This is a genomic window from Spiribacter roseus (assembly GCF_002813635.1).
GTDB classification, from domain to species: Bacteria; Pseudomonadota; Gammaproteobacteria; order Nitrococcales; family Nitrococcaceae; genus Spiribacter; species Spiribacter roseus.
This window is the reverse complement of sequence record NZ_CP016382.1, coordinates 449,105-563,207: the sequence shown is the minus strand read 5'-3', so window position 1 is coordinate 563,207 and position 114,103 is coordinate 449,105. Positions and strand designations below refer to the sequence as shown.

Annotated in this window: 109 protein-coding genes and 3 tRNA genes (2 of these 112 cut by a window edge); 35 read left to right on the top strand and 77 right to left on the bottom strand. The window is 66.3% G+C overall.

Going from position 1 to position 114,103, the window contains the following annotated elements:
* Nucleotides 1–302: the 3' portion of a methyltransferase family protein gene (locus tag BBH56_RS02850; protein WP_148121857.1), read on the top strand. 163 nt of this gene lie to the left of the window's left edge; the window shows 302 of its 465 coding nt (coding positions 164–465); its start codon lies beyond the left edge, outside the window; the stop codon is at nt 300–302.
* Nucleotides 303–310: 8 nt separating this feature from the next.
* On the opposite strand, the gene BBH56_RS02845 is transcribed toward BBH56_RS02850, so the two are convergent.
* Entirely contained in the window at nt 311–820 is a 510-nt protein-coding gene (locus BBH56_RS02845; RefSeq protein WP_148121856.1) for an HD domain-containing protein, read from the bottom strand.
* 10 nt (nt 821–830) lie between these two features.
* Nucleotides 831–1,262, bottom strand: a complete 432-nt coding sequence (locus BBH56_RS02840) for a hypothetical protein (protein WP_148121855.1) — start codon at nt 1,260–1,262, stop codon at nt 831–833.
* A 143-nt stretch (nt 1,263–1,405) separates the two neighbouring features.
* Here BBH56_RS02840 and ggt point away from each other — a divergent pair, with 143 nt between their 5' ends.
* Both ggt and BBH56_RS02830 read left to right on the top strand, forming a co-directional pair.
* Complete coding sequence (gene ggt, locus BBH56_RS02835; RefSeq protein ID WP_148121854.1) at nt 1,406–3,109, top strand: gamma-glutamyltransferase; 1,704 nt, start codon at nt 1,406–1,408, stop codon at nt 3,107–3,109.
* A gap of 115 nt (nt 3,110–3,224) precedes the next feature.
* Complete coding sequence (locus BBH56_RS02830; protein WP_318262584.1) at nt 3,225–3,623, top strand: phasin family protein; 399 nt, start codon at nt 3,225–3,227, stop codon at nt 3,621–3,623.
* A 61-nt stretch (nt 3,624–3,684) separates the two neighbouring features.
* Here BBH56_RS02830 and BBH56_RS02825 read toward each other — a convergent pair whose 3' ends face one another.
* Together BBH56_RS02825 and BBH56_RS02820 are read right to left on the bottom strand one after the other, a co-directional pair.
* Nucleotides 3,685–4,440, bottom strand: a complete 756-nt coding sequence (locus BBH56_RS02825) for a hypothetical protein (protein ID WP_157809061.1) — start codon at nt 4,438–4,440, stop codon at nt 3,685–3,687.
* A 15-nt stretch (nt 4,441–4,455) separates the two neighbouring features.
* Nucleotides 4,456–5,295, bottom strand: a complete 840-nt coding sequence (locus BBH56_RS02820; protein ID WP_148121852.1) for a methyltransferase domain-containing protein — start codon at nt 5,293–5,295, stop codon at nt 4,456–4,458.
* 162 nt (nt 5,296–5,457) lie between these two features.
* Here BBH56_RS02820 and BBH56_RS02815 point away from each other — a divergent pair, with 162 nt between their 5' ends.
* Nucleotides 5,458–6,003, top strand: coding sequence for a porin family protein (locus BBH56_RS02815; RefSeq protein ID WP_157809060.1), 546 nt, complete (start codon nt 5,458–5,460; stop codon nt 6,001–6,003).
* A gap of 60 nt (nt 6,004–6,063) precedes the next feature.
* Here the strand turns inward: BBH56_RS02815 and BBH56_RS02810 are convergent, their stop codons facing one another.
* Nucleotides 6,064–6,285 (bottom strand): hypothetical protein, encoded by a 222-nt coding sequence (locus BBH56_RS02810; RefSeq protein WP_069134302.1) that lies wholly within the window; start codon nt 6,283–6,285, stop codon nt 6,064–6,066.
* A gap of 193 nt (nt 6,286–6,478) precedes the next feature.
* On the opposite strand from BBH56_RS02810, the gene BBH56_RS02805 reads away from it, so the two are divergent.
* A complete protein-coding gene (locus BBH56_RS02805) occupies nt 6,479–7,459 on the top strand; it encodes a sodium-dependent bicarbonate transport family permease (protein ID WP_148121850.1) in 981 nt (326 codons plus the stop codon).
* Between the two features lie 4 nt (nt 7,460–7,463).
* Complete coding sequence (locus BBH56_RS02800) at nt 7,464–7,775, top strand: P-II family nitrogen regulator (protein WP_069134304.1); 312 nt, start codon at nt 7,464–7,466, stop codon at nt 7,773–7,775.
* An 11-nt stretch (nt 7,776–7,786) separates the two neighbouring features.
* On the opposite strand, the gene BBH56_RS02795 is transcribed toward BBH56_RS02800, so the two are convergent.
* Nucleotides 7,787–8,857, bottom strand: a complete 1,071-nt coding sequence (locus BBH56_RS02795; protein ID WP_318262583.1) for an alpha/beta fold hydrolase — start codon at nt 8,855–8,857, stop codon at nt 7,787–7,789.
* A 63-nt stretch (nt 8,858–8,920) separates the two neighbouring features.
* On the opposite strand from BBH56_RS02795, the gene BBH56_RS02790 reads away from it, so the two are divergent.
* The 5 genes from BBH56_RS02790 to dld all read left to right on the top strand — a co-directional run bounded on the left by BBH56_RS02790 (nt 8,921) and on the right by dld (nt 15,252).
* Nucleotides 8,921–9,574 (top strand): hypothetical protein, encoded by a 654-nt coding sequence (locus BBH56_RS02790; RefSeq protein WP_157809059.1) that lies wholly within the window; start codon nt 8,921–8,923, stop codon nt 9,572–9,574.
* A 106-nt stretch (nt 9,575–9,680) separates the two neighbouring features.
* Nucleotides 9,681–10,427, top strand: coding sequence for a ZIP family metal transporter (locus tag BBH56_RS02785; protein WP_148122719.1), 747 nt, complete (start codon nt 9,681–9,683; stop codon nt 10,425–10,427).
* 110 nt (nt 10,428–10,537) lie between these two features.
* A complete protein-coding gene (locus tag BBH56_RS02780; RefSeq protein WP_148121848.1) occupies nt 10,538–12,367 on the top strand; it encodes an L-lactate permease in 1,830 nt (609 codons plus the stop codon).
* Between the two features lies 1 nt (nt 12,368).
* Nucleotides 12,369–13,535, top strand: a complete 1,167-nt coding sequence (locus BBH56_RS02775; protein WP_148121847.1) for an alpha-hydroxy acid oxidase — start codon at nt 12,369–12,371, stop codon at nt 13,533–13,535.
* Between the two features lie 22 nt (nt 13,536–13,557).
* Complete coding sequence (gene dld / locus BBH56_RS02770) at nt 13,558–15,252, top strand: D-lactate dehydrogenase (protein ID WP_148121846.1); 1,695 nt, start codon at nt 13,558–13,560, stop codon at nt 15,250–15,252.
* Here dld and nadC read toward each other — a convergent pair whose 3' ends face one another.
* The 5 genes from nadC to uvrB form a co-directional block, all read right to left on the bottom strand.
* A complete protein-coding gene (gene nadC / locus BBH56_RS02765) occupies nt 15,253–16,113 on the bottom strand; it encodes a carboxylating nicotinate-nucleotide diphosphorylase (RefSeq protein WP_148121845.1) in 861 nt (286 codons plus the stop codon).
* Entirely contained in the window at nt 16,110–17,672 is a 1,563-nt protein-coding gene (locus BBH56_RS02760) for an L-aspartate oxidase (protein ID WP_198515240.1), read from the bottom strand. The genes nadC and BBH56_RS02760 overlap by 4 nt, the downstream gene beginning before the upstream one ends.
* On the bottom strand, nt 17,669–18,646 hold the full coding sequence (gene nadA, locus BBH56_RS02755; protein ID WP_144347624.1) for a quinolinate synthase NadA: 978 nt from the start codon (nt 18,644–18,646) through the stop codon (nt 17,669–17,671). Before nadA ends, BBH56_RS02760 begins: the two co-directional genes overlap by 4 nt.
* A 92-nt stretch (nt 18,647–18,738) precedes the next feature.
* The gene (locus BBH56_RS02750; RefSeq protein WP_148121843.1) at nt 18,739–19,728 is read right to left on the bottom strand and encodes an NUDIX hydrolase; all 990 of its coding nucleotides are present in this window, start codon (nt 19,726–19,728) and stop codon (nt 18,739–18,741) included.
* Nucleotides 19,725–21,758, bottom strand: coding sequence for an excinuclease ABC subunit UvrB (gene uvrB, locus BBH56_RS02745; RefSeq protein ID WP_148121842.1), 2,034 nt, complete (start codon nt 21,756–21,758; stop codon nt 19,725–19,727). Before uvrB ends, BBH56_RS02750 begins: the two co-directional genes overlap by 4 nt.
* Nucleotides 21,759–21,824: 66 nt before the next feature.
* Here uvrB and BBH56_RS02740 point away from each other — a divergent pair, with 66 nt between their 5' ends.
* The 3 genes from BBH56_RS02740 to BBH56_RS02730 all read left to right on the top strand — a co-directional run bounded on the left by BBH56_RS02740 (nt 21,825) and on the right by BBH56_RS02730 (nt 23,801).
* The gene (locus tag BBH56_RS02740; protein WP_069134315.1) at nt 21,825–23,015 is read left to right on the top strand and encodes a pyridoxal phosphate-dependent aminotransferase; all 1,191 of its coding nucleotides are present in this window, start codon (nt 21,825–21,827) and stop codon (nt 23,013–23,015) included.
* Nucleotides 23,016–23,090: 75 nt separating this feature from the next.
* A tRNA-Asn gene (locus tag BBH56_RS02735) sits at nt 23,091–23,165 on the top strand.
* A 69-nt stretch (nt 23,166–23,234) separates the two neighbouring features.
* Nucleotides 23,235–23,801 (top strand): prepilin-type N-terminal cleavage/methylation domain-containing protein, encoded by a 567-nt coding sequence (locus tag BBH56_RS02730; protein ID WP_157809058.1) that lies wholly within the window; start codon nt 23,235–23,237, stop codon nt 23,799–23,801.
* A 61-nt stretch (nt 23,802–23,862) separates the two neighbouring features.
* Here BBH56_RS02730 and BBH56_RS02725 read toward each other — a convergent pair whose 3' ends face one another.
* Entirely contained in the window at nt 23,863–24,432 is a 570-nt protein-coding gene (locus BBH56_RS02725) for a pyridoxamine 5'-phosphate oxidase family protein (protein WP_148121840.1), read from the bottom strand.
* Nucleotides 24,433–24,469: 37 nt separating this feature from the next.
* On the opposite strand from BBH56_RS02725, the gene BBH56_RS02720 reads away from it, so the two are divergent.
* Both BBH56_RS02720 and ubiG (BBH56_RS02715) read left to right on the top strand, forming a co-directional pair.
* Nucleotides 24,470–25,291 (top strand): methyltransferase family protein, encoded by an 822-nt coding sequence (locus BBH56_RS02720; protein ID WP_148121839.1) that lies wholly within the window; start codon nt 24,470–24,472, stop codon nt 25,289–25,291.
* On the top strand, nt 25,281–25,991 hold the full coding sequence (gene ubiG / locus BBH56_RS02715; protein ID WP_148121838.1) for a bifunctional 2-polyprenyl-6-hydroxyphenol methylase/3-demethylubiquinol 3-O-methyltransferase UbiG: 711 nt from the start codon (nt 25,281–25,283) through the stop codon (nt 25,989–25,991). Before BBH56_RS02720 ends, ubiG (BBH56_RS02715) begins: the two co-directional genes overlap by 11 nt.
* A gap of 6 nt (nt 25,992–25,997) precedes the next feature.
* Here ubiG (BBH56_RS02715) and BBH56_RS02710 read toward each other — a convergent pair whose 3' ends face one another.
* The 5 genes from BBH56_RS02710 to BBH56_RS02690 all read right to left on the bottom strand — a co-directional run bounded on the left by BBH56_RS02710 (nt 25,998) and on the right by BBH56_RS02690 (nt 30,273).
* A complete protein-coding gene (locus BBH56_RS02710) occupies nt 25,998–27,071 on the bottom strand; it encodes an ABC transporter substrate-binding protein (RefSeq protein ID WP_110883032.1) in 1,074 nt (357 codons plus the stop codon).
* The gene (locus BBH56_RS02705) at nt 27,068–27,895 is read right to left on the bottom strand and encodes an ABC transporter permease (protein ID WP_148121837.1); all 828 of its coding nucleotides are present in this window, start codon (nt 27,893–27,895) and stop codon (nt 27,068–27,070) included. The genes BBH56_RS02710 and BBH56_RS02705 overlap by 4 nt, the downstream gene beginning before the upstream one ends.
* On the bottom strand, nt 27,892–28,782 hold the full coding sequence (locus tag BBH56_RS02700) for an ABC transporter permease (RefSeq protein WP_144347633.1): 891 nt from the start codon (nt 28,780–28,782) through the stop codon (nt 27,892–27,894). The genes BBH56_RS02705 and BBH56_RS02700 overlap by 4 nt, the downstream gene beginning before the upstream one ends.
* A gap of 13 nt (nt 28,783–28,795) precedes the next feature.
* Nucleotides 28,796–29,866 (bottom strand): ABC transporter ATP-binding protein, encoded by a 1,071-nt coding sequence (locus BBH56_RS02695; RefSeq protein WP_235012797.1) that lies wholly within the window; start codon nt 29,864–29,866, stop codon nt 28,796–28,798.
* A 71-nt stretch (nt 29,867–29,937) separates the two neighbouring features.
* The gene (locus BBH56_RS02690) at nt 29,938–30,273 is read right to left on the bottom strand and encodes an ArsR/SmtB family transcription factor (protein ID WP_110883036.1); all 336 of its coding nucleotides are present in this window, start codon (nt 30,271–30,273) and stop codon (nt 29,938–29,940) included.
* 68 nt (nt 30,274–30,341) lie between these two features.
* Between BBH56_RS02690 and BBH56_RS02685 the strand changes: the two genes are divergently transcribed.
* From BBH56_RS02685 to BBH56_RS02675, 3 genes are read left to right on the top strand one after another with little or no spacing between them, the layout of a single operon-like run.
* Nucleotides 30,342–32,942, top strand: a complete 2,601-nt coding sequence (locus BBH56_RS02685) for an efflux RND transporter permease subunit (RefSeq protein WP_148121835.1) — start codon at nt 30,342–30,344, stop codon at nt 32,940–32,942.
* Entirely contained in the window at nt 32,939–33,736 is a 798-nt protein-coding gene (locus BBH56_RS02680; protein ID WP_148121834.1) for an outer membrane lipoprotein-sorting protein, read from the top strand. The genes BBH56_RS02685 and BBH56_RS02680 overlap by 4 nt, the downstream gene beginning before the upstream one ends.
* A gap of 19 nt (nt 33,737–33,755) precedes the next feature.
* The gene (locus BBH56_RS02675) at nt 33,756–35,081 is read left to right on the top strand and encodes a DUF1302 family protein (RefSeq protein ID WP_148121833.1); all 1,326 of its coding nucleotides are present in this window, start codon (nt 33,756–33,758) and stop codon (nt 35,079–35,081) included.
* Nucleotides 35,082–35,096: 15 nt separating this feature from the next.
* On the opposite strand, the gene galU is transcribed toward BBH56_RS02675, so the two are convergent.
* The 15 genes from galU to BBH56_RS02600 all read right to left on the bottom strand — a co-directional run bounded on the left by galU (nt 35,097) and on the right by BBH56_RS02600 (nt 50,257).
* Complete coding sequence (galU, locus tag BBH56_RS02670; RefSeq protein ID WP_148121832.1) at nt 35,097–35,975, bottom strand: UTP--glucose-1-phosphate uridylyltransferase GalU; 879 nt, start codon at nt 35,973–35,975, stop codon at nt 35,097–35,099.
* Nucleotides 35,976–36,089: 114 nt separating this feature from the next.
* The gene (locus BBH56_RS02665) at nt 36,090–36,356 is read right to left on the bottom strand and encodes a ComEA family DNA-binding protein (protein ID WP_148121831.1); all 267 of its coding nucleotides are present in this window, start codon (nt 36,354–36,356) and stop codon (nt 36,090–36,092) included.
* Between the two features lie 36 nt (nt 36,357–36,392).
* Nucleotides 36,393–37,118 (bottom strand): orotidine-5'-phosphate decarboxylase, encoded by a 726-nt coding sequence (gene pyrF, locus BBH56_RS02660; protein WP_148121830.1) that lies wholly within the window; start codon nt 37,116–37,118, stop codon nt 36,393–36,395.
* A complete protein-coding gene (lapB, locus tag BBH56_RS02655) occupies nt 37,115–38,284 on the bottom strand; it encodes a lipopolysaccharide assembly protein LapB (protein ID WP_148121829.1) in 1,170 nt (389 codons plus the stop codon). The genes pyrF and lapB overlap by 4 nt, the downstream gene beginning before the upstream one ends.
* Nucleotides 38,285–38,286: 2 nt before the next feature.
* Nucleotides 38,287–38,580 (bottom strand): LapA family protein, encoded by a 294-nt coding sequence (locus tag BBH56_RS02650; RefSeq protein WP_144347642.1) that lies wholly within the window; start codon nt 38,578–38,580, stop codon nt 38,287–38,289.
* Nucleotides 38,577–38,885, bottom strand: coding sequence for an integration host factor subunit beta (locus BBH56_RS02645; protein ID WP_144347643.1), 309 nt, complete (start codon nt 38,883–38,885; stop codon nt 38,577–38,579). The genes BBH56_RS02650 and BBH56_RS02645 overlap by 4 nt, the downstream gene beginning before the upstream one ends.
* A gap of 72 nt (nt 38,886–38,957) precedes the next feature.
* Nucleotides 38,958–40,640, bottom strand: a complete 1,683-nt coding sequence (gene rpsA, locus BBH56_RS02640) for a 30S ribosomal protein S1 (RefSeq protein WP_110883046.1) — start codon at nt 40,638–40,640, stop codon at nt 38,958–38,960.
* Between the two features lie 76 nt (nt 40,641–40,716).
* On the bottom strand, nt 40,717–41,397 hold the full coding sequence (cmk, locus tag BBH56_RS02635; protein WP_148121828.1) for a (d)CMP kinase: 681 nt from the start codon (nt 41,395–41,397) through the stop codon (nt 40,717–40,719).
* Nucleotides 41,394–42,722, bottom strand: a complete 1,329-nt coding sequence (aroA, locus tag BBH56_RS02630; protein ID WP_148122718.1) for a 3-phosphoshikimate 1-carboxyvinyltransferase — start codon at nt 42,720–42,722, stop codon at nt 41,394–41,396. Before aroA ends, cmk begins: the two co-directional genes overlap by 4 nt.
* A gap of 19 nt (nt 42,723–42,741) precedes the next feature.
* Nucleotides 42,742–43,620, bottom strand: coding sequence for a prephenate dehydrogenase (locus BBH56_RS02625; RefSeq protein WP_148121827.1), 879 nt, complete (start codon nt 43,618–43,620; stop codon nt 42,742–42,744).
* A 9-nt stretch (nt 43,621–43,629) separates the two neighbouring features.
* On the bottom strand, nt 43,630–44,712 hold the full coding sequence (pheA, locus tag BBH56_RS02620; RefSeq protein WP_148121826.1) for a prephenate dehydratase: 1,083 nt from the start codon (nt 44,710–44,712) through the stop codon (nt 43,630–43,632).
* 22 nt (nt 44,713–44,734) lie between these two features.
* Entirely contained in the window at nt 44,735–45,901 is a 1,167-nt protein-coding gene (locus BBH56_RS02615; RefSeq protein ID WP_144347648.1) for a phosphoglycerate dehydrogenase, read from the bottom strand.
* A gap of 9 nt (nt 45,902–45,910) precedes the next feature.
* Entirely contained in the window at nt 45,911–46,993 is a 1,083-nt protein-coding gene (gene serC / locus BBH56_RS02610) for a 3-phosphoserine/phosphohydroxythreonine transaminase (RefSeq protein ID WP_148121825.1), read from the bottom strand.
* 41 nt (nt 46,994–47,034) lie between these two features.
* A complete protein-coding gene (gene gyrA / locus BBH56_RS02605; protein WP_110883053.1) occupies nt 47,035–49,599 on the bottom strand; it encodes a DNA gyrase subunit A in 2,565 nt (854 codons plus the stop codon).
* A gap of 94 nt (nt 49,600–49,693) precedes the next feature.
* Nucleotides 49,694–50,257, bottom strand: coding sequence for a peptidylprolyl isomerase (locus tag BBH56_RS02600; protein ID WP_148121824.1), 564 nt, complete (start codon nt 50,255–50,257; stop codon nt 49,694–49,696).
* A 115-nt stretch (nt 50,258–50,372) separates the two neighbouring features.
* Between BBH56_RS02600 and ubiG (BBH56_RS02595) the strand changes: the two genes are divergently transcribed.
* From ubiG (BBH56_RS02595) to BBH56_RS02575, 5 genes are all read left to right on the top strand, one after another.
* Nucleotides 50,373–51,089: a bifunctional 2-polyprenyl-6-hydroxyphenol methylase/3-demethylubiquinol 3-O-methyltransferase UbiG gene (ubiG, locus tag BBH56_RS02595; RefSeq protein ID WP_148121823.1), complete on the top strand. Its 717-nt coding sequence runs from the start codon at nt 50,373–50,375 to the stop codon at nt 51,087–51,089.
* Nucleotides 51,086–51,793, top strand: coding sequence for an HAD-IA family hydrolase (locus tag BBH56_RS02590; RefSeq protein ID WP_148121822.1), 708 nt, complete (start codon nt 51,086–51,088; stop codon nt 51,791–51,793). The genes ubiG (BBH56_RS02595) and BBH56_RS02590 overlap by 4 nt, the downstream gene beginning before the upstream one ends.
* 3 nt (nt 51,794–51,796) lie before the next feature.
* Nucleotides 51,797–52,666: a squalene/phytoene synthase family protein gene (locus tag BBH56_RS02585; RefSeq protein ID WP_148121821.1), complete on the top strand. Its 870-nt coding sequence runs from the start codon at nt 51,797–51,799 to the stop codon at nt 52,664–52,666.
* Nucleotides 52,663–53,424, top strand: coding sequence for an SDR family NAD(P)-dependent oxidoreductase (locus tag BBH56_RS02580; RefSeq protein WP_148121820.1), 762 nt, complete (start codon nt 52,663–52,665; stop codon nt 53,422–53,424). The genes BBH56_RS02585 and BBH56_RS02580 overlap by 4 nt, the downstream gene beginning before the upstream one ends.
* 78 nt (nt 53,425–53,502) lie before the next feature.
* Entirely contained in the window at nt 53,503–53,976 is a 474-nt protein-coding gene (locus tag BBH56_RS02575) for a YbhB/YbcL family Raf kinase inhibitor-like protein (protein ID WP_110883059.1), read from the top strand.
* Here the strand turns inward: BBH56_RS02575 and BBH56_RS02570 are convergent.
* Genes BBH56_RS02570 through BBH56_RS02545 form a run of 6 tightly spaced genes read right to left on the bottom strand, consistent with a single transcriptional unit; the run spans nt 53,973 to nt 58,668 of the window.
* A complete protein-coding gene (locus BBH56_RS02570; protein WP_148121819.1) occupies nt 53,973–54,647 on the bottom strand; it encodes an endonuclease III domain-containing protein in 675 nt (224 codons plus the stop codon). The two genes, BBH56_RS02575 and BBH56_RS02570, sit on opposite strands and share 4 nt — an antisense overlap.
* Complete coding sequence (rluB, locus tag BBH56_RS02565) at nt 54,644–55,444, bottom strand: 23S rRNA pseudouridine(2605) synthase RluB (RefSeq protein ID WP_148121818.1); 801 nt, start codon at nt 55,442–55,444, stop codon at nt 54,644–54,646. Before rluB ends, BBH56_RS02570 begins: the two co-directional genes overlap by 4 nt.
* Nucleotides 55,441–55,983 carry an SMC-Scp complex subunit ScpB gene (gene scpB, locus BBH56_RS02560; RefSeq protein WP_148121817.1) on the bottom strand — a complete coding sequence of 181 codons (543 nt, stop codon included), beginning with the start codon at nt 55,981–55,983 and terminating at the stop codon, nt 55,441–55,443. Before scpB ends, rluB begins: the two co-directional genes overlap by 4 nt.
* Nucleotides 55,980–56,780, bottom strand: a complete 801-nt coding sequence (locus BBH56_RS02555) for a segregation and condensation protein A (protein ID WP_148121816.1) — start codon at nt 56,778–56,780, stop codon at nt 55,980–55,982. The genes scpB and BBH56_RS02555 overlap by 4 nt, the downstream gene beginning before the upstream one ends.
* Complete coding sequence (locus tag BBH56_RS02550; protein ID WP_255425098.1) at nt 56,777–58,000, bottom strand: tryptophan--tRNA ligase; 1,224 nt, start codon at nt 57,998–58,000, stop codon at nt 56,777–56,779. Before BBH56_RS02550 ends, BBH56_RS02555 begins: the two co-directional genes overlap by 4 nt.
* Before the next feature lie 44 nt (nt 58,001–58,044).
* Nucleotides 58,045–58,668 carry an L-threonylcarbamoyladenylate synthase gene (locus BBH56_RS02545; protein ID WP_148121815.1) on the bottom strand — a complete coding sequence of 208 codons (624 nt, stop codon included), beginning with the start codon at nt 58,666–58,668 and terminating at the stop codon, nt 58,045–58,047.
* Nucleotides 58,669–58,738: 70 nt separating this feature from the next.
* Between BBH56_RS02545 and BBH56_RS02540 the strand changes: the two genes are divergently transcribed.
* The 3 genes from BBH56_RS02540 to BBH56_RS02530 are packed head-to-tail and all read left to right on the top strand — an operon-like array spanning nt 58,739 to nt 60,215.
* Nucleotides 58,739–59,038: a YciI family protein gene (locus tag BBH56_RS02540; protein WP_148121814.1), complete on the top strand. Its 300-nt coding sequence runs from the start codon at nt 58,739–58,741 to the stop codon at nt 59,036–59,038.
* The gene (locus tag BBH56_RS02535; RefSeq protein WP_144347660.1) at nt 59,035–59,346 is read left to right on the top strand and encodes a BolA family protein; all 312 of its coding nucleotides are present in this window, start codon (nt 59,035–59,037) and stop codon (nt 59,344–59,346) included. Before BBH56_RS02540 ends, BBH56_RS02535 begins: the two co-directional genes overlap by 4 nt.
* 8 nt (nt 59,347–59,354) lie before the next feature.
* Nucleotides 59,355–60,215: a peptidylprolyl isomerase gene (locus tag BBH56_RS02530; protein ID WP_157809057.1), complete on the top strand. Its 861-nt coding sequence runs from the start codon at nt 59,355–59,357 to the stop codon at nt 60,213–60,215.
* 3 nt (nt 60,216–60,218) lie between these two features.
* On the opposite strand, the gene ligA is transcribed toward BBH56_RS02530, so the two are convergent.
* From ligA to BBH56_RS02510, 4 genes are read right to left on the bottom strand one after another with little or no spacing between them, the layout of a single operon-like run.
* Complete coding sequence (gene ligA, locus BBH56_RS02525; protein WP_148121813.1) at nt 60,219–62,234, bottom strand: NAD-dependent DNA ligase LigA; 2,016 nt, start codon at nt 62,232–62,234, stop codon at nt 60,219–60,221.
* Nucleotides 62,231–63,013 (bottom strand): cell division protein ZipA, encoded by a 783-nt coding sequence (locus tag BBH56_RS02520; protein ID WP_148121812.1) that lies wholly within the window; start codon nt 63,011–63,013, stop codon nt 62,231–62,233. Before BBH56_RS02520 ends, ligA begins: the two co-directional genes overlap by 4 nt.
* 54 nt (nt 63,014–63,067) lie before the next feature.
* A complete protein-coding gene (smc, locus tag BBH56_RS02515; RefSeq protein ID WP_148121811.1) occupies nt 63,068–66,553 on the bottom strand; it encodes a chromosome segregation protein SMC in 3,486 nt (1,161 codons plus the stop codon).
* A 40-nt stretch (nt 66,554–66,593) separates the two neighbouring features.
* Nucleotides 66,594–68,468: a sigma-54-dependent Fis family transcriptional regulator gene (locus BBH56_RS02510; RefSeq protein ID WP_148121810.1), complete on the bottom strand. Its 1,875-nt coding sequence runs from the start codon at nt 68,466–68,468 to the stop codon at nt 66,594–66,596.
* A gap of 209 nt (nt 68,469–68,677) precedes the next feature.
* Between BBH56_RS02510 and exaC the strand changes: the two genes are divergently transcribed.
* Nucleotides 68,678–70,198, top strand: a complete 1,521-nt coding sequence (exaC, locus tag BBH56_RS02505; protein ID WP_148121809.1) for an acetaldehyde dehydrogenase ExaC — start codon at nt 68,678–68,680, stop codon at nt 70,196–70,198.
* Nucleotides 70,199–70,261: 63 nt separating this feature from the next.
* On the top strand, nt 70,262–70,633 hold the full coding sequence (locus BBH56_RS02500) for a DUF779 domain-containing protein (protein WP_110883073.1): 372 nt from the start codon (nt 70,262–70,264) through the stop codon (nt 70,631–70,633).
* Here BBH56_RS02500 and BBH56_RS02495 read toward each other — a convergent pair.
* Nucleotides 70,612–71,784, bottom strand: coding sequence for a pyridoxal phosphate-dependent aminotransferase (locus BBH56_RS02495; protein WP_404828055.1), 1,173 nt, complete (start codon nt 71,782–71,784; stop codon nt 70,612–70,614). The genes BBH56_RS02500 and BBH56_RS02495 overlap by 22 nt on opposite strands.
* A gap of 78 nt (nt 71,785–71,862) precedes the next feature.
* Between BBH56_RS02495 and gluQRS the strand changes: the two genes are divergently transcribed.
* The 4 genes from gluQRS (at nt 71,863) to BBH56_RS02475 (ending at nt 76,980) form a co-directional block, all read left to right on the top strand.
* Nucleotides 71,863–72,792, top strand: coding sequence for a tRNA glutamyl-Q(34) synthetase GluQRS (gluQRS, locus tag BBH56_RS02490; protein WP_148121807.1), 930 nt, complete (start codon nt 71,863–71,865; stop codon nt 72,790–72,792).
* A 40-nt stretch (nt 72,793–72,832) separates the two neighbouring features.
* Entirely contained in the window at nt 72,833–74,770 is a 1,938-nt protein-coding gene (gene acs, locus BBH56_RS02485) for an acetate--CoA ligase (RefSeq protein ID WP_148121806.1), read from the top strand.
* Nucleotides 74,771–74,943: 173 nt separating this feature from the next.
* Entirely contained in the window at nt 74,944–75,210 is a 267-nt protein-coding gene (locus BBH56_RS02480; protein WP_148121805.1) for a DUF4212 domain-containing protein, read from the top strand.
* A gap of 15 nt (nt 75,211–75,225) precedes the next feature.
* Entirely contained in the window at nt 75,226–76,980 is a 1,755-nt protein-coding gene (locus BBH56_RS02475) for a sodium:solute symporter family protein (RefSeq protein ID WP_148121804.1), read from the top strand.
* Nucleotides 76,981–77,030: 50 nt separating this feature from the next.
* Here the strand turns inward: BBH56_RS02475 and BBH56_RS02470 are convergent, their stop codons facing one another.
* Nucleotides 77,031–78,917, bottom strand: coding sequence for a DUF294 nucleotidyltransferase-like domain-containing protein (locus tag BBH56_RS02470; protein WP_148121803.1), 1,887 nt, complete (start codon nt 78,915–78,917; stop codon nt 77,031–77,033).
* 120 nt (nt 78,918–79,037) lie between these two features.
* Here BBH56_RS02470 and BBH56_RS09555 point away from each other — a divergent pair, with 120 nt between their 5' ends.
* Entirely contained in the window at nt 79,038–79,412 is a 375-nt protein-coding gene (locus tag BBH56_RS09555) for a response regulator transcription factor (protein WP_157809056.1), read from the top strand.
* Nucleotides 79,413–79,414: 2 nt separating this feature from the next.
* On the top strand, nt 79,415–81,484 hold the full coding sequence (locus BBH56_RS02460; RefSeq protein WP_148121802.1) for a 3'-5' exonuclease: 2,070 nt from the start codon (nt 79,415–79,417) through the stop codon (nt 81,482–81,484).
* A gap of 73 nt (nt 81,485–81,557) precedes the next feature.
* On the opposite strand, the gene pnp is transcribed toward BBH56_RS02460, so the two are convergent.
* The 33 genes from pnp to carB all read right to left on the bottom strand — a co-directional run.
* Nucleotides 81,558–83,669 (bottom strand): polyribonucleotide nucleotidyltransferase, encoded by a 2,112-nt coding sequence (pnp, locus tag BBH56_RS02455; protein ID WP_148121801.1) that lies wholly within the window; start codon nt 83,667–83,669, stop codon nt 81,558–81,560.
* A gap of 33 nt (nt 83,670–83,702) precedes the next feature.
* Nucleotides 83,703–83,972, bottom strand: coding sequence for a 30S ribosomal protein S15 (gene rpsO, locus BBH56_RS02450; RefSeq protein ID WP_110883082.1), 270 nt, complete (start codon nt 83,970–83,972; stop codon nt 83,703–83,705).
* Nucleotides 83,973–84,016: 44 nt separating this feature from the next.
* Entirely contained in the window at nt 84,017–84,946 is a 930-nt protein-coding gene (truB, locus tag BBH56_RS02445; protein ID WP_148121800.1) for a tRNA pseudouridine(55) synthase TruB, read from the bottom strand.
* A gap of 9 nt (nt 84,947–84,955) precedes the next feature.
* Nucleotides 84,956–85,336 carry a 30S ribosome-binding factor RbfA gene (rbfA, locus tag BBH56_RS02440; protein WP_148121799.1) on the bottom strand — a complete coding sequence of 127 codons (381 nt, stop codon included), beginning with the start codon at nt 85,334–85,336 and terminating at the stop codon, nt 84,956–84,958.
* A gap of 2 nt (nt 85,337–85,338) precedes the next feature.
* Entirely contained in the window at nt 85,339–87,972 is a 2,634-nt protein-coding gene (infB, locus tag BBH56_RS02435; protein ID WP_110883085.1) for a translation initiation factor IF-2, read from the bottom strand.
* A gap of 31 nt (nt 87,973–88,003) precedes the next feature.
* Nucleotides 88,004–89,500, bottom strand: coding sequence for a transcription termination factor NusA (nusA, locus tag BBH56_RS02430; RefSeq protein ID WP_110883086.1), 1,497 nt, complete (start codon nt 89,498–89,500; stop codon nt 88,004–88,006).
* A gap of 34 nt (nt 89,501–89,534) precedes the next feature.
* Nucleotides 89,535–89,987 carry a ribosome maturation factor RimP gene (gene rimP / locus BBH56_RS02425; protein ID WP_110883087.1) on the bottom strand — a complete coding sequence of 151 codons (453 nt, stop codon included), beginning with the start codon at nt 89,985–89,987 and terminating at the stop codon, nt 89,535–89,537.
* Between the two features lie 125 nt (nt 89,988–90,112).
* Nucleotides 90,113–90,189, bottom strand: a tRNA-Met gene (locus BBH56_RS02420).
* Nucleotides 90,190–90,227: 38 nt separating this feature from the next.
* Nucleotides 90,228–90,563, bottom strand: coding sequence for a DUF2818 family protein (locus tag BBH56_RS02415; protein ID WP_144347675.1), 336 nt, complete (start codon nt 90,561–90,563; stop codon nt 90,228–90,230).
* 7 nt (nt 90,564–90,570) lie between these two features.
* Nucleotides 90,571–92,010, bottom strand: coding sequence for an NADH-quinone oxidoreductase subunit NuoN (nuoN, locus tag BBH56_RS02410; protein ID WP_148121798.1), 1,440 nt, complete (start codon nt 92,008–92,010; stop codon nt 90,571–90,573).
* A gap of 21 nt (nt 92,011–92,031) precedes the next feature.
* A complete protein-coding gene (locus BBH56_RS02405; RefSeq protein ID WP_144347676.1) occupies nt 92,032–93,543 on the bottom strand; it encodes an NADH-quinone oxidoreductase subunit M in 1,512 nt (503 codons plus the stop codon).
* 2 nt (nt 93,544–93,545) lie between these two features.
* On the bottom strand, nt 93,546–95,522 hold the full coding sequence (nuoL, locus tag BBH56_RS02400; RefSeq protein WP_144347677.1) for an NADH-quinone oxidoreductase subunit L: 1,977 nt from the start codon (nt 95,520–95,522) through the stop codon (nt 93,546–93,548).
* A 3-nt stretch (nt 95,523–95,525) separates the two neighbouring features.
* Nucleotides 95,526–95,831 carry an NADH-quinone oxidoreductase subunit NuoK gene (nuoK, locus tag BBH56_RS02395; protein ID WP_144347678.1) on the bottom strand — a complete coding sequence of 102 codons (306 nt, stop codon included), beginning with the start codon at nt 95,829–95,831 and terminating at the stop codon, nt 95,526–95,528.
* 17 nt (nt 95,832–95,848) lie between these two features.
* Complete coding sequence (locus tag BBH56_RS02390) at nt 95,849–96,457, bottom strand: NADH-quinone oxidoreductase subunit J (RefSeq protein ID WP_148122716.1); 609 nt, start codon at nt 96,455–96,457, stop codon at nt 95,849–95,851.
* 28 nt (nt 96,458–96,485) lie between these two features.
* Nucleotides 96,486–96,974 (bottom strand): NADH-quinone oxidoreductase subunit NuoI, encoded by a 489-nt coding sequence (gene nuoI, locus BBH56_RS02385; RefSeq protein WP_144347679.1) that lies wholly within the window; start codon nt 96,972–96,974, stop codon nt 96,486–96,488.
* Nucleotides 96,975–96,988: 14 nt separating this feature from the next.
* Nucleotides 96,989–98,011 carry an NADH-quinone oxidoreductase subunit NuoH gene (gene nuoH, locus BBH56_RS02380; protein WP_144347680.1) on the bottom strand — a complete coding sequence of 341 codons (1,023 nt, stop codon included), beginning with the start codon at nt 98,009–98,011 and terminating at the stop codon, nt 96,989–96,991.
* Nucleotides 98,008–100,422 carry an NADH-quinone oxidoreductase subunit NuoG gene (gene nuoG, locus BBH56_RS02375; RefSeq protein WP_148121797.1) on the bottom strand — a complete coding sequence of 805 codons (2,415 nt, stop codon included), beginning with the start codon at nt 100,420–100,422 and terminating at the stop codon, nt 98,008–98,010. The genes nuoH and nuoG overlap by 4 nt, the downstream gene beginning before the upstream one ends.
* Nucleotides 100,419–101,696: an NADH-quinone oxidoreductase subunit NuoF gene (nuoF, locus tag BBH56_RS02370; RefSeq protein ID WP_110883096.1), complete on the bottom strand. Its 1,278-nt coding sequence runs from the start codon at nt 101,694–101,696 to the stop codon at nt 100,419–100,421. Before nuoF ends, nuoG begins: the two co-directional genes overlap by 4 nt.
* A gap of 2 nt (nt 101,697–101,698) precedes the next feature.
* Nucleotides 101,699–102,208, bottom strand: a complete 510-nt coding sequence (locus tag BBH56_RS02365; RefSeq protein ID WP_148121796.1) for an NADH-quinone oxidoreductase subunit NuoE family protein — start codon at nt 102,206–102,208, stop codon at nt 101,699–101,701.
* Nucleotides 102,205–103,458, bottom strand: coding sequence for an NADH-quinone oxidoreductase subunit D (locus BBH56_RS02360; RefSeq protein WP_110883098.1), 1,254 nt, complete (start codon nt 103,456–103,458; stop codon nt 102,205–102,207). Before BBH56_RS02360 ends, BBH56_RS02365 begins: the two co-directional genes overlap by 4 nt.
* Nucleotides 103,451–104,182, bottom strand: a complete 732-nt coding sequence (locus BBH56_RS02355) for an NADH-quinone oxidoreductase subunit C (protein WP_148121795.1) — start codon at nt 104,180–104,182, stop codon at nt 103,451–103,453. Before BBH56_RS02355 ends, BBH56_RS02360 begins: the two co-directional genes overlap by 8 nt.
* 11 nt (nt 104,183–104,193) lie before the next feature.
* Complete coding sequence (locus tag BBH56_RS02350) at nt 104,194–104,670, bottom strand: NuoB/complex I 20 kDa subunit family protein (protein WP_023365985.1); 477 nt, start codon at nt 104,668–104,670, stop codon at nt 104,194–104,196.
* Nucleotides 104,661–105,017, bottom strand: a complete 357-nt coding sequence (locus BBH56_RS02345) for an NADH-quinone oxidoreductase subunit A (protein ID WP_110883100.1) — start codon at nt 105,015–105,017, stop codon at nt 104,661–104,663. Before BBH56_RS02345 ends, BBH56_RS02350 begins: the two co-directional genes overlap by 10 nt.
* 45 nt (nt 105,018–105,062) lie before the next feature.
* Nucleotides 105,063–105,147: transfer RNA gene (locus BBH56_RS02340), tRNA-Leu, on the bottom strand.
* 77 nt (nt 105,148–105,224) lie between these two features.
* Complete coding sequence (gene secG, locus BBH56_RS02335) at nt 105,225–105,584, bottom strand: preprotein translocase subunit SecG (protein WP_404828052.1); 360 nt, start codon at nt 105,582–105,584, stop codon at nt 105,225–105,227.
* Nucleotides 105,585–105,614: 30 nt separating this feature from the next.
* Nucleotides 105,615–106,373 carry a triose-phosphate isomerase gene (tpiA, locus tag BBH56_RS02330; RefSeq protein WP_148121793.1) on the bottom strand — a complete coding sequence of 253 codons (759 nt, stop codon included), beginning with the start codon at nt 106,371–106,373 and terminating at the stop codon, nt 105,615–105,617.
* 50 nt (nt 106,374–106,423) lie between these two features.
* Complete coding sequence (gene glmM, locus BBH56_RS02325) at nt 106,424–107,794, bottom strand: phosphoglucosamine mutase (protein WP_148121792.1); 1,371 nt, start codon at nt 107,792–107,794, stop codon at nt 106,424–106,426.
* The gene (gene folP / locus BBH56_RS02320) at nt 107,791–108,687 is read right to left on the bottom strand and encodes a dihydropteroate synthase (protein WP_404828051.1); all 897 of its coding nucleotides are present in this window, start codon (nt 108,685–108,687) and stop codon (nt 107,791–107,793) included. The genes glmM and folP overlap by 4 nt, the downstream gene beginning before the upstream one ends.
* Nucleotides 108,647–110,566 (bottom strand): ATP-dependent zinc metalloprotease FtsH, encoded by a 1,920-nt coding sequence (gene ftsH / locus BBH56_RS02315; protein WP_110883104.1) that lies wholly within the window; start codon nt 110,564–110,566, stop codon nt 108,647–108,649. The genes folP and ftsH overlap by 41 nt, the downstream gene beginning before the upstream one ends.
* Before the next feature lie 45 nt (nt 110,567–110,611).
* Complete coding sequence (locus BBH56_RS02310) at nt 110,612–111,235, bottom strand: RlmE family RNA methyltransferase (RefSeq protein WP_110883105.1); 624 nt, start codon at nt 111,233–111,235, stop codon at nt 110,612–110,614.
* Nucleotides 111,225–111,455, bottom strand: coding sequence for a hypothetical protein (locus BBH56_RS09550; RefSeq protein WP_144347687.1), 231 nt, complete (start codon nt 111,453–111,455; stop codon nt 111,225–111,227). The genes BBH56_RS02310 and BBH56_RS09550 overlap by 11 nt, the downstream gene beginning before the upstream one ends.
* Nucleotides 111,427–111,903: a transcription elongation factor GreA gene (gene greA / locus BBH56_RS02305; RefSeq protein ID WP_144347688.1), complete on the bottom strand. Its 477-nt coding sequence runs from the start codon at nt 111,901–111,903 to the stop codon at nt 111,427–111,429. Before greA ends, BBH56_RS09550 begins: the two co-directional genes overlap by 29 nt.
* Nucleotides 111,900–114,103: the 3' portion of a carbamoyl-phosphate synthase large subunit gene (gene carB, locus BBH56_RS02300; RefSeq protein WP_110883107.1), read on the bottom strand. It continues 1,015 nt past the right edge of the window; the window shows 2,204 of its 3,219 coding nt (coding positions 1,016–3,219); the start codon falls outside the window, past its right edge — the gene reads right to left on this strand; the stop codon is at nt 111,900–111,902. The genes greA and carB overlap by 4 nt, the downstream gene beginning before the upstream one ends.

Here is a 114,103-nt window from a genome sequence, read left to right as displayed (position 1 = left end):
TGGCCGCGGCACTGTGGTTTGCCCGGCAGAAGACGACGCTCAACCCCATGCACCCGGAGCGGGCCCGCCATCTGCTGACCACCGGGCCTTACGCGATCAGCCGCAACCCCATCTACCTCGCGGACACCGCGCTGCTCCTTGCCTGGGCGCTATGGCTCGGCAATGCAGCCGGGCTGCTCATGGTGCCGGTGTTCATACGCACCCTGACCCGCCTGCAGATCGAACCTGAGGAGCAGGCGCTCGCCCATAAATTCGGCGAGGCCTATCGCGACTACTGCCGCCGGGTCCGGCGGTGGCTGTAAAGGGCGTTTCAACGCACCACTGCCCTGCCCTCTGCCTCGCGGATGACAACGGGATCCCTCGCCGCATCGGTGCATAGATACTGCGGATCCACCTTGATCCCCACCCGCGGCAGGTCCAGGCGGTCGGCATCCCAGCAGGTCGCGATCGTGGCATCGGCATGCGTGCGCTCGACGGTATGGCCCCGGCAGGCGATGACAAGCAGATCGAGCTCCGCGTCACTGGCCGGCAACAGCCCCTCGGCGTGGTAGGCAAGCGCCAGTTCAGCGCCCTTCGGGCCGTGTTCAATATCCCAGCCATCGGTTTCGCGGCAGCTGTCATGAAAGAAGGCGAACAGCTCGATGACCCGGCGATTGGCACCGGTAGCGCCGGCAAGCAGCAGCCCGTTGTGGCGCACACGATGCCAGTGATCCGGCCCATGCGGGCTGTGGTCGGGCAGCACGAAACAGCCGCTGGTGTATTCAAGAACCGCCTCGCGTTCTGCGGCGGAAAGCGCCTCGGCGATGGTTGATTGATTCAAATCGAAGTCCTCACTCAGGCGACTGGGCAGGCGGGAAGTTGATGAGTCTGCGCCACGCCTGCATGATCTCGCGGCAGGGATTGCGCGGGAAGTTGCCCTTGGCGGTGGATTTCAGCCCCTTCCCGCCAATGGCCTCGGCGAGCAGGCCGAACAGCTGCGCCAGGGGCGCATCGGGCTCGCTCTCAAGCACGGTACTGACCTGCAGTACGTCGGGGGATTCCAGCGGAAAATGCAGCAGCTGCCGCATCTGGTCAGGGGATAAGCCGCGAAAATCCTCGAATCGGCGATGGTTGCGCTGGAACTGAAACGAATCCAGGAACGCCTGGAGCGCTTCCGTGGAGCCGAACTCCCGATCGCCAATCGCCTGCTCGAGCTCCTCGATCGCCGCTGTGGCCGGCCCACCGAGGGATGGGTCATTCCGACCGATCTTGTTCAAGGACATCACTGCCTCCCCAGCGGGTCATTCGTACTGGCTCCACAGGCTCAAGACTCTAACAACATCGCTCTGGGCTTGCTCGTGTAAACCCAGCACCACTGGGGTGATCAAATTGTACGTTACGATGACCAAAATCAGTGGTGAACCCCATGTCCGTAAAGCCTTTGATCCGCCCACGCCCCCTGCTGCTCGGCGCTGCCCTGCTGCTTGTCTTCGCGACGGCCGGGGCCGATGACCGATCACAGTCAGGCATGGTTGTGGCGGCCCATCCGCTGGCGACCGACGCGGGGGTCGAGATGCTCGAGGCCGGCGGCACCGCCATTGATGCGGCGATCGCGGTACAGGCCGTCCTGACCCTGGTTGAACCGCAGTCCAGCGGGATCGGCGGCGGCGCGTTCATGCTGTACTACGACGGCACAACCACCGATGTGCAGGCCTATGACGGGCGCGAGACCGCTCCCGCAGCGATTGAGTCCGACCACTTTCTCACCGAGGCCGGCGCCCCGATGGACTTCCTCGATGCCGTCCCTGGTGGCCAGTCGGTGGGCGTACCCGGCACCCTGCGCATGCTCGAGCTCGCCCATGCGGAACATGGCGAACTACCGTGGGGATCACTCTTTCAGCCGGCCATCCGCCTTGCCGAGGCCGGCTTCGAGGTGACACCCCGGCTGGCCGGGATGCTGCGCATCGATCTGCCACTGGCGGCGTTCGAGCCCATGGCCGGGTATTTCTTCCCCGATGGCGCGCCGGTCAGCGCCGGGATGACACTGACCAACCCGGCCCTTGCCGAAACCCTTGCGGCAATCGCGGACCGCGGCGCGGACGTCTTTTATGAGGGCGCGATTGCGGATGCCATCGTGACCACCGTGCAGGCCCACGGGGGCAAGCTCACCCGTCAGGACATGGCGGACTATCGGGCGGTTGAGCGTCCACCCGTCTGCCGATCCGTCGCGGGGCACTCAGTCTGCGGCATGCCGCTTCCCAGCAGCGGCGGCATGACCGTTCTACAGATCCTCCGCCTGCTCGAGATCGCGGGCGCTGAAAACAATGACAGTACCCGGCTCGCCTGGGCGCATTCACTGCTCGAGGCGTCGCGCCTTGGCTTCGCGGACCGCAACGAATACCTCGGTGACACCGACTTCGTCGAAGTCCCCGTGGATACCCTGCTGAGTGAGCGCTATCTGACCGAGCGTGCCGGGCTGATCTCGCCGACGCAGTCCATGGGCAAGGCGCGCCCGGGCCTGAGCGATCCCGACTCCGCCATGAGCGGCGCAAAGCCCATCAATCACTCCACCAGTCACTTCAGCGTACTCGACGCCACCGGCAATGCCGTCTCGATGACCAGCTCAGTCGAGATGCCCTTCGGCTCGCGCCTGATGGTGGGCGGCTTTGTGCTCAACAATCAGCTCACAGACTTCCGCTTTGATCCCGCGGCGGCCGATGGACGCCCGCATCCCAACCGGGTCCAGCCCGGCAAGCGCCCCCTGTCCTCCATGTCACCGATGATCGCCCTCGACCGGGACGATCGACCACGGTTGATCATCGGCTCACCGGGCGGGACACGGATCATTGGCTATGTGGCACAGCGCGTGGCCGATGTGCTGATGCGCGGCAGAGAAATCAAACCGGCGATCGAGGCCGGGAATCTCGTCAACCGTAACGGCGCGACGCAGGTGGAGGCCGGCACCGAGGCGCAGGCCCTGGCGCCCGACCTTGAGGCACTGGGCCATGAGGTCGAAGTCGAGACCATGACCAGCGGGCTCCACGGCATCGAGCGCCTACCGGATGGAGGCATCCGCGGCGCAGCCGATCCCCGCCGGGAAGGAACGGTCGGTCGTCCAGGCCCTCCGTAGTCGAATCATCGCGACTGGCACCTGAGATGTTGCACTGCATCAGGCGGCTTGATATATTGCGCTGCAACAAGACGGCGAAAGCCGTTAAATGCCCCAAACGACCGATGAGGACGACATGATGAATACCGATATGTTTACCAAGTACACCGAGCAGGCCGAGAAGCTTTTCATGGGCCCGAGCCGCAGCTACGCCAAGCTGGCGATGGACTACACCCAGAAGGTGATGGATGCCCAGATTGAGGCGGCACGTACCTACACCGATCTTGGTATGCAGCAGGCCCGCGCCGCGCTGGATATCAAGGACCCGACCGCGCTTCAGCAGTACGCCGAGAAGCAGCAGGAAGCCGCCAAGAACCTGGGCGAGCGCGTCAAGGCGGACGGTGAGAAGGTCGTGGCCCTGAATCAGGACTTTGCCAACGAGGCCCGCAAGCTGGTCGAGTCCAGCGCCCAGAGCGCCTCGGAGACCGCCAAAGAGACCGTCTCGGCCGCCCAGAAGGCGACCAAGGGTAACTAAAACGCCCCTCCGGACCACAATCCGGAACACCGCGAACCGCCGGCCACCCGCCGGCGGTTTTTTAATGCGCGATATCGAACTCGAAGTGGTCCCAATGACCGCCCCGATCATCGTATTCAATGACCCGCCATTCGCCCGGTCGATTCCAGAAGACAATGAACGAGCGCAGCTTGTGCGAGTGGGGCCCCAGCAACTTCTTCAGCTGCCGGCTGCTTCGCGTATCGCCGGCCGAGGGCGCTGTTCCACCCTCGTGGACGGGATGGTTGTGATACTGACGGACCTCGTCGCAACCCAGTCGATCCAGGTGATCGCGCCACTTCGCCGGGTCGTCGGCCGGCCGGCACCGATACCGGGACCCGATTGACGCCGTCGCCCGAACCACCACGCCCTGGCGCACGAAGGCCGTCACAAAGACCTCACGGCCCTCGCGGTACATGCCCACGGCAAGCGCCTCCTCCAGGCTCGGGACATCCCGCCCCGCAAACCCGTACGCCTTTTTAAACGACTCTCCCTGCCGCCGGCGGCGGTATGCGCCAAAGCGCGCGGCCAGGGCCTGCTCAAGCGTTCTGACCTCGGCGCGGATCGCCGAGGCGCGCTGACAGGCCGCGCGATACCGCCGGGACACCAGCAGCAGGGCGCCATGAGCCATTCCGGGAGTGATCACCATCGCGACCGCGCCCTGGGTCAGCCCCTGTACGGCACGGTCCGCCAGGCCATAAGCCACCACCACGACCGGTATCGTCACAAGGGTCAGCACAAGGATCTGTTGCTTGCGAAGGATCAATGCCTCGGCATTGAGGCGTTCGTACGTGGACACGCGAAATCCCCGCCATCAGGGCTTACGAAAAACGAAAATGCCCCAGGTCAGGTCGCCGCGATGGCCCCCATCCACCCAATGCTGCAGGCCGCGCTTCATGCGTTCGATGTACGCCGTGCTCACGGCCTGGGCGATCTGCGGTTCCTCGTCTGTCAGGACCTCAAGCACCCGCCCGTAATGCGCGGCGATCATTTCGCCTCGCTGATCAAAGTTGAGTTCTTCAAGGCCGAGGGCTTCGAGCGTGTCTCGATAGAAAGCCGGTGAACCGAGCGATTCAAGGTGCAGGCGATCAAGAATGGGCTGCAGCCCCTCATTGCTGCGGTCATCCGCCTGCATCGGATCGGTGAAGATGAGGATTCCGCCGGGGCGCAGGATGCGCACCGCCTCCTCCATCACGCGGCGCCGGTCACCACTATGCAGGAACGCCTCCTGCGAGCGTACGACATCAAAACTGCCATCGGCGTAGGGCACGTCTTCGAAATTGCCACCGACAATCTCGATGCGCTCGGCGAGGCCCTGCTCGGCATTCTGGCGCCGTGCACGCGCATTTTCCCGCGCGCTGAGATTCAGGCCGACGCCCGAGCAGCCATAGTGGCGAGCAAGGTAGCGCAGCGCACCCCCATAGCCTGACCCCAGATCGATGACCCGCGTATCGGCATTGAGTCCGGGGGTCAGCTCGGCCATGACCTGATTACTGCGACGGCTTGCGGTGTCAATGGCCTCCTGCGGATGGTCGTAGAGACCGACATGGATGTCTTCGCCGCCCCATACAAGCGCATAGAAATTGTCGGCGTCCTCGCTATCGTAGTAATCATGCGCAGTCTGGACCGCGGCGCTGTAGCGTTTTTCACTCATCATCGTCTCCTGTCGCTCAGGCAGTCAGCCTGTCATTCCCCCTGCAACCATCCGCTTATCGCATGCAAGGTGCCAGTCATTACTCCGTCGCGAGCTGTCGCATTTCGCAGCGACCATGTTTTTGGACTTTGGTCCAAAACACCCGCAAAAGGAGAAGCAGTCATGCGCATTGCAACACTTATTCCTCTTTCACTGATGATCGGCGGTATCACAGCGCCTGCCCTCGCGGTTGATCGAGGCGATACTTATCTCGGCGGTGGGTTCTCAATGGTGAGTTACGAAGAGGACGGCCTGCCCGATGCTGAACCAACGGCGCTAGTCGGTCGCCTCGGCTATGGTGTCACAGACAACATCGCCATCGAGGGGCGGCTCGGGTTCGGATTGAATAGCGACGACGTTACTGTCAGTGGGACGGACCTGGATCTGGATGTCGACCAGTTAGCCGGCGTGTACGGAGTTGCCCATCTCCCCCTTGCATCGCGCTTCTCGCTATACGGCCTCGCCGGTTTTACCTACGGTGAGATCTCAGCCTCGGTGGACAGCACTGACCTCAGTGTCGACAGTGACGACACCGACTTTTCGTATGGCATCGGCGCAGAGTTCGGCGCAACGGAAACCATCAGTGGTTACATCGAATGGGCGCAATACTTTGACGAGTCCGACTACGAGGTAACGGGCATTACCGTCGGGGCCAACTATTACTTTTGACGGCTCTGCGGGCCTCGGAGTGGCGCAGTCATGCGCTGCGTCACTCCACCCGTTGATGGCTCAGGCCAGGGACAGCTCAATCGCCACCACGATCGCGAGCGCCAGCCCAGCCGGCCATGCCCGGCGTAGAAACACCCCGAAGAGCGTCAGCGGCACCAGCACCGTCAGCGCAGCCAGAATATGGGGCAGCGACGCGGCACCACTCGCCGCCATGCTCCAGACCCGCACCCCGCCAAGCAGACCCAGCAGTACCCCCAGCCAAAGACTGCGATCGGCGATCATCGCTCCCCCATTAGTGTCGGCCCCCGCGCCCGCGGGCCAGTCCGGTGTCGCGCTGTATCCACATAGCGTTAATCCTATCGTACCAGGGGATTACTTGTGCCCCTGTGCCTGTGCATAGGCGGTTACCCCATAATCAGGTAGGCTTCGCAACGGTTCAGACGATGCCCGATCCTGAGACAACCACGAGGCAGATATGGAAGGCACCCTGGCGCTGGCGGCGGACAACCTCACCTCGCCGATCATTCTTTTCTTTGTGCTCGGCGTCGCGGCGGCTTTCGCGCGATCGGACCTGTCCATCCCCGAGGCCATCGCCAAGGGCCTGTCGGTCTATCTGCTGTTTGCGATCGGCTTCAAGGGCGGCGCGAGCGTCGCCAATCACGGTGTCGATGCCACGCTGGTTCTCTCGCTGGTCGCCGGGATCATCCTGTCGTTCGTCCTCCCGCTGGTGGCGTTCGGCCTGTTGCGGGTGATGTCGCGACTCTCGGTCACCGACGCCGCGGCCGTCGCCGGGCATTACGGCTCGATCTCGATCGTGACCTTCGTCGCGGCCACCTCGGTGGCGGAGTCGGCGGGGCTCTCGCCCGAGGGCTACATGGTGGCGGTTGCCGCGGTGATGGAGGCGCCGGCCATTCTATCGGCGCTGTGGATCATCGCCCGCTCCGGCCAGCAGTCCGGAGAAATGGAGCAGGGGCTGGTCCGTGAAATCCTGCTCAATGGCTCCATTGTCCTGCTGGTGGGATCGTTTCTGATCGGCGGGATCACCGGCGACGAGGGCATGGCGATGATCGCCCCGTTCATCGAGGAACCCTTCCAGGGCATGCTCTGCCTATTCCTGCTCGACATGGGACTGGTGGCCGGACGCGGCCTGCGCGAGGCGAAGTCGGTCCTGACGGCGGGGCTGTTCGCCTTCGGGGTGGTCATGCCGCTGATCGGCTCGCTGTTCGGACTGGCGGCCGGCCTAGCGCTGGGGCTGAGCACTGGCGGCGTCCTGCTGTTCATGACCCTCGCCGCGTCGGCCTCCTACATCGCCGTGCCGGCCGCGATGCGCGTGGCGCTGCCCGAGGCCAATCCCTCGATCTACCTGACTCTGTCGTTGGGTGTAACCTTTCCGTTCAACCTAACGCTGGGGATACCGATCTATCTGGCCCTGTCACAGACCCTGACCGGAGGCTGATGCCATGCAGACTCACAAGGCAAAACGCGTCGAAATCATCATCGAGTCGATCATGGAGGACCGCCTGAGCGCGGCGCTCATCAAGGCAGGCGTCACCGGATTCAGTGTGCTGCCCGTCCTTGGTGGCTCGGGCCGGTCCGGGCACTGGAGCGGCGAGGGACAGGTCAGCCGGGCGGGGGGCATGGTCAACGTGGTCTGCATCGTCCGCCCCGAGCGGGTCGACTCGCTGCTTGATGCCGCCTTTGAGGTGGTGGATCGCCATATTGGCGTGGTCAGTGTCGCCGACTGCGAGGTCCTCCGCGCCGAGCGCTTCTGAACGCCGCTACTTCAGCCGTCTGCTGACTGACACACAGCTCGCCGGGCGGCGGCCGGCTCAAGCCCCTCGCCGGACGGCAGCACGGCATCCGGATCGGCGATGAACCGGCGGATGTCCGCAAGCACGGCCGCAGCGCCGGTATAGCGGGTGAGCATGTGATAACCCTCGGGGTAGAGGGCGGCGCGCCAGGGCGCGTCGTCGGGCAGGGCCCGGAGCAGCGCGCAGACCGCCGCCGGGGGAATGACCTCATCCGCGGTGCCGTACTGAATAAGTGTGGCGGGGCCATTGAACCCGGAGGCGCCGCGGAGCGCCTGATCCATGAGATCACTGACGCCGGCAATCGCCTCAAGCGTTGGTGCGCCAATCCACCGCGGATCGGCCTCAAGTGCCTGCAGCACGGCTTGATCGTCGCTCGGCTCAATGCCGATCCATTCGTTGCTGACCCGCAGCTCCGGCGCCATCCTTTCGGCGGCCCACAGGGCGAACCGCTGATAGCCGGGCATGGCCGAACGGCCCCAGAAGGCCGGCCCGACCAACACGGCCGCTTCCGGCTGGAGCGACGGCGCATCGTCCAGCGCGAGTGTCGCTACGGCCGCGCCCATGCTCAACCCCATCACGACGATGGGGGTGTCGGGGTAGCGGCGCTGGAGTGATCCCAACGCCCAGCGTGCGTCGCTGACCAGCGCGCCGGTGCCGGGCCAGTCACCGCGTGACCCGGTCGCGCCAAAGCCGCGCTGGTCATAGGCGTACACGGCAATGCCCTCTGGCACGAGCGCTGCGGCGGTGGCCACAAAAGCACCCGCATGATCGTTGAATCCATGCAGCCCGAGCACCACCGCCTCGGGTGATTCCCCGGCCTCGGGCGCCGGGCCCCAGCGTCTCAGCGGCAGCGCGGTATCATCCGGCGTGACCAGACGATGCGGCGTGGCCTCGTGCACGCTGAATGATTCCGTGGGCGGCTCGGAGGATTGGCGCAGCGCGTCGGGGGCGAGGCGCAGCCCCGGCTCAGACGCCGTCACGGCCGTGGTGAGCGCGAGGCCCATCATCGCCGCCAGACAACCTGGGCGTGTATCGTGCTTCACGAAGGCTCCCTGTGCCGGATGACGGGTCACCATGATAAACGCAGTCACCACTGGAGGTGTCCATTGCTCGCAATGATCCATCGCAGCACCCGACGCATTCTCATGCTGAGCGCCGTGGCCATCGCGCTGGCCGGCTGCCGGGCGGATGAGGTTGAACTGACCGTCAACAGCACTCAGCTGCGCTCGGCGCTCGCGGGCAACGAGGTCGTGGCCGAGTTCCAGGCCGTTTTCACCCATGACCGCCCGTTGAATACCCGCCAGAGCGCGCAGGTCGACGATGTCTGGAGCGTACTGGATGAGTACATGGACATCTCGGATTTCTCACGCGAGAACGTCGATGGCGGGCTGAAAGTGACGATTGAGGGCGAGATCCCGGTGCGGACCTCACGCACGGCGCGTGATGCCTATTACCTCTCGCTGACCGAGTCGCGCACGTTCAACGGGCTCCATCGGGTCACTCTGCAGGCCGGCGAGCAGTTTGAGGCGATGCGTGAGGCGCTCGCCGCGGTGAATTTCGAGCTGGATATGGCGCAATACCACCCCACCGTCATGACGGTCACCGGACGCTCATCCCGGCTCATCGCTCCGTCGGCGGCCGTGGCCGACGAGGCGCATCTGGTCTACGAAGACCGGCTCGATGGGCCGGTGAGCTTCCGCCAGGCCGGCGAGGGCTTTGACCAGACCGGCCCGGGGTTTTTCATCCGCCTCGATGGGTGAGCGGAGATTGCCTTCTCTGTGACTTCGTCACTCGGATCGCCTGAGCTGTCCGTTATCATATTTGCAATAGTTCCAAACTGATAACGCGATCCTCAGGATGACGCCCATGGCTATGGAAGTCTCGCTACTCACCGTGTTCATCGCCGCGCTGATCACCGCGATCACCACCGGGATCGGCGCCTTTCCCCTCGCTTTCGCGCACCGGGTCGGCGATCGCTGGCTGGCGATTGGTGCGGCCTTGGCCGCGGGGCTCATGCTCGCGGCCAGTCACAGTCTGGTCTCCGAGGGCAACACCCTGGACGCCTGGCGCACCCTGATCGGCATCGGCAGTGGCCTGGTGCTGGTGGTGTTGGCCGATCGCTGGGTGGATCAGCATGACACCCCGGACATTGGCGATCTGCAGGGCGCCAATGCCCGCAAGGCGCTGATGATCGTCGGCATCATGACCATCCATTCCTTCGCCGAGGGAATCGGCGTGGGCGTGGCCTATGGTGGCGGTGAGGAGCTGGGCGTGTTCATCACCACGGCCATCGCCATTCACAACATCCCCGAGGGGCTTGCCATCGCCCTGGTCCTGGTGCCGCGGGGCGTATCGGTGTGGAAGGCGGCCGGCTGGTCGGTGTTCTCAAGCCTGCCGCAGCCACTGATGGCCATTCCCGCCTATCTGTTCGTGTCGGTGTTCGAGCCGTTCCTGCCCATTGGCCTGGGACTGGCGGCCGGGGCGATGATCTGGATGGTCTTTGCCGAGATGATCCCGGATGCCAACAAGGGACTGACCGCCTCGGGCGTCGGTATCGTCATCGTGCTGGCCTTCATGGGGATGTTCGCCTTCCAGACGCTCATCCCGCATTGATTGCAGCCTGTGCGCAGGATCTGCAGACTATGCCGGTTGGGACTGAGTAAGGTGCCCTGCGGGCACTGACGAGACAGAAAAAACGAACGTCTGACTGGAGGAGATTGGCCATGAACCTGGCGCTGATCGTTCTCATGGCGCTGTTGCCGCTGGTGACCGTCGCCGTTTTCCTGGTGATGCTGCGCTGGCCGGCCAAGTACGCCATGCCACTGGCCTATGCCGTCGCGGTGGCCGTGGCCCTTGGCTTCTGGGGAACCGATCTGAATATCGTGGCCGGTGCATCGGTCAACGGGGTCGTCACCGCCCTCAACATCCTTTTTATCGTCTTTGGCGCCATTCTGTTGCTCTACACGCTCCGCGAGAGCGGCGCGATCAGCGTGATACAGAAGGGTTTCCAGGACATCTCGCCCGACCGGCGCGTCCAGGCCATCATCGTTGCCTGGCTGTTCGGCGCGCTGATCGAGGGCGCCTCGGGGTTCGGTACACCCGCCGCCATCGCCGCGCCGCTGCTTGTCGCCCTCGGGTTTCCCGCCATGGCGGCGGTGGTCTCGGCGATGATCATCCAGTCGACGCCGGTCTCCTTCGGCGCCATCGGCACGCCGATCATCGTCGGGGTCAACGCCGGGCTGTCCGACCAGTCGGTGACCGATCGCATGGTCGAGGCGGCCGGCATCCCCTATGCCCAGTACCTTGACCAGATCGGCATGCAGGTCGCGCTGCTCCACGCGCTGGTGGGGGTTTTCATCCCGCTGATCATGGTGGGCATGCTCACGCGCTTTTTCGGCGCCAATCGCTCGTTCGTCGAAGGCCTGCGCGCCTGGAAATTCGCCCTGTTCGCGGGCGTCGTGTTTGTGGTGCCCTACTACGCCGTCGCCGCCCTGCTGGGTCCGGAGTTCCCGGCACTGATCGGCGGGTTGATCGGGCTTGGCATCGTCATCCCGGCGGCGCGTCGTGGCTGGTTTCTGCCGAAGGACACCTTCGAGTTCGAGCCCCGCGAACACTGGCAGCCCGAGTGGATCAGCTCGCTGCAGGATGCGACGCAGCCCACGCGTGACGAAAATCAGCCGCTCTCGCAGCTGCAGGCGTGGATGCCCTACATCATCGTTGCCGGTCTGCTGGTCATCACCCGTGTGATTCCGCCGGTCACCGATGCGCTGCGCGCCGATGCCGTGACCCTGGCGATCCCCAACGTCTTCGGCTCGGGCATTACCGCCGCCTCGCAGCCGTTGTATCTGCCGGGCTTCGTGCTGCTGGTCACCTCGCTGATCACCTATTTTCTCCACAAGATGTGGACCCATGGCGATTATGGCCGCGCCTGGAAGACCGCCGGCCGGACCATCGTGTCGGCCGGCTCGGCACTGATCTTTGCGGTGCCCATGGTGCAGGTGTTCATCAACTCCGCGCCGGACGGCCACGACACGGTGGGTGCCATTCAGTCGGCACTGGCCAGCGGCATCCCCATGGGCACCCTCGATCAGGTGGCGAGCATGCCCGAGATGCTTGCCCAGGGCGTCGCTGCGCTGACCGGCCAGCTGTGGCCCCTGTTCGCTCCCACGGTGGGCGGACTGGGTGCTTTCCTGGCGGGCAGTAACACCATCAGCAACATGATGTTCTCGTTCTTCCAGATCTCCACGGCCGAGCAGATCGGTCTGGGTTCGTTCGGCGCCTCGATGGTCGTCTCGCTCCAGGCGGTCGGCGGCGCGGGTGGCAACATGGTGACCGTGCACAACGTGGTCGCGGCGTCCGCCACCGTGGGCCTGCTGGGTCGGGAAGGCGATGTCATCCGCAAGACCCTGATCCCCATGGCCTATTACATGATCGCCGCGGGTCTGCTGGGAATGGCGATCATCACCGGTGGCACGAACTTCTGGTACGCCGGATGGCTCGGTTTTCTGGGGGTTGTGCTGGCATTCATGCTCACCAATCGCGGAGGCCGATGACGTGGCGGTTATCACCTGCATTGACGATCTGAAGCGCATCTACCGGCGCCGGGTGCCGAAGATGTTCTACGACTACTGCGAGACCGGCAGCTGGTCGGAGCAGACGTTCGAGGAGAACACCAGCGACTTCCGGTCGATCTATTTCCGTCAGCGGGTGGCCATCGACATGACCCGGCGCACCACCGAAAGCCAGATGCTTGGCGAGACCGTGAGCATGCCGGTGGCACTGGCCCCGGTGGGCCTGACCGGCATGCAGCACGCGGACGGCGAAATCCTCGCCGCCAAGGCGGCCGAGGACTTCGGCGTGCCCTTCACGCTCTCGACGCTGTCCATCTGCTCGATCGAGGATGTGGCGGCGGAAACCACCCGGCCTTTCTGGTTCCAGGTCTACACACTGTCCGATGATGACTTCATGCGCCGGCTCATGGAGCGGGCCCGGGCGGCGAACTGCTCGGCCATCGTCATCACGCTGGACCTGCAGGTGCAGGGCCAGCGCCATAAGGACCTGAAAAACGGGCTGAGCGCTCCGCCCAAGCTCACCATCAAGTCCATCGCCAACCTCGCCACCAAGGTGTCGTGGGGGCTGGAGATGCTGGGCGCCCGGCGGCGCACCTTCGGCAATGTGGTCGGTCATGCCCAGGGCGTCACCGATTCCAGCTCGCTGTCCTCCTGGACCGCCGAGGCGTTCGATCACTCCCTCGACTGGGATCGGGTCAAACAGCTCATGGACATGTGGGGTGGCAAGGTGGTGCTCAAGGGCATCATGAACCGCGAGGATGCCGAACGCGCCGCCGAACTGGGGGCCGATGCCATCGTCGTATCCAACCACGGCGGACGCCAGCTCGATGGGGCACTCAGCAGTATTCGGGTGCTGCCGGACATCATCACCGCGGTGGGTGATCGCATGGAGGTGTACTTCGACTCAGGCATCCGCTCGGGCCAGGATATTCTCAAGGCCCTGGCGCTGGGGGCGGACGGGGTCATGATCGGCCGGGCCTGGGTGTACGGCCTGGGCGCCATGGGCCAGGAGGGGGTCACCCGATCCCTCGAGGTGCTGCACAAGGAGCTTGATACGACCATGGCGCTGTGTGGCCATCGCGATATCAATGCCGTCGACCGCAACATCCTGCATGTGCCCGAGGACTTTGCCGGACGCTGGGCCGACTGAACGCGGCCGGGAGGACAGATCCATGAGCCAGACCCAGGCAATGATCGAGCGCCTGACGGCGATCGCCGGCGCCGAACACGTACTGACCGACGAGGCGGCGACGCGGCCTTACCGCACAGGCTACCGCTCGGGCAGCGGTGAGGTGGTGGCGGTGGTGCATCCGGGCTCACTGGTTGAGCTCTGGCACTGCACCCAGGCGGCGGTCGAGGCCGGCGCGGTGATCGTGCCGCAGGCGGCCAACACCGGCCTGACCGAGGGCTCGACCCCCAAGGACCACTACGACCGCCCGGCCGTTGCCATCAACGCGATGCGCATCAAAGGCCTGCAGCTGCTCGGCGACGCCGAGCAGGCCATCGCCCTGCCCGGGGCCACCCTGTTCGAGCTCACCCAGACCCTCGCGCCGTACGGGCGTGAGCCGCATTCGGTGATCGGCTCGACGTCGCTGGGCGCCACCGTGGTGGGCGGTGTCTGCAACAACTCCGGAGGCGCACTCTGCCGGCGTGGGCCCGCCTACACCGAGCTCGCCGTCTATGCCCGGGTCAACGCGCACGGTGAGCTTGAGCTGATCAACGAGCTGGGGGTGGCACTCGGTGACACCCCCGAAACCATCCTCGATCGCCTCGAGCGCGGTGATTACCGGCCCGAGGACGTGGACTGGCACGCCGGCAAGGCCAGCGACGATGGCTATCCCGAGATCATCCGCGGGGCCGATGAACCCGGCGCGGCACGATTCAATAACGACCCGCGCCTGCTCTACGGGGCATCCGGCAGCGCCGGCAAGGTCATGGTGTTCGCCGTGCGCATGGACACCTTCGAGCAGGAGTCGGACGTGCGCACCTACTACATCGGCAGCAACGATACCGCGCAGCTCGCACAGTTCCGCGCGCGGTTCCTGCGCGAGGCGAGCAAACTGCCGATCACCGCCGAGTACCTGCACCGCGAGCTGTTCGACGTGGCGCGGCGCTACGGCAAGGACAGCTTTCTGATCATCAAGAAACTCGGCACGGCGCGGCTACCCAGGGCGTTCGCCCTCAAAAACCGCATCGACCGGCTGTTCCGCCCGCTGCCGCTGCTCCCCGACCCGATCACTGATCACGTCCTCCAGCGCCTCTCGCGGCTGCTGCCGGATCCGCTACCGGCGCGGGTGGTGGAGTGGCGCGACCGCTTCGAGCATCACCTGATCCTGCGGGTGAACGGTGACATGGTCGAGGAGACCGAGGGGTTTCTTGACGAGTGCTTCCCCGAGGCGTGGTTCCGCTGCACCGCGGACGAGGCCGAGCGGGCGATGCTGCATCGCTTTGCGGCGGCCGGAGCGGGCGTGCGCTACCAGACCATCCATCACGACGAGGTCGAGGACATCCTGGCGCTGGACATCGCCCTCGCGCGCAACGATCGGGACTGGTTTGAGGAACTGCCCGAATCGATCAGCCGCGACCTGGTGCACCGGCTCTACTACGGGCATTTCTTCTGCAACGTGTTCCACCAGGACTATGTATTCCGCAAGGGCGCCGATGTGGCGGCCCACAAGGCGAAAATGCTCGAGATCCTCGATGCGCGGGGCGCGGAATACCCGGCGGAGCACAATGTCGGGCATCTGTATCCGGCCAAGCCACCGCTGGCCGCGTTCTACCGCCGTCTCGACCCGACCAACACTTTCAACCCCGGGGTCGGCAAGCTGCCCCGCGATCCTTACTACGGCCGCCCCGCCGAGGGCTGATTACGCCCCGGCGGGCTCGGCATCAAGGCCAAGGTCGAGGATCGGCGCACTGTGGGTCAGCGCACCCACCGAGATGATATCGACACCACTGGCCGCCACCGCGGCCACCGTGTCGCGGCTGACACGGCCCGACGCCTCGGTGACGGCGCGGCCATCGACCCGCCGCACGGCCGCCGCCAGCGTGGCCGGGTCCATATTATCCAGCAGCACCGCATCCGCCCCGCCGGCGAGCGCCTCATCGAGCTGATCCAGGGTGTCGACCTCGATCTCGATTTTCACCAGATGCCCTGCCGCCGCGCGGGCCCGCGCCAGTGCCGGTGCAATCCCCCCGGCCACGGCGATGTGGTTGTCCTTGATGAGCATTGCATCATCGAGCCCAAAGCGGTGATTGACCCCACCGCCGGCGCGCACGGCCTGCTTTTCCAGTGACCGCAGGCCCGGCGTGGTCTTGCGGGTGCAGGCGATGCGGGCGGGCCAGTCCGCCACCGCGTCGACCAGCGCTGCGGTGGCGGTGGCGATCCCACTGAGATGACAGAGCAGGTTGAGGGCGACACGCTCCGCCGCGAGGATCGCGTGGGCCGGACCGTCCACCGACAGCACGGTTGTGCCGGCTTCGACCCGCGCCCCGTCGGGCTGTGCCACGGCGACGTTCACCGCCCCGTCCACCAGGTTGAAGGCCATTGCCGCCGCCTCCGCTCCGGCGATTCGCCCGGCCTCGCGACTGCGCACGACCCCCTCCATGGGGGTATCGGCGGGGATGACCGCATTGCTGGTGATGTCCCCCGCCCGGCCCAGATCCTCGGCAAGCGCCGCCCGGATCAGCGGTTCAAGGCCGGGTTGTGTCAGTGCCACACGACTCATCGGACCGGCCCGCCTGCCGCTACCAGCGGCTCGCAGGTCGCCGGCGGCTGCGGGCACAGCGCGGCGAGCGTCAGCGCCTGCCGTGTTGGCGGCGGCGACTGCGTGTCGGCAAAGTCCCGGCGCAGGTGCCCGCCCCGGCTCTCGCAGCGCCGCTGCGCCGCCGTTGCGACGAAAAGCGCGGTCAGCGCATGGTCGCGCTGCGGATCGTCGCGATCAAACGCCACGGCCGAGAGGGCATCGATTGCCTGCGCCAGCCCGTCGTTATCCCGGACCACACCTACCGAGCGGCTCATCAGCGCCCGGATCCACGGTGCGACCCGTGACGCGGTAGGGACCGTCGCGGTGGGCGGCGTCGGTCCATCGCCGGCATCCACCACTGAGCGGACGGGCGATGCGGCAATGTCTTCGGCAATCCAACGCGCGAACACCAGCCCCTCGAGCAGGGAATTGCTGGCCAGGCGATTGGCGCCGTGGAGCCCGGTGCAGGCCACTTCGCCGCAGGCCCAGAGGCCGGGCAGGTCACTCCGTCCCCGGTCATCAACCACGATGCCGCCCATGTGGTAATGGGCCGCCGGCCGGATCGGAATCAACTGGGTGGCCGGATCGATGCCGGCCGCGCGGCAGGCGGCATGCACCGATGGATAGCGCTCGGCGAAGGCGCTGCCAATCGCGCGGCGCCCGTCCAGGTAGACCCGATCGCCCGCCGCCAACGCCGCATGGATCCGCCGGGCGATCACATCGCGCGCCGCCAGATCACCGCCCGGCGTATCGGCCATCAACCGCCCGCCAGCGCCATTGACCAGGGTCGCGCCCTCGCCGCGAAGCGCTTCGGTGGCAAGCGGCATGGGATCGCGCCCCACGGCCATGGCTGTGGGATGAAACTGAACAAACTCGGCATCCGTGACGCCCGCGCCGGCGCGGGCCGCCATCGCAATGCCCGCGCCCACGGCGCCCAGGGGGTTGGTGGTCTCGGCGTAGAGCCCACTCAGCCCGCCGGTGGCCAGCACCACGGCGCGGCCCGGCAATGCCCCCTCCGCCAGTCGTACGCCATGGACGCCGCCGGCGTCGGCCAGCAGGCCGTTGACCGGCGTATTCTCGGACACGGTAATGGACGGCGTGGAACGGACCTGCTGGATCAGCGCGTTGAGGATCGCCACACCACTGCCGTCGCCGCCGACATGCACGACGCGGCGCCGGCGATGCGCGCCCTCCAGGCCCAGCGCCCAATCGCCCTGGGGGGTGCGATCAAAGCGCGCGCCCCACTGCTCGAGCTGCGCGAGACACTCGGGTGCGGCCGCCGTGACCGCCCGGGCAACCACCGGATCCACCAGCCCGACGCCGGCGGCCTCGGTATCTGCCTGATGCAGGGCCGGGGCATCGTCATGGCCCAGCGCGGCGGCAATGCCGCCCTGCGCCCAGGCCGTGGCGGTGTTCTCGCGCAGGGCACCGGCGGTCAGTACCCGCACCGGCAGCGGTGCAAGCCGTAGCGCCGTCGCCAGCCCGGCGATCCCCGCCCCCACGACAATCACTGGGGGTGACGTGGCCGCAACCCGACTCACTGGACCGCCAGCATCCGTGTGACCGCCTGACGGGCGCGATCCGCCACGCCGGGGTCAATCTCGACGCGCGGGGCAAGCTGCTCCAGCGCCTGGCGGATCTTTGGCAGGGTAATGCGCTTCATGTGCGGACACAGGTTGCAGGGCCGCACGAATTCCACCTCGGGCACTTCGGCCGCCACGTTATCGCTCATCGAGCACTCGGTGACCATCAACACCCGTCGCGGCTGGCGGGTTTTGACCGCGTGGATCATCTGCGCGGTCGAGCCCACCTGGTCGGCGGCGTCGAGCACATCCGGCGGGCACTCGGGATGGGCGATGACCATCAGGTCATCGTGGGCCTGGCGGTAGGCGCGGATCTCGTCGCCGGTGAACCGCTCGTGCACCTCGCAGTGGCCCTGCCAGGCAATGATCTGGACATCGGTCTGCAGCGCGACATAGTGGGCAAGGTACTCATCCGGCAGAAAGATCACCCGGTCGACGCCGAGTGACTCCACCACGGCCACGGCGTTGCCCGAGGTCACGCAGATATCCGATTCCGCCTTCACCGCCGCGGAGGTGTTCACGTAGGTGACCACCGGCACCCCGGGATGGCGTTCGCGCAGTGCCCGCACATCGGCGGCGGTGATCGATTCGGCCAACGAACAGCCCGCCGCCAGATCCGGAATCAGCACGGTCTTCTCGGGGCAGAGCAGCTTCGAGGTCTCCGCCATGAAGTGCACCCCGGCCTGGACGATGACATCGGCATCGGTCTCGGCCGCCCGGCGCGCCAGCGCCAGGGAATCGCCGACAATATCCGCGACGCCGTGGAAGATCTCGGGGGTCTGATAGTTGTGGGCCAGAATGACGGCGTTGCGTTCAGCCTTGAGGCGGTGAATGGCATCGATGTCGGGCTCCAGCGCGGGCCATTCGATGGGCGGAATCACGTCCTTCAAACGCTGCTCGGCCGCGGCCGTCTGCTCCATTACCTCTGCCATGAACCGCTCCTTATGCTCGATCTGAGCATTATTGGCGTCAACAAAATCCCGCTTATGCTGAGTTGGAGCATAAGCCCGCGGGCAGAGTTCAATCAATAGCGGTGGGTGCTGCGAGCGCCCGTCTTGATGCCCACCCCCGGGGCCGGGCGCTCGAGGGTGACGGCTGGTCGAAACCGCATCAGCCTTGCCGGCCGCCCGCCGGTGCGGGTTTCATGCTGGCCCGTGGCCTCAACCAGCTGCTGGCGCTCCACCAGGCGGCGGAAGTTCTGCTTGTGCAGCCGCGTCCCGGACAGTGCCTCGGCGGTGCGCTGCAACTGCAGCAGGGTGAAAGTGGGCGGCATCAGCTCAAAGAGCAGCGGGCGGTATTTGATCTTGCCCCGCAGCCGGCCCATGGCCGTTGCCAGGATGCGACGGTGATCCGTCGCCATGGATTGATCAACGCGCGTCGCCACGGATTCCGGTGGCTCGGCGCCCTCGTCGTGCCACGCCTCCGCCACCAGCCGCGCGCCATAGAGCAGCTCATAACGCTCCAGCGAGCGCTCCTCGTCCCAGGGCGTCGAGCCATTGGCAAAGGTCAGGCGCAGCCGTTCGGCCCGCCGTCGGCGTTTGGGCGCGCTGGGCGCCTGATCCCGCCAGTCGGCCAGCGCCGCGAGCAGTCGATCGACCACCGGCGGACGCTGGGTGCGCCAGTCCTCCCAGGGCAGATAGTCATACCAGGGCTGCCAGGCCGTCGCGCGGCCGGTCTGCGGATCAGCGTCGTGAACCAGGGCCAGATAGGCCACCGAGACGGGGCGAACGTCCTGTTCCGGCGGGCCGTCATCGCCGCCGGCCCGGTTGCGGTCGGCAAAGGTATAGAGCTGCTCCATGTAACCGAGCCGCAGCCCGGTCTGGTACTCCACCCAGCTGCGCAGGCCCGCCTGGAGTGTCCGGTGATCAGGCTGCAGGGGCCCGCAGGGCAGCGTATCGGGCTCACCCGGCCCGGACTGGACGGTCAGGATGCAGGGCTCGCCGTCGATCATGGCGACGATGACCGCCGTCAGATCGACCGTGGCGGGACTGGCGCGCTGGTCGAGCTCGATCACGCACTGTCCCGGTCGGGTTCACCCAGCGCATGACGCTGCAGCCGCTTGACCTCGTCACGCAGCTTGCCGGCTTCCTCGAACTCGAGGTTGCGGGCGTGCTGGTGCATCTTCTGCTCCAGCTCCTTGATGCGCTTGACCGCCTGGGCGGTGCTCAGATCGGCATAGGCCTTGGCCTCGTCGGCAACCTGCGCGTAGTGCTCGGCACTGTCCGGCGCGCTCGCCCCGCCCCGCTCCATGACATCGGCGATGGCCTTCTGGATGCCCTGGGGCGTGATGCCATGTTCCTCGTTGTGGGCGATCTGTTTCTCGCGCCGTCGTTCGGTCTCGTCGATGGCCTTTTTCATCGAATCGGTCATCTGATCGCCATACAGAATGGCCTGGCCGTTGACGTTGCGCGCCGCCCGGCCAATGGTCTGGATCAGGGAGCGCTCGGCGCGCAGGAAACCCTCCTTGTCGGCATCGAGGATGGCCACTAGTGAAACCTCCGGGATATCCAGTCCCTCGCGCAGCAGGTTGATGCCCACCAGCACGTCAAACGCCCCCAGCCGCAGGTCACGGATGATTTCGGTACGCTCGACGGTGTCGATATCCGAGTGCAGGTAGCGAACCCGGACGCCGTTTTCCGCCAGGTATTCGGTGAGATCTTCGGCCATGCGCTTGGTGAGCGTGGTCACCAGCACGCGCTCGCCAGCCCGGCTGCGCTCATTGATCTCGCCGAGCACATCATCGACCTGCGTGCTGGCCGGGCGCACATCGATGGCCGGATCCACCAGGCCGGTGGGCCGCACCACCTGTTCGGCAACCGCCGAGGAATGCTGCTTTTCATAGGGCCCGGGCGTCGCCGAGATATAGATGCGCTGCGGCGCGATGGTATCGAACTCCTCGAACTTCAGGGGCCGATTGTCGAGTGCCGAAGGCAGCCGGAAGCCATACTCCACCAGCGTCTCCTTACGGGCCCGGTCGCCGCGGTACATGCCGCCCACCTGCGAGACCGTGACATGCGATTCATCGATGAACAGCATGGCGTCATCCGGCACATAATCGAACAGGCACGGCGGCGCCTCGCCCGGCCCGCGTCCCGACAGATAGCGCGAGTAGTTCTCGATGCCGTTGCAGTAGCCGAGCTCCTGCATCATCTCAAGATCAAAGCGGGTGCGTTGCTCAAGGCGCTGGGCCTCGAGCAGTTTGCCGGCGCCCTGGAGCTGCTCGAGGCGCTCCTTCAACTCGACCTTGATCTTCTCCACCGCGCTCAGCACCGTGTCGCGGGGCGTGACATAGTGGGATTTGGGATAGACGGTCAGCCGCTGGACCCGACGCAGGACCTCGCCGGTCAGCGGGTCGAACCAGGCGAGGCTTTCGATCTCGTCATCAAACAGCTCGACGCGCACCGCTTCGTCCTCGGACTCGGCCGGGAAGATATCGATGACATCGCCCCGGGCCCGATAGTTGCCGCGGGCGAAGTCATAGTCATTGCGCGCGTACTGCAACTGCGCCAGCCGGCGCAGGATCCGGCGCTGATCGACGGACTCCCCCACCTCGAGATGCAGCACCATTTCGAGATAGGCGGTGGGGTCACCCAGCCCGTAGATCGAGGACACCGACGCGACGATGATGGTGTCGCGGCGCTCGATGATCGCCTTGGTGGCCGACAGGCGCATCTGCTCGATGTGCTCGTTCACCGAGGCATCCTTCTCGATGAAAGTGTCCGAGGACGGCACATAGGCCTCGGGCTGGTAGTAGTCGTAGTACGAGACGAAATACTCGACGGCGTTGTTGGGGAAAAACGCCTTCATTTCGCCGTAGAGCTGCGCGGCCAGGGTCTTGTTGGGCGCGAGCACCACCGCCGGGCGCTGCTCTTTGGCGATCAGGCTGGCCATGGTGAAGGTCTTGCCCGACCCGGTTACCCCCAGCAGGGTCTGATGCGGGTGGCCGGCGTGCAGGCTGTTGGCGAGGGTCTCGATGGCCGCCGGCTGATCACCGGCGGGCTCGAAGTCACTCTGCAGCTGAAAACGCAGTGTCTCGTCAGTCATGGCAATGCAGGCCCTGTCATGTTTGGCGTATCATCGCGGCAAACGGTAAAAAAACGGAGACCATCCTTGGCTATTGAACTCTCTGAGCGCGTCGGGCGCGTGAAGCCTTCCCCGACCATGGCGGTCACGGCCCGCGCCGCGGAAATGCGCGCGGCCGGTCACGACATCATCGGTCTGGGTGCCGGCGAACCGGATTTTGATACCCCTGATCATATCAGCGCCGCCGCGGTGCAGGCGATCCAGGCCGGTCAGACCCGCTACACCCCGGTCGACGGCACGCCGGCCCTCAAGCAGGCCATTCAGGCAAAGTTCGAGCGCGACAACGGCCTCGAGTACGACGCCAACCAGATCCTGGTGTCCTCTGGCGCCAAGCAGAGCCTCTATAACCTGTTCATGGCGGTGCTTGGCAGTGGCGACGAGGTGGTCATCCCGGCCCCCTACTGGGTGTCATACCCGGACATGGCGCTGCTCGCCGATGGTGTCCCCCGGATCATCGAGGCTGATCAGTCGCAGCGCTTCAAGATCACGCCGGCACAGCTAGAGGCCGCCATCACCGACCGCACCCGGATCGTGGTCCTCAACAGTCCTTCCAACCCCACTGGGACCGCCTACAGCCGGGCCGAGTTCGAAGCACTGGGCGAGGTCCTGCGCCGCCACCCCGACCTGCTCATTGCCAGTGACGACATTTATGAGCCGATCCTCTGGACCGACGAGCCGTTCAGCAACATCGCCATGGTCTGCCCGGATCTGGCTGAGCGCACGGTCGTCGTCAACGGCGTCTCCAAGGCCTATGCCATGACCGGATGGCGCATCGGCTATGCCGCCGGCCCCGCGAACGTCATCGGTGCCATGAAAAAGATCCAGTCCCAGAGCACCTCCAACGCCAGCTCGATCTCGCAGGCCGCTTCCGTTGCAGCACTCAATGGAGATCAGGGCGTGATCGGGCCCATGGTCAAGGCATTCCGCGAGCGCCATGACTTTGTCGTCAAGCGGCTTAATGCCATGAAAGGCGTGAGCTGCATCGCCGGAGACGGCACCTTCTATGCGTTCCCCGACGTCAGCGGTGCCATTGCTGCCATCGACGGCGTGGATACCGACACGGCGCTCGCCGAGCATCTGATCGCCGAGGCCAACGTGGCCCTGGTGCCCGGTACGGCGTTTGGTGCGCCCGGCCATGCCCGGATCTCCTTCGCCACCAGCATGGAGAATCTGGAAAAGGCGATGGATCGCCTCGAGGGCGCCTTCGGGCGCGGGTAGGCCCCGTTTTGATGCGCCGCGCCGGTTGACGGCGCGGCGTAAAACGCTAGACTACGCAGCGAGCTAGAGAGCGATTCCCCGGTAGCTCAGTGGTAGAGCGAGTGACTGTTAATCACTTGGTCGGCGGTTCGAATCCGTCCCGGGGAGCCATTCCGAACAAGCGCTCACTCCTTCCCCAAGAAACTGTATTTCCAAGATGTCTATTGACAAGGCATGAGGGTGACAGTTACCCACCGTGCCATGAAATTGCATTGTGGCAGTGAACCAAGCCGTGGATTCACCCTTGTCGAGCTGGTCGTCGTCCTCGCCGTGCTGGGTGTCCTGGCCGCGATTGCCGTTCCGCGCGTTCAAGGGCTCAGTGTTGATGCTGAAGTCACGAGTACGGCACGGGCGTTGAGTAGCGCGGTTGACAGCCATGTCGCCCGCTCACATACCGCGCAGACCACCGGATGTGGCGGTATTGCCTATTACTACCCACCGCAGGACGGCCGGGTATGCATCGAGGGCGAACCAGGCAGTGCTCCCGTGGCTACAAGCGGCATTGACGGCTTTGGGGATCGTCGCAGCGAGAAGCTCTGGAACCTATTCCTCGATATTCCCATCGCGGATTCCATTGGCGGTCTAGAAGAAACTGGATGGGTGGCTTCGTCAGCGACAGACTGCGGTTCGACCTCGTACACCTATTGCTGGGACTATTCCCGACCGGATGGCGAACGACTGGCGCGTATCCGCTACAACAATGACGGAAAAGCAGGTGTCGAGGTGATTGACGGTTCGGACGTCTGAGGTTGCCCGCGATGATATCGACACCGAGGGCACACACAATCCAGCGCACTGCGCCCCCGCCCTAGGGCACCAGCCACTGCCCCGCCCAATCCCGACGGCGATCAAACCCCGCGCGCCGATGGCGATGGCCGAGGTGCAGCGCCTCGAGGTAAACGACGTTCAGCTCGATGACCGCGAAATCTTCAGGCTGGGGCCAGACGGCATAATCCAGCGCATCGGTAATGGCCAGGCCAGACGCCGGCTGAAAGCCGTAGCAGCGCTGCGCATGCGCCGAAAGCCCACTCCAGATCGACTCAACGGCCGTCCCGGTGTGGATCACGGCCTCAGCCATCACCCGGATCTGCAGGTGCGCCGTCTGGTCCCACACATGCACCGCCGCCCGGGGCGCCGCCGCGAGGTCGGCAACCTTGCCTGCTTTTCGATCGGTATATACGCGCAGCTGTGAGGCCGCCCGGTCCGCGCCCCGCAGCACCACCGTCCGCACCTGAGGCCAGCCGTTGGTATCAACCGTCGCCAGTGTGGGATGCCGCGCCGCCGCCCGCCGGTCAGCCACTCCGCGGCCAAGTCGCTTCCAGGCCTGCTCGAGCAGTCCATCCAGCGATTCGGCCCAGTCATGCCGCTCCTGTGTCATCCTTCGCCTTCTCTCATGTTTTTAACGGAGTGAGTGCATGCGCTGGGACCCGCGTCTCGCCGGAATGTTGCAGCTGATGGGTGCAGCGCTACGCCCGCCGCCCGGCAAGGGCCGCGTCGCCCTGGCACTCGGTATGGGTATCGTGACACATCTTGCTTTTGCCGGCGGTGTGCTTGCCATGATGATCGCCATGTTCAACGGCATGAGCGCGACCTTCGGGCGTATCCCCCAACCCTGGGCCTGGGGCGTCAACGCGCTGCTGATCCTGCAGTTCCCACTGGCTCACTCCCTGCTGCTGACCCGCCGGGGCGGGCGATGGCTCACACGGCTGATCCCCGGCCCCCACGGCGGCACCCTCGCGACCACCACTTATGCCCTGATCGCGGCTTTGCAGTTGCTGGCGCTTTTCACGCTCTGGACGCCCAGCGGCATCGTCTGGTGGCGCGCTGAGGGCATGGTTTTCTGGCTAATCGTCACGACCTACGGACTGGCCTGGCTGATGCTCACCAAGGCAAGCTTCGACGCCGGCGTCGAGGTTCAGTCGGGCGCGCTGGGATGGATGTCTCTGTTGGCCCGCATCAAACCCCGCTTCCCCGATATGCCGACGCAGGGGCTTTTTCGGGTGATCCGCCAGCCGATCTATGTGGCCTTCGCCCTCACACTCTGGACGGTGCCGGTGTGGACGCCGGATCAGCTGTTCCTGGCCATCAGCTACACGGCTTACTGCCTGCTGGCACCGCGGCTGAAAGAGCGTCGCTTTGCCGCGCGCTACGGCGAGCGCTTCGCGCGCTACAAAAACGCCGTACCCTATGCCCTACCCCGATTGCACCGCCGAGGCGAGGATCACAATGCGCAATAATCTGGCCCTTTATGACGACGTCGCCGATCAGTGGTGGTCAGACGACATCCGCTGGGTGCGAACCCTGAAAAACCTGGTCCCGGGACGACTGGCGTGGATGGACCGGCAGATCGACTGGCGCGACCGCGCCGTACTCGATCTGGGCTGCGCCGGCGGATTCATGGCCGAGGCACTGGACGACCGCGGCGCCCGTGTGAGCGGCATCGACCCGGCCGCACGAGCCATCGACGCGGCTGAGCAGCATGCCCGGGCCGAGGGGCGGGCCATTGATTACACCACCGGCGTTGGTGAGGCCCTGCCCTACCCCGATCAGGGCTTTGACGCCGTGGTCTGCGTTGATGTCCTCGAGCACGTGCAGGACCTCGATCAGGTGCTCGCGGAGGTCTACCGCGTGCTCCGACCCGGCGGCTTGTTTCTGTTCGATACCATCAACCGCAACCCATTGGCGCGGCTCGCCACCATTACGGTCGCCGAAGATATCCTGCGGCTGTTGCCCCGGGGCACCCACGACCCGGCGCTGTTCATCAAGCCGACCGAACTGCGCACGGCACTCGCCGGCGCCGGGCTTGAGGCGGGATCGTTCACCGGCCTTGGTCCCCGCGGCATCAACCGCCGCGGGGACCTGACCTTTGGCCGTCTGCCACTGACCGCGATCCTCTACATGGGCACTGCCCGGCGGCCGGTGGACGACACTGACTGACCGGGACTAGCGCGATTCAACCTCGCGCCAGATCTGCTGGAGGAACTCGAGCGATTCACCCTGCAGGCTGGGGATGAAGGTCAGCCGTTCCATCTGCTCATCGGTGGGTAGGATCGGCGGCTCCTGCAACACCGCATCAAGCATGGGCAGCGCCGCTGCATTGGGGCTTGAGTAGTAGTTCCAGTTGGACAGCTGGGCGCCGATCCGGGCCTCGAGGATATAGTTGATGAAGGCGTGCGCGAGTTCGGGATTGGGCGCGTTGGCGGGGATCATCATGTTATCCACCCAGCGCTCGGCCCCCTCTTCGGGGATGACGAAGCGGATATCCTCGAAGCCTTCCGGGTCCTCGCTCTTGTAGAACAGGTAATCGCCGTTGAAGGTCATCCCGGCGGCGACCGAGCCGCGCACGAGCTGCTGGAGAATGGGCGTACCCTGGACAAAGCCGGCGAAGTTGTCGCGCTGCTTGGCGTCGAGCACTTCACGGGCCGCCGCCTCCAGGGCATCCCGGCCTGTGCAGTCATAGCCCTCGCCCTGATAGGCGCAGGCCGCCCCAAGACTCACCTGCGCGTCCTCGGGCACCGCGAACGGGGCATCCGGGTTGACCGTCGGGTCGAACAGGACCGACCAGCTGTTGGGGACATCGCCAAGGGCGGACTCGTCGTAGACCAAGCCCGTGGTGCCCCACTGGTAGGCAACGCTGTATTCGTTGCCCGGGTCAAAGGCCGGGTCCAGGAAGGCGTCCATCAGGTTATCCAGATTAGGCAGCCGATCGTGATCGAGCGGCTGCACCAGGTCGCTGTTGATCAGCCGCGGGACATAATAATTCGACGGCACGATGACGTCGTACTGGCTGTCGCCACCGGCCTGCAGTTTGGCGAACAGCTCGCCGTTGGAGTTGAAGTAATTGCGGACGACCTCGACACCATGGCGATCTTCGAACTGCTGGATGATCGCCGGATCCATGTACTGCGACCAGTTGAATAGATAAAGGGTCTCCCCCTCGAACTGGGCGCTGGCGGACCCCGCAGCGGTGGCGAGGGTGGTGGCGAGCAGACCCGCCCTGAGCGTTGGATGCGTCATGATGAGGCGCTCCTGTTGGTGGTGGATGAGGCCGATGGCCGTCGCTGGACGACCAGGCTGATCAGGGCCATGAGAAAAACGCTGCCAATCATGAGCGTGGCGATGGCGTTGACCTCGGGCGTCACCCCTTTTTTGATGGCACTCCAGATATAGATTGGCAGTGTGGTGCTCTCCGGGCCGGCGGTGAAAAAGCTGATGACAAAGTCATCGATGGACAATGTCAACGCCAGCAGGAAACTCGAGACGATCGCCGGCGAGAGCACCGGCAGCAGAAAAAAGCGGGCACGCTGCCAGGGCGCGGCGTAGAGATCCTGCGCCGCCTCGAACAGCTGCGGGTCGAGCGCCAGCAACCGGGCATTGACCAGCAGCGCGATGAACGGCACCTGAAACGTGACATGGGCGATGATCATGGTGCCCAGCCCCGGCGCCAGAATGCCAAGGCGCTCGTCGATGGCGATGAAAAAGATCATCTCGGCGATGCCGAAGATGATGTCGGGCATCACCATGGGCAGGTAGATCAGCCAGATCAGCCAGCTGAGCCGTCGCAGCCGGTAGCGGTAGAACCCGTAGCCCAGCATCCCGCCGATCACGATGGCGATCAGCGACGAGGTGAGCGCAAGCGCCACGGTGTTGAGCAGCGCCCCGATGATGGCATCGTTGCTGAACAGCTGCCGGTACCAGGTCAGCGAAAACCCGGCGAAACGCGCCGATGAGTTGATGGCGTTGAACGAGTAGAACACCACCACCGCGAGCGGCGCGTAGAGAAACGCCAGCAGCAGATACCAGAACACCCGCAGGCCGCGGTCCATTGCCCGGGCGGTCATAGCAGCACCTCACGGTCACCGCCGACGCGCCGGCCCAGGTCGCGCAGCACCTTGAGCCCCACCAGCGTCACCACGATCATGATGATCGCGCCAGCGGCGCCCAGTGGCCAGTTGCTGGCCTGGACGAACTGCCGCGCCACCAGGTTGCCGATCATGGTGGCCTTGCCACCCCCGAGCAGCTCGGTGACCACGTACATACCAAACGCCGGTATCGCCACGAGCACCGTGCCGGCCATCAGCCCGGGCAGGGTCTGCGGAAAGACCGCATGCCGGAACACGGCCACCGGCGAGGCGAACAGATCACGGGCGGCCTCGACCTGCTCGGTGTCGAGGCGCTCGAACGCCGCGTAGAGCGGCAGCACCATGAACGGCAGGAAGTTGTAGACCAGGCCCACGATCACCGCGAACTGCGAGGGGAAGAGCCCCATCTGCGGCTCGGTCAGTCCCACGCGCACCGCCAGGTCCGAGACCACGGTGTCCGGCGCGAAAATATTCATCCAGCCCACCGAGCGGATCACCTGATTGGTCCACGACGGCACCACCACCGCCAGCAGCATGACGGCCCGCCAGCGCACCGGCTGGCGGCTGATGAAGTACGCGGCCGGATAGGCGATGACGATCACGATGGCGGTGGCGAGCAGGCTCTGCCAGACCGAGCGGATCAGTGTGTAGAGGTTGCCGGGCGACCAGCCGAGGAACCCGAAGCCGGCCAGCTCGCGGAACGCATCCAGCGTGAGCGGCGCGGTGGGCAGACCGTACGGTCCATTACTGAGGAATGCCATGGCGACCAGATAGGCGCTGGGCAGGACCAGGAAGACAACAATGAAAAACACCCCGGGGGCGGTGGTCGCCAGCAGATAGCGGGTATCGCGACGCAGTCCGGACAATCGATGCGGCCTCCTAATCTGAAACGGTGGCGGTGCCACGCGGTGAGACGCCGACGCGGATGGTCTCGCCCACCTGGTGCTCCGGCTGGCCGCGGTTGGCGCGACTCGCCAGCAGTCGCAGCCCCCCGCAGGCCAGGCGATACTCGGTGGTCTCGCCCCGGTAGAGCCGCTCCTCGACGGTTGCCTCGAAACGGTTGGGGACCGTCTGCGCCTCGTCACCCAGGCGGATGGTCTCGGGGCGCAGCAGCAGATGATCGCCCGTGCCGAATGCGCCCTCAAGGCGCCCCAGCGGGGTATCGACGCCCGCCGCGTCGCGGCCATGAATGGGGACGAAATTCTGATGACCCATGAAGCGCGCCACGAACAGCGCCGCCGGTGCCTCATAGATGGCATCGGGCGGGCCCACCTGAACGATCCGCCCGGCATCAAGCACCGCCATGCGGTCGCTCATCACCATGGCCTCCTGCTGGTCGTGGGTGACGAACACGAAGGTCATGCCCAACCGCCGCTGGAGACGCTTAAGCTCGAGCTGCAGCCGCCCGCGCAGATCGGCGTCCAGGGCGGACAGCGGCTCGTCGAGTAACAGCACATCGGGCTCATTGATCAGCGCCCGGGCCAGGGCGACGCGCTGGCGCTGCCCTCCGGACAGCTGCGCGACTTCGCGGTCGAGCAGCCCGTCGATGCCAATGAGTTCGGCCATGCGCCGGGTGCGCGCGTCGATCTCGCCGGCGTCCGTCCCCCGCATTTCGAGGCCAAAGCCGATATTGCGCCGGACATTGCGATGCGGGAACAGCGCATACGACTGGAACACGGTGTTCACACTGCGCCGGTGCGGCGGGACGCCGTCCATCACCTGTCCGCCGATGGTGATGCGCCCGCTGTCGGGCTGTTCGAGCCCGGCCAGCAGTCGCAGCAACGTCGTCTTGCCGCAGCCCGAGGGTCCCAGCAGCGTGAAGAACTCCCCCGCGCCGACTTCAAGATCGACGGCATCGACGGCCCGGACGCCCTTTTCGAACGATTTGCTCGCGGCGTCCACGCGGATCGCGGATTCGGTTCGCGGGGAACCGACGGCTGGATCGGCCATGGGCAGCATCCCTCGACGGCTTTGTTTCGATGGATCGGCCAGTATACCGAAACTCGGCCGCCGATGGCGGATCAGGGCGCGGGGAGGTTGGCCTGTTCGCGGGCGAGCCGCTCGCGGGCGCCACTGCAGACGATGTCGCAGAGGTCGAAAATGAACGGCGCGGTAATCTCGAAATAGGCGCGATTGCCGGCCTGGCGACGCCCGACAAGCCCTGCGGCCCGCAGCGTGGCGAGGTGCTTGGAGACATTGGAAGGGCTTGCGCCGGTGTGCGTCGCGATCTCGCCCACCGTGCGTTCGCCATCCTGCAGACAGTGGAGGATGCCCAGACGCTGGGCGTCACCCAGCACCCGGAAGTACTGGGCGATGAGCTCCATGGTCTCGGGGCGCTGGGGATCAATATCCGGCATGGCTGACTCCTTTACTATGTGAGCATGTACGCATATAGTGAGATTTCTTTCAAGGATCAGGAGCACTCATGGGTCGCCGGATTGCCAGTCTTGCCATGCACCACCCGCGAATGGTCTTTATGGCCACGTTGCTGCTCACCCTCGTCGGCACGGCCCTGATCCCGCTCATCCAGATCGATACCGACCCCGAGAACATGCTGCCGGCCGACCAGCCCGATCGGGTGCGCCACAACGCGATCAAGGACCAGTTCAACCTCCATGACATGATTGTCGTGGGTGTGGTCAATGAACAGCGCGAAGAAGGCGTGTTCAACCCGCGCTCGCTGGCGGCCGTCCATTCGCTCAGCGATTCGGTGGCGGAAATCGACGGAGTGATCCGCCGCGACCTGCTCTCCCTGGCCACCGTCGATAATATCGCCCAGGCCGGCCCTGGCACCATCCGCTTCGAATGGATGATGAACACCCCGCCGACCACCCAGGCCGGCGCCGACCGCATCCGCGAGGCCACGCTCGATCTGCCGCTGTTCCGCGACACGCTCATCTCGGGCGACGGCGAGGCCACCACGCTCTACGTGCCCATCGAGTCCAAGGATCAGAGCCATCGTATTGCCGGCGAGATCGAAGAATTGATCGCCGGACTCGACAGCAGTGATGAATACCACATCACCGGCCTGCCAGTGGCCGAAGATACCTTCGGCGTCGAGATGTTCATCCAGATGGCCATCTCCGCCCCGCTGGCGGCGTTGGTGATCTTTGCCCTGATGTGGGGATTCTTCCGCTCGGTCACGCTGGTCGCGGCGCCCATGCTGATGGCCTTCGCCGTGGTGCTCACCACCATGGGGGCACTGATCGGCATGGGCTATACCGTGCATATCATGAGCTCGATGATCCCGATCTTTCTCATGCCCATCGCGGTGGTCGACTCGGTCCATATCATCAGCGAGTTCGCGGACCGCTATCGGCCCGAACGGGGCGCGCGCGAGACCATGAAGGATGTCATGGGTCACCTGTTCACGCCGATGCTCTACACCTCGATCACCTCGGGCATCGGCTTCGCCTCCCTGGCGTTCACCCCGATTCCGCCGGTGCAGGTGTTCGGGCTGTTCGTCGGAGCGGGCATCATCCTGGCGTTTATCCTCACCATCGTGTTCATCCCCGCCTATGTGGTCAGCCTCCGGCCCGAGCGGCTGGCCGCCATGCAGGCCGCGAGCCAGCGCCGCGACCCGGAGCACACACCCCTTGCCCGCGGTCTGCAGGGGCTGGGTGGACTGGCGCTGCGGCATGCCAAATGGGTCGTGAGCGGATCGGTGATCGCGATCATCATCGCCGGCTATGGCATCAGCCAGATCACCGTCAACGACAACCCGGTCCGCTGGTTTCAGTCGGATCACCGCATCCGGGTGGCCGACCGGGTGCTCAACGAGCACTTTGCCGGCACCTACAGCGCCTATCTGCGGCTTGAATCGGATGTCGCCGAAGACGCCCCCGAGCGCCTGCGCGAGACCGCCGGTTCAATCATCGATGACGCCGCGCAGGAAGGCGTCTCGCTGCAGGCCCCGTGGGAGCGGATGCAGGCATCGGCACGGGCGGATAGCGAGACCTTCGAGGCCGAGCTCGAGGCGCTCGGCTCGGATCTCTCGGATCGGGTGTTCACCGCCGACGAGGCCGCCGTTCCCTATTGGGAGTCACTGCTCACGGCCGTGGATGAGACCCGCGGCGCGTTGAATTACTTCCAGCGCCCCGAAGTGCTGCGCTACATGGCCGACTTTGAGCAGGCGCTGGTGGAATCCCCCGAGGTGGGCAAGGTCAACAGCCTCACCGACCTGGTGCGGACCGTCTATCGCGAACTGCGCAGTGGCGAGTCAGCGGACTATCGCATCCCGGATTCGCGCCGGGGCGTCGCCCAGACGCTGCTGAGCTTTCAGGGCTCACACCGCCCGCACGATCTGTGGCGGATGGTGACGCAGGACTACCAGGCGGCCAATCTCTGGCTGCAGCTCTCGAGCGGTGACAATCAGGACATGCAGGCCGTGGTGGAACGCGCTCAGGCCTATGTGGCCGAGAACCCCCTGCCCGAGGGCGTGAGCATGAGCTGGGGCGGTCTGAACTACATCAACGTGGTCTGGCAGGACGCCATGGTCAAAGGCATGGCCCAGAGTCTGGCGATTGCCTGGGTCATGGTGGCGATCATGATGCTGGCGCTGTTCCGGTCACTGCGCTTTGGCCTGCTGGCCATGATCCCGATGACCGTCAGCATCGCGCTGATCTATGGCGTCATCGGGCTGATTGGCAAGGCGTATGACATGCCCATCGCGGTGCTTTCGTCGCTGACGCTGGGTCTGTCGGTGGACTTCGCCATCCACTTCATCGAGCGCAGCCGCGAGGCCTATCGGCGCACCGGCCGGTTCATGGAGAGCATGCGATCGGTGCTGGGCGAACCCGCCCGAGCGATCAGCCGCAACGCCATCGTGGTCGCGCTGGGCTTTACGCCCCTGCTGGCGGCGCCACTGGTGCCCTACAACACGGTCGGCATCTTCCTGGCGAGTATCATGGCCGTCTCGGCCCTGGCCTCGATTGTCCTGCTGCCGGCGATCCTGTCCCTCGGGCGATCGAAGTTCATGCCGGATGCCGCCCCCCACACCGATGACTCGACGGAGGTGCACTCATGACGCCTGCACTCAGACTTGCCCTGGTACTGACCGCCGGCCTGCTGACCGGCGCGGCTCAGGCCCAGATGACCGATGCCACCGCAATCGTCGAGGCCGCCAACGAGGCGTCCTACTACGCCGGCGACGACGGTCGTTCCGCGGCCCGTATGATGATCGTCGATGGCGACGGCAATCGGCAGCGCCGGCAGTTCACGCTGCTGCGTCAGGACGTCGCGGATGGCGGCGATCAGCGCTATCTGGTGGTGTTCAGCCGCCCGGCGGATATCCGCGGCACGGTCTTTCGTGTGGAAAAGCACGTCGGCGAGAGTGATGATCGCTGGCTGTATCTGCCGGCCCTGGATCTGGTCAAGCGCATCGCCGCGGGCGACAAGCGGACCAGCTTTGTCGGCTCGCATTTCTACTACGAGGACATTTCCGGGCGCGGTGTTGGCGAGGACCGCCATGCCCTGATCGAGACCACCGACGACGCCTATATCATCGAGAGCACGCCGCGCGATCCTGCGGCGGTGGCGTTCGCGCGCTACCGCACACGCATCGACCGCGACACCCTGCTGCCCATGCGCACCGAATACGAGCGCGAGGACGGCGAGGTGTACCGGCGCATGGAGATCACCGAGGTGGAGACCATCGACGGCTACCCCACCGGGACCGAGACGCGCATGACGGATCTGGACAGCGGCGGCTATACCGTCACCCAGTTCCGCTATTCGGAATACGACATTGGCCTGCCGGCGGACATCTTCAGCGAGCGCTCGCTGCGTAACCCGCCACGGCAATGGCTGCGCCGGGACTGAGTGCAGGAGGCCATCGCTCATGCTCCACACAGCACGACCCATCGCCGCAAGGCTGGTTCTGCTCATCGCTCTGGGCGGACTGGCACCGGCACTCGCCGGCGCCCAGGACACCGATGAGGGCTGGGACGACGAGGGCTGGGGAGGCGACCCCTGGGCCGAGGAGCAGACCGGCTGGCAGTGGTATGGATTCATCGAGGGGGCGGTGGCGCCCCGCCTGCAGTCCGACCCGGCCGTCAATGACGACTTCACCCTGGCCGAGACGCGCCTGCAGCTGGAAGGCGAGCGTCGGCTGGGCGACTACACCGCCAACCTGAAGGGCGATGTCTGGCTCGACGGGGTCGAGGACGGCGGCCGCGGCGACCTGCGCGAAGCCAATCTGGCCGGCCGGCTGACCGCGCAGACCGACGTCGTCGTGGGTCGCCAGATCATCACCTGGGGCACCGGTGATCTGGTCTTCCTCAACGACCTGTTCCCCAAGGACTATGTGGCGTTTTTCAGCGGCCGCAGCGACGAGTATCTGAAAGCCCCCACGGACGCGCTGAAGCTCTCCTGGTTCGGCCCACTGAACGTCGACTTTGTCTGGATGCCCCGGGCGGTCCCCAACCGGTTCATCACCGGCGAGCGCCTGTCCTATTTCAGTCCACAGGCGGGTCGACGGGTGGCGGCGCCACCCAAGCTCGATCCACGCGATCGCGATGACTTCGGTGGCGACAGCGAACTGGCCCTGCGGTTGTACCAGACGCTGAACGGCGTGGAAGTGGCGGGTTACGCCTACCACGGGTTCGACAATCAGCCGAGCGCCCGGGATGCCGACGGCCGGGCCTACTTCCCGCGTCTGTCATCCCTGGGGGCAAGCGTCCGTGCGCCGGTCCTCGGCGGGATCGGCAACGTGGAGACCGCCTATTACCACGGTGAGGACGATAGCGGCCGGGACCCGGACCGGCCCAACGACCAGTGGCGCTGGCTGGCGGGATACGAGAGCGAGCCGCTCTCGGATCTGACCCTGGGCTGGCAGTACTCGCTGGAGTGGATCCAGGACCACGACGCCCTGCTCGCCGCCCTGCCGCGGCAACAGCGGCGCTATGCGCCTGACGAATACCGGCATCTGCTGACCAACCGCATCACCTGGCAGAGCCCACGACAGGATCTGACCCTGTCGATGTTCACCTTCTACTCACCCTCGGACGCCGATTACTACCTCCGGCCCCGGGCGCAGTACCGCTTCAGTGATTCACTGACCGGCACCGCCGGCGCCAACCTGTTCGGCGGCGAGGATGACTGGACCTTTCACACGCAGCTCGAAGATAACAGCAACCTTTACCTGCGACTTCGATACAGCTTCTAGGCGGCGACAGGTCCGTCAGGCGTCACGCTCGGTCAGATAGCGGGCGAACGCCTCGCCGAATTCGGGGTGTTTGACCCCGAATTCGACGGTGGCCTGCAGATAGCCGAGTTTGTCCCCGCAGTCATAGCGGGTGCCCTCGAACTCATAGGTGAAAACGGGGGCATCCTGCATGAGCGCGGCGATGGCATCGGTGAGCTGTATCTCGCCACCCGCACCGGGCGCGGTGGCACGGAGTTTCTCGAAAATACGGCCATCGAGCACATAACGGCCGACAACGCCCAGATTGGAAGGCGCCCGCGCCGGGTCAGGCTTCTCGACAATGCCTTTCAACCGGCCCAGACGCGGCGATACCGCCTCGGTATCCACGACGCCATAGCGGTCCGTGCGCTCTGGCGGCACACGCTCGACACCGAGAATACTCGCGACCTGTTCGTCGTAGCGCTCCACCATCTGGGCGAGGCAGCCGCCGTTGCGATCATCATCGATCAGATCGTCCGCAAGAATGACGGCGAACGGCTCGTCGCCCACCACCGGCTCGGCGCAGAGCACCGCATGGCCGAGACCCAGCGCCTCGGACTGACGGATATAGATGCAGGCCACCTCGGGCGGGACGATGTTGCGGACCGCTTCAAGGCGCTCGAGCTTGCCCGACTCCTCGAGCTCGGTCTCAAGCTCGTAGGCCTTGTCGAAATGATCCGGAATGCTGCGCTTATTGCGCCCGTTCACGAAAATCAGGGTTTCGATACCGGCCCGCACCGCCTCTTCGGCGGCGTACTGGATGAGTGGCTTATCAACGACCGGCAGCATTTCCTTGGGATTGGCCTTGGTCGCCGGCAGGAAACGCGTTCCCAGACCGGCAACCGGGAAAACCGCTTTGCACACTCGCTGAGTCATTGCCACTACTCTCCCTGTTGGACACTTGTTGTTCTGGTGCGGAGCATAAACCAAGCCGGCAGACCTGTCAGGCCTGCCGGCGGTGGCTGGGCATGAGTGATTGCGGGTCGAGGCTCAGTCGAGGGTCACCGACTCGCGCAGACTCTCGAGGGTGGCCGCGCCGATGCCGTTGACCCGGGTCATGGCGTCAATGCGCTCGAAAGGCCCGTTCTCCTCCCGGTCCTGGATGATGGCTTCGGCAGTCGCGGGGCCCACCCCGTTGAGCTGCTGAAGACGGTCGATGCCCGCCTCATTGACGTTGACGGGATCAATGTTGGCGACGGCGGCGCCGGCGATCAGGCTGGAAGCGGCCAGCAGGCCGAGGGAACGCGAAACAGTCATAGCAGGCTCCTTGGTTGGGCTAATGACACCCGAAGCCTAGGCCCCATCCATAGCCCCTGCTGTGAGCTGTATCTCAGAGACCAGGGTTTCAACGGCCCGTGCCGGATCGGCGGCCCCGGTGATGGGCCGGCCCACCACCAGATCCGTCGCCCCGGCCTGGATTGCGCCGGCGGGCGTCAGCACCCGGCGCTGATCACCCCGGGCCGCGTCCGCCGGGCGCACCCCGGGGGTTACCCGCCGAAAGCCCGCCCCGGCCTGGTCCCGCACCGCGGCGGCTTCTTCGCCGGAGCAGACCACACCATCCAGACCGGCGGCGGTGGCCAGCCCCGTGAGCCGGGCCACCGCATCGGCGGGTGTCCCGCGCAGCCCAATGGCATCCAGGGTGGCCTGGTCGTGGCTGGTGAGCACAGTGACCGCCGTCAGCAGTGGCGCCGGCCCCGAGCGCGCGTCAAGCGCCGCCCGCGCCGCGGCCAGCATCGCCGGCCCGCCGAGGGCATGGACGTTGACCATCCAGACACCCAGATCGGCCGCGGCCCGGCAGGCCCCGGCAACCGTGTTGGGAATGTCGTGGAATTTCAGATCCAGGAAGACCTCCCAACCGGCGCGGGTCCATTCCTCGATCAGCGCCGGACCGGCCCGGGTGAACAGCGTCTTGCCCACTTTCAGACGACACCGCCCGACCGGCAGCGTATCCACCAGGCGGCGGGCGGCGGCGGGATCGTCGTAATCGAGCGCAACGATCAGGCTTGGCGCAGGGTTCATTCTCCCTCCAGTCCGCGACGCGGCTTGATGGTGGACCAGGCGCGGCAGCTGGGGCACTGCCAGTGCAATTGACGGCCCTCGAACCCGCAGCTCACGCAGCGGTACGGCAACCGGTCGGCGAGCAGGGCCTGGAAGAGCTCCCGCAGGACCGTCAGATCACGCTGGCGGCGCGGGTCCATGTCATCGTCCTGGATATTGAGCTCGATCAGCCGATTGAGGCCGCGCACCGAGGGGCGCTCGCGGAGCTGCGTCGCGAGAAACTCCACGGCCGCCTCACGCCCCTCGTCGGCCTCGATCAGCTCGCTCAGATTTAGGATCACTGAGACCGTGGGCTGGCGATCGAGCAGGCGCTTCAACTCATCGCGATAGCCGCGGCGGTCGTTGATGGCCAGGCAGGCGGCCTCGAGTCGCGGCAGCGCCTCCGGGATGTAGTCGGGATCCTGATGTTTGACGGCCTGGCAAGCCTTGATCGCCGACCGCCAACGCCCCTCATCCCGCTCCAGGTCGGCCTTTAGCAGCGACGCTCGCACACAGTTGCGATCGAGATGGGTGGCCCGGCGCAGGATCTGGCGAATGGCTGACGGGTCGCCATGCTGGCGGCGCAGGCGCTCGGCCTGTTCGCAGGCAAACTGCGCCATTTCCGTCTGCAGGCTGCGTCCGTCGGCGCGCTGCAGCCGTTGGGCGGTCGCGATCGCCGCCTCCCACTCGCCCTCCTGCTGATAGATCTCGAGCAGCGACTGGAGTGACTGGACCCGGAACCCGGGGAACTCCTTCGCCTCAATGAAAAGGGTCTCGGCCCGATCCAGCAGGCCCGCAGCCAGATAGTCACGACCCAGCTCCAGCAACGCCGCCGCACGCTGCTCGGGAGCCAGCGAGGGGCGCGCGATCAGGTTCTGGTGGATGCGCACCGCCCGGTCGGCCTCGCCCCGCCGGCGAAACAGGTTGCCCAGGGTCAGGTGCGTCTCAACGGTCTCGGAATCCACCTCGACCATGCGGGTGAACACTTCAATGGCCCGATCAGGCTGTTCGTTGAGCAGGTAATTGAGGCCCTGGAAGTAATCCGCCGGCAGGCGGGGAGTGGGTGATCCCGACCGCGTCGACCGGTGGCCGATCCACCAACCGGACAGGGCTGCCAGCGGGAGCAGCAGCCAGAGCGCCTGCCACATGGTCAGTTGTGGGTCCGGAGCGGCAACTTGCGTAGTTCCGAGACCTCTTCGCGCGACGAGGCAGCCTCGCGCCGAAGCCGTTTCAGTTGCCAGCGCTGGCGGGTGAGGATCCCCAATGCCGAGCCCAGGCCCAGCAGAACACCGACCGCGAGGGCCAGCACCAGCCAGAGTGATACCGGGAGCGAGAGCGCCCCGAGGTAGAAATCAAGGGTGATCGGCTCGGAGTTGAGCATGGCAAAGCTCAGGCCCAGCGCCACCACGATGAGCGCCAGCAGCAGGACGATCAGGCGTTTCATGCGTCCTCCCCCGCGGACCGCCGCCCACTTTCATCGACACGCTGGCGCATCGCCTTGCCGGGCTTGAAGTGCGGGACATACTTGCCGGGCAGGGAAACCGGCTCTCCCGTGCGCGGATTACGGCCGATGCGGGGCGGGCGATGGTGGAGAGCGAAACTCCCGAACCCGCGGATCTCGATACGCTCGCCGCCGGCGAGGGATTCACTCATCTGCTCGAGCAGCGTCTTGACGGCCAGCTCGACATCCCGCTGAGCGAGTTGCTGTTGCTGGCCAGCAATCCGGTCAATCAGTTCGGACTTGGTCATGGCGACTCAACCCCCGTTACGGTGCCGGTGGCACGCCGTCGCTGCGGCGCGCCACCCACACTGCCGACGGCTTCAGCTGTCGTTGCCGCGGTCACCCATCTGCTCCTTGAGCAGATCGCCCAGCGTCGTCGTACCGGCCGCGCCGGTGCTGCCAAAGCCTTCAAGCGCCTCACGCTCATCCTGCTGGTCCTTGGCCCGGACCGACAGGCTGATCATGCGATTGCGCCGGTCGACCGCCATCACCTTCGCCTCGACCTCGTCGCCCTGGCTGACCAGCGAGCGCGCGTCGTCGGTGCGCTCCTGTGCCAGATCGGCGGCGCGGACATAGCCCTGCACCTCTTCGTCGAGATCCACGACCACGCCCTTGGCGTCGACTTCGCTGGCCGTCCCGGTGACCACGGTGCCCTTGGGATGGTTGGCCACCCACTGCGACACCGGATCCTGCGCCAGCTGCTTGACGCCGAGGCTGATGCGCTCGCGCTCCGGGTCCACCGACAGCACGACCGCCTCGACCTCTTCGCCCTTCTGGAAGTCGCGGATCGCCTCCTCGCCGGCGTCGCTCCAGGACAGGTCCGAGAGGTGCACCAGACCATCGATGCCACCCTCGAGCCCCACAAAGATACCGAAGTCGGTGATCGACTTGATGGTACCGGTCACACGGTCACCCTTGTTGCGGGTGGCGGCGAACTCATCCCACGGGTTGGGCTGGCACTGCTTCATGCCCAGCGAGATACGGCGGCGCTCCTCGTCGATGTCGAGGATCATCACCTCGACCTCGTCGCCCACCGACACCATCTTGGCCGGGTTGACGTTCTTGTTGGTCCAGTCCATCTCGGAGACGTGGACCAGGCCCTCGACGCCCTCTTCGATCTCGACGAACGCACCGTAATCGGTGATGTTGGTGACCTTGCCCACCACCCGGCTGCTTTCCGGGTAGCGGCGCGCGATGGCCTCCCACGGATCCTCGCCCAGCTGCTTGAGGCCCAGCGAGACGCGGTTGCGCTCGCGGTCGAACTTGAGGACCTTGACCTCGATCTCCTGGCCGACGTCCACCACCTCGGACGGGTGCTTGACGCGACGCCAGGCCATATCGGTGATATGCAGCAGGCCATCGATGCCCCCCAGATCGACGAATGCGCCGTAGTCCGTGAGGTTCTTGACGATGCCCTTGATGGACTGGCCTTCCTGGAGCTTTTCGAGCAGCGCTTCACGCTCGGCGCTGTACTCTTCCTCGACCACCGCACGGCGCGACACGACCACGTTGTTGCGGCGGGCGTCGAGCTTGATCACCTTGAACTCGAGATCCTTGCCCTCGAGATACGTGGTGTCGCGCACCGGCCGGATGTCCACGAGCGAGCCCGGCAGGAAGGCGCGGATATGCCCGAGATCGACGGTAAACCCGCCCTTGACCTTGCCGCTGATCTGACCGTTGACGGTCTCGCTGTTCTCGTAGGCCGCCTCGAGTACCCGCCAGGCGCGGGCGCGCTTGGCCTTCTCGCGGGACAGGCGCGTTTCGCCACTCCCGTCTTCGACCGCGTCGAGGGCGACTTCCACCTCGTCACCGACGCTGACTTCGACTTCGCCGTTTTCATTGGTGAACTGACGAAGCGGGATGACCGCCTCGGACTTCAGTCCCGCATTGACAACAACGTCCTCGCCGTCGATGGCGACCACCTGGGCGGTGACAATGGAGCCCGGCCGCATATCGGTCTGTACAAGGCTCTCTTCGAAAAGTTCTGCAAAGCTTTCGCTCATGGGATGATTTGATCCGGGATCGACAGGCCGATCCATTTGGTTGCTGAAAAAAACGGCGCCGCTCCGGCGGCACCCCCTACTGGAGACAGGCCCTGGCCTGCTCCATCACTGTCTGGACCACCGTGTCGATCGACGCCCCGGTCGTATCCACGGTGACCGCGTCTTCTGCCGGTCTGAGCGGCGCCGTCTGACGCTGCGAATCGCGGGCGTCACGAGCCTTCAGCTCTGTCAGAAGATCGTCGAGACTAGCAGTAACACCCTGTTCCATCAACTGCTTATGCCGCCGGCGCGCCCGCTCCTCGGCACTCGCGGTCAGGAAGATCTTGACCGGTGCATCGGGGAAGATGACGGTCCCCATATCGCGCCCGTCGGCGACCAGTCCGGGGGGCTGGCGGAACGCCCGCTGGCGTGCCTTGAGTGCCTCGCGCACCGGTGGCAGCGCGGCCAGCACCGAGGCGCGCTCGCCGCAGGCCTCATCGCGGATGGCGTTGGCCACGGGCTGGCCGTCAAGTACGGCCTCCCCCGCGTGCTCGCCGTCGGTCCGGAAATCGATGTCCAGCTGTTCGGCGCGCCGGGTCAGGCCCGCCAGATCGTCCGGTGCGATCCCGTCCCGCAGCGACGCCAGTGCCAGCAGCCGATAGATGGCCCCACTGTCGAGGAGATGAAAACCCAGCCGTTGCGCGAGCGCCCGGGCGATCGTGCCCTTGCCGGCACCGCCGGGGCCGTCGATGGTGATGACCGCGGAATGCTCCGTCATGCCCCTCCCTCCTCGCTGCGGATCCGCAGGCCCGCCTCGCGGGCGCGGTCGACGAACCCGGGAAACGACGTATCCACCTCGCTGCAGCCATCGATGGTGATCGGCGCATCCGCCACCAGTCCGGCCATGGCAAAGGCCATGGCGATGCGATGATCGCCCCGGGCCTGGATGTGACCGCCACGCACCGGACCGCCGACAATGCGGATCCCGTCGGGCGTCGGCTCGGCCTGGATGCCGAGCGCACCGAGCCCATCGGCCATGACCGCGATGCGGTCACTTTCCTTGACCCGCAGCTCCTCGGCCCCGGTCAGTGTGGTCTCACCCTCGGCGCAGGCCGCCGCGATGAACAGGGCCGGGAACTCGTCGATCGCCAGCGGCACGCGGTCGGGCGGGATCGCGATGCCCTGCAGCCGCGACGGTTCAACGGTCACCGTGGCCACCGGTTCGCCGGCACCGCTGCGCTCGCACTCGACGTGGATCCGCGCCCCCATGCGCCGGAGGATGTCGATGACGCCGGTGCGGGTGGGATTGAGCCCGACGTTGGTCAGTGTCAGCGGCCCCGTCCCGGCAATCGACGCGCCGACCAGGAAGAAGGCCGCCGAGGAGATATCGCCGGGGACCACGACCGCGCCGCCCTGCAGGCTGTCGCCCCCGCGCACGCTGACCTGCGACCCGGCCACGCGGACATCCGCGCCGAAGGCCTCGAGCATCCGCTCGGTGTGGTCACGGGTGACGGCGGGCTCGGTGACGCGGGTCTCGCCGCTCGCGTACAGCCCGGCCAGCAGCAGCGCGGATTTGACCTGGGCGCTTGCCACCGGCAGTGGGTAGTCGATGCCCTCGAGGGCGGCCACCGGCTCGATCACCAACGGGGCGGTCCCGCTGGGCTCGGTGTGGATGCTCGCCCCCATCCGCGCCAGCGGTTCAGTCACCCGGCGCATGGGCCGTTTCATCAGCGAGCGATCCCCCACCAGTCGGCTGGCAAACCGCTGGCCGGCCAACAGCCCGGCGAGCAGCCGCATGGAGGTGCCCGAGTTGCCCAGATCCAGCGCCCCGGCGGCGGCCTGCAGCCCCCGCAATCCGACCCCCTGAATACGCAGCCGCCCCTGTTCGGGCCCGTCGATGGCGACCCCCAGGGCGCGCATCGCGGCGAGGGTGGCCATGGCGTCATCCCCGTCCAGAAAGCCGCTGACGGTGGTCTCGCCCTCAGCGATGGCGCCGAGCATGACCGCGCGGTGCGAGATCGACTTGTCGCCGGGAACCTGCAACGTGCCGCTCAGGGCCCCGCCCGGCTCCACGATGAACCGGCGTTCGGTCTTTTCCGTCATGATCGTGTCCGTGACTGCATCAGCGCTCAAATCCATGTTTGTGGGCGTCGCGGGTCGCCTTGGCGCGGCGGAACACCCCTTCAAGCCCGGCGCCATCGGCCGCCTCGACTTTTTCGGTCAGCTGTTCGAGGTCGCGGCGGAAATGGCCCAGCGCCTCGAGCACCGCGTCACGATTACCCAGACAGATGTCCCGCCACATCACCGGGTCGCTGGACGCGATGCGGGTGAAGTCACGGAATCCACCGGCGGCGTAGCCGAGGATCTCCTCATGGTCCGGGTCCTGGGCCAGCATATCCACCAGGCCGAAGGCGAGCAGGTGCGGCAGGTGCGAGGTGATCGCCAGCATCCGGTCGTGGTGGGCGACCGACATGGCCGTCACCTCGGCGCCGGCCTGGCGCCAGAGCCAGTCGACGGCGCTGACCGCCGCCCCGGCACTGGATTCCAACGGCGTAATGATGACCCGGCGGCCATCGAACAGCTCGGCGAATGCCGCCTCGACGCCGCTATGCTCGGTGCCGGCGATGGGATGACCCGGCACGAACCCCGCAGGCAGCCCGCCGAGGACGGTGCGCAGGTCGTCGACGACACAGCCCTTGGCGCTGCCCACGTCGGTGATCACCAGGTCATCGCGTAGATGGGGTTTGAGGTCGCGTATCACCGTCGCGGTGGCACCCAGGGGCACCCCCAGCACCAGCAGTTCGGCGTCGGCCAGGGCCTCGGCCGGGTCGGTGGTGGCGTGGTCGATGGCGCCGACGGCCCGGGCCCGGGCCAGACGCTGCGGATCGCGCCCAAGGCCGGTGATCCGCTCGGTGACGCCAGCGCGCTTGAGCGCCAGCCCGAGCGACCCGGCGATCAGGCCGACGCCGACCAGACAGATCCGTTGTGGCTCGGTATTCAAGCGCGCGCCCTAGACCACCGAGCGCGGATACGAACCCAGCACCTTGAGCAGACTGGCGAGTTTCTGCATCTCGCCCAGCGCGCGCTTGAGATCGGGATCCTCGGCATGCCCCAGCAGATCGACGAAGAACACGTACTCCCACATGCCCTCCGGCGATGGCCGGGATTCGAGCCGGGTCATGTTCAGCCCGTACCGCGCCAGCGGCGCGAGCAGCCCCGCCAGTCCGCCGGGGCGGTTTTCCCGGGCGATGACCAGTGAGGTCTTGTCCTCGCCGGTGGGTTCCGGGCTCTCGCGGCCCAGCACCAGAAACCGCGTCGCGTTACGCGATCCGTCCTGCATGGCCGCCTGCAGGATGGGCAGCTCGTAACGCTCAGCGGCCGCCTCGGAGGCGATGGCCGCCGCGCTGTCATCGAGGCTGGCCAGCCGCGCCGCCTCGGCGGTGCTTGCCACCGGGATGCGATCCACCGCCGGCAGGTGGCGATCGAGCCATGACCGGCACTGGGCAAGCCCCTGGCTGTGGGAGTAGACACGCTGGATGCCGGCGACATCGGCGGCACGGGTGGCGAGGCTGTGCACCACCGGCATCTCCACCTCGCCGACGATCTGCAGCGGCGAGGACGGCAGTCGGTCGAGGGTGTGGGTGACCATGCCCTCGGTGGAGTTTTCCACCGGCACGACGCCATAGGCGGCTTCCCCCGACTCAACCTCGCGGAACACCGCATCGATGTTGTCCATGGGCCGGCTGTCGACGGAGTGGCCGAAGTGCTTGAGGGCCGCCTCCTGGGTGAAGGTGCCCTCAGGCCCCAGAAAGGCCACGGTCAGGGGACGCTGCAGGGCCAGGCACGAGGACATGATCTCGCGGAACAGACGCGTGACGTCGCCATCGTTGAGCGGCCCGGGGTTGGCATCGCGGAGCCGCCGCAGGACTTCCGCCTCGCGCGCCGGACGGTAGAAATCCGCCGACTCGCCGGCGGCCTGCTTGGCACCGGCCACCTCGGCCGCCGCCGCGGCCCGCTCATTGATCAGCGCCAGGATCTGGTCATCAATGCCGTCAATGCGCGCCCGGATGCGCTTCAGCGTTTCGTCGTTCACGCTCGCCCCCCGTTGTCAGTCGCTAGATGACCCGAACCATGAGCACGCCATCAATGCCCTGCAGGCGCTCGATGACCGCTGGCGGGATCGTGCCGTCGACATCGGCGACGCTGTAGGCCAGTTCGCCCTGCGACTTGTTGTACATGTCGTCAATGTTGAGGCCCGCCTCGGCCAGCGCCGAGGAGATCTGCCCGAGCATATTGGGGACGTTGGCGTTGACCACGGTCAGGCGGTCGCCCCCGGCATTGCGCGGCAGAATGAGCTCGGGAAAGTTGACGGCGTTGGTGACGTTGCCCGTCTCGAGGAAGTCACGGACCTCGTCGGCCGCCATGATCGCGCAGTTTTCCTGGGCCTCATCCGTCGAGGCGCCGATGTGCGGCAGTGCCACCACGCCATCGTGGCCCTTGAGCGCCGCGGCCGGGAAGTCGCAGACGTAGCGGCTCAGCCGACCCTCGTCCAGTGCCTTGATGATGGCGTCGTCATCGACGATGCCGGCGCGGGCAAAGTTGAGCAGGACCTGACCTTCGCGCGAAGCCGCCAGGCGCGCGGCGTTGATCATGCCGCGGGTTTCATCCACCTCGGGCACATGGAGGGTGACGATGTCAGAGGCGGTCATCACCTCGTCGACGCTCTGCGCCCGGTATACCCCCGACTCGAGATTCCAGGCGCTGCGCACGGTGATCTTGGGATCGTAGCCCACCACCTTCATGCCCAGCGCGGCGGCGGCGTTGGCGACGCTGACGCCAATCGCCCCAAGGCCGATGACGCCCAGCGTGCGCCCGGGCAGTTCGAAGCCGGTGAACTGCTTCTTACCGGCCTCGGCCGCCTTGTTCATCGCGGCATCATCGCCTTCAAGCGTCTGGGCAAAGGCCCAGGCGGGGCAGATGTTGCGCGCGGCGAGGAACATGCCGGCCAGCACCAGCTCCTTGACCGCGTTGGCGTTGGCGCCCGGGGCGTTGAACACCGGGATGCCGCGCTCGTTCATCGCCGCCATGGGGATGTTGTTGACGCCGGCACCGGCCCGACCCACGGCCTTGAGCGTGTCAGGCACCGCCCAGTCGTGGAGCTTGGCGGAGCGCAGCAGCACCGCATCGGGGTGCTGGATCTCGGAGGAGACCTCGAACCGCTCGCGCGGCAGGCGCTCGAGTCCGCGGGTGGAAATATTGTTGAATGTCAGGATCTTGTACATTTTTCTCGATTATCCGTGGCGTCGCTCGAAATCGGCCATGAAGTCGATGAGGGCATCCACTCCGGCCTCGGGCATCGCATTGTAGATGCTGGCACGCATGCCGCCTACCGAGCGGTGCCCCTTGAGGGTCTCCAGCCCGGCCGCACTCGCTTCCTTGAGGAAGGTCGCGTCCAGCGAATCATCGGCCAGCACGAACGGCACGTTCATCCACGAGCGTGCATCCGGGGCCACCGGGTTGCGGTAAAACGCCGAGGCATCGATCGCCTCATAGAGCCTGGCGGCCTTGCGGCGATTGATCTCGCCCATCGCGGCCAGCCCGCCCTCGTCCTTGAGCCACTGGAAAACCAGGCCGGCGATATAGAGGCTGTAGGTGGCCGGCGTATTGAGCATGGAATCGGCTTCGGCCTGGCGCCGGTAGTCCCAGATCGCCGGCACCTGGGCGCTGGCACGATCCAGCAGGTCATCCCGGACGATCACCACGGTCAGTCCCGCGGGACCGAAGTTCTTCTGGGCGCCGGCGTAGATCACGCCGAACCGCGAGACATCCAGCGGCCGGGACAGGAACGTCGACGACATGTCGCTGACCAGCGGCACGTCACCGGCATCCGGGATCTCGGGGAACTCGACGCCGGTAATGGTCTCGTTGGCACAGTAGTGCAGATAGGCGGCGTTGGGATCGCACTGCCACTCGGCCTGCGGCGGAATGGCCATGGGATCACCATTGCCCCCCTCGGCCGCCACGTTGACCGCCGTGTACTTGCGCGCCTCGGCGATCGCCTTTTTCGACCAGCTGCCGGTGTTGACATAGTCGACGCTCGAGGCATCGCCGATCAGGTTCAGGGGCACTGCGGAGAACTGTGCCGTGGCACCGCCCTGCAGGAACAGCACCCGGTAGTTGTCCGGCACCTGGAGGAGTTCACGAAGATCGGCCTCGGCCCGCTCGGCGATGGACACGAAGGACTTGCCGCGATGGCTCATTTCCATCACCGACATCCCGGTGCCGTGCCAGTCGAGCATTTCCTCGGCGGCCTGGCGCAGGACGGGTTCCGGTAACGTCCCGGGCCCCGCGCTGAAGTTGTATACACGCGACATAATGCGCTCCCGCTGATTGATTGACTGCGTATCGGAGGGGCTCAGTCGTCGCCGGCCCCGTCGTCGGCGCCGGCCTCTTCACCCAGCGCCTCGACCCGGGCCAGGCCGACCAGCGCCTCCTCCTCGGACAGGGCGATCAGCTTGACCCCCTGGGTGTTACGGCTCAGCACCGAGATTTCGGCGGCCCGGGTGCGCACCAGCGTCCCGCCGTTGGTGATGAGCATGATTTCGTTGTCTTGGGTGACCTGCAGCGCTCCCACCACGCCGCCATTGCGCGCCGTGGTCTGGATGCTGATCACGCCCATCCCGCCGCGCCCACGCAGTGGGTAGTCCGCCACCGGAGTCAGCTTGCCGAAGCCGTTCTCCGTCACCGTGAGGACATCGCCCTCATCGAGTATCAGGGACTGGATAACGGTCTGATCAGTTCCCAGCCGCACACCACGCACGCCGGTGGCGGTGCGCCCCATGGCGCGCACTTCGGATTCATTGAAGCGGATCGCCTTGCCGGCGTTGGTCAGCAGCATGACATCGCGCTGGCCATCGGTGACGCCCACGTTCACCAGGCTGTCGTCGTCGCCGAGATTGAGGGCGATGATGCCGTTGGCGCGGGGCCGGGAGAAGTCCACCAGCGGGGTCTTCTTGACGGTGCCCTGGCGCGTCGCCATGAACACGAAATGATCGGCGTCGAATTCGCTCACCGGCAGCACGGCATTGATGCGCTCGTCGGCCTCCAGCGGCAGGAGGTTGACGATCGGCTTGCCCCGCGCTCCGCGGCTGCCGTGGGGCAGCTCATAGACCTTGAGCCAGTAGCATTTGCCGCGACTGGAAAAGCACAGCAGCGTGTCGTGGGTGTTGGCCACCCAGAGCTTGTCGACAAAGTCCTCGCCGCGCATCTGGGTGGCGGCCTTGCCCTTGCCGCCGCGGCGCTGGGCCTGATAGCCGTCGAGCGGCTGCGACTTCGCGTAGCCACTGTGCGAGAGCGTGACCACCACGTCCTGCGGCGGGATCAGGTCCTCGATGGACAGATCGAGCCGGGTCTCGAGGATCTCGCTGCGGCGCTCGTCGCCGTAGCGCTCGCGGATGGCGGTCAGCTCGTCGCGGATCACCTGCATGAGCCGGTCACTGCTGGCGAGGATGTCCAGCAGATCGGCGATGGTCTCGAGGATCTGCCGGTACTCGTCGACGATCTTGTCCTGCTCGAGGCCGGTCAGCCGGTGCAGGCGCAGATCGAGGATGGCCTGGGCCTGCGCCTCGGTCAGGCGATAGCCACTGTCGAGCCAGCCGACACCCGCCCCGAGTGATTCCGGGCGTGACGCCTCGGCCCCGGCCCGGGAGAGCATCTCGCTGACGATACCGGGGGCCCAGTCGCGGCTGACCAACGCGGCCCGCGCATCCGCGGATGACGGCGACGCCTTGATCAGCGCAATCACCTCGTCGATGTTGGCCAGCGCAACGGCCAGGCCTTCGAGGACATGGGCCCGGTCACGGGCTTTGCGCAGCTCGAACACGGTGCGCCGGGTGACCACCTCGCGGCGGTGGCTGATGAACGCATCCAGCACGTCGCGCAGGTTGTGCTGGCGCGGCTGCCCCTCGTGGAGGGCGACCATGTTGATGCCGAAAACCGTTTCCAGCTGGGTGTGCTGGTAGAGGTTGTTCAGCACCACCTCGGGCACCTCACCGCGGCGCAGCTCGATGACCATGCGGATGCCGTCCTTATCGGACTCGTCACGCAGCTCGGTGATGCCCTCGATGCGTTTTTCCTTGACCAGCTCGGCGATTTTCTCGAGCAGTCGGGCCTTGTTGACCTGGTAAGGGAGCTCTTCGACGATGATCGACGCCTTGCCATTGGCGGGATCGTGCTCGAAGCGGCAGCGCGCCCGCATCACCATGCGTCCGCGCCCGGTGCGGTAGGCCTCGCGGATGCCCTCGACTCCGTTGATGATGCCGCGGGTGGGCAGATCGGGACCGGGGATGTACGCCATCAACGCCTCGACGTCGAGACTGTCGTCATCGATCAGCGCCAGACAGGCGTCGACCACTTCGCTCAGATTGTGCGGCGGGACGTTGGTGGCCATCCCCACGGCGATGCCCGAGCCACCGTTGACCAGAAAGTTGGGCACGCGGGTGGGCAGGACCTCGGGCTCCTGCTCGGAGCCGTCGTAGTTGTCGCCGAAGTCCACCGTTTCCTTGTCGATATCGGCGAGCAGCTCATGGGCCATGCGCGCCATGCGCACCTCGGTGTATCGCATCGCCGCGGCATTGTCGCCGTCGATGGAGCCGAAGTTGCCCTGCCCGTCCACCAGCAGATAGCGCATGGAGAAGTCCTGCGCCATGCGCACGATGGTGTCGTAGACCGCCGTGTCGCCATGCGGGTGGTACTTACCGATGACATCACCCACCACCCGGGCGGATTTCTTGTACGGCCGGTTCCAGTCGTTGCCGAGCTCGCGCATCGCATAGAGCACGCGCCGGTGCACCGGCTTGAGCCCGTCGCGGACATCCGGCAGGGCTCGGCCCACGATGACGCTCATGGCGTAGTCCAGGTAGGACTGACGCATCTCGTCTTCGAGATTGACCGGGAGGATTTCCTTGGCAACGCTGGACATGGCGGGGGGTCTCGACCGTCGTAGAATTCGCTATGATTAAGCCACTAGTCTAACACGCGCGGGCGGCCGCGGCACGGCGGCGGCGCGGCGACGCTCAGTCGCCATCCACCCGCCGTGCCGCCTCCACCACCACGGGTTCCACCGGCACATCGGCCATGCCGTTACGGCGCCCGGTCTCGCCCGCCGCGATGCGATCCACCACCGCCATGCCATCGATGACCCGGGCAAAGACGGCATAGCCGAAATCGCGCTCGCCATGATCGAGGAAGGCGTTGTCGGACAGATTGACGAAGAACTGCGACGTCGCACTGTCGGGGTCGCGGGTGCGCGCCATCGACAGGGTGCCCCGCTCGTTCAGGCGGCCGTTGTCGGCCTCGTTGACGATCGGCTCACGGGTGGGCTTGCGCTCAAGCCCGGCGGTGAAGCCGCCGCCCTGGATGACAAAGTCGGGGATCACCCGGTGGAAGATGGTCCCGCGATAGAAGCCATCATCGACATAGCCGAGAAAGTTCTCGACGGTCACCGGTGCGTCGTCCTGGAACAGCTCGATGCGAATGTCGCCGGCGGTGGTCTCGAAAACCACCTGCGGGTTGGCGGCGCCCGCCGCGCCGGTGCCGATCGCGGCGGCCAGGGCGAGACTCAGGGGAAGGGCTTTCATGGCGATGACTCCTGCATTGCGGGTAAAGCCGGCAGTATCCCATATCCGGCGCCGACAGGCGCTGCCGTGCTACCATGACAGCATTATTTTAGCGGACCACGAACGGACAGGCCCCATGCGCGAGCACAACGCGGACGCGGATGAAATCGCCAAATTCGACGACGCCGCGGACGCCTGGTGGGACCCGGAAGGCCCCTTCGCCCCGCTGCATGCCATCAACCCGCTGCGGCTTGACTATATCGAGCGTCACAGCGGGCCGATCCGCGGCCAGCGGGTTGCGGATGTGGGCTGCGGCGGGGGACTGCTGAGCGAGGGGCTGGCGGCACGCGGCGCGCAGTCGGTGGTGGGTATCGACCTGGCCGCCGACAGCCTCGAGGTGGCAACGCGTCACGCCCGCGGGCAGTTCCCGAACATCGAGTACCGCTGCATGGCGGCCGAGTCCCTCGCCGAGGCCCAGCCCGGCGAATTCGACCGGGTGATCTGTCTCGAGCTGCTCGAGCACGTCCCCGACCCGGCCGCCATCGTCCGGGCCTGCGCCCGGCTGGTGCGCCCCGGCGGGTCGGTGTTCTTCTCGACGATCAACCGCAATACCCGGGCCTGGCTGCTGGCGGTGGTGGCGGCGGAACGGGTCCTCGGCCTGCTGCCGCGGGGCACCCATGATGCCAGCGCGTTCATCCGCCCGGCCGAGCTCGGCCGCTGGGGGCGCCAGGCCGGGCTGCAGCTGCGCGATCTGACCGGCCTGCACTACCACCCGATCAGCCGCGAGTACACGCCGGGCGGCGACACCTCGGTCAACTACCTCGCCCACTGCCACCGCCCGGAGGCGCCATGACGGCCGCCACCGGGGAGCGCGCTCATGGCGTGCTGCTGGACCTGGACGGGACAATGCTCGACACGGCACCGGATCTGATCGACAGCCTCAACCGGCTGCGCGGCGAACAGGGACTGGCGCCGATGGCCGATGCGGAATTCCTGCATGCGGTCGGGCACGGCAGCATCCCGATGATTGCCCGCGGCTTCAACCGTCATCCCGGCGATGCCGGGTTCGATGCCCTGCGCGAGCGGTTTCTGGCGATCTATGCCGAATCGGTCAGTCGCCGCACACGCCCCTATGCAGGCATGGAGGCAACCCTGCAAGCCCTCGAGGCGGCGGCCATTCCCTGGGGCATCGTCACCAATAAGCCGGGCTGGCTGACCACTCCGCTGCTGGCGGATCTGGGCTATGCCGGCCGGCCGGCCTGCGTGGTCACCGGCGACGACCTGGCGCGGCGCAAGCCCCATCCCTACCAGATCACCGAGGCGGCCCGGCAGCTTGATCTGCCCGCCTCGGCCTGTCTGGTGGTGGGCGACACCGAGCGCGACATCCGCGCCGGCCATCAGGCCGGCGCGCTGACCGTGGTGGCGCTTTACGGCTACCTGAGTGGCGACGATCATGTCGAGCACTGGGGTGCCGATGGCCTGATCGGCCAGCCCGCCGAGCTGCTGCGCTGGGTGGCCGATCCGGCAGCGCCCCACCGTCAAGCCATCGCGGTCTAGATTATGGAACCGGTCGAATACTGCCGGCGCAAGGTCGCGCCGGACGGCTCAAGCACCTATTACGCCCTGCTGTTCGCACCGCCGGCGGCGCGCGACGGCCTGGCCGCCCTGGCCGCCTATCGCGCCGAGGTGCTCGAGATCCCCCGCGAGGTCAGCGACCCGGGGGTGGGCGCGGTCAAGCTCAACTGGTGGCAGGAGGAGCTCGAACGGCTCGCCGCGGGAGCGCCGCGGCATCCCGTCAGTCAGGCCCTGCTCCCCGCCCTCCAGACCCATCAGCTGGAGATGGACGGGCTCGGCGAGGTGATCGAGGCGAGCCGCATGGACCTCGAGTACGGGCGCTACCCGACGCTGCGCGAGCTCACGCTGTACTGCCATCGTGCCGGGGGCGCGGTGGCGGATCTGGCCTGGCGGATGACGGGCTCGAGTGGCCTCGAGGCGGCGCCGTTCGCCCACGACCTCGCCATGGGGCTTGAGCTCACGCGCATGCTGCGCCACCTGCGCCGGGACGTCCGCGCCGGTCGGCTGTACATTCCCGAAGACGAACTCACCCTGAGCGGGCTTGGCAGCGAGGATCTGCTGGCGGCCGATCAGGCGGATGCCGTGCGCAGCCTGCTGACCCATCAGGGCAACCGCGCGCGGCAGTTTCTGGACAGCGCCATCACCCGACTGCCCTATTCGGCGCGGCCGGCACAGGCCTACGGGCTGGTGCTGGCAGTGCTGCACCGGCGCCTGCTGGACGACATGGCCGCCGACGGCTATGCCGTGGCCGAGCGCCAGGTCCATCTGACGCCGCTGCGCAAGCTCTGGCTCGCCTGGCGGACCGCGCGGCGTCCGCACAAAGTCCATCCGCTTCCGGAGTACTCCTCAACATGAACCAGCCCCTGTCTGCCCCCGCCGATGCCACCCTCGATCCCACCCGCCTGTCCGGGCAGCGCATCCTCGTCACCGGCGCCGCGGGGGCGCTGGGCAGTGCGCTGGCCGAGCAGCTGGCCGCGCAGGGCGCCGATACGGTGCTGCTCGATAAATCACTGAACGGGCTGGAAGCGCTTCATGACCGCATCGAGGCGGCCGGCCATGGTCAGCCGGCGCTCTACCCGCTGGATCTGATGGGCGCCGGACCGGATGACTATGCCGAGCTGGCCGACCGTCTGGCCGAATCCCTGGGCGGAGTCGATACGGTGGTGCATGCGGCGGCGGATTTCGGGTCGCCCTCGCCACTGGGCCTCTACGACCCGCAGGCGTGGCTCAAATGCCTGCATGTCAACATCAACGCCGCTTTCCTGCTGACCCAGGCGCTCCTCGGTCTGCTGCGCGACAGTCAGGGCCGGGTGATCTTCATCTCCGATGCGGCCGGGCGCAGCGGTCAGGCGGCGATGGGGGCGTATGGGGTGAGTAAATGGGCGGTGGAGGGGCTGGCGGCCACGCTGGCGGCCGAGTATTCCGCGGCGCATCCGGTGATCAGCTGCAGCGTCGACCCCGGGGCCATCCAGTCCACGCTGCGGCGACAACTTTTTACCGGTGAGACGGTCGATGAAGTACCCACGGCCGAAACCGCTGCCCGGGCCGTGGCGACGCTTGTCGATCCGACGGCGACGCCGGCCAATGGCGCCATGTACCGGGTCTCGCGCTGACAGAGATTGCAGGCTTGTGACAAGGCCGGTGGAAGTGCAAGCATGCGCAACATTTGAACGGGACTGGAGAATAACCCCATGGGATTTGCCCTATCGGCCATGCAGGCGCGCAGTAACGCGTTCGGCCCCCATCAGCCCATTCCGGTGCGCTATACCGGCGAGGGTGAAGACATTGCACCGGCGCTTCACTGGACCGGCGCGCCCGAAGGCACGCAGGGTTTTGCGGTCATCTGCCACGATCCCGATGCACCGCTGGTCAATCCCGGAAGCTACGGCTTCGTCCACTGGGTCTACTACAACATCCCCCACGATGTGACCTCGCTCGAGGAAGGCAGCGAGGCCTACACCCACGGGGTGACCGACTTCGGGCGTCAGACCTATGGCGGGCCCATGCCCCCCGAAGGACACGGCGTGCATCACTACTACTTCTGGGTGCTGGCGCTTGATCAGGCCCTGCAGCTCGAGCCCGGGCTGACCATGCGCCAGTTCCTCGAACAGGTCGAGCCGCATGTGATCGGCATGAGCCGCCTGATCGGCACCTACGAGCGCTAGGTCCCGTCCAGCTGGCTGCGGCCGTGATCGCAGGCCGGCTGCAGCGGACAGGCGCTGCAGCGCGGCAGCCGCGGCCGGCAGTAGTCCTTGCCCACGCTCACGATCAGTGCGTGGGCCTCGTTAAAGCGCGCCGCATCGCGCGGCAGTTCGGCCTCGAAGGCCGCCTGAAGATCGTCATAGCCGATGCTCGCCGGCACCACGCCAACCCGTGAGAAGATCCGCCGGGTGTAGGCATCCACCACGAACACCGGGCGGTGAAAACCGTAGAGCAGGACGTCATCGACGCTCTCCGGCCCCAGTCCCCTGACCGCCAGCAGCTCGGCCCGAGCCGTCGTAGTGGGCATCGCGTCGATCCCCGCCTCACCGCCCAGTGCCAGCCAGGTCTCGCAGGCGGCGCGCAGGCGCTGGGTCTTGACGTTGTAATAGCCACTCGGGCGCAGGCACTCCCGCAGCTCATCGACGGGTGCGTTGACGATGGCCGATGGCGACAGCCAGTCCCGGGCCCGGAGTCGGGCGATGGCGGTCTCGACGTTGCGCCAGGCGGTGTTCTGGGTGAGCACGGCGCCGACCAGCACCTCGAAGGCGCTCTCGGCCGGCCACCACTGCTGGGGGCCGAACGCCCGGGTAAGCCGATCCAGCAGGGCCGGCAGGCCGCGTGGCTGCGCGCTCATGAGCGGTTACGACGGTGGGCGCGGGGGCGACGGTCGCCGTCACCGGCGTTGGCCTCGGCCAGGCCGACGCGATGGGCCAGATCGCGGACCTCGCCGGCGGTGAAGGCCTGAATCTGGCCCTCGCGCAGCCGCGGCGGCATTTCATAGGGGCCGTACTGGACGCGGATCAGCCGGCTGATCTGCACACCCTGGGATTCCCATAGCCGCCGCACCAGCCGATTCTTGCCCTCACGCAGCCGCACGCGGTACCAGGAATTCGCCTGCTCGCCATGATCCAGTGGCTGCAGCGACTCGAAGGCCGCCCGACCGTCATCCAGCTCGACGCCGGCCAGCAACCGCCGGCAGATCGAGTCGTCCACCGACCCGAAGATGCGCACCGCGTAGTCGCGCACCATTTCATACGAGGGATGGGCCAGCCGGTTGGCCAGCTCGCCGTCGTTGGTGAACAGCAGCAACCCCGAGGTGTTGATATCGAGGCGGCCGACCGACAACCAGCGCCCGCTGCGCAGCCGCGGCAGGCGCCGAAAGACGGTGGGCCGGCCCTCGGGATCATGACGCGTGACCACCTCGCCGGTGGGCTTGTGGTAGGCGATGACCTGGCGCTCGCCGGCACTGCGCGCGACAGCGCCCACCACCCGGCCATCGACGCGGATCCGCGCCCGCTCGTCGACACGGTCGCCAAGGCTCGCCCGCCGGCCGTCGACTTCGACGCGCCCCTCGTCGATGACGCGCTCCATCTCGCGGCGCGAGCCGATGCCCGCGCGGGCCAGGACTTTCTGCAGTTTCTCCGAGGTCATTCGCTCCCCTGTTCCGGGTGTTCGGTCAATGTGGGCAATTCATCGAGGCTGGCAAGATTGAAATGGTCCAGAAAATCGCGGGTGGTGGCGAACACCGCCGGCCGGCCGGGGCTGTCCCGATGGCCGGCCACCCGGATCCAGCCGCGCTCCTGGAGTGTCTGCATGATTGTGGTACTCGGCGGGACACCACGGATCACCTCGATCTCGGCCCGCGTCACAGGCTGTCGATAGGCAATGATGGCCAGCGTCTCGAGCACTGCCCGGGAATAGCGCGCGGGCTTTTCCTCCCACAATCGGGCCACCCATGGAGCGCAGCGCTCGGGCACCTGCAGCCGCCAGCCGCCGGCGACCCGGCAGAGCTCCACACCGCGGTCGGCGAGCTGCGCCTCAAGCCGTGCCAGGGCCGCCTCGAGGCTGGCACGATCCGGCGGATCATCGCCGAACACGGCCTGCAGCTGCGCTAGATCCAGCGGCGTCCCGGCGGCGAGCAGAGCGGCCTCGAGGATCACCTCCGGCGCGGGTTCGCTCGCCGCGCTCATGCCGTCTCAGCGCCAGACGCCTGCGTGCCCCGGGCGCGCAGGTACAGCGGGGCGAACGCCTCGGACTGGACGATCTCGAGCAGCGCATCCTTGAGCAGCTCGAGAACGGCCAGAAAGGTCACCACCACACCGGCGCGCCCCTCGCGCGCATCGAGCAGTTCAGTCAGTGGCACAAACCGCTCGCTCTGGAGCCGGGCCAGCGTCCCGGTCATGCGCTCGCGCACCGACAGGGCTTCGCGGCGGACCGCGTGATGGGTATTCAGATCGGCCCGCGCCATGACCGCGGCAAAGGCGTCGAACAGTTCATCGAGCGCCAGCGGCGGCTCGGGTCGGGTGGCCGCTGCCGGGGGGTGACCGGCCTGGGCCGGGAACACATCCCGCGCCACCCGCGGCAGTTGATCGATCCGCTCGCCGGCCGCCCGGAACTGCTCGTACTCGCGCAGCCGCCGCACCAGCTCAGCGCGCGGATCGGGGTCGTCCCCGTCATCATCCTCATGGGGTGCCCGCGGCATGAGCATGCGCGCCTTGATCTCGGCGAGCATGGCGGCCATCACCAGGTATTCCGCCGCCAGCGCCAGGCGCCGGTCGCTCATCAGCTCAACGTAGTGCATGTACTGATCGGTGATGCGGGCGATGGGGATATCGAGAATGTCCAGATTCTGCCGCCGGATGAGGTACAGCAACAGATCGAGCGGCCCCTCGAAGGTCTCGAGGAACACCTCGAGGGCATCCGGCGGGATGTAGAGATCGTGGGGCAGCGCCTCATAGGGCTCGCCCCGCACCGTCGCAATGCTCATCGCTGGCGGTAGTCCAGTCCAATGGCCGAGCGGACTTCCTTCATCGTGTCGCGGGCCACGTGGCGGGCCCGGTCACAGCCATCGTTGATGATCTGCTGGACATGATCGGGATCGGCCTCAAGCTCGGCGGCCCGCTCGCGGATCGGCGCCACCTCGGCCTGGACCGCGTCGATGAGGGGTTTCTTGCAGTCGAGACAGCCAATGCCCGCCGACCGGCAGCCCTCCTCGACCCAGCGCCGCGTGGCGTCATCGGCGTAGACCTTGTGCAGATCAAACACCGGACATTTTTCGGGCTCGCCGGGATCGTTCCGCCGCACCCGCGCCGGGTCGGTGGGCATGGTGCGGATCTTGCGATCAATGTCGGCGTCCGATTCGCGCAGGGACAGGGTGTTGCCGTAGGACTTGGACATCTTCCGGCCATCCAGGCCCGGCATGCGCGGCGCCCGGGTGAGCAGCGCCTCGGGCTCGGTGAGTACGCTGCGCCCGCCACCGTCGAGGTAACCGGCCAGACGAGCGCGGTCGGCGATGGTCAGGTTCTGCTGATTCTCGAGCAGCGCCTGACCTTCGCTGAGCGCCTCGCCATCGCCGGCCTCCTGATAGCGCCGCCGCAGCGATCGATAGAGCCGGGCGTGTTTCTTGCCCATCTTGGCGATGGCCGCCTCGGCTTTTTCGGCAAACCCGGGCTCGCGACCAAACAGATGGTTGAACCGTCGCGCCAGCTCACGGGTCAGCTCGACGTGCGAGACCTGATCCTCGCCCACCGGCACGCCACTCGCCCCATAGATCAGGATGTCGGCACTCTGCAGCACCGGGTAGCCGAGGAACCCGTAGGTCGCCAGGTCCCGGTCCCGCAGCTCGGCGATCTGATCCTTGTAGGTCGGCACCCGCTCCAGCCAGCCCAGGGGGGCGATCATCGAGAGCAGCAGATGCAGCTCGGCATGCTCCATGACCCGTGACTGGATGAACAGCGTCGAGAGATTGGGATTGACGCCGGCGGCGAGCCAGTCCACCACCATGTCCCAGACACTCTGCGAGATCACTTCGCGGTTTTCGTAGGCCGTGGTCAGCGCATGCCAGTCGGCGACAAAGAAAAAGCACTCGTGGGAGGCCTGCAGCGAGGTCCAGTTGCGCAGGACCCCGTGGTAGTGCCCCAGATGCAGGCGCCCGGTGGGGCGCATGCCCGAGAGGATGCGATCGCGACTCGCTGGCGATTGGCTCAAGGTGACCTCCGCATAGACCGTTGACTGGCCCCCATCATAGCCGATCAGCCCTCGAAAACGTGTGCATCACCGGCGCCACGCCGGATCACTTCGGGCCGCTCGCCACTGAGATCCACCACCGTGCTCGGTTCGAGCCCGCCGGAACCGGCATCGATGATGGCATCCACCTGGCGGCCGAGGCGCTCACGCATGTCCACCGGATCGGTCATGGGATCGGTCTCGCCGGGCAGCAGCAGTGTGCTGGTGGTCAGTGGTTCGCCCAGCGCCTCGAGCAGCGCCTGGGCCACCGGGTGATCCGGCACACGGATGCCGATGGTTTTACGGCGGGTGTGCTGCACCCGGCGGGGGACCTCGGCAGTGGCCCGCAGCACAAAGGTGTAGGGGCCCGGGACATGGGCCTTGAGCAGGCGGAACGCCGTGTTGTCCAGGCGGGTATAGCTGCCGATGTCCGAGAGATCGCGACAGGCCAGGGTAAAGTGATGGCGCTCCTCAAGCCCACGCAGCTGGCGGATGCGGTCGACGGCGGCCTTCTCGCCCATCGCACAGCCGAGCGCATAGGTGGTGCCGGTGGGATAGACGATCACTCCGCCATCGCGGAGGATCTCGACGGCGCGCCGGGTGAGCCGGGGCTGCGGGGTTCGCGGATGAATCTCGAAATACTGACTCATGGGGCAACTCCTCGGGTGTCCACCGCACCCAGTTATGATAGCGTCCCGACAGTTTAACGAACGGAAGCCTATGTACTACGCGATTATCAGTGAAGACGTGAGCGACAGCCGCGAGCGTCGGGCCGGTGCCCGCGACGCGCATCTCGAGCGGCTCCGGCAGCTTCGCGATGACGGCCGTCTGCTCGTGGCCGGCCCCAACCCGGCCATCGATGCCGACGACCCGGGCGAGGCGGGCTTCAGCGGGAGCGTTGTGATCGCCGAGTTCGACTCGCTGGCGAGCGCCCGGGCCTGGGCCGACGCCGACCCCTATGTCGCCGCAGGGGTCTACCGCGCCGTCACCGTCAAGCCGTTTAAAAAGGTGCTGCCATGAGTGATGTCCCGCGCAGCGAGCGGCCGGCCATGATCCGGTCGCGACTGGAACACAGCCTGTCCATCGACTCGCTCGAGGTCCAGGATGACAGCCATCGGCATGCCGGCCACGCCGGCGCCCAGGCCGGTGGCGGCCACTACAGCCTGCGGATCGTCAGCGACGACTTCGCCGGCCGGCGTCGCCTCCAGCGGCATCGTCTGGTCTACGACGCGATGGGGGATGCGATGCGCAATGACTGCATCCACGCCCTCAGCATCGAGGCGCTGACGCCCGCCGAGGCCCGCTCCCAATCCCCCGAAAGCCAATGAGTACTACAATGTCATTCAGTCCCCTTACCGCCCTTCGCCTGACCCTGCCCGCCCTCGCCCTTGGCGCCGGAATGGGCATGGCCCAGGCTCAGGAATCGGCCGATGGCGCGGACAGCGCCGAGGTCGAGGTGCTTGCCGAGATCAATGGCGAGACCATCACCGCCCGCGAGCTCGATCAGCTGGTCTCACAGCAGACTCAGGGCCAGTCCGAGATCCCGCCGCCGCAGCGCCGTCAGTTCCTCGAGGAGATCATCAACCTGATGCTGCTCGCCCAGGCCGGTGACGCCGCGGGCATCGATGAAAACCCGGACGTCGCCGCGCAGCTCAACAACGATCGCCGCCGCACCCTGGCCCAGGGCTTTGTGCGTCAGCTCACCGAGACCGAGCCGGTGGCCGAGTCGGTGCTGCGCGACCGCTACGATGAGATCTATGGCGGGGAAGCCCCGCGCGAGTACAAGGCCCGGCATATCCTTGTCTCGGATGGCGAGCAGGCGGCCGCCCTGATCGACCGGCTCGACAGCGGCGAGGCGTTCGTCGAGCTCGCGGGGCAGTACTCCGAGGATGGCACCTCGCGGGATGGCGGCGATCTGGGCTGGTTTGCCCCGGGTGACATGGTCGAGCCGTTTTCGGCGGCCGTCGCCGAACTCGAGCCCGGTGAGGTGACCGACGAGCCCGTGGAAACGCGCTTCGGCTTTCATGTCATCCGGCTTGATGACACCCGTGAGACCGACGCGCCCGCGTTTTCCGACGTGGCGGGTCAGCTGCGCATGAGCATCGTCAACGAGCGCATCCAGGCCGAGCTCGGGAGCCTGCGCGAGGAGGCCGACATCGACTACGAGGCGGCCTGGGCCCAGCCCGACAACGGCTGACGTCTAGTTGATCAGGGCGTTGAAGCCCGCCTCATCGAGGACCGTCACTCCCAGACTGTCGGCGCGGTCGCGTTTCGAGCCCGGCTCGGCGCCCGCGACGACATAATCGGTGCGACTGGACACGCTGCTCGTGACCTTGCCCCCCAGGGCCTCGATGCGGGCACGGGCCTGATCGCGGGTCTGGCCCTGGAGGGTGCCGGTCAGCACAAAAGTCTGCCCGGCCAGCGGCTGGGCGGGTGGCGCTTCGGCCGCTGATCCGGGATCGGGCCAGTGCACGCCCGCCTCGCGCAGGGCCTCGATCACCTCGCGATTATGCGGCTGGGCAAAGAACTGGCGCACCGATTCCGCCACCACCGGCCCGACATCGGGCACCGCCGTGAGATCCTCCTCGTCAGCGGCCATGAGCGCCTCCAGGCTGCCGAAGTGCGTTGCCAGGGCACGGGCGGTCACCTCACCCACCTGATCAATGCCCAGGGCGTAGAGGAACCGCGCCAGCGTGGTCTCCCGCGAGGCCTCAATCGCGCTCAGCAGATTGGTGGTGGAGCGCTCGCCCATGCGCTCCAGGCCCAGTAGATCGCTGCGGGTCAGGGCATACAGATCGGCGGCGGTGCGCACCCGCTCGTGGGAGACCAGCTGCTCGATGAGCTTTTCACCCAGCCCATCGATGTCCATCGCCCGCCGTGAGACAAAGTGCATCAGCGCCCCCATGCGCTGCGCCGGGCAGTAGAGCCCGCCCATGCAGCGATGCGCCGCCTGGTCATCGATCCGCACGACGTCGGATCCGCAGACCGGACAGGCCGCCGGCATCTGCCAGGCCCGGGCGTCGGCCGGCCGGCGTGATTCGATGACACTGACCACCTCGGGGATGACATCGCCAGCCCGGCGGACCATCACCGCATCGCCCTCGCGGACATCCTTGCGATGGACCTCGTCAAGGTTGTGCAGCGTCGCGCGGGTCACGGTCACACCGCCGACTTCCACCGCCTCCAGGTCGGCCACCGGAGTGATGACCCCGGTCCGGCCCACCGACGGCAGAATGGCCCTGACCCGGGTGGACGCCTCGCGGGCCGGCAGCTTGTGGGCGAGCGCCCAGCGCGGTGCCCGCGCCGTGGCCCCCAGCCGCTGCCAGACCTGACGATCATTGACCTTGTAGACCACACCATCGATTTCATAGTCGAGGCGGTCACGGACCTCGACAAGATGCTGTTGGTAGGCGAGGCAGCCGCTGACACCGGTCACGCGCTGGACCTGATCATTGACCCGAAACCCCCATTGCCGGAGGGTTTCGAGGACCGCCTCGTGGGTGGCGGGCAACGCCTCGCTGGCCTCGCCCGTGCCAAAGACAAACAGCGTCAGCGGGCGATGCGCGGTGATCCGCGAATCGAGCTGGCGCAGGCTGCCCGCCGCGGCATTGCGCGGATTGGCGAAGGGGCGTTCACCGCGCGCCAGACGGCGCTCATTGAGGGCCTCAAAGTCGGCGCGCTGGATCACCACCTCGCCGCGGACCTCGATCACCGCCGGCGCCTGATCACCCTGCAGTCGCAGCGGGATGCTGCGGATGGTACGGGCATTGGCGGTGATGTCCTCGCCGACGCGGCCATCACCGCGGGTCGCCGCCGTCACTAGCTGTCCCGATTCATAACGCAGGTTGACCGACAGACCGTCGAGCTTGGGCTCGGCCATGTAGTCGATGTCGCTGACGCCCAGCGCCTCGCGCAGACGCCGGTCGAAGTCGGCCACATCCGCTTCGCTGAAGGCATTCGCCAGCGACAGCATGGGCTCGCCGTGGGCCCGCTCCGCAAAGCTCGACAGCGGCGCCGAGCCCACCCGCCGGGTCGGCGAATCATCCCGCTGCAGCTCGGGATGATCGCGCTCGAGGGTCATGAGCTCGTCCATCAGCCGATCGTATTCGGCATCGGCGATGGTCGGATCGTCGAGGACGTAGTAGCGGTAATTGTGGGTCTCGAGCTGGTCGCGAAGGCGGGCGGCACGCTCCGCCGGGGCGTCCGCTGCGCTCATGGGCGGCCGCCCGGTCGCCGATCGGCGACCCGTGCCCGGCGTCGGTACTCGAGCAGCGCCTCACGCCAGTGCTCGATGGCCTGGGGTGTCAGATCGCAGCGCCGGCCGTCCAGCAACTGGCCCCCCAGGCTCTGGGCCACGCGCCGGGCCGTCGCCAGCATGCGCTCGAATACCGCCAGCCCGTCGAACGGCGCGGGCACCTGCATGATGAAAACGATCCCCGGCGTGGTGGTGGCCGCCGGGTCGGTCCGGTCAAAGGTACCCGGCTCGACAATGCTGGCCACGGTATAGAGCGCGACGGTCTCGCCGTTCACGCTGAGCGGGCGCTCGAAAACGCCCTGATCGGTCAGGCCGAGTCCCGCCGCCTCGAGCACCTCGGCGATGGACCCGCCATCATAGGGTCGCCCCTCGGGGGCCATGACCGACAGCGCGATGATCCACTCCTCGCCGACCGCTCGACCCCGCACATCCTCCAGCTCGTCCTCCGAGTGGACGACCCGGGCGGGGCCGACAATGCCCTCGCCGCCGGGTGTCTCCGCGGGGTCAGCCGCTGGCAGGTCATCGTCAGCGATGGGATCGTCGGCGACGGGTTCCCCGGCCAGCGGGTCGCCGGCGTCCAGCGCCGGCTCCTGATAGTCGGCGAAGGGCTCGCGCTGCGGGCGCGCGCGACGCCGCCACGGTGGGCCGTCGCGGCGCCAGTCCTGGAGGCGGGTGTAGCCATAGACGCCGGCGATGATCACAACGCCAAGGCCCAGAAGAATCCAGCGCAGTTCGTTCATTCCCAGTTCCGTTCCCCCATATCCCTGTCAGGTTGCAACGCCACCTGTCTCAACTCAAGTCTCGCCGGCGGTCATTTCCACGGCCGCCTCGACGTCCACGGCCACCAGCCGCGAGACCCCCGGTTCCGCCATTGTCACCCCGGCCAGGTGGCTGGCTGCCTCCATGGTGGCCTTATTGTGCGTGATCACGATGAATTGGACGCGATCCGACAGGCTGCGCAGCAGATCGCAGAAACGCCCCACATTCGCCTCGTCCAATGGGGCATCGACCTCATCGAGCATGCAGAACGGGGCGGGGTTGAGCTCGAAGATGGCGAACACCAGCGCCACCGCCGCCAGCGCCTTTTCGCCCCCGGAGAGCAGATGGATGTTGCTGATGCGCTTGCCGGGCGGTCGAGCCATCAGGGTGACGCCGGTCTCGAGCAGATTCGCTTCAGTCATCTCGAGATAGGCCTCGCCGCCGCCGAACAGCGTCGGGAAAAGCCGCTGCAGCCCGGCGTTGACCTCGTCAAACGTGGCCCGGAAACGGCTCCGCGTCTCGCGGTCAATGCGCTGGATGGCGTTCTCCAGCGTCTCGAGGGCGGCGCTCAGGTCGGCCTGCTGGTCGTCTAGATAGGTCTTGCGCTCGGCCAGCGTGGCCTGCTCGTCAATGGCCGCGAGATTGATCGCCCCCAGTGCATCAATGGCCGCGGCAAGGCGTTCGAGCTCGCCGATGTAGGCCGATTCATCGGCGTCCTCCGGCAACGCCCCGGCGATGGCCTCGCCGTCCACCGGCAGCGCGGCAAACTGCTCACGCCGGTCGGCAAGCCGTGCCTCCACCTCAACCTCGCGGTGGCGCAGGCCATCGCGGGTCTCACGTCGCTCGCGCACCGCCTGCTCCGCCAGCGATCGCTCGGTGTCGAGCTGGCGCAGCATGGCGGCCTGATCATCAAGACGCCGACGGGCCGCCTCGAGGGCGCTCTCACGCTCGGCCCGACGGCTCAGTAGCGACTGCCGCTCATTCGCCCGGGTGGCGTCCGGGTCACCCAGGGCGTCGATGGTGGCCTGCAGTTCATCGGCGCGTTGCTGCAACTCGCTGGCCTGGGCGGCCAACCGGGCGATGGCCTGATCCCGTGACTGCCGCGCGGTCTCGGCCCGCTCCAGACGCAGGGCGACCGCCTGGCGCTGATCGCGGGCCGCCGCGGCCGCCGCCCGGGCGCGCTCCAGGCCCGCCCGGGCGGTGTCCAGCGCTTCATCCAGGGGGATCCGTCGATCACGGGCGGACTGCACTTGAACCCGGGCGGCATCGCGCTCGGCCACGGCCCGGTCGATGGCCGCGCGCGCCTCATCCCGCGACTCGGTGAGCTCCGTGCGCTCGCGCATCAGCCGTTGGCGCTGCTCAGCCTTTGCCCGCTGCTGATCGATGGCCGCCTGTTGTCGGGCGCGTGCCGCGGCGAGTGCCTGATCCAGGCTCTGACGGGCCTCCACCGCCCGCTGCCGGTCGGCCTTTGCGTCGGCGCTGCGCGCATCGGTGGCCTCCCGCCGGCTCATGAGATCATCCAGGGCATGCCGCGCCCCGGCAATCTCGGCGGTGACGGCCTCGATGGCCCGGCCCCGCGCCACCACGCCGGCTTCCGGATCGGTCGCGGTGGCGCGCAGACGCCGCCAGCCATGGCCATACCACGCCCCATCCGCGGTCATCACCGACTCGCCCGGCGCAAGGCGGCTCAGCCAGCCGCGCGCCTCGGCCCGGCTATCCGCCGTCCGGATACGGGCCAGCAGATCGGTCACCGCGGCCGGACCCGCCACCTTCGCGGCCAGCGAATCGGGCGGGGCGTCGGCCCCGGGTACGGCACTGAAGAGCATCACCTCGCCGGCCTGGGGCGTGTCCGGGTCGGCGTCGCCGGCCTCCACGGCCTCCAGCGCGCGCTCCAGGGCCCACTCCACCGCCATTTCCCAGCCAGGCGCCACGGCAAGCTGATCCCCCAGGCGCCGATGTCCTTCAAGCCCCTGGGCCTGCAGCCAGCGGGCCATTTCGTCATGCCGGCCCAGGGCCTCGTCCTGGAGGGTCTGCAGCGATTCGCGCCGGGCTTCGCAGGCGTTCAGCCGCGAGCGCTGCTCATCGATCCGGGCATCCAGCGACTGGCGCTCCTCGGCCGCCGCGGCCAGCTGCGTATCGGCCGCCGCAATACGGGCGTCCAGCGGTTCACGATCGGCCACCAGCGCCTCGATATCGGCACGGTCGGTGGCGTCGGCGGAAGCGTCCTCGCCCGCCTGCAGATCGAGTTCCTCGGCAATGCGCGCCAGACGCCGGTCCTGATCGGCGACGCGGGCCTCGAGCTGATCGATCCGGGTCTGCTCGAGCTGCATCCGGCGCTCAGCCTCGGCGTGTTCCTGCCCCACCGCATCGCGTTGCTCGCGGGCTTCATCGAGGCGGGCGCCCGCTGTCGCAACGGTCTGCTCGGCCTCCGCGAGGGCCTGGTCAGCGGCGGCGAGCGCCGGCGTTTCGGTGTCGATGGTCGCCGTCAGCGTCTGACGTTCATCACGGTCGTCACTGAGGGCACGGTCGTTCTCAGCGATGGCGGCCCGTGTCTGCTCAAGGGCCTGGCGGCTCTGGCTGAGCGTCTCCTGGTCGTGGCGGATACGCTGCTCGAGGGCGGCCAGCGTCGATCCGAGTTCGTAGTACTCGGCCTGCACGGCATTCAGGTGATCACTCGCCGCGGTCTGTTCGGCGCGCACCGATTCCATCCCGCGCTCGCAGCGCCGCTGTTCCGCCAGGCGTGCCTCGAGGGCGGTCTCGGCATCAGCTCGCTGGGTCTGCAGATCGGCCTGTTCAGCCTCGAGCTGGCGGATACGCAGCAGGGTCAGCTCGGCATGACACTGACGCTCATCGGCTTTCAACTGGCGGTAGCGCTCGGCCGTCCGGGCCTGATCATTGAGCCGGTCGAGCTGGCGGGCGACCTCGGCGCGCATGTCATCGAGCCGCTCGAGGTTCTCGCGGGTATCGCGGATCCGCCGCTCGGTCTCGCGGCGCCGTTCCTTGTACAGGCTGATCCCGGCGGCCTCTTCGAGGTAGCCGCGGAGTGCCTCGGGGCGCGCCTCGATCAGTCGCGAGATGGTGCCCTGCTCGATGATCGAGTAGCTGCGGGGCCCGAGCCCGGTCCCCAGGAAGACATCGGTGATATCGCGACGCCGACAGCGGCTGCCGTTGAGAAAATAGGCCGATTGCCCGTCGCGGTTGACCTGACGGCGGATGGCGATCTCGCTGAACCCGGCGTACTGCCCGCCCAGTGAACCGTCGGCATTGTCGAACACCAGCTCGATACTGGCCTGCCCCACGGGTTTGCGGCTGCCGGATCCACTGAAGATGACATCGGCCATCGAGCCGCCACGCAGATGCTTGGCCGACCGCTCGCCCATGACCCAGCGCACGGCATCGATGATGTTGGACTTGCCACAGCCGTTGGGGCCGACGATGGCGGTGATGCCCGAGCCCAGCGCGACCGGCGTCGTGTCGACGAAGGATTTGAAACCGCTCAGGCGGATTTTACTGAGCCGCATCCACGCGGGCGTCCCTGTTGCCGTGCAGCATTCAAGATACTCATTTTCCCCGGGAGGAGGAACCAATGCGCCGGTAGAGCGTGCTGCGACTGATGCCCAGCGACTGCGCGGCGCGACTGACGTTACCGCCGTGCTCCACCAGTGCCGCCTGAATATGGCGTTGTTCCATGGCCCGAAGGTCGGTATCCGGACAGGCCTCAGCCGACATGTTTCCGACGTCCGCCTCCAGGAGGACATCAGGCAGATCCGCCCGTGTCACCGGCGCGCCCGGTCGGCGTAACGCCAGCGCCGTCTGCATGACGCTGTGCAACTGACGCAGATTACCGGGCCATGAATAGGCGAGAAGCCGGGCGCGGGCATCCGGCGAAAGCGTCGCCATGGGATCCTCCTCGGCCAGAAGCCGGTCGATCAGCGCCTCACGATCGCTGCGCCGGCGCAGCGGCGGCAATTCGATCCGCAATCCGCACAGCCGGTAGTAAAGGTCGGCGCGAAACGCACCGGCCTTGACCCGGGCTGCCAGATCGCAATGAGTGGCGCTGACCAGCGCAAAGTCCACCGCCCGGGGCTGACCGCCACCCACCGGCAGGACGGTGCGCTCCTGGAGGACCCGCAGCAGTCGGGTCTGAAGCGCGATCGGCATGTCGCCGATTTCGTCAAGGAAAAGTGTTCCGCCATTGGCTTCGGCGATGCGACCCTCGGCACCGCGCGGGTTTGCGCCGGTGAATGCCCCCGGGGCATAACCAAACAGTTCGGCCTCGGCAAGGCTCTCGGGGATTGCCGCGCAGTTGACGGCGACGATCGGCCCGTTCGCCCGCGGCCCCTTCGCGTGCAGGGCGCGCACCACCCATTCCTTACCGGTGCCGGTCTCGCCCTCGATCAGAAGGGGGATGTTTCGGGCGAAGACACGGTGAGCCCGACGCAGTGTGTCCGCCACTGCATCATCCCCCGCGTGCAAGCGCTCGAACGTCGTGTCATCGGACAGCGCAGCCGCCGGCGTCGACCCGTGGATGCGCGACGGCGGCGCGACCAGGCGCAGGCAGGTCATGATCCCGCTGAGGGTCCGCCGCAGCGGCATCGCCTCGTCACTGCGCAGCAAGCCCTCGAACGTCTCCTCAAAGAGCCCTTCGAAGCGCTCGCCCACGCAGTCGTCGCCGAAGTAGCTGCGCGCCACCTCGTTCAGGGCCAATACCCGTCCATCACCATCGAGCGCGAGAATCCCCTCGCTGAGGGTGCCCAGCAGCTCCGGCCGCGCATGGAGATGAAGATGGAAGCTGTCGGCGAACTCCGCCGTGAGCCAGCGGTTTTCGATCATTCGTGCGCCCATCCGCACCAGCCCCAGGGCATGGATCTGGCGGGCCGACTGATCCCCGGAGACATCCAGCAGGCCGATCACGGTCCCCGCCGTGTCACGGATCGGCGCCGCCGCACAGGTCAGGAAAGTATTGCACTGCAGATAATGCTCGGGGCCGTGGACCGACGCTGGACCGCCCTGTGCCAGCGCGAGGCCGATGGCGTTGGTCCCGCGCACCGGCTCGCCCCAGCATGCACCCGGTGCCAGTGCAACGCGCTGACTGCGGGCATGGAAATGCGGGTCACCGTGGCGCTCGAGGATCGTGCCGTGCGCATCGCAGAGCAATACGGCACTGTTGCTGCCGCTGATCTGGTGATACAGGTTTTCGATTTCCGGCAGCGCCAGCGCGATCAGCGACTCGTTGTCGGCCCGGGCCGCCCGCAACGCCGCCGCATCAAAAACGGCATCAGCCGCCTGTTGCCGCGGTGAGAGCCCGGCCGCCGCCACCCGCTGCCAGGAGGCCGCCACCCCATCCGCCACACCGGCCGGCGTCCGCTCGCCCGCCAACAGCTGACGCCGCGCGCCGGCAAGCCGGGCGCGATCGTTAAACGGCCGCTCGTCCATCGCCCTCCTCCTCTGTCGCAGTCCGCGACAGATTGTTCTAAAACGGCACACCGGCCACCCGTCTCTAGCGGACAGGTTGAATAGCACGATCGCCCAGTCCCGGGCGCGACGCAAGCGCCGGGCGCGCAGCCATCAATTGGCGCAGATCTTGCTGGTGTATCGGTGCGGGCACGCATCCCGTCCCGACCCATAAAAACGGAGGAGAGACCATGATCTACGCCAATCCCGGCAGCACGAACGCCATCGTCCATTTCAAAAGCGAATATCAGAACTTCATTGGCGGGGACTGGCAGGCCCCGCTCGACGGCGAGTACTTCGATAATCCCACACCGGTCACCGGGCAGACCTTCTGCCGCATTCCGCGCTCCAAGGCGGCCGACGTTGAAAAGGCGCTGGATGCAGCCCACGCGGCAAAGGCGGCCTGGGGCAAGACGCCGGTGGCGGCGCGCGCCGTCATTCTGAACACCATCGCCGATCGCATGGAGGCCAACCTCGAGGCGCTTGCCGTGGCGGAGACCTGGGAGAATGGCAAGCCGGTCCGGGAAACGCTGGCGGCCGATCTGCCGCTCGCGATCGATCACTTCCGTTATTTCGCCGGCGTCATCCGTGCCCAGGAAGGATCACTTGGCGAGCTCGACGACGACACGGTGTCCTATCAGATCCATGAACCCCTCGGTGTGGTCGGTCAGATCATTCCCTGGAATTTCCCGATCCTGATGGCCACGTGGAAGCTGGCGCCGGCGCTGGCGGCCGGCAACTGTGTGGTACTCAAACCCGCCGAACAGACACCGGCCAGCATTCTGATGCTCACCGAGCTGATCGCCGACCTGCTGCCGGCCGGTGTGCTCAATATCGTCAACGGCTTCGGCGCCGAGGCGGGCAAGGCGCTTGCCTCGAACCCACGGATCAGCAAGGTGGCCTTCACCGGAGAGACCACCACCGGGCGACTGATCATGCAGTACGCATCGGAAAACCTGATTCCGGTTACGCTGGAGCTGGGCGGTAAGTCACCCAACGTCTTTTTTGCTGACTGCTTTGCCGCCAATGACGGCTTCCGGGAGAAAACCCTCGAGGGATTCGCGATGTTCGCCCTCAATCAGGGTGAGGTCTGCACCTGCCCGTCACGGGCACTGGTGCAGCGCTCGTTCTATGGCGACTTCATGGATGCTGCGCTTGACCGGGTATCCCGCATTAAAACGGGCAATCCGCTTGATACCGAGACGATGGTGGGCGCGCAGGCATCGCGCGATCAGCTGGAAAAAATCATGGCCTATCTGGATATCGGCCGGCAGGAGGGTGCCAGAGTCCTCGCCGGCGGTGAGAGTCTGGACCTGGGCGGCGAACTGAGCGGTGGCTACTACGTTCAGCCCACCGTCTTCGAGGGCGACAATCGCATGCGCGTCTTCCAGGAAGAGATTTTTGGCCCGGTGGTCTCGGTCACCGGCTTTGACGATCGGGATGACGCCCTGAGTATCGCCAATGACACGCTGTACGGACTCGGCGCGGGCCTGTGGACGCGCAACGTCAACACGGCCTATCGCATGGGCCGCGGCATTCAGGCCGGCCGTGTCTGGACCAACTGCTATCACCTCTACCCCGCGCACGCGGCGTTTGGTGGCTACAAGCAGTCAGGCTTCGGTCGCGAAAACCACCTCATGATGCTCGCGCACTACCAGCAGACCAAAAACCTGCTGGTGAGTTACAGCGAGTCCCCCATGGGACTGTTCTAGGCGGGCGGATAACGCCGGGCGGGCGGGTCACGCCCGCCCGGTGCTGCGGACGAGGAGACGATCATGAGCACGAATGAAATGGGCGTTGTGGCGACACCTGCGGCAGAAGCACTGATCGCCGAGCTGCAGCGGCGCCACGGGCCATTGCTGTTTCACCAGTCCGGCGGTTGCTGTGACGGGAGTGCACCCATGTGCTATCCCCGCGACGAATTCAGGGTGGGCGCGCGCGATGTCCACCTTGGCGACATCGGCGGACAGCCCTTTTACATCGGCGGTGACCAGTATGCGCTCTGGGCGCACACGCGATTGATCATCGACGTGATCGAGGGGCGTGGCTCCGGATTCTCACTGGAAGCGCCCGAGGGCAAACGCTTCCTGACCCGCTCTGAACTGTGCAGCGTACCGCCGCGGGATCAGCCGCCGGCGGCCAGATAGCGCTGGATGCGACTCACCGCCGTTGCCAGTCGGTCGGTGTCGGTGGTGTAGGCGAAGCGCAGATGCCGCTCAGGTGCCGTGCGTTCAAAATCCAGCCCGGGGGTCACCGCCACACCGGCCTGTTCAAGCAGTCCGCTTGCAAGATCGGCGCTGTCATCGCCGAGCGCGGTGATATCGGCATACAGATAGAACGCCCCGGCAGGATTGCCCGGGATGTGGAAGCCGAGGTCGCGCAACGCCGGCAGCAGAAAGTCCCGACGCTGGCGGAACGCCTCGCGTCTCGCCTCGAAGATCTCGCGGGACGCCTCGGTAAAGCAGGCCAGCGCCGCGTACTGGGCGGGCGTCGAGGCGCTGATGAACAGATTCTGCAGCAGCTTTTCGGCAACCGGCACCCAGTCAGCGGGGACCACCATCCAGCCAAGCCGCCAGCCGGTCATACCGAAGTACTTCGAGAAACTGTTCACCACAATCGCGTCCGGCGCATGCGCCAACGCCTGGGCGGGCGCGCCGTCGTAATGCAGTCCGTGATAGATCTCATCGACGATCAGCCCAATGCCCCGGCGCTGGCCGAGGGCCGCGAGTCCGGCCAGATCCGCGGCGCTCGCCAGCGTGCCGGTGGGGTTGCCCGGCGAGCCCACGAGCATCGCCGCCGTACGCTCGTCACAGGCCGCGGCCGCCAGCCCGGGCGTCAGCTGATAATCGCTGCCGGCGTCCACACGCACCGCCCGCGGCGTGGCGTCCACGGCTTCGACGAAGTTGCGGTTGCACGGATAGCCCGGGTCGGGCAGCAGGACGTTGCGGCCCGGATCCGCCAGCATGGCCAGGGCCACCAGCAACGCCCCGCTCGCCCCCGGGGTAATCAGAATGCGACCGGGATCGACCTCCACGCCATGGTCACGCTGGTAGTGCCCGGCGATGGCCTCGCGCAGGGCCGGCAGCCCCGCCGCCGGCTGATACCCGGTCCGCCCGTCGGCGAGCGCCTGGCGGCCCGCCTCACGCACCGGCGCCGCCGTGGGGAAGTCGGGCTCACCGATCTCCATATGGACAATGTCGGCGCCGCCCGCCTCAAGCTCGCGCGCCCGGGCCAGCAGGGTCATGACGTGAAACGGTTGGATGCGGTGACTGCGCGCGGACAGATCAGGGCGTGGCACGGCGACCTCAGCGAATGACTGGACTCGCAGTGTAGCAACCCGCATGGCAAGCTGAGGCAACAACGCATGGATGGTGCTATGACCGACACGCGCTACATCGGCCGCTTCGCCCCCAGCCCGACCGGGCCGCTCCACCGCGGCTCGCTGATCGCGGCGCTGGCGAGCTGGCTGGATGCACGGGCGGCCGGCGGCGAGTGGCGATTGCGTATCGATGACGTCGACCGCGGCCGCGCCCGGGTCTCGGCCGCGCGCGACATCCGCGCGGCACTGGAGGCCCTGGGCCTCGAATGGGACGGCCCGGTGCAGGTCCAGGACGCGCGGCGCGATCATTATCAGGCGGCCCTCGAAAGGCTCCAGGCAAGTGGCGACGCCTACCCCTGCGCCTGCACCCGGCGCGAGGTGGCCGCGGGCGGCGAGGCCGGCCCGGCCGGTATCATCTATCCCGGGACCTGCCGCGACGGCCTGCCCGCCGGCCGTGAAGCGCGCAGCTGGCGGTTCCGCGTCCCCGATGGCCCCCTTGGCTTCGAGGATCGGCGCCTGGGCCCACAGTCCCTGGTCCCCGCGGCCGTGATCGGCGACTTCGTGATCCGCCGCGGCGATGGCCTGCACGCCTATCACCTGGCCATGGTGGTGGATGACGCCACGCTGGGCGTCACCGATGTGGTCCGGGGTGCCGACCTGCTGCCCGCGACGCCCCCGCAGATGCTGCTGCGCAGCGCCCTGGGCCTGCCGCAGCCGCGCCACCTGCATGTACCCGTCGCCACCGACCCCCAGGGCCGCAAGCTCAGCAAAACCAACGCGGCGCCGCCCGTGGATACCCGTCGGGCGGGGGCCGCCGTGGCCGACGCGCTGGCCTTTCTCGGGCATCCTCCGCCGGCCGACCTGGCGGATGCCCCACCCGCGATGCTTCTGGAATGGGCGGTTGGCCACTGGCAATCCGGGGCAATTGCGCGCGATGGCTTGGCATCAGGCCTCCAACACCCGCAGTATAGGGTCCATAAGGTATAGAACAGACGTCGAACGCTGTCATTCAGGAGGAGAAAACGGCATGGCCGCAGAAAAACGCTATCCGGTGCCGCCGGAAACCGCCGATCACGCATTGCTCAGCCGCGAAGCGTACGAGCGCATGTACCGCCGGTCACTGGAAGCGCCGGACGCATTCTGGGCCGAACAGGCGGAGGCCTTCCTCACCTGGTTCGAGACCTGGGACCGCGTAAGTGATAACGACCTCACCAAGGGGCAGATTCGCTGGTTCGAAGGCGGCAAGCTCAACGTCAGTTACAACTGCCTGGACCGGCACCTCGACACCCACGGTGATCGCAACGCCATCATCTGGGAAGGCGACGAGCCGGGCGTCACCCGGCACATCACCTACCGCGAACTGCATGCCGATGTCTGTCGGCTGGCCAACGTGCTCAAGTCCCGCGGCGTTTCGCGGGGTGACCGGGTCTCGATCTACATGCCGATGATCCCGGAAGCCGTGGTCGCCATGCTGGCCTGCACGCGGATCGGGGCGGTGCATTCCATCGTCTTCGGCGGGTTCTCGCCGCATGCCCTGCGCGATCGCATCGTCGATGCCGACTGCCGCACCGTGATCACCGCCGATCAGGGGCTGCGCAGTGGCAAGCCGGTCCCGCTCAAGGAAAACGTCGACAAGGCCATTGATGGCCTCGACGCCGTGCACTCGGTGATCACGGTCCGCCACACCGGCAACCCGGTGTCGTGGAACGACGCGCGCGACATCGACTATGGCAAGGCGCTGGCTGCCGCGTCCGATGAGTGTGCCCCCGAAGCGATGGACGCCGAGGATCCGCTGTTCATCCTCTATACCTCGGGGTCCACCGGCAAGCCCAAGGGGGTGCTGCACACCACCGGCGGCTATCTGCTGCAGGCCGCGATGACCTTCAAGTACGTCTTCGACTACCACGACGGCGAGGTCTACTGGTGCACCGCCGACGTCGGCTGGATCACCGGCCACAGCTACATCGTCTACGGGCCGCTGGCCAACGGCGCCACCAGCCTGGTGTTCGAGGGTGTTCCGACCTATCCCGATGCCGGGCGTTTCTGGCAGATCATCGACGACCATCAGGTCAACATCTTCTACACCGCTCCCACCGCGATCCGCTCACTGATGGGTCAGGGCGAGGCGCTGGTCAAAAAGCACTCCCGCCAGTCGCTGCGGGTGTTGGGCACGGTTGGCGAGCCCATCAACCCGGAGGCCTGGGAGTGGTACTACCGCGTGGTGGGCGATGAGCGCTGCCGCATCGTCGATACCTGGTGGCAGACCGAGACCGGCGCGATCATGATCTCGGCACTGCCCGGCGCCATCGACCTCAAGCCCGGCTCCGCCACGCTGCCGTTCTTTGGTGTCGAGCCGCAGCTGGTGGACAACGAGGGCAACGTGCTCGAGGGCGCCACCGAGGGCAACCTGTGCCTCACCCGGGCGTGGCCCAGCATGATGCGCACCATCCACGGTGACCATGAACGCTTCATGAACACCTACCTCACGACCTATCCGGGCAAGTACTTCACCGGCGACGGCGCGCGCCGCGACGAGGAAGGCTATTACTGGATCACCGGGCGGGTGGACGACGTCCTCAATGTCTCCGGCCATCGCATGGGCACCGCCGAAATCGAGAGCGCGCTGGTGCTGCATGATGCCGTCGCGGAGGCGGCGGTGGTGGGATACCCCCACGACCTGAAAGGCCAGGGGATCTACTGCTACGTCACGCTGGTGCAGGGCACAGAGCCCAGTGACCATCTGGAAAAGGAACTGGCCAGTCTCGTGCGCAGCGAAATCGGCCCCATCGCCAAGCCCGATGTCATCCAGTGGGCGCCGGGCCTGCCCAAGACCCGCTCAGGCAAGATCATGCGGCGCATCCTGCGCAAGGTGGCCACCAACGAGCTGGACAGTCTGGGAGACACCAGCACGCTGGCCGACCCCGGTGTGGTGGATGACCTGATCAGCCAGCGGGCCAACCAGTAGCAACCACGGCCCGGCGACGCCCTCAAGGGGGTCGCCGGGCGATCTCACAACAATGAATCGAGCCAGGGAGGATCTGACCAACCGGACGAGATTTCCACGCATCCATAATCACAAAAAGCGACAGGTCGCTGGACGACACTGTCATACGACATCACCGCAGGAGGAGCGGAAGCATGGCTTCTAATCAGGAACAGGCCGCCATGGCCTACTGGAAGGAGAACGTCAGACTGCTGATCACATTGCTGATCATCTGGTTTTTCGTCTCTTATGGACTGGGCATCATTCTCGCCCCATTGCTCAACAACATCATGATTGCGGGCTATCCCCTCGGCTTCTGGTTCGCCCAGCAGGGCGCGATTTACACGTTCATCGTCCTGATTTTCGTCTACGTGTTCCGCATGAACGCGCTGGATCGAAAATACGACGTGTACGAAAAGTAACGAGGGGAATTCGACATGGATCTCGCACTCACTACCTATCTGATTGTCGGCGCCACCTTCGTCCTGTACATCGGTATCGCGATCTGGGCCAAGGCCGGAAGCACCGGCGAATTCTACGTCGCAGGCAAGGGGGTTCACCCCATTGCCAACGGCATGGCCACCGCAGCGGACTGGATGTCCGCGGCATCGTTCATCTCAATGGCCGGTCTGATCGCCTTTCTGGGCTATGACGCCTCCGTCTACCTGATGGGCTGGACCGGCGGCTATGTGCTCCTGGCACTTCTACTTGCGCCCTATCTGCGCAAATTCGGTAAGTTCACGGTTCCCGAATTCATCGGCGACCGGTTCTACTCCAAGACGGCCCGCGTCATTGCGGTCATTGCCCTGATCGTCGCCTCGATCACCTATGTCATCGGTCAGATGAAGGGCATTGGCGTCGCGTTTTCGCGTTTTCTTGAGACGAGCTACGAATTTGGGCTTTTCATCGGGATGGCGATCGTCTTTTTCTATGCCGTGATCGGCGGCATGAAAGGCATCACCTATACCCAGATCGCCCAGTACTGCGTGATGATCTTCGCGTATACCATTCCGGCCATCTTCATATCGCTGGCCATCACCGGCAATCCGGCACCACAGCTGGGTCTGGGCGGGACCGTCGCCGATGGCACCTATCTGCTGAACAAGCTCGACAACATCCTTGTTGATCTTGGCTTCTCGCAGTACACGGCGATGAAGGGCACCACGCTCAACATGTTCTTCCTGACCATGTCGCTGATGATCGGTACAGCCGGTCTGCCCCACGTCATCGTGCGCTTCTTCACGGTGCCGCGGGTCCGGGATGCCCGACTGTCGGCCGGATGGACGTTGATTTTCATCGCCATTCTCTACACCACGGCACCGGCCGTGGGCGCGATGTCGTTCTACAACCTGATCAACACCGTCCAGCCGGGCGAGATCGGGGCCGAAGACGGCAACCTGGCGTACGAGAACGTGCCGGGCTGGTTCTCGCGCTGGGAAGAGACCGGTCTTCTCGCCTGGGACGACAAGAATGATGACGGCCGTATCCAGTACTACAACAGCGACAACCCGGCCTTCGAGCCCACGGCCGAGTCCTATGGCTGGGAAGGCAATGAGCTGACCGTTGACCGTGACATCATGGTCATGGCCAACCCCGAGATCGCGCAGTTGCCCAACTGGGTGATCGCCCTGACCGTCGCGGGTGGCCTTGCAGCGGCCCTGTCCACGGCGGCAGGACTGCTCATGGCGATCTCCTCATCGGTCTCCCATGACCTGATCAAGGGCGTCATCAACCCGAAGATCGGCGAGAAGAGCGAATTGCTAGCGGCTCGAATCGCAATGGGTGTGGCGGTCCTTGTGGCAGGCTACCTGGGTCTGAACCCACCAGGGTTCGCGGCACAGGTCGTTGCACTGGCCTTCGGGCTGGCGGCTTCGTCGCTGTTCCCGGTTCTCATGCTCGGCATCTTCAACCGGCGCATGAACAGTGCCGGCGCCATCGCGGGCATGCTCTCGGGTCTCAGCTTCACCCTGGTGTATGTGTTCATCTTCAAGGGCTGGTTCTTCATCCCTGGCACCAACATGCTGCCGGACACGCCGGAGCACTGGCTGTTCGGGATCGGACCGCAGTCCATCGGTGCCATCGGCGCGTTGATCAACGTCATCGTTGCATCGCTCGTGTCACGGGCAACGGCGCCGCCGCCGGAGAACATCCAGGAACTGGTGGAGAGCATCCGGGTCCCGCGCGCTTCCTGAGCGCCCTGACCCGTCAGGAAAACCCCGGTGGCCCTGCCACCGGGGTTTTTTTATAGCTGGAACCGCACTTCGAGCTTTTTGTGAAGCCGCCGCGCCTCGCGGAAGGCCTCCTTGAGGATCCGCCGATCCATCGGATTGACGTTCTCCGGATCCAGCCGGTTCCCCATGGTGTCGCCGGTCACCGACTGCTGCTGGTGCTCGCGCATCCTCAGCAGCTGCACAAAGGCGAACGAGCGCTCGAACGCCCCGGCATCCTCGGCGCTCAGCACCCCCGCGCGGGCCAGCTCGCGCAGACGCGTCTGGGTGTGTCCATCGGCGATCCCCGCCTGCAGGGCCAGCACCCGGGCGGCATCCACGAACGGGGTCAGGCCACGCACCTTGAGATCCAGTCGATGCACACCATCGGCATCGCGATCGGTGACGAAGTCCCGGAACACGCCGAGCGGCGGCTTGATGGCCAGGGCGTTGGCCGCAAGGGTGTGCAGGAAGACCGAGTTGCCGGCCGCCAGCTCCACCACCCGGCGCTGCAGGGCCTCGCCGGTGACCAGATCCCCCCACACGGGCCGAAAATCGAAGTAAATGGTCGAGCTGAGCACGTTCTCCGGCGTGGCACTGGCCACCAGCCGGCCAAAGGTGGCCTCCCACTCCGCAAAGCTCAGGCAGAGCCCCGGATTGCTCGCCATGACATTGCCCGTGCACAGCGGAAAACCGCAGGCGTCGAGCACCTCGTTGATGCGCCGTGCCAGCGGCAGCAGACGCTCGCGTACCGCCTCCGGCGTCTCATCGCCGGGGTCAAACAGAATCCCGTTGTCCTGATCGGTCACCCGCGTCTGCTCGCGTCGACCTTCGCTGCCAAAGGCAATCCAGGTAAACGCCACGCCGGGGTCGCCGCGCTCGGCCAGGACCAGTTCAATGGCGCGGGTCACCGTGCGGTCGTTGAGCAGCGTGATGATGCGGGTGATCTGCTCAACGCCGGCGCCGTGGGCCATCATGCTATCGATCAGCGCCCCCACCTGGCCGCGGGCCAGCACCAGCGCGTCCACGTCCTCGGCGCCGGTGATCGAGCGGGTCAGATGCACCAGGTTGATCCGCTGCAGGGCAAAGATGTCGCGCTCGGAGATGACACCGGCGAGCCGGCCCTGCGGATCGGTGACGATCATGTGCCGGATGTGGTGACGCGCCATTTCCACCACCGCCTCAAACGCATAGGTCTGGGTATCGAGGGTGACCGGCTCGCGGGTCATCACCGCCGCCAGCGACTCGTCGAGGTGGCTGCCCTCGGCGACGACGCCCCGCAGGTCATGCAGGGTGAAGATGCCCTGCGGACGCTCGTCCGGGTCGGTGACCAGCACGCTGCCCACCTTGCGCGCATGCATGGTGGCCACGGCCTCCCGCACCGAGGTATGCGCCTCGCAGGTCAGCGGGTGCCGGTTCATCAGCTCTCCCAGCGGCGTATCCATGGTGGTATCGCTGCCCAGATTGCCGGCGGCCCGGTGCTGGATATCCTGCTGGACCTGATCGAGCAGCCCGCTCACCCCGCGCAGGCAATAGTCGCGGAACAGCGGGCTTTCGCTGACGAGGTGCTCGAAGGTGGTCCGGGGAACGCGCAGACACTGGGTGGGCGTGCTGGCGCGATAGACCGTGCGCGTGGCCCGCTGACCGATCATTGCGGCCATGGGAAAGTTATCCCCGGGGCCCATGTCAAAGCGCTCGCCGCCGGGGCGCTCCGCGCGCACCTGCCCGTCGACGATCAGGTAGAAGTACCCGGCGGGCTCCACCGACGGCTCGAGGATGACGGTGCCGGCGGTGTAGCGGCAGACCTCGCAATGCTCGCGGAAATGCTGCTGCAGGGCCCGCGGCAGGCGGTCAAAGGGCGCATGCGCCTCCAGAAATCCGCGCACCACCGAGGCGTCGGTATCGGCCGTGTCGTCGCTCATCGCTGTCTCCCGCGTGGTTCATCGGCGTCTACCGGCAGCGTACCTCGACAAACGGGCATGGGAGTAGCCTATACTGGCCGAAAAGAGGAGGAGGCAGCATCCACGGATGCTGAGTGGCTGATGGTTAAAACAATTCTGATTGTCGACCATGAATCCAACCTGACCAGTGCCCTGCGCTTTCTACTCGAGCAGTCGGGCTTTCGCGTGGCACTGGCCAACAGCGGCAACCAGGCCGAGGCCGCAATGGCCGAGGCCGCCCCGGATGTCGCCCTGGTCAACACCACGTTGCCCGACCGCAACGGGTACGACCTCTGCCAGCGCCTGCTACAGGGGTCAGGCCCGATGGGCCTGCCGATCCTGATGCTCACCTCGCACAGCCTCGAGGTGGAGCGCGAGAAGGCGTTTTCGCTGGGTGCCACGGACTTCATCGTCAAGCCGTTCGATCCCGCGGCCATCCTCGGCCGGATCCGGTCGCTGGCGAGCGGAGCCGCCTGAGGGTGAGAGCCTTTCGGCTCCCGCGGCTGCGCAAGCGGCTATGGGGATCGACAGCGGCCATCGCCCTGCTCGCTGGCCCCGCGGCATTCCTGCTGAGTGGGCTGCATCCGCTGCTGGCCGGTGCGGTGGCGGGGCTGGCACCGCTTATCGGCGGCCTGCTGCTGGATCGGCGCGTGACCCGTCCGCTGAGTGCCACCGAGCGCGGGGCCGGGATAATCGCCGGCTCCAACCCCGGCCATCGACTGGAGCTGCCGTCGCGGCACTGGCTGGGTCGCCTGCCCGAGACCATCGAGCAGCTCGGTGGCACCCTGGCGCGCAGTCGCCGCGAGATGGAAGAAGCCGCCTCGGCCTGGACCACCCGCATCGAAGCCCGCAAGGCCCGGCTCGAGACCATCCTGCGCGAGATCCGTGAAGGCGTCGTGGTCTGCCGCGACGACGGTCGCATCACCCTCTACAACCGCACCGCGCGCGTGCTGCTGGACGCCGAACCGGCGCTGGGTCTGGGGCGCTATCTGCATGAAGTCCTCAACGACGGGCCGCTGCGGCATGCGCTGAGCCTGATCGATCCCTCCGCCGATGCCGCGAGCAACGCCGATACCGAACTGGTCTGCGCGACCGCGAGCGGCGAGCGACTGCTGCGCTGTCGGGTGGCGCGGCTGATCACCGACGATCCGGGGACCGACGGCTTCGTCATCACCCTCACCGACGTCTCGCGCCAGACCCGGGCGGTGCTGCGGCGCGAGCAGAGCCTGCGCGAGGCGGTGGAGTCGTTGCGCGATCCGCTGACCAGCCTGTGCACCGTCAGCGAAAGCCTGCGACTGGCCCAGCAGGCGCAGATGAGTGAGGACGCCGAGCGCTTCGGGCGCATGCTGCATGAAGAGACCCGACGCCTGACCGATGCCTTCGCGCACCTGTCCGATGAGACCGCCTCGATGGTCACCGATAACTGGCGGCTGGAGGACCTGCACCTCGGCAGCCTGATCGCCGGCATCAAGAAAAACGCCGCGGCAGGCCGGCTGCCCCGGGTGCAGTGTAGCGCCGATGTGTGGGTGTCCGCGGAACCCTATCTGCTCAGCCAGGTGATCGAGGCGCTGCTGATGCGTCTGGCCGATACCCTGGCGGTCAGCGCCGTCGCCGTATCCGGACGCGGCCAGGGCAGCCTGGTCTATCTGGATATGAACTGGTCGGGCGACGTCGTCAGCCCCGATCAGCTCGACGAGTGGCTGGATGCGGGCCTCGATGATGTCGGCGGGACGGTGACCCTGCGCGAGGTGCTGCAGCGTCATGACACCACCGTGTGGAGTCAGCCGGACCTGTCACGGCCCCATCGGGCGCTGCTTCGACTGCCACTGCCCGGTGCGCCGGCGAAGACCGAGGCGCCCACCCCGGTCGCCGCGCGGCCCGAGTACTACGACTTCGCCGCCGACGAGGCCGAGCCGGTGCGGGCGCTGGGCGAGGCGGCCGACACCCGGCTCGGCGATCTCGACTATGTCGTCTTTGACTGCGAGACCACGGGCCTCGAGCCCGGTCATGGCGATGAAATCGTCGCCATCGGTGCCGTGCGCATCCACCAGGGGCGGGTCATGCACGGCGAGACCTTCGAGCTACTCGCCAACCCGGAGCGTCCGATCCCGGCGCTGGCATCAAGCATTCATGGGATTCATGACGAAGACGTGGCCGATGCCCCGCCGGTGGACGAGGTGATCCGGCGCTTTCATGCATTCGCCGGCGACGCCGTGTTGGTGGGCTTCAACATCGCCTTCGACATGCGCTTTCTGCGCCTCAGGCAGCGCCGCTGCGGGGTGCGCTTTGATCATCCCACGCTCGACGCCCTGCTGCTGTCCATCCTGCTGCACGACCACACCGGCGAGCACACCCTTGAAGGCGTCGCCCGGCGGCTGGGGGTGGGCGTCGGTGGGCGTCACACCGCGCTGGGGGATTCGCTGACCACCGCTGAGATCATGATCCAGCTCTTCGGACTGCTCCCCGAGGCGGGCATCAACCGACTTGAGGAGGCGATTGACGCCCAGGAAAAAATGGTCGAGTTCCGCCGCCAGCAGCGTGCCTTCTAGACATGAAAAACCCCCGGGGCCCGAGGGACCGCGGGGGTTCTGACCGACCGTCCGGGCGGGACGATAGCGGTAATCAGCTCTCGGCCTCTTCCTCGCCAAGCGCCTTGATGCTCAGGCGGATACGGCCCTGGCGATCCACCTCGAGGACTTTCACCCGCAGGTTCTGACCCTCGGCGAGCTCGTCGGAGACGCTCTCCACCCGCCGGTCCGAGATCTGCGAGATGTGCACCAGCCCATCGCGACCGGGGAGGATGTTCACAAAGGCGCCGAAATCCATCAACTTGATGACCTTGCCCTCATAGACCTGCCCGACTTCGACGTCGGCGGTCAGCAGCTCGATCCGGCGCCGGGCCTCCTCGCCAGCCGCCTTGTCCACCGATCCGATGGTGACCACGCCCTCATCGGTGATGTCGATGGTGGTGCCGGTCTCCTCGGTAAGCTGGCGGATGGTGGCGCCGCCCTTGCCGATGACGTCCCGGATCTTGTCCGGATCAATCCGCAGGGTGATCAGTCGCGGCGCGTAGGCGGACATCTCCTCGCGATGCTCGGCGATGACGCCGTTCATCTCGCCGAGGATATGCAAGCGCCCGTCGCGGGCCTGGCTCAGGGCCTGTTCCATGACCTCGCGGGTGATGCCATCGATCTTGATGTCCATCTGCAGCGCCGTCACACCACTATCGGTGCCGGCCACCTTGAAGTCCATGTCGCCGAGGTGATCCTCGTCACCGAGGATGTCGGTGAGCACGGCAAAGTCATCGCCTTCCTTGATCAGCCCCATGGCGATACCGGCCACCGGCGCCTTGATCGGTACGCCGGCGTCCATCAGCGACAGACTGGTCCCGCAGACCGACGCCATGGAACTCGAACCGTTGGACTCGGTGATCTCGGAGACCACGCGCACCACGTAGGGGCAGTCCTCGGGCTCTGGCATCACTGCCTGGACGCCGCGCTTGGCGAGCTTGCCGTGGCCGATCTCGCGGCGCTTGGGCGTGCCCATGAAGCCGGCCTCGCCGACGCTGTAGGGCGGGAAGTTGTAATGCAACATGAACGGCTCGCGGCGCTCGCCCTCAATGCCGTCGATGATCTGCGCATCGCGGCCGGTGCCGAGGGTCGTGACCACGATCGCCTGGGTCTCACCGCGGGTGAAGATCGCCGAGCCATGGGTACGCGGCAGCGACCCGACCTCGATGTCGATGGGCCGCACGCTCTGGTTGTCCCGCCCGTCGATGCGCCGCTCGCCGGCGAGGATCCGACCGCGAACGATGGTCTTCTCGAGGGCCTTGAACGCATCACTCACCGCTTCCGCGGACCAGCCATGCTCGCTGTCGTCGGCGGCGACCAACGCCGCGTTGACGGTCTCGCGCACACTGGCGACGGCCTCCTGCCGGGCCTGCTTGTCGGCCACGGCATAGGCGTCGGTCAGCGGCTTCTCGGCGTGCTCGCGCACCCGCTCGGCCAGCGTCTGGTCGGCCGTCTCCGGCGACCAGTCCCAGCGCGGCTTACCGGCCTCGGCCGCCAGCTCGTTGATGGCCGTGATGGCCGACTGCATCTGCTCGTGACCGAACAGCACCGCGTCGAGCATGGTCTGCTCGGGCAGCCGGTCGGCCTCGGACTCGACCATGAGAACACCCTGCTCGGTGCCCGCCACCACCAGGTCCAGTGCGGAGTCCTCGAGCTGCGAGATCGCCGGGTTGAGGACGAATCCGCCATCCCGATAACCGACGCGCGCGGCGCCGATGGGCCCGTCAAACGGAATGCCGCTGACCGCGAGCGCCGCCGAGGTGCCGATCAGTGCTGGGATGTCGGGATCGACCTCGGGGTTCATGGAAATCACCGTGGCGACGACCTGCACCTCATTGGTGAAGCCGTTGGGGAAGAGCGGCCGGATCGGCCGGTCGATCAGACGACAGACCAGGGTTTCCTTCTCGGACGGCCGGCCCTCGCGCTTGAAGAATCCGCCGGGGATCTTGCCCGCCGCGTAGGTCCGCTCCTGGTAGTTGACCGTGAGCGGCAGAAAGCTTCGTCCGGGCACGACTTCGCGCTTGCCGACGACCGTGACAAGGACAACGGTATCGGCCATGTTGACCATGACCGCCCCGCTCGCCTGCCGGGCAATCCTGCCGGTCTCGAGCGTGACGTTGTGTTCCCCGTATTGGAAAGATTTTTTGACGGCGGTTGGAGTCACTGAGTTTTATCCCCTGGTCTTCTGTGGAGCGGCTTACTTACGCAGGCCGAGTCGCTTGATCACCGTCTGATAGCGCTCGAGGCTCTTACGGTGGAGATAATCCAGCAGCTGCCGACGCTGATTGACGAGCTTGAGCAGCCCGCGGCGGGAGTGATGGTCCTGTTTATGGGTGGCGAAATGATCGGTGAGGTACTGGATCCGGGCGGTGAGAAGCGCGATCTGCACTTCCGGGGATCCGGTATCACCTTCCGCCCGCCCGTAATCACGGACGATCTCCTGCTTCTGCTGCGCGCTGAGCGACATCAATGACTCCTGAATGAAAAACTGATTAACAACAATTCGATATTCTATCCGTGGGGGCGTCGCTGAACAAGCAAACGCCGGGGCGCGACGCCGCGGTCGCCGGCGCGCTCACCCATGCCAAGAAAACCCTCCGCCTCGGCATAGACCCGGCAGAGCCCGGTCGGCGCCGTTTCGTCGGCCGCCAGGGCCACCGCCTGCCCCTGGCAGAAACGCGCCGATTCGCCGCTGGGGAGCGTCACCGCCGGATAACCGCGCAGTCCGCGGTCGGCCGGCAGGAGGCAGGCATCCAGCGCCTCGGAACCGCTCTGGTAACGCTGCTCAAGGGCGTCGAGGGTCCACATGCCAGCACCGTCGAAGGGCCCCAGTGCGGTGCGCCGCAGCGTTTCAATGTGGGCGCCGCAGCCCAGTGCCTCGCCGATATCGGCGGCGAGGCTGCGGATGTAGGTGCCCTTGGAGCAGCTGACCGTCAGCCGCAGCCGGTCGGCCTCGATCCACTCGCCGGTCAGCGAGTGAATGGTCACGGGCCGGGGCGCCCGCTCCACCGTCCGGCCCTCGCGGGCCAGCTCGTGCAGGCGACGCCCCTGATGCTTGAGTGCGGAGACCATGGGCGGGACCTGCTCGATGGGCCCGCGGAACCGCGCCAGCACCGATTCGAGGTAGCCCGCATCAACGGCGGGCACCGGCCGTTCATCCAGCGGCGTGCCGTCGGCATCGGCGCTGTCCGTGACCACCCCCAGGCGCACGGTCGCCACGTAGGCCTTGTCGGCATCCAGCAGCCAGCCACTGATCTTGGTGGCCTCACCGAAACACATCACCAGCAGTCCCGTGGCCAACGGATCGAGATTGCCGGTATGCCCCGCTTTGCGGGCGTCCAGCCAGCCGCTGACCCGTCTCAGGGTCTGATTGGAGGTCTGCCCGGCGGGCTTGTCCACCGTCAGGATCCCGTCCACCGCGCGGCCCCTGCGACGCCCCATCGCCCCGGGTCAGTCCGAATCCCGCGAGCCCGGCCCGTCATCCGGCTGGACATCGTCGATCAGGCGGTTGAGCCGCGCCCCCCGCTCGAAGGTGGGATCGTACTGAAAGCGCAGTGTGGGCACCTTGCGCAGGGTCAGTCGTTGTGCGAGCTGATGGCGCAGAAAGGCGCCGGCGCCGGTCAGCACCCGGACCATGTCGCGGGATTCATCGGCGTCCATCCCCAGACCGGTGACGAACACATCGGCGTAGGAAAAGTCGCGGCTGACCTGGACCTCCGAGACGGTGACCGACCCCACGCGGGGATCGCGGACCTCGTCCCGGATGAGCCCGGCCAGCTCGCGCTGGATCTGGTCGCCGACGCGGCGGGCCCGTGAGAAGTCCCGTGGCATCCCTAGAGGGTCCGCTCGACGGTGATGCGCTCGTAGCACTCGATCTGGTCACCGGCGCGCACGTCGTTGTAGTGCTTCACGCCGATGCCGCACTCGGTGCCCGACTGCACTTCGCGGACGTCGTCCTTGAAGCGGCGCAACGATTCGAGCTCGCCTTCGAACACCACCACGCTCTCGCGCAGCACCCGGATCGGGTTGCGACGCCGCACGACGCCGTCCACCACCAGGCAGCCGGCGATCTGGCCGAGCTGTGACGAGCGGAACACCTCGCGCACCTCGGCGGTGCCGATGATGTTCTCGCGGGTCTCCGGCTCAAGCATGCCGCTGATGGCATTGCGCAGCTGATCGATGGCGTCGTAGATGATGCTGTAGTAATGCGGCTTGACGTCGTTTTCCTGCGCCAGGCGCCGGGCCTTGGCATCGGCACGGACGTTGAAGCCGATCAGCAGGGCCTCGGAGGCGATCGCCAGGTTGACGTCGGACTCGTTGATCGCGCCGACGCCGGTGGCCACGGGCACGATGCGCACCTCGTCGGTGGACAGGTTGGCCAGCGACTGGGTCAGCGCCTCGACCGAGCCCTGCACGTCGCCCTTGATGACCAGATTGACGGTCTTCACCGCCTCGTCCTGCATCGAGTTGAACAGCTCGTCCATCTTGGCCGCCTTCTGCGCCTGCAGGCGCTTGTCGCGGCTCTTCTCGCGGCGCCGGTCCACCAGCTCGCGGGCCTTGCGCTCGTCCTCGACGGCGAGGACCTCGTCACCGGCTTCGGGCAGCCCCGAAAGCCCCAGGATGACCACCGGTGTCGATGGCCCCGCCGATTTCACGCGCTCGCCCCGCTCGTCGAGCATGGCGCGGACACGACCGAACTCGGTGCCCGAGATGATCGTATCGCCCTGCTCGAGGATGCCGTTCTGCACCAGGATGGTCGCCACCGGACCGCGGCCACGATCGAGGCTGGATTCCACCACCACGCCCGAGGCCGGGCAGTCGCGGACGGCCTTGAGCTCGAGGAGCTCCGCCTGCAGCGCCACCGCCTCGAGCAGTTCCTCGACGCCCTGGCCGTTGATCGCCGAGCAGGGAATGAACTGCGTATCGCCGCCCCATTCCTCGGGGACGACTTCCCGGGCCACCAGCTCGTTTTTGACGCGATCGGGATCGGCCTCCTCGCGGTCGATCTTGTTGACCGCCACCACCAGCGGTACACCGGCCGCACGGGCATGCTTCACCGCCTCTTCGGTCTGCGGCATGACGCCGTCATCGGCCGCCACCACCAGGATGACCACGTCGGTGACCTGCGCCCCGCGGGCCCGCATGGCGGTGAACGCCTCGTGACCGGGCGTATCGAGGAAGGTCAGATCGCCCCGCTCGGAGTGCACCCGATAGGCACCGATGTGCTGGGTGATGCCGCCCGCCTCGCCGGATGCCACTTTGGCACGCCGGATGTAGTCGAGCAGGGTCGTCTTGCCGTGGTCGACATGGCCCATGATGGTCACCACCGCCGAACGCGGTTCCTCGGTGCCCTCGGGCTCGGTGGTCTGACTGAGCACCTCGTCCTCGAGGTCGTCCTCGCGCACGATGTGCGGGCGATGCCCCAGCTCTTCGACCAGCAGGACGGCCGTGTCCTGATCGATCGCCTGGTTGATGGTGGCCATCACACCCTGCTTCATCATTTCCTTGATCAGGTCCGCCGCCTTGACGCTCATGCGCTGGGCGAGATCGCCCACGGTAATGTTCTCGGGCACCTGGACATCACGCACCACCGGCGCGGTGGGCTTTTCAAACCCCTGCTGGAGTGCCGAGCTCGCTGCACCAGCGGCGCCGCCCTTGCGCGCCCGCCGGCCACCGGACTCGGCCTTCTTGCGCGCCTTGCCCTTGCCGCGCGACGCCTTGCGGGCGGCCCGCTCCTCGGCCTCCCGCTCACGCTTGGCCTCGGCCTCGAGGCGCTTGCGCTCCTTGTCGTCCTCGATTTCCTTGTTGCGCGCCGCTTCCGACTCGGTCTTCTGCGTCTGCGCCTCGAGATCGGCCGGCGACTGGGCCGGCTCAGCGGCGGTTTCGCTGCCGGCGGTCGCAGACTCGGCGTCGGCCGCGGTGCCACCCTCGGCGGCGCGCGCCTCGGCCTCGGCGGCTTCCGCCGCCTCGCGGGCCTGCCGATCGGCCTCGGCCTGGGCCGCCGCGTCGGCCTGGCGCTGGGCCTCGGCCTGACGCGCTTCCTCGGCGGCCGTCACGTCCTGCTGGAGGACACGCTCGAGCACCTGGACATCCTGCTCGGCGGCCTCGGCCTCGACCACGCTGCGCTTGACGTAGGTCCGCTTCTTGCGCACCTCCACGTTCACGGTCCGCCCGGCGCCGGCGCCGCGGCTGCCCCGCGGACTGCGCCGCTCACCGCCGCCCGAGGGCATCTTGAGTTGACTGTGACTGCGCCGCTTGAGGGTGATCTGCGACGGTCCACCGTCTTCGCTGTCATCGCGCCGACCGTGGGTCTTGCGGATATGCTCGAGCAACGCGGACTTGTCCGCATCGGAGAGCGTCGCGTCGGGATCATCGCTGGCCAGCCCCGCCTCGCGGAGCTGGATCAGCACCCGATCCAGCGGCACGCCCGTCCTGTCTGCAAAATCCCGGACTGTGCTCTGCGCCATATTCAATACCTCCGTCCCGGCTTTACCGAGATTAGTCCTGACCCTCGCCGGCGTCGGCGAACCAGGGCTCTCGGGCCTTCATGATCAGCGCTCCTGCGCGCTCCGCATCAAGACCTTCAATATCACTTACATCATCCACCGACTGCTCGGCCAGGTCCTCCATGGTCTGGATTCCCCGCGCGGCGAGCTGCTCGGCGACGGCCGTGTCCATACCCTCAAGCCCGAGCAGGTCCTCAGCCGGCGCCTCCGCCGCTGCGGCCTCGGCTTCACGCTCGGCCAGCACGTCGCGGGCGCGCTGCCGCAGTGCGTTGACGAGGTCTTCGTCGAAGCCCTCGATCTCGAGCAGCTCGACCACCGGTACATAGGCGATTTCCTCGAGACTCGAGAAGCCCTCCTCGACCAGCAGCCCGGCCAGATCCTCGTCCACATCCAGCGACTGGGCGAATCGATCGACCAGCTCCGCCGCCTCGGACTCGCTCTTGGCCTCCGCCTCGGAAGCGGTCATGACGTTGAGCTCCCAACCGGTCAGCTCACTGGCGAGGCGGACGTTCTGCCCACCACGACCGATGGCCTGGGAGAGCTGATCCTCGCCCACGGCGATATCCATGCTATGGCGATCCTCATCGACGACGATGGACTCCACCTCGGCCGGTGCCATCGCGTTGATGACGAACTGGGCGGGATTCTCGTTCCACAGGATGATGTCGATGCGCTCACCGGAGAGTTCGTTGGACACGGCCTGCACGCGCGAGCCACGCATCCCCACACACGCCCCCACCGGGTCGATGCGGCTGTCCAGCGCATTCACCGAGATCTTGGCGCGCAGGCCCGGGTCGCGGGCGGCGCCCAATATGTCGAGCAGCTCCTGGCCCACCTCGGGTACCTCGAGCTTGAACAGTTCGACGAGAAACTCCGGTGCCGAGCGGCTGGCGAACAGCTGCGGCCCACGGGCCTCTTCACGCACCTCGCGAAGCCAGGCCCGCAGTCGGTCGCCGGGGCGCACCGCCTCCCGCGGGATCATCTCCTCGCGGGGGATGAACGCCTCGGCATTACTGCCCAGATCCAGAAACACGTTGCCCCGCTCGACGCGCTTGACCACGCCCGAGATCAGCTCACCCGTGCGGTCGCGGTAGGCCTCCACCACCTTCGCGCGTTCCGCGTCGCGGACCCGCTGGACGATCACCTGCTTGGCGGTCTGCGCGGCGATACGGCCGAACTCCACGGACTCCAGCGGCTCCTCGATGGTGCCGCCCACCTCGACCTCGGGGTCGATGGCACGGGCCTCGCTGAGCGTCAGCTGCTGATCGGGATACTCCTGCTCGGCGTCATCCTCGACCACCTCCCAGACACGGAATGTCTCGTAATCGCCCGTGCGCCGATTGACCGAGACCCGGGCACCGATCTCGCCCTCATGGCGCTTCTGCGTTGCCGAGGCAAGGGCGGCCTCGATGGCCTGGAAGATCACTTCCTGCTCGACACCCTTCTCGTTTGCGATCGCGTCGACCACCAGCAGAATTTCCTTGCTCATCGTCTACCGTTCTCCGATTGGATTACGCCGCGGCTTACGGCTCCAGCTCAATATGTGCATTGTCGATGGCCTCCAGCGGCACGACCCGGCGGCCGTCCTCGGACGCCACCGCCACGCCCCCGTCGGTCAGCCCCTCAAGTCGACCGCTGATCCGGCGCTGCCCGTCGATCCGCTCGCGAAGCCGCAGACGCACTGTCTCGCCGGCGAACCGCTGGTAATCGGAGGACTTGAAGACCGGGCGATCGAGCCCGGGAGAAGAGACCTCGAGGTGATAGTCCCCGGCAATGGGGTCTTCCACGTCGAGCACCCCACTGACCTGATGGCTGACCCGGGCGCAGTCATCGACGGTGATGCCCGCCGGAGCGTCGATGAATACGCGCAGACAGGCATCGCGCCGGCCGGGCTGAAACTCCAGGCCGACACATTCGTAGCCCAGTCCTTCGATGACCGGCTCAAGCAGTTCAGTAACGTGTTCGGGCGCTTTCATGTCTGTTCGTATCCGGTCCCTGCCGGAACAAAAAATGGGCCCGAGGCCCATTTCAACGCCGGCTGTCGCCACTGCAACACCGGCAAAAAAAAAGGCCGCAAGCGGCCTTCTCGAAGATGCCTAATTGGTAGCGGGGGCAGGATTTGAACCTGCGACCTTCGGGTTATGAGCCCGACGAGCTACCGGACTGCTCCACCCCGCAACCGACTCTGAGAATGTTAGACGCTCCGATCGCATTTTTCAAGACTCGCGACGCCGCCCGCGACGCTGAAGCCGGCGGCGAAGATCGTGATGGTAGATGAATCCCGGCAGCGCGAAGACCGCGAACAGCGACAGGTTCATGACCCAGAACTCCCAGCCCTGCGCCTGCAGCTGTCCCTGGGTGCGGTATTCAAGCCCCGCGGCGATGAGTCCGACCAGACAGAACAGCAGCAGCCATTCCACCAGCCGGATCCATTCCGACTTACCGCGTGCGGGCGGCGTCCCGACGAACGCCACCCGCTCGCTCATCCAGGGCAGGTTGGCGGCGATAATGGCCACCACCAACAACGCGATGATCGCTGTCTGCGTCGCCATCGTCGGGTCAGAGCCCCAACGCGATCCGGCAGATTTCAATCAGCCGGTCCGGGAACAGCCCAAGCAGCAGGATGGCGCCGCCGTTCAGCGCGACGATGGCCCGCTGGCCGGCGGGCGCTTCGATCGGCACTGGCGACTCGAGCCGATCAAAGTACACCGCCTTGAGCACCCGCAGGTAATAGAACGCCCCGATGACGGCGAACACGACCGCTACCACCGCCAGCCATATCATGCCGGTGTCGATGAGCGACTGCAGCACCAGCCACTTGGCATAGAATCCCACCGTGCCGGGGATGCCGGTCATTGAGAACATGAGCAGCAGCATGACCAGCGCGAAGCCGCTATGGCGGTCGTTGAGCCCCCGCATGTCGTCAATCATCTCCGCCTCGAACCCGCGCCGCGAGAGCAGGATGATCATCCCGAAAGCGCCACTGGCCATGATCCCGTAGCTGATCGCATAGAACAGCGCCGCCGAATAGCCCTCGGGCGTCCCGGCGATCAGGCCGAGGAACAGAAAGCCGATATGCGAGATCGTGGAGTAGGCCAGCATGCGCTTGAAGTTGGTCTGCACCAGCGCGAACAGGTTGCCGACCGCCAGCGACCCGACCGCCAGCAGCACCGCCATTGCCTGCCACTGATCATGCAGATCGCCCAGCCCGTCCACCAGCAGACGGAGGAACAGCGCCAGCGCCGCGATCTTGGGCGCGGTGCCCAGGAATGCCGTGGCCGAGGTCGGCGCGCCCTGATAGACGTCCGGCAGCCACATGTGAAAAGGCGCGGCACCAAACTTGAAGGCGACCCCCACCAGCGCGAAGGTCATGCCGAAGGCCATGAGCAGCAGATTATCGCCGGCCGCCGCGTGACTGGCGATGGTGTCGATCAGCAGACTGCCGGAAGCGCCGTAGATCATCGACATGCCATAGAGCATCATCCCCGACGACAGCGCACCCAGGACGAAGTATTTCATCGCCGCCTCGGCACCGATGCGGCTGTCACGGTCGAAGGCGACCATGGCATAGAGACTGAGCGAGAGCATCTCGAGCCCGACATACAGGACCAGCAGGCTGCTGGCCGATGCCATGACGAACATGCCCAGATTGGCGATCAGCGCCAGCAGGTAGAACTCGCCCTTGAGCAGATCGCGCTGGCGCAGGTAATCACGACTGTAGCCAAGAGTGACCATGGACAGACCGGCCACCGTCACCTTGAGCACCGCGGCGAGGCTGTCACTGACGTACATGCCATTGAAGGTGATCGCCCGCTCCATACCCCAGTGGGTGTAGAGCGCGAGACCGATGGCCCCCAGCAGCGTCAGCTGGGTCAGAAAGAACGCAAGCCGGCTCTGCTGGCTGCGGTCGAACAGATCGGCGATCAGCACGACACAGACCATCACCCCCAGCCAGATCTCCGGGGCGGCCATCGCGAATTGCGGCATTTCGAAATTCATTATCGTCCTCTGGCCTGCATACTAGAGAGCGGGCATCACGATGCCCAGAAGCGCTTCCAGCGAAGGCGCCATGACATTGATCAGGGGGGCCGGATACACGCCGAAGAACAGCACCACACCCACCAGGCTGCCGAGCAGCAGGCGCTCACGCGCATTGATGTCGCGCAGCTCATCCACCTGCGTGTTCCTGACCTGGCCATAGACCACGCGCTTGATCATCCACAGGCTGTAGGCGGCGCCCAGAATGAGGGTCAGCCCGGCGATGGCCGCATACCAGAAACCCGCCTGGAAGCTTGCGAGGATCACCATGAATTCACCGACGAACCCCGAGGTGCCCGGCAGCCCGGCATTGGCCATCGCAAAGAACACGAACAACCCGGCAAACACCGGCATGCGGTTGGCCACCCCGCCATAGTCGGCGATACGCCGGGTGTGCATGCGGTCATAGAGCACACCGACACACAGGAACATCGCCGCCGACACGAAGCCGTGCGAAATCATCTGCACCAGCCCGCCCTCAAGCGCCAGCAGCGCGCCATCGCGGGTGCCCTCGCCGGCCACGATGCGGAAGATCAGGAAGAACGCCAGAGTGACGAAGCCCATGTGGGCGATGGATGAGTAGGCGATGAGTTTTTTCAGATCCTCCTGCACCATCGCCACCAGGCCGATGTAGACCACCGCGATCAGCGACAGCCCGATCAGCAGCCAGTCCAGCGCCATGCTGGCCTCGGGCGCGATCGGCAGACTGAAGCGGAGGAAGCCGTAACCACCGATCTTGAGCGTGATCGCCGCGAGGATCACCGAGCCGCCGGTGGGGGCCTCGACGTGCGCGTCGGGCAGCCAGGTGTGAACCGGGAACATCGGCACCTTGACCGCGAAGGCGGCCAGGAACGCCAGAAAGATCAGCACCTGGGCTGCGAACGGCAGCCCCAACCCATAGAAATCCTCGATGGCAAAGCTGCCCGCCTGGCCGCGCAGGTAGATCAGCGCGACCAGCATCATCACCGATCCGAGGAAGGTGTAGAGAAAGAACTTGAGGGTCGCGTAGATGCGGTTCGGCCCACCCCAGATGCCGATGATCAGGAACATCGGAATGAGCATGGCCTCGAAAAAGACGTAGAACAGCAGCGCATCGAGGGCACTGAACACGCCGATCATGATGCCTTCCATGATCAGAAAGGCGGCCAGGTACTGGGCGGGTTTGTAGCGCACCACCTCCCAGGCCGCTATCACCACCAGAAGCGTCGAGAAGGCGGTCAGCACCACCAGCGGCATCGAGATGCCGTCGACGCCCAGGTAATACTCGATGCCGAAGGACTCGATCCACGGCGCCCGTTCAACAAACTGCATGCCGGCGACGCCGGTCTCGAAGCCAAACCACAGCACCAGCCCCAGGATGAGGGTGAGCCCGGCGACCGCCAGCGCCGACCAACGGGCCCGATCCGCGTTATCGCGCCCCGTCCACAGGACGACCGCGCCGCCCAGGATCGGCAGCCAGATCAACAGGCTCAGCAAAGGCCAACCTCCCAACATGTTCAGAACCACCCCCGCCAGCTACCCACGAACACCGTCAGCAGAACCAGCAGGCCGACAATCATCACGAAGGCATAGTGATAGAGAAAACCCGTCTGCCCGCCCCGCAGCGCCGTGGCAAGCCGCCCGACGGTGCGCGCGGTGCCATTGACGATGACACCGTCAATCAGCCCCTGATCGCCACCGCGCCACAGGGCCCGGCCGAGCAGGCGCCCGCCGCCGGCGAATACGGTGTTGTAGACGTCATCGAAGCCGTATTTGCGCTTGAGCACCCGCACCGCCAGGGACAGCCGCGCGTTGATGGCAGGCAGCAGATCGGGCCGCTTGAGATACAGGAACCACGCCAGTACCGCGCCGGCAACGGCCAGCCAGAACGCCGGATTGACGGCCGCATGCAGGCCGAAGGCGAATGGCCCATGGAAGCTCTTCGCCTTTTCGGCCAGCACGTCGTTGGCGGGCGCCACCTGGATCGCCGAGCCGAAGAAGTCCCCGAACAGCAGCGGCTCGATGGTGAAGTACCCCAGCACCACCGACGGGATCGCCAGCGCCACCAGCGGCCATTCCATCACCGGCAGCACGTACCGGGGCAGCTGCTTGATGTGCTCCTTGGCATGGGGATCAATCCGCTCCTCGCCCCAGAACACCAGAAAGTACAGGCGGAAGCTGTAGAGCGCGGTAATGAACACGCCCAGTAGCACCGCCCAGTAGGCGAAGCCGGCCCCGAAGCGGTCGGCGAGATGCACCGCCTCGATAATGGCGTCCTTGGAGTAGTACCCCGAGAAGAACGGCGTCCCGACCAGCGCCAGCGTCCCCAGCAGCATGGTGATGTGGGTGACCGGCAGATAACGGCGCAGGTTGCCCATGCGGCGCATGTCCTGCTCATGGTGCAGGGCGACGATGACCGCGCCCGCCCCCAGGAACAGCAGCGCCTTGAAAAACGCGTGGGTCATGACGTGGAACACGCCGGCGGCGTAGGCCGACGCGCCCAGGCCGACGAACATATAGCCCAGCTGCGAGAGCGTGGAGTAGGCGATCACCCGTTTGATGTCGGTCTGCACCAGCCCGACCAGCCCCATGAACAGGGCGGTGACCGCGCCCAGGATGAGCACCACCGACAGCGCCACGTCCGAGAGTTCGAACAGCGGCGAGAGCCGCGCCACCAGGAAGATGCCGGCGGTCACCATGGTGGCGGCGTGGATCAGGGCCGAGATGGGCGTGGGGCCCTCCATGGAATCGGGCAGCCAGACATGCAGCGGCACCTGCGCGGATTTGCCCATGGCCCCGATGAACAGCAGGATCGCCGCGACGGTGGCCACCAGCGCCTCGGTACCGAACAGCGTCATGGTCTGATCCGGCGCGGCGGCCGCGGCCGTGAAGACCTGAGCGTAATCCAGGCTGCCGTAGTAGGTCAGCACCGCGGCAATCCCCAGCAGAAACCCGAAGTCACCCACCCGGTTGACGAGAAACGCCTTGAGGTTGGCGAAGATCGCCGTTTCCTTCTGGTACCAGAAGCCGATGAGCAGGTAGGACACCAGACCGACCGCTTCCCAGCCAAAGAAAAGCTGCAGGAAGTTGTTGGCCATCACCAGCATGAGCATCGAGAAGGTGAACAGATTGATGAAGCTGAAAAACCGCGCGTAACCGGCGTCGTCGTACATGTAGCCGATGGTGTAGACGTGGACCGCCAGCGACACCGTGGTCACCACCACCATCATCAGCGCGGTCAGGCGATCGACCAGAAACCCGACCTCGAGGTTGAGACCGCCGACCAGCGCCCATTGATAGAGCGATTCATTGAAAACGCCGACACCGCCCCAGACATGCTGATAGAGGACCACCAGCGACAGCAGCGCCGACACCGCCACCGCCCCCACGGTCAGGCGGTGCGCGTTCTTCCAGCCGATGCGCCTGCCGGCAAGCCCGGCCACTGCGGCGCCGAACAGCGGCGCCAGCACGATAAGCAGATAGATCGACTTCATTCCCTAACCCCGCATGGTATCCAGGTCGGCGACATTGATGGTGCTCCGGTTGCGGAACAGCACCACGAGAATCGCCAGGCCGATGGCCGACTCCGCCGCCGCGACGGTGAGGATGAAGAACACGAACACCTGGCCGTGGATATCACCGAGGAAATGCGAGAAGGCGATGAAGTTGAAGTTCACAGCGAGCAGAATGAGCTCGATGGACATGAGCAGGACGATGGCGTTCTTCCGGTTGAGAAAGATGCCCGCCATGCCAATGGAAAACAGCAGTGCGCTGAGGACCAGATAGTCGGAGAGCGCTAACATGTAAGCCCCGGTTGTTGTTATGAGTCGGAATCGCGTTCGCTTGGCATCCGCACCATCCGCAGCCGATCGGCCTTCCGGGTGCGGACCTGCGCGGCAATGTCCTGATGCTTGGTATCACCCCGTCGCCGGTGGGTGAGCATGATGGCCGCGATGATCGCCAGCAGCAGCACGATCGCCGCCAGCTCGAACGGATACACGTAGACGGTATAGAGCACGCTGCCGAGCAGGCGGATGTTATTGCCGTCCAGCGCCCCGCCGGCCGTCGCCTGCTGCGCGGGCTCCAGATCGATCACGCCGGCGCCGATCACCAGCAGCATCTGCAGGACCATCACCAGCCCCACCAGGACCCCCAGCGGCAGGTAGCGCGCGAACCCCTCGCGCATCACCGACAGGTTGATGTCGAGCATCATGACCACGAACAGGAACAGCACCATGACCGCCCCGACGTACACGAGCACGAGTGCGATACCCAGAAACTCCGCCTCGATGAGCAGCCACAGCGCGGCGCTGCTGAAAAACGCCAGCACCAGGGACAGCGCGGAGTGCACCGGGTTGCGGGCGGTCACCACCAGCGTCGCCGCCAGCAGCAGGATCGCCGCGAAAAAATAGAATATCGCTTTCTCAATCACGTCGTGCCCCTACCCCCCCTGAGGCTTATCGATATGGTGCGTCGGCGGCGCGGTCCTTGAACAGCTGGCCTTCGTACTTGTCGCCGACCGCGAGGAGATCCTGCTTGGTCATGATCTGCTCGCCGCGCTCCTCGAAATGGTACTCGTGAATGCGCGTCTCGACGATGGAATCCACCGGGCAGGACTCTTCGCAGAAGCCGCAGTAGATGCACTTGAAAAGATCGATGTCGTAGCGCGTGGTCCGACGGGTGCCGTCCTCGCGCTGCTCGGAATCAATGGTGATCGCCAGCGCCGGGCAGACCGCCTCGCAGAGCTTGCAGGCGATGCAGCGCTCCTCGCCATTGGGATACCGGCGCAGCGCGTGCAGACCGCGGAACCGCGGCGACTGCGGCGCCTTCTCCTCGGGGTATTCGAGCGTGTACTTGGCCTCGAACAGGTGCCGACCGGTCAACCGCATGCCCTTGAGCAGTTCGGTCAGCATGAACGTGCCGAAAAATTCCTTCACTGACTGCATGGTTGCCTACCTACCTATGAAAACCACGGACCGACCTCTCCCAGGCTGAGGCCCGCAACAACAATCAGCCAGACCACGGTGACCGGAATGAGCACTTTCCAGCCCAGCCGCATGATCTGGTCGTAGCGATACCGCGGGAACGTACCCCGGAACCAGATGTACAGGAACAGGAACAGGCACACCTTGAGCAGGAACCAGACCAGTCCCGGCACCCAGCCGAACAGCGGCCCCAGCAGCGGCAGTCCCTCGAACGGCGAATACCACCCGCCCAGGAACAGAATGGCCGCAAGTCCCGATATCAGGATCATGTTCGCATATTCGGCCAGGAAAAAGATGGCGAAGGCCATCCCGGAGTACTCCACGTGGAAGCCGGCGACGATCTCCGACTCGCCCTCGGCCACGTCGAAGGGCAGACGGTTGGTCTCCGCCACCCCTGAAATCCAGTAAACGACGAACAGCGGCAGCAGGGGCAGCCAGAACCAGTTCCAGAATGGCCCCTGCTGCGCCTGGATGATCTCGCCCATGTTGAGGCTGCCCGCCGCCATCAGCACGCCGACCAGCGCGAAGCCCATGGCGATCTCGTAGGACACCACCTGTGCGCCGGCCCGAAGAGCACCGAGCAGGGCGTATTTGGAGTTGGAGGCCCAGCCGGCCAGGATGATGCCGTAGACCCCCATGGAGGTCATGGCCAGCACGTAGAGCAGACCGGCATTCACATTAGCGATGACCAGTCCGTCGGCCAGCGGCAGAACAGCCCAGGCCGCCAGCGCCGGCATGATCGAGAGCATGGGTGCGAGCACGAACAGAAAGCGGTTGGCGTTTTGCGGCAGCACCACCTCTTTCATCAGCAGCTTGAGGGCATCGGCAAACGGCTGCAGCAGGCCATGCCAACCGACCCGGTTGGGGCCCCGCCGCAGCTGCATCGAGCTGATGACCTTGCGCTCGGCATAGGTCATGTACGCCACCGCCAGGAACAGCGGCACGATCAGCGCCACGATCTTGGCGGTAATCCAGCTCAACTCGATCAATGCGTTCATGCCGCGGCTCCGTCCGCCACCACCTCGATGGCTCCCATCAGCGCACCCAGACCGGCGCTGCCTTCGACGCCCGCCGGAATCCAGACACTGCCCGCCGGCACGGCGTCGCTGACCGCCACCGGCAGCCGCCGGGCCGCACCCGACTGGCGGACATGGACGGCATCGTCCTCGGAGACACCGAGACGCCCGGCGTCCACCGGATTCATTACTGCCCGTGCCGGGGCCGCATGATCGGTCTGCTGCAGCGAGGCGGCATGCCGGGTCAGCGGATCCACGCCGAACATCGCCGGATAGCCGATGCGGGTGAGCTCACTCGGGGCCGGCGTCTGCGCCGCGATGGGTGCTGACGGCCGGGCGACCCCCGTGCCTTCGGACAGGCGCTGGAGCTCGTGATGGATCTCATCCGGGGCCTGGTAGTTGAAGCCCTCAAGGTCCAGCACGTTGCCCAACACCCGCAGGAGCCGCCAGGCCGGCCGGGCATCGCCCTGCGGATAGCCGACGCCGGCGAAGGTCTGCCAGCGGCCCTCGGCGTTGACCAGCGTGCCAGCGGTCTCGCCCAGCGTCGCGATTGGCAGCAGCACATCGGCGTGCTCGCGCAGCGCGGGGCTGTCATAGGCCGACAGGGCCACCACGGCCTCGGCCCCGGCGAGCGCCCGAGTGGCCGTTTCACCGTCAAAGAAGTCGTGCTCAGGCTCGACATTCATCAGGATATAGCCCTGACGGGGCGTCGCGAGCATCGCCGCGGCATCCAGGCCGTCAGTGGCTTCGCCGGTGGCCGTGCGACCCGGCACGGCCCCCGCCAGCCAGGCACCCGCCGTGTTGGCGCCCGGCGTCAGCTCGCCGTAATCGGCACCAGTGAGGCGCGCGATTTCCGCCGCCAGGTAGCGCAGCTCGGCGCCGGCCGGATGGCTGTCAGCCAGACCGCCCAGAAGCAGGGCGCGCCGGCCATCGCCGACCAGCGCCGCCGCGATGTGTCGGGCGGGTTCGTCGGCCTCGGCCGTGCCCAGCCACTGCTCGAGTCCGGCGGGTTCATCCACCCCGCGGAGCGCCGCCGCGGCCCGTGCGACACCCGCCAATGCCCGGGGCATGGCGTCCGCCGGGACCACCTGCTCCACGCCGAGCGGCAGATTCCAGTCGAAGGCCCGCGGGTTGAGCACCATGACCTCGGCGCCATTGCGGGCGGCCTTACGCAGGCGGTGGTTGATCAGCGGCTGTTCATGGCGCGGATAGCCGCCGATGACGAATGCCGCGTCCAGATTCTCGAGGTCGGCGACGGGCGTTTCGAGCCCGGCGAATCCGGCCGTCTCGATCCCGTCGCGGAAGTCGCCGCGGCGCAGCCGCGCGTCGATGTTGTGGCTGCCCATGGCCCGGACGATCCGGCCCAGCAGATACATCTCCTCGAGCGTCGACGACGGCGATACCAGCGCCCCGAGCGCCTCGGGGCCATGACGCTCAACGCTGTCCCGCAGGTGATTGGCCGCCGCCTCGATGGCGGTCTGCCAGTCGACGCTCTGCCATTCGCCGTTCTCGCGGATCTGCGGGGTGGCAAGCCGGGCATCGCTGTAGATGCCCTCATACGAGAACCGGTCGCGGTCGCTGATCCAGCACTCGTTGATCGCTTCGTTGTCGCGCGGGACCACGCGTTTGACCGTGCCGCGGACCTGGTGGAGATCGATGTTCGAACCCTGGCAGTCGTGCGGTGCGATGCTCGAGTGACTGAGCATTTCCCAGGCCCGGGCGGTGTAGCGATACGGGCGCGATGTCAGGGCTCCCACCGGGCACAGATCGATGATGTTACCGGACAGTTCCGAGTGCACACCGCTGCCCACCAGGGTGCTGATCTCGGTGTGCTCACCACGGTACATCGCCCCCAGCTCAGAGGTGCCGGCGACTTCATCGAGAAACCGCACGCAGCGCGTGCAGTGGATGCAGCGGGTCATCTCGGTGGCGACCAGCGGCCCCAGGTTTTCATCCTTGACCACGCGTTTACGCTCGGAGAAGCGCGAAACGCTGCGGCCATAGCCCAGCGCCAGATCCTGCAGCTCGCACTCGCCGCCCTGATCACAGATCGGGCAGTCGAGAGGATGGTTGATGAGCAGAAACTCCATCACGCCGCGCTGCGCCTTGAGCGCCCGCTCGGAGGTGGTCTGCACGACCATGCCGTCCGCCACGGCCGTAATGCAGGCCGGCAGCGGCTTGGGCGCCTTGCGGCCGTTCATCTCCACATCCACCAGGCACATCCGGCAGTTGGCCGGCGCCGACAGTTTGCTGTGGTAGCAAAAGCGCGGGATGTCGATGCCATGCTCGTCGGCGACGGAGATCAGCGAGGCCCCCTTGAGCGCCTCGATGGACTGGCCGTCGATGGTGACGTTGACCGTCTCGGGGTTCTGGGTCTTGACTTCTGCGCTCATGCGGCCGCCTCGACAATGGAACGCTTGTGTTCGATGTAGTGTTCAAACTCGTGACGCCAGTGCTTGAGCACGCCCTGCACCGGCCAGGCCGACGCCTCGCCAAAGGCGCAGATGGTGTGGCCAGCGATCTGCCCGGCCGCCGAGTCCAGGAGCTCCAGGTCCTCCGGACGACCGTGCCCTTCGTAGATGCGCTTGATCACCCGGTACATCCAGCCGGTGCCCTCGCGGCACGGCGTGCACTGACCACAGGATTCGGCGTAGTAGAAGCGGCTGATGCACATCAGCGCCCGCACCATGTCGGTGGTCTCGTCCATGACCACCACACCGCCCGAGCCCAGTGCCGAGCCGGCCTCCATGAGGGCATCGTAGTCCATGGTCAGCTCCATCATCTGATCACCGGGGATCATCGGCATCGATGACCCGCCGGGGATGACGGCCTTCAACCGCCGGCCCTTCCAGACGCCGCCGGCCATGGCCAGCAGATCACTGAATGGCGTCCCCAGCGGCACCTCGAAATTGCCGGGGTTCTCGACGTGGCCCGACACCGAGAAGATCTTCATCCCGCCATTGTTGGGCTTGCCCAGCTCGAGGAACCAGTCCGCACCGTTGCGCATGATCGACGGTACCGAGGCGATGGTCTCGGTGTTGTTGATCGTGGTCGGACGGCCATAGATACCTGACTGGGCCGGGAATGGCGGCTTATTGCGCGGCATGCCCTTCTTGCCCTCGATGGACTCCATGAGCGCCGACTCCTCGCCGCAGATGTAGGCACCGGCGCCGACGTAGTTGTAGACCTCGAAATTGACCCCCGAGCCGAGGATATCGCGGCCCAGATAGCCAGCCTCGCGGGCTTCCCGCACGGCCTGCTCCATCCGCTCATTGGGCTCACGGATGAACTCGCCACGCATGTAGTTGTAGGCCACTTCCACGCCCATGGCATAGCCCGCTATGATCATGCCCTCGATCAGGGCGTGCGGGTTGTAGCGCAGGATGTCGCGATCCTTGCAGGTCCCCGGCTCAGACTCATCGGAGTTGACCAGAAGGTATTTGGTGCCGGGGGCGTTGCGCGGCATGAAGCTCCACTTGATGCCGGCCGGGAACCCCGCACCGCCACGGCCGCGCAGGTTGGCGGACTTCACCGTCTCGATGATGTCTTCTTGGCTGATGCCGTCGCGGAGCACCCGCTCCAGCGCTTCGTAGCCGCCGATGGCCCGGTAGTTCTCGAGGGTCCACGGCTCGTCGAATTGCAGTGTCGTGTAGCAGACGTTGGTCATGGCTACTCCAGATCGTCGAGGATCCGATCGACCTTCTCAGGCGTCAAATCCGTGTAAAACACCTCATCCACCAGCATCATGGGCGCGCTGCGGCAGGCTGCCAGGCATTCTTCCTCGCGTTTGAGGGTGATGCGGCCGTCACTGGTGGTTTCGCCAAGGCTGATTCCCAGCTTTTTCTCGACATGCTCGACGATCTCATCCGACCCCCGGAGCATGCAGGAAATGTTGGTACATATATTGACCCGGTGACGGCCACCGGGTTCGACCTCGAACATGCCGTAGAAGGTGCCCACTTCGTAGACCCGGGCCGGCGCCATGCCGAGGTACTCCGCCACCGCGTCCATCCGCCCGCGGGGCAGCCAGCCGGTGTTGTGCTGCACCACATGCAGCGCCGGAATCACGGCCGACCGGCGCCCCTCGGGGGTGTCAGGAAACTGTGCCAGCCAGCGGTCGATTTCCTCGCGCTCGGGCGCAGTCAGTTCATGCTGATCCGGGCTCTCGGCTGTGCTCACCGGTCCACCTCTCCAAAAACGATATCCATGGTTCCCATCACCGTGACGACGTCTGCAAGCATGTGGCCGCGGACCATTTCGTCCATGGCCGACATGTGGGCGAAACCCGGGGCGCGCAGCTTGAGCCGATAGGGCTTGTTGGCCCCGTCGGAGACGATGTACGCGCCAAATTCGCCCTTGGGCGCCTCGACCGAGGCATAGACCTCGCCGGGCGGTGTGCAGTAGCCCTCAGTGAACAGTTTGAAGTGATGGATGAGCGACTCCATGTCGTCTTTCATCTCTTCGCGGCTCGGCGGCACTACCTTGTGATCGCCCAGGATGACCGGGCCGTCGTTGCGCCGCAGCCAATCGGCACACTGGCGGATGATCCGCACCGACTGACGCAGCTCTTCCATGCGCACCAGGTACCGGTCATAGCAGTCGCCGTTGGTGCCCACGGGGATATCGAAGTCCATGCGGTCGTAGACCTCGTAGGGCTGCTTGCGGCGCAGATCCCACTCGACCCCCGAGCCACGCAGCATGGGCCCGGTAAAGCCGAGCTGCAGGGCCCGCTCGGGCGGGACCACGGCCACGTCCACCAGGCGCTGCTTCCAGATGCGGTTGTCGGTAAGCAGGGTATCGATCTCGTCAATGGTGCCCGAGAACCGGTCGCAGAACGCCTCGATGAAGTCGAGCATGCTGCCTTCGCGATCGGCATTCATGCGCTTGAGGTCCTTGTCGCTGCGATACTCCGAGTCGCGGTATTTGGGCATACGCGCCGGCAGATCGCGGTAGACACCGCCGGGCCGGTAGTAGGTGGCGTGCATCCGCGTCCCGCTGACCGCCTCGTAGCAGTCCATCAGCTCCTCGCGCTCCTTGAACGCATAGAGGAAGACGGTCATGGCGCCCACATCCAGCCCGTGCGCGCCGATCCACAGCAGGTGATTGAGGATCCGGGTGATCTCATCGAACATCGTGCGGATGTACTGGGCCCGCTCCGGCGGTTTGATCCCCAGCAGCTTCTCGATGGCGAGCACGTAGGCATGCTCGTTGCACATCATCGACACGTAATCGAGCCGGTCCATGTAGCCGATGCTCTGGTTGAACGGCTTGGTCTCGGCGAGTTTTTCGGTGGCGCGGTGCAGCAGGCCGATGTGCGGGTCGGCATGGCGGACCACCTCGCCGTCCATTTCGAGCACCAGACGCAGTACGCCGTGGGCGGCCGGATGCTGGGGGCCGAAATTGACGGTGTAACTACTGATCTCAGGCATCGGGGGCCTCCTGCTTGGAGGGGTCGGCGTAGCGGTTGTCGTCGCGGATCACCCGCGGCACCAGCACACGCGGCTGAATGGAGACCGGCTCATAGACCACTCGACCCCGGTTTTCGTCGTACCGCACTTCGACATTGCCGATCAGCGGAAAGTCCTTGCGGAACGGATGGCCGACAAAACCGTAGTCAGTCAGGATCCGGCGCAGGTCGGGATGCCCGTTGAAGATGACCCCGAACAGATCGAACGCCTCGCGCTCCTGCCAGTTGGCCGATGCATAGAGCGGCACGATGGAATCGAGCATGGGCAGATCATCATCGGCGGCAAAACAGCGCACCCGCAGGCGATGGTTATGGCTGACCGACAGCAGATGATAGACCGCCGCAAAGCGGCGCCCGGTGCTCTCACGGACCGGCTGGACGCCGTAGATGCCGGTCAGCCCCAACCGCCCGGTGCTGAAGCCATCGACGCCCCGGCTGAAGCCGGTGTTGGTGGCCTCTTCGGTGATCCACTCATCCTGCCCGTAGGCCGCGTAGTCGACGCCGGCGATGTCCAGCAGCTGGCTGAAAGCCAACCCGGGCTCGTCGCGCAGGGTCTGCATGGCCGCATAGAGATCGCCGGGGGCGACTTCGATTTCCGCCTCGCGGTATTCGCAGCGGCTGGCGACGACCTGGTCACCCAGCGATGAACGGACCTGTTCGAGCACCTTGTCAGCCGTCAGGGCCATGGCGATTCTCCCTAGCGTGCGATGGTGTTCGTGCGGTGGATCTTGTTCTGCAGCTGGACCACGCCATAGAGCAGCGCCTCGGCGGTGGGCGGGCAGCCGGGCACGTAGATGTCCACGGGCACGATCCGGTCACAGCCCCGTGTCACCGAATACGAGTAGTGGTAATAGCCACCGCCGTTGGCACACGAGCCCATCGAGATCACCCACTTGGGATCGGGCATCTGGTCGTAGACCCGACGCAGCGCCGGCGCCATCTTGTTGACCAGCGTGCCGGCGACGATCATCACGTCGGACTGCCGCGGCGACGGCCGGAAGATCAGCCCGAGCCGATCCATGTCATAGCGGGCCGCGCCGGCATGCATCATCTCGACCGCGCAGCAGGCCAGACCAAAGGTCATCGGCCATAGCGAGCCGGTGCGCGCCCAATTGATGAGCTTGTCCGCCGAGGTTGTCACGAAGCCCTTGTCGAGAGCGCCTTCTATTCCCATTCCAGAGCCCCCTTCTTCCACTCATAGAGGAAACCGACCAGGAGAACGCCAATGAATATCGCCATGGCGCCGTAACCGAACAGCCCGATTTCGTCGAGCACGATGGCCCACGGAAACAGGAAAGCGATCTCCAGATCAAAAATGATAAACAGGATGGCGACGAGGTAGTAACGCACGTCGAACTGCATGCGCGAGTCCTCGAACGCCTCAAACCCGCACTCGTACGGCGACAGTTTTTCGTGGTCCGGTCGTCGGGGTGCAAGGATGAAGCCCGCGGCGAGAGGCGCGATGCCAATCCCCATTGCGATGGCGATGAACACGAGGACGGGCAGATAGCTCTCGATCATAGGCGAATGCCACCTTTCAGTCGAAACGTTTTGGTAGGACCAAGATGGTGCGGATGGCCGGACTCGAACCGGCACGGCTTGCGCCACTGCCCCCTCAAGACAGCGTGTCTACCTGTTCCACCACATCCGCGGCACGGTGGCCTTGAACAATCGAGATATTACCAGCGCAGCCCCCTGCGGGCAATCCGCAGGGGCCGCGCAGCCAGCTCAGTCGGGGGCGGGCGCCGGGGCCGGGCTGCCCTCACCATTGCCCGCGTCATCGGCCGCTGGCGCCGGTGCGCTTTCGGTGGCCGGAGTGTCGGTAGCCGACCCGTCAACGACACTGCCACCGGAACTGAAGGTGCCGGCCATGATCGCCAGCGTGAGGCTGGTGGCGAAAAAGCCCACGCCGAGAATGCCGGTCAGCCGCCCCAGAAAGGACGCCGACCCGCGGGCGCCGAAGACCGTGTTGGAAGCGCCGCTGCCAAAGGCGGCGCCGGCGTCGGCGCCCTTGCCGTGCTGGAGCAGCACCACGCCGATCAGCACCAGTGCGAGCCCAAGATGGATGGCCAGAACAATCGTGTACATCAGTCAGTCGATTCCGTTTGTTGACGGGGGTCAGCCCCGCGCTGCCGTGGCGCAGATGGCCACAAAATCATCGGCCTTGAGCGACGCGCCGCCAATCAGGCCACCGTCGATATCCGGCTCGGCAAGCAGCTCGCCCGCGTTGGCCGCCTTCATGCTGCCGCCGTAGAGCAGCCGCATCCGCTCGGCCAGGCCGGCATCACGTGCCGCCAGCGTCTGGCGGATGAAGGCATGCATGGCCTGCGCCTGCTGTGCGGTGGCGGTACGGCCCGTGCCGATCGCCCAGACCGGCTCGTAGGCGATCACGCCGTCGCCGAGCCCGATGCTGGCATCAAGCCGGTCGATCACGCCATTCAGCTGACTGGCCACCACTGATTCGGTCCGATCGGCCTCACGCTCTTCAAGGGTTTCACCGACACAGAGGATGGGCCGGAGCCCCTGCTCGAGGGCCTGGGCGTAGCGCGCGGCGATCAGCGCGTCGTCCTCGCCATAATACTGGCGCCGTTCAGAGTGGCCGAGGATGACGTAACGCACGCCCAGATCCGCCAGCATTGCCGCCGAGACCTCGCCGGTGCGGGCGCCCTCGGCGGCATCGGCGCAGTTCTGCGCGCCCACCGACAGTGCATCGCCCACCCGGTCACGGACCGTGTCGAGGTGGACGAACGGCGGGCACACCGCGATCTCAACGCCGCCCAGGCCAGCGACGCCCTGCGCCACCGCAGTGGCGAGGTGGCGGGCGTCGTCGCCCAGGCCATTCATTTTCCAGTTACCGGCAATCAGCGGCGTGCGCATGGCAGTCCCCTGCTAAAAACCGGGGAGGTTACTGATCGGACCGCGCCGAATCAATTCACATTGGCCCCGGCCGGCTCGGTCACACCACACAGGGCCCGCACTTCGGCGGCGAGCGTACGGGCCTTCGCCTCGACCTGCGCGGCCTCTTCGCCCTCGACCATCACCCGCAGCAGCGGCTCGGTGCCCGAGGCGCGCAGCAGCACGCGACCGCGCTCGCCGAGCTCGGCCTCGAGGGCCTCCACGGCACGGGTGATCCGCGCGTCGCTCATGGGCCGGCTGCCCCGCTCAATGGGCACATCCACGCGGTGCTGCGGCATGGCCGTCATGCCGTCGAGCAGATCCGCCAGCGGCCGCCCGGCCCGGACCATCGCGCCCAGCACCTGCAGCGCCGATACGGTGCCATCACCGGTGGTGGTGCAGTCCAGGCAGACGATGTGCCCCGAGGATTCGCCACCTAGTGTGCCCGCGTGCTCGCGGAGCATTTCCAGGACATAACGGTCCCCGACCCGGGCACGATGGAAGTCGATATCGAGGCTGCGCAGCGCCCGCTCAAGCCCCAGATTGCTCATCTGCGTGCCCACCACCGGCCCGCGCAGCGTGCCCTGACGGGCGCGCTCGGCGGCGATGATCCACAGCAGCTGGTCGCCATCGAGGACCTCGCCGCGATGATCGACCATGATCACCCGATCACCATCGCCATCGAGGGCGATGCCGGCATCCGCCCCCTGCTCGATGACCGCCGCCTGCAGTCCCGCGGGATGCGTCGAGCCGCAGTCGACGTTGATGTTGAGGCCATCGGGATGGGTACCGCGACGGATCACGGTGGCCCCCAGCTCCTCGAACACCGCCGGGCCGACCTGATAGCCCGCGCCGTTGGCGCAGTCCACCACCAGTCTGAGCCCGCGCAGATCAAGGCCGGCCGGACGCGCGGCCTTGCAGAATTCTATGTATCGCCCCGGCGCGTCCATCAGGCGCGTGGCCTTGCCGAGCTGGGCCGATTCAACGGTGGCGAGGGGCTCGTCGAGCTGCGCCTCAATGGCCAGCTCGGCGGCGTCGTCAAGCTTGAAACCGTCGGCGGAGAAGAACTTGATGCCGTTGTCCTGATGGCCGTTGTGCGAGGCGCTGATCACGATGCCCGCGCTGGCCCCCAGCGTGCGGGTGAGATAGGCGATCCCCGGGGTCGGCATGGGGCCCAGCAGACGGATATCGATCCCGGCCGCCGAGAGCCCCGACTCGAGGGCCGACTCGAACATATAGTTGGACAGCCGCGTGTCCTTGCCGATCAGCACTTCCCCAGCGCCATGGCGCGCGCCGATGACGCGCCCTACGGCCCATCCCAGCTTGAGGACGAAATCGGCGGTGATGGGCGGCTCGCCGACCCGACCGCGGATACCATCCGTCCCGAAATACCTGCGCGTCATGCGTCCCCTCCTCCATGTTGACGGACATACGCCATCAGATTCACCGCATCCAAGGTCTCGGCCACGTCATGCGCCCGAATGATGGATGCCCCATGCCACGCCGCCAGCGCCGCAGCCGCCACGCTGCCGGCCAGGCGGTCGGGCAGCTCGCGCCCCAGCACGCGGCCCACCAGCGACTTGCGCGACAGGCCCGCCAGCACCGGCACGCCCAGCTCGGTCAGGGCCGGCAGTCCGGCCAGTAGTCGGGCATTATGCGGGTCCCGCTTACCAAACCCGAAACCCGGGTCGACCAGCAACCGGGATCGCGGGATGCCTGCCGCCGCGGCGGCGTCCAGCCGCTGGCGCAGGAAGGCGGTGACTTCGCCGAGGACGTCGCTGTAGGTGGGATTGTCCTGCATGGTCGCCGGCGCGCCCTGCATGTGCATCAGGCACACCGGCAGTCCGGTCTCGCGCGCGGCCTCCAGCGCGCCGGGACTGCGCAGGGCGGTAATGTCATTGATCAGGCCGGCGCCGGCCGCCGCCGCCGCCTTCATGACCCCGGGCTTGGTGGTATCCACGGACAGCGGCACTTCGACGGCCCCATGGAGCGCCTCGAGCACCGGGATCACCCGATCCAGTTCTTCCTGCTCCGGGACCCCGGTGGCCCCGGGGCGGGAGGACTCGCCGCCGACATCGATGATCGCCGCGCCGGCTTCCTGCATGGCCCGGGCATGATCGACGGCGGCCTGGGCGCCGACGAAACGACCCCCGTCCGAGAAGGAATCGGGGGTCACATTGAGAATACCCATCACGCGGGGGTGACGCAGCGACAGCTCACGCCCCCCGCAATCCAGCGCCTCCGTCACGGCGGGGCTAATGCTCGCTGGCGGGCTTGCCGACGCCGACTCCGTCATCGGCGACCTCACCGTCGCCCTCGTCGGCGGTGCCTCCGCCCGGTGCCGTGCCCGAGGGGCCTTCGCTTTCCTTGGGCGGACGCGGTGGCCGTCCGTTCATGATGTCGTCGATCTGATCGCGATCGATGGTCTCGTACTTCATGAGCGCGTCGGCCATGGCATGGAGCTTGTCGTCGTGGGCCTTGAGCACCCGGGTCGCCTCGGCATAGTTCTCCTCAACGATCCGCCGGACCTCCTCGTCAATGGAGTGTGCGGTCTCATCGGAGATGTTCTTCTGCCCCATCGGCAGCCCCATGGCGTTATTGCTTTCGTCCTCGCCATAGGCGAGCGGCCCCATCTTGCTGGACAGCCCCCACTTGGTGACCATGTTGCGGGCGATTTCGGTGACCCGCTCGATGTCGTTCTGGGCACCGGTGGTGACCCGCTCGGCCCCGAAGATCAGCTCCTCGGCGATACGGCCGCCGAAAAGCCCGCAGATGGAGCTGTTCAGCCGCTGCTTGGTATAGCTGTAGCGGTCTTCCTCGGGCAGGAACATGGTCACACCCAGCGCGCGGCCGCGGGGGATGATAGTCACTTTGTGTACGGGATCGTGATCCGGCACGTTGAGCCCGACGATGGCATGGCCCGCCTCGTGGTAGGCGGTGAGGCGCTTTTCGTCCTCGCCCATGACCATGGACTTGCGCTCGGCGCCCATGATGATCTTGTCCTTGGCATCCTCGAAGTCGTTCTGATCCACGACCCGCTTGTTGCGGCGTGCCGCGAACAGGGCCGCCTCATTGACCAGGTTGGCGAGATCCGCCCCCGAGAATCCCGGGCATCCGCGGGCGATGGTCCGCGCGTTGACGTCGTCGGCCAGGGGGGTCTTGTTCATGTGGACGTTGAGGATCTGCTCGCGCCCCCGCACGTCCGGCAGCGGCACCACCACCTGCCGGTCGAACCGTCCCGGCCGCAGCAGCGCCGGGTCGAGCACATCGGGCCGGTTCGTCGCCGCGATGACGATGATCCCCTCGTTGCCCTCGAAGCCGTCCATTTCGACCAGCATCTGGTTGAGGGTCTGCTCGCGCTCGTCATTGCCGCCGCCCATCCCGGCGCCGCGCTGGCGGCCGACGGCATCCAGCTCGTCAATGAAGATGATGCAGGGCGCCTGCTTTTTGGCCTGCTCGAACATGTCACGCACCCGGGAGGCGCCGACACCCACGAACATCTCGACAAAGTCCGAGCCCGAGATGCTGAAGAACGGGACCTTCGCCTCACCGGCAATGGCCTTCGCCAGCAGCGTCTTACCCGTGCCGGGCGGTCCGACCATCATGACGCCGCGCGGGATGTTGCCCCCGAGGCGCTGGAACTTGGACGGGTCGCTGAGGAACTCCACCAGCTCGACCACGTCCTGCTTGGCCTCTTCCACGCCGGCGACATCCTTGAAGGTCACCTTGACCTGCTCTTCGGACATCATCTTGGCGCGGCTCTTGCCGAACGACATGGCGCCACGGCCGCCACCGCCGCCCTGCATCTGACGCATGAAGTAGATCCACACGCCGATGAGCAGCAGGAAGGGGAACCACGAGATCAGGATCTGCAGCAGCATGCTGCGCCCCTCGGGCTCTTCGGCGCTGATATTGACGCCGCTGTCCATCAGCTGGCCCACCAGGGCACTGTTATCGGTCTCGGGGCTGTAGGTCGTGAAGTTCGACCCGTCGCCGCGGGTACCACGAATGACCGGCCCCTTCATGGTGACCGAATCCACCCGGCTGTTCTCGACCTCAGTCAGGAACTGCGAATACGGGATTTCCTGGGCGGTGGTCCCCTGCCCCTGGAAATTGCTGAAAACGGACATCAGCACCACGGCGATGACCACCCAGAGGAGCAAATTCTTGGCCATGTCGTTCAAGACGGCTCACCTCTACAAATCGAATAATTCGGCAGCCTACACTGCCCGAAAGCCACGGGCCAGCAGATAGACTTCTCGGCTCCGGCCGCGTGAGGCCGGGGGTTTGCGGCTCTGAACCCGGCGGAATGCCTGGCGCATCGCCTGGAGCAGTTCATCAAAGCCCTGTCCCTGAAATGTTTTGACCAGCAGCCCACCCTCAGGTTTCAGCCGATCGTCACAGAAGTCGAGGGCCAGCTCGGCGAGCCGCATGGCCGCCGGCTGATCGATCGCCTTCTGACCGGCGAAATTGGGGGCCATGTCCGAGAGTACAAGGTCGACCGACCGACCGGCGAGTGCCGTATCCACCGCGGCGAGTCCGGCATCGGTGTCGAAGTCGTCATGGACGAAGGTCACCCCCGGTGGCGGTGTCATCTCGAGCCGGTCAACGGCGATCACGCAGCCGCTCGCCCCCACGCGGTGGGCGGCGTATTCGCTCCATCCCCCCGGCGCCGCTCCCAGATCGACCACGCACTGGCGTGGCTTGAGGAGCTGATCCCGCTGGTCGATCTCCTCGAGCTTGAAAGCGGCCCGGGAGCGCAGGCCCCGGCGCTGAGCCTCACGGACGTAGGGGTCGTTGAAGTGCTCGTCGAGCCAGCGCCGACTGCCGCTGCTACGCGCCACGCTGGTGGTCCCGCAGTACGCCCCGGGTGCGCCAGGCGATCCAGCCGCCGGCGCCGAAACCACTCAGTGCCAGCAGTGCCAGATCGGCCCAGTGACTCATGTCGACCCGCCAGATCACGATCAGCACCCCCACCAGCAGACCCACCACCACGGCGAGCTCGAGCTTGATGGCGTCGAGCCGCGACAGGCGGTTACTCGTATCGGACCTCGACGATTTCATAGCCTCGGTGGCCTCCGGGTGTCTGGACGTCGACGACATCGCCCTCTTCCTTGCCGATCAGCGCGCGGGCGATGGGTGACTGCACCGAAATGCGGCCGTTCTTGATATCCGCCTCGTCCTCGCCAACGATCTGATAGGTCTTCTCCGTGCCATCCTCCTCGTCGGCCAGCACCACGGTGACGCCGAATACGACCTTGCCATTGGCCGGCAGCGTGGTCACGTCGATGACCTGTGCATTGGCGAGCTTGGACTCGATCTCGGCGATCCGCCCCTCAATGAAGCCCTGCTGCTCGCGGGCGGCATGATACTCGGCGTTTTCCTTGAGATCGCCATGGGCCCGCGCCTCGGCGATGGCGTTGATCACCCGCGGACGGTCCTCGGTCTTGAGCCGGTTGAGCTCGTCACGAAGCTGCTCGGCACCGCGCACGGTGAGCGGTGTCTTACTCATGCTCTGGCCTCCCTGTGCAGATCCTGGAGTGAACGCACGTCATCGGATTCAAGATACCCCAAGGCCTGGCCGGTCGCCCGGGCACCGGCAATGGTGGTGGTGTAGCACACCTTATGCTGCAGCGCCTCCCGACGGATCGAGAACGAATCGGCGATCGCCTGCCGGCCTTCGGTGGTGTTGATGATCAGCTGGATCCCGCCGTTCTTGATCGCATCGACGATATGCGGGCGGCCCTCGGCGACCTTGTTGATGCGCTCGCAGGCGATGCCGGCCTGCTCGAGGACATCACCGGTCCCGCGGGTGGCGACCAGCTCGAAGCCCTTGCGCACCAGATCCCGGGCGATCGGCGCGATCACCGGCTTGTCGGCATCCCGGACACTGATGAACACCCGGCCGCTGCGCGGCAGCTCCACCCCGGCGGCATGCTGGGACTTGGCATAGGCCTCGCCAAAGACCGGGCCGATGCCCATGACCTCGCCGGTGGACTTCATCTCCGGGCCCAGGATGGGATCGACACCGGGGAACTTGATGAACGGGAAGACCGCCTCCTTGACCGAGTAGATCGGCGGGATCCGCTCGCGGGTGCAGCCCTGATCGGCCAGGCTCTGGCCCACCATGCAGCGCGCGGCGATCTTCGCCAGGGGCAGGCCGGTGGCCTTGGAGACGAACGGCACCGTGCGGGACGCCCGCGGGTTGACCTCAAGCACGAAGACCTCGTCGCCCTTGATGGCGAACTGGGCGTTCATCAGGCCGACCACGTTCAGCCGCAGCGCCATGGCCCGCATCTGCTCGCGGAGCCGGTCCACCACCTGAGGGGCCAGGCTGTAGGGCGGCAGCGAGCAGGCCGAGTCGCCGGAATGCACGCCGGCCTGCTCGATATGCTCCATCACCCCGCCGATCAGGACATCCTCGCCGTCGCAGATGGCATCAACGTCCACCTCCACGGCGTCGTCCAGGAAGCGGTCGAGGAGCACGGGGGATTCATTGGAGACCCGGACCGCCTCGTTCATGTACTGGGCGAGCTCGGATTCCTGGTAGACGATCTCCATCGCCCGACCGCCCAGCACATAGGACGGCCGCACGACCAGCGGATAGCCGATCTCTTCGGCCAGCCGGAAGGCTTCGTCGGCACTGCTCGCGGTGCGGTTGGGCGGCTGCTGCAGCCCGGCCTCGTTGATCAGGCCCTGGAAGCGCTCGCGATCCTCGGCCAGATCGATGCAGTTGGGCGTGGTCCCGATGATGGGCGCGCCACAGGCCTCGAGATCGCGGGCCAGCTTGAGGGGCGTCTGGCCACCGTACTGGATGACGATACCAGCGGGTTTCTCGACCTCGACGACCTCGAGCACGTCCTCGAGGGTCAGCGGCTCAAAGTACAGCCGGTCCGAGGTGTCGTAGTCGGTGGAAACGGTCTCCGGGTTGCAGTTGACCATGATGGTCTCGTAGCCGTCCTCGCGCAGGGCCAGTGCCGCGTGGACGCAGCAGTAGTCGAACTCGATGCCCTGACCGATGCGGTTGGGCCCGCCGCCCAGGATCATGATCTTCTCGCGATCGCTCGGCTCGGCCTCGTCCTCTTCATCGTAGCTTGAGTAGAGATAGGCGGTCGCGGTGGCGAACTCCGCGGCGCAGGAGTCGACGCGCTTGTACACCGGCCGCACACCCATTGCGTGGCGGCGGGCGCGGACCTCGGCCTCGGTGACACCCAGCACACGGGCGAGGCGGGCATCCGAGAAGCCGCTGCGCTTGAGCCGCCGCAGGGCGTCGGCGTCGAGCCGCTGCAGATCGGTGGCGGCAAGCGCTGTCTCGCGTTCGATCAGATCACCCACCTGGGCCAGGAACCACGGATCGATCCAGGTGTGCTCGAACAGCTGCTCGAGAGTCAGGCCGGCCCGGAAACCATCCGCCACCCACAGCAAGCGCTCCGGGCCCGGCTGGCGCACTTCCTGGACCACCCGGTCGAGCGCCGTGTCACTGGGCACCACCCGTGGGTCGAGGCCCTCCAGACCGTTCTCGAGCCCGCGCAGGGCTTTCTGCAGCGATTCCTGGAAATTCCGCCCCATGGCCATGACCTCGCCCACCGACTTCATCTGCGTGGTGAGCACGGGCTTGGTGCGCATGAACTTCTCGAAGGTAAAGCGCGGGATCTTGGTCACGACATAGTCGATGCTGGGCTCGAACGATGCCGGCGTCCGCCCGCCGGTGA

Coding starts and splice junctions, on each gene's coding strand:
- BBH56_RS02710 (WP_110883032.1), bottom strand. CDS start 27,071: ATGACGCATCCAACGCTCAGGGCGGGTCTGCTCGCCACCACCCTCGCC.
- BBH56_RS02600 (WP_148121824.1), bottom strand. CDS start 50,257: ATGAAAGCCCTTCCCCTGAGTCTCGCCCTGGCCGCCGCGATCGGCACC.
- scpB (WP_148121817.1), bottom strand. CDS start 55,983: ATGAGCGCGGCGAGCGAACCCGCGCCGGAGGTGATCCTCGAGGCCGCT.
- tpiA (WP_148121793.1), bottom strand. CDS start 106,373: ATGCGCACGCCGCTGATTGCCGGTAACTGGAAAATGAATGGCCTGGGC.
- rpsO (WP_110883082.1), bottom strand. CDS start 83,972: ATGTCGCTCAGCGCGCAGCAGAAGCAGGAGATCGTCCGTGATTACGGG.
- BBH56_RS02690 (WP_110883036.1), bottom strand. CDS start 30,273: ATGCCGGATATTGATCCCCAGCGCCCCGAGACCATGGAGCTCATCGCC.
- nuoF (WP_110883096.1), bottom strand. CDS start 101,696: ATGACCAACGTCTGCTACACGACACTGCAATTCGACGAGCCGTGGACC.
- uvrB (WP_148121842.1), bottom strand. CDS start 21,758: ATGACTGACGAGACACTGCGTTTTCAGCTGCAGAGTGACTTCGAGCCC.
- BBH56_RS02480 (WP_148121805.1), top strand. CDS start 74,944: ATGGCTTCTAATCAGGAACAGGCCGCCATGGCCTACTGGAAGGAGAAC.
- nuoH (WP_144347680.1), bottom strand. CDS start 98,011: ATGAACGCATTGATCGAGTTGAGCTGGATTACCGCCAAGATCGTGGCG.
- BBH56_RS02840 (WP_148121855.1), bottom strand. CDS start 1,262: ATGTCCTTGAACAAGATCGGTCGGAATGACCCATCCCTCGGTGGGCCG.
- BBH56_RS02585 (WP_148121821.1), top strand. CDS start 51,797: ATGGAACCGGTCGAATACTGCCGGCGCAAGGTCGCGCCGGACGGCTCA.
- pyrF (WP_148121830.1), bottom strand. CDS start 37,118: ATGAACCCTGCGCCAAGCCTGATCGTTGCGCTCGATTACGACGATCCC.
- glmM (WP_148121792.1), bottom strand. CDS start 107,794: ATGACGCGCAGGTATTTCGGGACGGATGGTATCCGCGGTCGGGTCGGC.
- rluB (WP_148121818.1), bottom strand. CDS start 55,444: ATGACCTCGGAGAAACTGCAGAAAGTCCTGGCCCGCGCGGGCATCGGC.
- nuoI (WP_144347679.1), bottom strand. CDS start 96,974: ATGCAGTCAGTGAAGGAATTTTTCGGCACGTTCATGCTGACCGAACTG.
- BBH56_RS02520 (WP_148121812.1), bottom strand. CDS start 63,013: ATGAACGAACTGCGCTGGATTCTTCTGGGCCTTGGCGTTGTGATCATC.
- ubiG (WP_148121823.1), top strand. CDS start 50,373: ATGCGCGAGCACAACGCGGACGCGGATGAAATCGCCAAATTCGACGAC.
- nadA (WP_144347624.1), bottom strand. CDS start 18,646: ATGGCAGAGGTAATGGAGCAGACGGCCGCGGCCGAGCAGCGTTTGAAG.
- BBH56_RS02805 (WP_148121850.1), top strand. CDS start 6,479: ATGGAAGGCACCCTGGCGCTGGCGGCGGACAACCTCACCTCGCCGATC.
- gluQRS (WP_148121807.1), top strand. CDS start 71,863: ATGACCGACACGCGCTACATCGGCCGCTTCGCCCCCAGCCCGACCGGG.
- BBH56_RS02405 (WP_144347676.1), bottom strand. CDS start 93,543: ATGTTGGGAGGTTGGCCTTTGCTGAGCCTGTTGATCTGGCTGCCGATC.
- BBH56_RS02470 (WP_148121803.1), bottom strand. CDS start 78,917: ATGAGCGACGACACGGCCGATACCGACGCCTCGGTGGTGCGCGGATTT.
- BBH56_RS02830 (WP_318262584.1), top strand. CDS start 3,225: ATGATGAATACCGATATGTTTACCAAGTACACCGAGCAGGCCGAGAAG.
- ligA (WP_148121813.1), bottom strand. CDS start 62,234: ATGAGCGCAGCGGACGCCCCGGCGGAGCGTGCCGCCCGCCTTCGCGAC.
- greA (WP_144347688.1), bottom strand. CDS start 111,903: ATGAGTAAGACACCGCTCACCGTGCGCGGTGCCGAGCAGCTTCGTGAC.
- smc (WP_148121811.1), bottom strand. CDS start 66,553: ATGCGGCTCAGTAAAATCCGCCTGAGCGGTTTCAAATCCTTCGTCGAC.
- BBH56_RS02360 (WP_110883098.1), bottom strand. CDS start 103,458: ATGCCTGAGATCAGTAGTTACACCGTCAATTTCGGCCCCCAGCATCCG.
- BBH56_RS02800 (WP_069134304.1), top strand. CDS start 7,464: ATGCAGACTCACAAGGCAAAACGCGTCGAAATCATCATCGAGTCGATC.
- BBH56_RS02615 (WP_144347648.1), bottom strand. CDS start 45,901: ATGTACAAGATCCTGACATTCAACAATATTTCCACCCGCGGACTCGAG.
- BBH56_RS02570 (WP_148121819.1), bottom strand. CDS start 54,647: ATGAGCGCGCAGCCACGCGGCCTGCCGGCCCTGCTGGATCGGCTTACC.
- folP (WP_404828051.1), bottom strand. CDS start 108,687: ATGACGGAGTCGGCGTCGGCAAGCCCGCCAGCGAGCATTAGCCCCGCC.
- BBH56_RS09550 (WP_144347687.1), bottom strand. CDS start 111,455: ATGAAATCGTCGAGGTCCGATACGAGTAACCGCCTGTCGCGGCTCGAC.
- rpsA (WP_110883046.1), bottom strand. CDS start 40,640: ATGAGCGAAAGCTTTGCAGAACTTTTCGAAGAGAGCCTTGTACAGACC.
- aroA (WP_148122718.1), bottom strand. CDS start 42,722: ATGACGGAAAAGACCGAACGCCGGTTCATCGTGGAGCCGGGCGGGGCC.
- BBH56_RS02675 (WP_148121833.1), top strand. CDS start 33,756: ATGCTCCACACAGCACGACCCATCGCCGCAAGGCTGGTTCTGCTCATC.
- BBH56_RS02530 (WP_157809057.1), top strand. CDS start 59,355: ATGTCATTCAGTCCCCTTACCGCCCTTCGCCTGACCCTGCCCGCCCTC.
- truB (WP_148121800.1), bottom strand. CDS start 84,946: ATGGGGCGTCGCAGGGGCCGCGCGGTGGACGGGATCCTGACGGTGGAC.
- ggt (WP_148121854.1), top strand. CDS start 1,406: ATGTCCGTAAAGCCTTTGATCCGCCCACGCCCCCTGCTGCTCGGCGCT.
- BBH56_RS02535 (WP_144347660.1), top strand. CDS start 59,035: ATGAGTGATGTCCCGCGCAGCGAGCGGCCGGCCATGATCCGGTCGCGA.
- BBH56_RS02415 (WP_144347675.1), bottom strand. CDS start 90,563: ATGGCGACGCAGACAGCGATCATCGCGTTGTTGGTGGTGGCCATTATC.
- BBH56_RS02705 (WP_148121837.1), bottom strand. CDS start 27,895: ATGACCGCCCGGGCAATGGACCGCGGCCTGCGGGTGTTCTGGTATCTG.
- BBH56_RS09555 (WP_157809056.1), top strand. CDS start 79,038: ATGGTTAAAACAATTCTGATTGTCGACCATGAATCCAACCTGACCAGT.
- BBH56_RS02580 (WP_148121820.1), top strand. CDS start 52,663: ATGAACCAGCCCCTGTCTGCCCCCGCCGATGCCACCCTCGATCCCACC.
- BBH56_RS02820 (WP_148121852.1), bottom strand. CDS start 5,295: ATGAGTGAAAAACGCTACAGCGCCGCGGTCCAGACTGCGCATGATTAC.
- lapB (WP_148121829.1), bottom strand. CDS start 38,284: ATGTGGCAGGCGCTCTGGCTGCTGCTCCCGCTGGCAGCCCTGTCCGGT.
- rimP (WP_110883087.1), bottom strand. CDS start 89,987: ATGAAAGCGCCCGAACACGTTACTGAACTGCTTGAGCCGGTCATCGAA.
- serC (WP_148121825.1), bottom strand. CDS start 46,993: ATGTCGCGTGTATACAACTTCAGCGCGGGGCCCGGGACGTTACCGGAA.
- gyrA (WP_110883053.1), bottom strand. CDS start 49,599: ATGTCCAGCGTTGCCAAGGAAATCCTCCCGGTCAATCTCGAAGACGAG.
- BBH56_RS02810 (WP_069134302.1), bottom strand. CDS start 6,285: ATGATCGCCGATCGCAGTCTTTGGCTGGGGGTACTGCTGGGTCTGCTT.
- BBH56_RS02785 (WP_148122719.1), top strand. CDS start 9,681: ATGGCTATGGAAGTCTCGCTACTCACCGTGTTCATCGCCGCGCTGATC.
- BBH56_RS02500 (WP_110883073.1), top strand. CDS start 70,262: ATGAGCACGAATGAAATGGGCGTTGTGGCGACACCTGCGGCAGAAGCA.
- nuoL (WP_144347677.1), bottom strand. CDS start 95,522: ATGAAGTCGATCTATCTGCTTATCGTGCTGGCGCCGCTGTTCGGCGCC.
- secG (WP_404828052.1), bottom strand. CDS start 105,584: ATGTACACGATTGTTCTGGCCATCCATCTTGGGCTCGCACTGGTGCTG.
- BBH56_RS02815 (WP_157809060.1), top strand. CDS start 5,458: ATGCGCATTGCAACACTTATTCCTCTTTCACTGATGATCGGCGGTATC.
- nuoG (WP_148121797.1), bottom strand. CDS start 100,422: ATGAGCGCAGAAGTCAAGACCCAGAACCCCGAGACGGTCAACGTCACC.
- BBH56_RS02575 (WP_110883059.1), top strand. CDS start 53,503: ATGGGATTTGCCCTATCGGCCATGCAGGCGCGCAGTAACGCGTTCGGC.
- nadC (WP_148121845.1), bottom strand. CDS start 16,113: ATGAGTCGTGTGGCACTGACACAACCCGGCCTTGAACCGCTGATCCGG.
- BBH56_RS02590 (WP_148121822.1), top strand. CDS start 51,086: ATGACGGCCGCCACCGGGGAGCGCGCTCATGGCGTGCTGCTGGACCTG.
- BBH56_RS02345 (WP_110883100.1), bottom strand. CDS start 105,017: ATGATCGAGAGCTATCTGCCCGTCCTCGTGTTCATCGCCATCGCAATG.
- BBH56_RS02725 (WP_148121840.1), bottom strand. CDS start 24,432: ATGACACAGGAGCGGCATGACTGGGCCGAATCGCTGGATGGACTGCTC.
- exaC (WP_148121809.1), top strand. CDS start 68,678: ATGATCTACGCCAATCCCGGCAGCACGAACGCCATCGTCCATTTCAAA.
- rbfA (WP_148121799.1), bottom strand. CDS start 85,336: ATGCCACGGGACTTCTCACGGGCCCGCCGCGTCGGCGACCAGATCCAG.
- BBH56_RS02350 (WP_023365985.1), bottom strand. CDS start 104,670: ATGGGAATAGAAGGCGCTCTCGACAAGGGCTTCGTGACAACCTCGGCG.
- BBH56_RS02510 (WP_148121810.1), bottom strand. CDS start 68,468: ATGGACGAGCGGCCGTTTAACGATCGCGCCCGGCTTGCCGGCGCGCGG.
- BBH56_RS02720 (WP_148121839.1), top strand. CDS start 24,470: ATGCGCTGGGACCCGCGTCTCGCCGGAATGTTGCAGCTGATGGGTGCA.
- infB (WP_110883085.1), bottom strand. CDS start 87,972: ATGGCGCAGAGCACAGTCCGGGATTTTGCAGACAGGACGGGCGTGCCG.
- BBH56_RS02645 (WP_144347643.1), bottom strand. CDS start 38,885: ATGACCAAGTCCGAACTGATTGACCGGATTGCTGGCCAGCAACAGCAA.
- dld (WP_148121846.1), top strand. CDS start 13,558: ATGAGCCAGACCCAGGCAATGATCGAGCGCCTGACGGCGATCGCCGGC.
- BBH56_RS02685 (WP_148121835.1), top strand. CDS start 30,342: ATGGGTCGCCGGATTGCCAGTCTTGCCATGCACCACCCGCGAATGGTC.
- BBH56_RS02780 (WP_148121848.1), top strand. CDS start 10,538: ATGAACCTGGCGCTGATCGTTCTCATGGCGCTGTTGCCGCTGGTGACC.
- BBH56_RS02355 (WP_148121795.1), bottom strand. CDS start 104,182: ATGGCCCTGACGGCTGACAAGGTGCTCGAACAGGTCCGTTCATCGCTG.
- BBH56_RS02555 (WP_148121816.1), bottom strand. CDS start 56,780: ATGAGCATTGCGACGGTGCGGGGCGAGCCCTATGAGGCGCTGCCCCAC.
- ftsH (WP_110883104.1), bottom strand. CDS start 110,566: ATGGCCAAGAATTTGCTCCTCTGGGTGGTCATCGCCGTGGTGCTGATG.
- BBH56_RS02540 (WP_148121814.1), top strand. CDS start 58,739: ATGTACTACGCGATTATCAGTGAAGACGTGAGCGACAGCCGCGAGCGT.
- nuoN (WP_148121798.1), bottom strand. CDS start 92,010: ATGAATTTCGAAATGCCGCAATTCGCGATGGCCGCCCCGGAGATCTGG.
- BBH56_RS02665 (WP_148121831.1), bottom strand. CDS start 36,356: ATGACTGTTTCGCGTTCCCTCGGCCTGCTGGCCGCTTCCAGCCTGATC.
- ubiG (WP_148121838.1), top strand. CDS start 25,281: ATGCGCAATAATCTGGCCCTTTATGACGACGTCGCCGATCAGTGGTGG.
- nuoK (WP_144347678.1), bottom strand. CDS start 95,831: ATGTTAGCGCTCTCCGACTATCTGGTCCTCAGCGCACTGCTGTTTTCC.
- BBH56_RS02650 (WP_144347642.1), bottom strand. CDS start 38,580: ATGAAACGCCTGATCGTCCTGCTGCTGGCGCTCATCGTGGTGGCGCTG.
- BBH56_RS02475 (WP_148121804.1), top strand. CDS start 75,226: ATGGATCTCGCACTCACTACCTATCTGATTGTCGGCGCCACCTTCGTC.
- nusA (WP_110883086.1), bottom strand. CDS start 89,500: ATGAGCAAGGAAATTCTGCTGGTGGTCGACGCGATCGCAAACGAGAAG.
- BBH56_RS02695 (WP_235012797.1), bottom strand. CDS start 29,866: ATGGCCGATCCAGCCGTCGGTTCCCCGCGAACCGAATCCGCGATCCGC.
- acs (WP_148121806.1), top strand. CDS start 72,833: ATGGCCGCAGAAAAACGCTATCCGGTGCCGCCGGAAACCGCCGATCAC.
- BBH56_RS02680 (WP_148121834.1), top strand. CDS start 32,939: ATGACGCCTGCACTCAGACTTGCCCTGGTACTGACCGCCGGCCTGCTG.
- BBH56_RS02545 (WP_148121815.1), bottom strand. CDS start 58,668: ATGAGTCAGTATTTCGAGATTCATCCGCGAACCCCGCAGCCCCGGCTC.
- cmk (WP_148121828.1), bottom strand. CDS start 41,397: ATGACGGAGCATTCCGCGGTCATCACCATCGACGGCCCCGGCGGTGCC.
- galU (WP_148121832.1), bottom strand. CDS start 35,975: ATGACTCAGCGAGTGTGCAAAGCGGTTTTCCCGGTTGCCGGTCTGGGA.